Source organism: Streptomyces sp. 3330 (genome assembly GCF_031456635.1).
In the GTDB taxonomy this organism is placed as follows: Bacteria; Actinomycetota; Actinomycetes; order Streptomycetales; family Streptomycetaceae; genus Streptomyces.
The window spans coordinates 114684-226875 of the sequence record NZ_JAVDVA010000002.1 but is presented as its reverse complement, the minus strand read 5'-3'; the positions used below and the strand labels follow the sequence as shown (position 1 = coordinate 226875).

The window sequence follows — 112192 nt, the reverse complement described above, 5'->3', positions numbered from 1 at the left end:
GACCCGGCCGACCTGGAGAAGTCCGTACGCCGGGCCTTCAGCACCCCCGGACCGGTGCTGCTGGACGTGCTGACCAACCCGGACGAGATCGCCGTCCCGGCCAAGCCGACCGTCTCCCAGGGGTGGGGGTTCGCGGTGGCCAAGGTGAAGGAGGTCGTGCGCAGCCAGGGGGACACCGACGCGTCCTGACGGCCCGGCAGACGGCCGCGGATCCACGGCCGTGCCCGCCCCGGAGCGAGGTCCTCGCGGCGCTCCGGGGCCCGGCGGCACAGTGGGACGGCACGACCCGGTCCGGAAGTCCGGCCGGGCCGCCCCCGCCGAAGGAGTCCCCCATGGAGTACCCCGACCTGTCGGCCCTGACTGCGGAGCTGCGGGAAGCCGTCACCGCGCGCGGTTCGCTCAACGTCTTCCGCATGATCATGCACTCGCCCCGTCTGGCCCCGGGCCTGCTGGAGACGGCCGACGCGATCCTGCAGCGCAACTCACTCCCCGACGGGCTGCGCGAGCTCGCCGTCGTGCGCGTCGGCCGCGTGTACGGCGCGGCGTACGAGGTCCACCACCACGAGCACATCGGCCGTCTGGTCGGCCTGGGCCGGGCCGCGATCGCCGCGGCCGCCACCGGATCCGCGGAGGGGCTGTCCCCGCAGGAGGCGGCGGTCCTGCGCTGCACGGACCGCCTGCTCGCCCGGCACACCCTGAGCGACGCCGAACGCGCGGAGGTCCTGCAGTTCCTGACGGTGGGGCAGCTCTCGGACCTTGTCATCACGGTCGGCTTCTACCAGCTCGTCAGCACCTTCCTGAACACCTTCGGCGTGACGACCGAGGGCGAGACCAGCCCGTACTGAGCCGGGTCGGTCCTGCTCGCTCCCCCGTGCGTACAAGTGCGGCAGGTGGACGACGCTCGCCGGGAGAGGTGCGCAGCCGTACCTCTCCCGGCGTGCCGCCCGAGTCGTCGAGGAAGGCGAACTCCGGGTGTCCGCTCACCACATGGACGGCGGTCTCGGACTCGCCGTAATGATCCGAGGACGCGGTCGAAGGGGTGGCGTGCGTCTGACCCATATACGGCTTCTCGGAGCCCACCGTCGCGCCGCTGACGGCGGCGAAGCGGCGCATGCCTCCGGTCCAGGCGGTGTCGCCGTCGGGCTCGTCGGCGCGGATGTGGTGCAGCCGGGCCCGCAGGGACGTCGCCGGGTGGCCGCACTGTCACCGAGATGAGGGTGGAATCCCTCGCCGGAGGTGGCGGGCGGCTCGTCCGCATCCGCAGGAGTGTGACATGACCCAGTACAGCGACCGTCACGGCCCCGAGTGCCTGCGTATCCGCGGCACCGTCGCTCCCGGCCGGGGCGAGACCCGTGCGACCTACGCCCGCTTCGGCAGGCGGCTCGCCGCGGACGCCTGCCGCGTGCGCGCCCATCACGACGTCCTCAACGACCTCCAGCACCGCCAGGAGGCGCTGAGCGGCAGCACGGCGCACGTCCTGGCCATCGACCGGGCCCTGCGCCCGGTCCTCAGTCCCCTGGGCGCGGCGCACGTCGTGCCCGGCTGGTTCACGCTCGACCGGGACATCGCCGGGCAGGCCGGCGCAGCGCTCCTCGCGCCCGCCGCCGCGACAGCGCTGGAACAGGTCACGGACCGGTTCTCCGCCGCGCCGGGCGGCCGCACGGACGCTCTCGCCGCCACCGGATGAGGCTCCGGCTCCCCGCGCCGCGGCCTGTCGACGGGCACGGCCGATGACCTCCCCCTGCCTCTCCCTGCCTCTCCCTGGCGGATTCCGTCGGGGATTCCGTGGTGGATTCCGTGGTCGGCACGGAGGCGGTCCGCGTCCGCACGGGAGAGGCTGGGACCCACAGCGATCGGGCCCGACAGGGCACCGAACCGATCGCGGTCCACGCCTTGACCACGGGAGCAACCATGACCAGCACCGACGGCAGCACGTACGAGGGATTCACGCCCGAGGAGCGGGCCGCGATGAAGGAACACGCCGAGGGGCAGAAGAAGGCGGCGCGCCGCGGCTCGCGTGCGGACAAGGCGGCGGAGGCCGAGCGGGACGTCCTCGACAAGATCGCCGCGATGCCGGACTCCGACCGGGCGATGGCCGAGCGGGTCCACGCCGTCGTCACGGCCACCGCCCCGGCCCTCGCCCCGAAGCTCTGGTACGGGATGCCCGCCTACGCGCTCGACGGCAAGGTGGTCTGCTTCTTCCAGAGCGCGGCCAAGTTCAAGTCGCGCTACGCGACGCTGGGGTTCAACGACCCGGCCCGCCTCGACGAGGGCACGATGTGGGCGACCGCTTTCGCCCTGACCGAGGTGACGGCCGAGGCGGAGGCGCGGATCGCCGCACTGGTGAAGCAGGCCGTGAGCTGACGGCGCGCCGACCGGTGAACGGGCGGGCCGACGGAGCGGATCGGCCTCCGCCGGCCCGGCCACGCCGCCCGCTTGCCGCGGCCCGGGTGGCGTCGCTACCGGACGGCCACGGGGGCGAGACCGAGGTCGGCGAGCGCGGCCGTGCCGACGGCGGCGTGGTCGCCCCCGGCGAGCAGCAGCGTGCGCGCCGACTGGTAGGGGCAGCCGGCCGCGTCGAACGCCGCGGCGGCGGCGAGTTGACGCGCCACGTCGCCGTCGAGGAGTGCCTGCGCACGGTCCACCTGGGCGGTGGCGACCGGATTGCCGGCGACCACGGTCCGGGCCTCGCCGATGCGGGCCCGGGCGTCCGGGTGCCCGGCGAGCACCGCGGTCTCCGCCCGGAGCGCCACGTACCAGTGCAGCCAGACCCAGGACACCCACTTCCAGACCTGATCCGGCTCCGGCGCGACCCGCCGCGACGCCGCGTCCGCGTCTCCCTCGTGCAGCAGCACCAGGGCGTCGAAGACCGCGCCGTAACCGTGGCGGTGTTCCGGCGCGTTGCCCGCCCGGTCGACGATCGCGCCCCAGGTGTCCCGGCCGTCGTGGTCGCCGCGCAGGCCGTGCACCATGGCGACCGCGGCGGCGGCCGGGCCGAGCGAGAACGATCGCTGACGTCCGCTCCGCTCCCACGCGTCGAGGAACCGCGCACTGCCGGTGAGCACCTGGTCGCCCCGGCCCGCGAACGCGTCCGCGACCAGCAGCCAGGACGTGGCGTGGTGCCCCACCTCGGCGAGCAGCGGGTGGTCGGCGAGCTGTCGCCCCCATCGGCGGGCTTCCGGCAGCCGGCCCACGCCGACGGCGGTTCCGGCGGCCATGGCGAGGGCGTCCATGAGTTCGTGCGCGCCGGCCGGGGTGCGCGGCGCCGCGTCCAGGACCTCGATCCGGCGCCGGGCGGCGGCCGCGGCGGCGAAGGCCTCACCGGTCCAGCTCCGGGCCCCGGACAGCGCGTCGAGGGCGGCCGACTCCGCCACCGGGTCGCCCGTGCGCCGCGCGAGGTCGACGGCGCGTTCGGCGCAGACGACCGTCTCCTCGGCGGTGTTGACCAGGTCGCCCTGGACGGCGCCGAACGCGTCCGCGAGCACCGCCGCCTCGGCCAGCGCGACAGCGGCCCGCGCGGCCGGGGCGTCGCAGGCCGGCTCTTGCGCCGCCGTGAGCAGGGCGGTCACCTCGTCCCGGGAGGGCACCTGTGCGAACGTGCTGGAGAAGCGGTAGGCGTTGGTGGCGGCGGCCGCCAGGTCGCCGCCCGCGCCGGCGGTGTCCCCGGCCCGGCGCGCCGCGTCCGCCGCGGCCCGGTGCAGCCGGAACATGTCGTCACCGAGCCTGCGGCACCCGGCCACCGCCGCCGCCTGCCGCAGTGCCGCGGCCCGGTCGGCGTCGTCGGAGAGCCCGGCCGCCTGCTCGTACCGCTGCTGGGACTCGCCCAGCAGGTTGCGGAGGAAGGCCAGCTCGGCCAGCGACAGCGCGAGACGGCGCGCGTCCGTGCGCCGCTCCGGCCGGTCGGCGGCCCAGGTGAGGGCGGCCCGGAGGTCGTCGGCCACGGCCTCGAACCGGGCGCGCCAGTCGGCGCCCGAGGCGTCCACGAGGGCCTGCGCGGCGGTCGAGCACCAGTCCAGGTGGCGGTCTCGGACCCGGACCAGCTCGTCGGCGTCGGCGAGCCGCTCCGTGCCGTACTGCCGGATGGTCTCCAGCGCGTGGAACCGGGTGCCGGTGGCCGACGAGGTCACGGCCAGGAGGCTCTGCTCGGCGAGCCTGCCGAGCCCGTCGACGACGGCGGCCGGATCCAGCGGAGCGAACCCGGCGACCTCGGCGGCCGCCTCGACGGTGAACGGCGCGACGAACACCGACACCCGCCGCAGCAGGGCCCGGCTCTGCGGCTCCAGCAGGTCATGGCTCCAGTCCAGCACCGCCCGCACCGACCGGTGCCGGTCGTCGGCGCGGGGTCCGCCGGTGAGGATCCGCAGCTGGTCGGAGAGGCCTGCCGTGAGGCCGTCGAGTCCGAGGGTGGACCAGCGCGCCGCCGCCAGCTCGATCGCCAGCGCCATGCCGCCGAGCCGTTCGCAGATGGCGACGACCTCCTCGTTCGCCGCCGGGCCGGGCGGCTGACCGACCGCCGCCGCCCGGTCCATGAACAGGGCCACCGCTTCCGACTCGTCACCGCCGGCCCGTGACAGCGGCGGCACCTGGAAGACCCGCTCGAAGGGCACCATCAGCCTGGCCCGGCTGGTCACGAGCACCCTCAACCCCGGGCCGGCCGCCAGCAGCCGCTCCAGGAACGGCGCCACCGCCTCACCCACCCGCTCGCAGTTGTCCAGCACCAGCAGCGTCCGGCGATCCGCCAGCGCGGCCACCACCGCGTCGTCGATGCCGCGCCCCGGTTGCTCGCCCACTCCCATGGCCGCCGCGACGGCCGCGCCCACCCGGCCCGGCTCGGTGACCGGGACCAGGTCGACGAAGCACACCCCGTCGGCGAAGTCACCGGCCACGTCCGCCGCCACCGCCAGCGCGAGGCGGGTCTTGCCCACTCCGCCCGGGCCGACCACGCTCACCAGCGGGTGCGCCTTCACGGCCTCGGCCAGCTGCCCGCGCTCCGCCACCCGCCCGACGAACGCCGTCAGCGGGGCCGGCAGGGCGGCCGCCGGGAGCGACGGCTCGGTGCGCGCGAGTTCGGCCGCGTGCCGGGCGAGTGCCCGCCGGTCCGGCAGTCGGAGCTTGCGCAGCAGCGAGGAGACGTGCGACTCGACCGTGCGTACGGAGATGACCAAACGCGCGGCGAGCTCCGCGTTGCTGAGGTGTTCCCCCAGCAGTGCGAGCACCTGGGCTTCCCGGGCGGATATCTCTGGACTGATCACCGCCTCATTATCCGTTCGTCCGTGGCGGTTTCCGTGGTCGGCACGGAGGCGGCCCGCACCCGTCCCGGGAGAGTCTGTGACCACGGCGATCGGCCCGGCGGGTTTCCCGGGGCGGTCGCGACCCACGACCGGACTCCCGCCGTTCGTGGCCCCGAGGACTCCTGGAGGACCGATGACCGCCGCACCCCGCTCCCGGGCCCAGCGTCGTCACGACACCGAACACCGGCTCACCCACGACGTGGACGTGTGGGTCGCCAGTGCGTCGGCGGACGGCACGCCCTACCTGGTACCGCTGTCCTTCGACTGGGACGGCGAGGCCCTGTGGGCGGCCACCCCGACGAACAGCCCCACCGGCAGAAACCTGGCCGCCACCCGCACCGCCCGGCTGGCGCTCGGCGGCACGCGCGACGTGACCATGATCGACGGCGAGGTCGGCGTCCTCGAACTCGACGCGCTGCCACGGGAACGCGGCGACCGTTTCGCCGACCGCACGGGCTTCGATCCCCGCGCGTCGGCCACGTCGTACCGCTGGTTCCGGATCGTCCCGCGCCGCGTCCAGGCCTGGCGCGAGGAGAACGAACTGTCCGACCGCGAACTGATGCGCGACGGCCGGTGGCTGAGCTGACTGCGCGGGCCGTGGCTGATCCGACCGGAAGGGGCGGTGGCCGGCGGGACACTGACGCCGGGCACCTTGCGCGACCGGAGTCGGTCCCGCCCCCGGTCCACCGCGATCGGCCCCTCCTCTGTCAGAGGTCCCACTCGTCGGCCAGCAGGCCCACGAGCCGCTGTTGGCGCTTCTGCAGGGCCTGCGGAGTCCAGCTCTCGCGATGCAGCACCTGGCTGGTGAGGGCGAAGGTGGAGACACCGTGCCTGCCGGTGAAGTACTTGGCCTTCTTCTCCTCGAAGTCGTAGTTCTGCGCGGAGGAGTTCTTCGTCCGGTTGAGCAGGACCAGATTGGCCAGGCGGTGCGTCCATTGCCCGCGCTGCTCGTCGGTGAAGTGCGTGAGCCAGTCGGATCCTGCCCTCGGGGTCTGCGGCAGCACGTGCTCGACGGTGATCAGCGGGTGGTCATAGGTGACACCGGGCTTGGCGGCCAGCGTCTCGTCCAGGCGCAGCAGGACGTACTTCCGGGTCCTCGTGACCTGATAGACGTCGCCGTCCAGACGGGCGAGCGTCTCCTCCTTCTCCGCCTCGGTCAGCGCGAGGGACGGTGCGTTCAGCCCCTGTCCGGCGTCGAGTTCGCGCAGCACGTCCGCGTAGCGCGTCACGCGAGGCGTGGTGTAGACGCGGCGGACGAACATGCTGGCCGCCAGACGTTCCAGGGCACGGAAGAAGTCGTCGAGGAGGACAGGGTCGTCGCCGTGGTTGCGCAGCGCCCACAGGGCCGCCGGCTGCCAGTCGTTGTTGTCGATCTGCTTCAGCCTCTTGAACCAGGCGTTGACCTGCTCCGCTCCGGCCGGCGCCGTGTAGCGGGCGTCCCTGATCTGCACGTAGGCGTCCGCGTAGGGGACTACGACGTCGTCGACGAACAGCTCGGCCTTGCCCGGCAGATACCGGCTCAGGACCTGTTCGGGGAATTCCTTGAGCAGCTCCCGCTCCGCTCGCCTCATCGCGAAGACCATGCGCAGGTGCAGGAAGAGATCGGCGAAGCCTTCGCGGCCGAGGGCCTCTTCGGCGTTCTCCCACTTGCGGGCGCACTCCTCCTCGGCGGCCTTGTCGCCGAGCGCGCCGATGATGTGCGACTTGAAGATGTCGGTGGGCGCCAGGTCCAGTCCGCGGGAGTTCATCACGCTGAAGATGCGGTGCGCGCTCTCGAGGTCGGGGGTGGAGACCACGACGAGGAAGGTCCGCTCGCCCAGCATCTGGACGAGGTCCAGCCGTCGTTCCTCGGACCACCCGCCGAGGATCGCGTGCAGAGCCGTGGCGTTGCGCAGCACCGCCTTGCGGGCGTCCGTCGGCAGCGTCGCCTCGTTCAGCTCTCGCAGCGCTTCGGTACCGCCGCTCGTCTGCACGTACTGCTGGAAGAAGCCGGCGTCGCGCTGCCGCAGGGTCAGCCTGGGCCGCGGAGCCAGGCGGCGCACCTTGTTTCCCGGCTCGGTGATGAGTCTGTTCAGGTCGCTGCGCAGGTCCGCGTCGTCGGTCAGATCGCGCAGCAGAGCCAGCAGAATGGTCAGCGTGGTCAGCCGCTGCTGTCCGTCGATGACATCGGCGTGAGTGTGCCCCTTGGACTTGACGAGCACGATCGAGCCGAGAAAGTACGGCTCGTCCGTTCCCCGCTCCAGCGACTCCTGCAGGTCGATGAGGAGTTGGGTGGCCTGCTCCGTCTCCCACGCGTAGGGGCGTTGATAGTCGGGGATCCGAAAGTCGAAGTCGCTGCTGAACACCTTGTGCAGGGACACTTCCTGCGCCTCGAGCTGCTGCATTGCGCCATCATCGTCAAGTCGAAGCCCCGGTGTCCTCAAAAGGCCGGTACGGCCCCTCGCAGGGACGACTCGTGCCGCGTCGGCCCGAGACCGGGCGTCGCAGCCCGGCCGGCTTCCACCGTCCCGCCACCGGATGTTCCTCACTCCCGCCGCCGGTAAGAGTGAGGTCCTGATATTGGGTATGTATCAGGTTATGGGAGCTCACCTCATCACTGGTGCGGGTTCGGGTATCGGCGCGGCGGTGGCGGCGCTGTTCACGGCGCGAGGACAGGAGTTGTGGCTGCTGGCACGGGACGAGGCGCGGGCGAGAGAGCTGCGCGCCCGGTTCCCCCGCAGCCGGACCCTGGTGGCCGACCTGGCCGAACCCGGAGCATTACGGGCCCGGTTGGAAGGGCAGGCGCTGCCCGGTCGGCTGGACTCGCTGCTGCACGTGGCCGGGGTGGCGGAGTCGGGCCGGGTGGGCGAGTTGAGCGCGGAGATCTGGCAGGAGACGCTCGCCGTGAATCTGGTCGCCCCGGCTGAGCTGACGGGGTTGCTGCTGCCCGCGCTGCGTGAGGGCCGTGGCCACGTGGTCTTCGTCAACTCGGGCGCGGGGATGCACGCGCCACCCCGGCTGAGCGCCTACGCGGCGTCCAAGTTCGGGCTGAAGGCGCTCGCCGAGTCCTTGCGGGCGGAGGAGTACGCGCACGGCGTACGGGTCACCACCGTGTATCCCGGCGAGACGGACACGCCGATGCAGGTCCGGTTGCACGAGCAGTTCGGTCTCCCTTACGCGCCGGAGGCCCACATGAGCCCGGCGTCCGTGGCGGCCGCCGTCGTCACGGCGCTGGATCTGCCACGGGACGCGACGATGAGCGATCTGACGCTGCGCCCGGGTCGTTGACTCCGGCCTGCGCGCGGCCGGCCGGGGCGTGGCTGTCTGCGGGGCGGCTCTCCCCGGAGCAGTTGTCCGTGGAGTGAGGGATGCCGGGGTGGTGGTTCCGGGCTTGGGCCTCCCCCGGTCCGTCGTCTTCGGGCGCGCCGGTGCGCCAGTGGCCCATCAGGTCGGCGTAGAGCGGGACTTGGGCCAGCAGGGACCGGTGCGTGCCGAGGCGCGGCCGGACTCCGTCCAGGAGCAGCACCTGGTCCGCGCGGCGGGCCGAGGTCATGCGGTGGGCGATGGTGACCACGGTGCCGGGGCGATGGCGGAACGCCTCGTCCACCTGCCGTTCGGCGGCCGCGTCGAGGTGCCCGGTGGCCTCGTCGAGGACGACCAGCCGGGCGGTGGAGAGGTAGGCCCTGGCCAGCGCCACGAGTTCACGTTCACCGGAGGAGAGTCCCGCCGGATCGACGCGGCCGTCGGGTCCGCCCAGCCGCTCCACCAGGGCGCTCATCCCCAGTTCCGCCACCGCCTCGGCGAGGACGCCGTCGGGGGTGCCGGGAGCGAGGTAGCAGAGGTTCTCGCGCAGGGTGCCCGCGAAGACGTAGGGGGTCTGCGGCAGCAGGACCCGGGCGTGTGCCAGGTCGTGCCGGGCGATCCGGTCGAGGGGGACGCCGCCGAGGAGGATCTGCCCGCGGCGCGGCACCAGCATGCCGGTCAGCAGGTCCGCCAGTGTGGACTTGCCGATGCCGGAGGGGCCGACGACGACGAGGTGGTCGCCGTCGGAAAGGGTCAGGTCGAGTCCGTCCAGCACGGGTTCGGCCTCCGGGCCGTAGGCGAAGACGATCCCGGACAGGGCAGCCGAGCCGTCCGCGGGCCGCAGGGCGGGCCGGGGGTCCGGGCGGGGCTCCGGACGGCGCGCCGCGTCGGCGAGACGCTCGGCCGCCACGGCCAGGCGCAGCCAGGAGGCGCCGAGCCCCTGGACCAGCAGCCGGATCGCCGGTTCGAGGGTGGCCAGGACGTAGGCGAGCACGCCCACGATCTCGCCGGCGGTCATGCCGTGGGAGAGCAGGCGCGGCGCGGCGAGGACGACGAGCAGGAGGGGGCTGTGCGCGCCCAGGGCCACGATCAGGCGGCGCAGCGCGGACACGGAGGCGAGCGCCCTCGACGCGCGCAAGTGCCGGTGCACCGCGTCGAGGGCCTCACCCCGCGCGTGCTCATGGGCCCCGCAGGCGACGATGTCCCGCAGTGCCTCGACGGTCCCGACCGCGACGCCGGCCAGCGTCTCCTCGGCCTCGAACGCCGCACGTTGTCTGCGGACGGTCGCGGGCGCCAGGACGGCGAAGAGTGCGAGGGCCACCAGGAGCGGGCCGGCGACCAGGGGGACGGCGGCCGGGGCGAGGACGGCGGTGCCGATGACGACGGCGGCGACCGTCAGGACGAACTGCCACAGCAGCATGAGCTGGCCGGCGAGCGCGTCCCGGACGGCCTCGACCTGCCGGGTGAGCCGGGCCACGGCGACCGCGGCGCAGTCGTCGCGGCCGGCGCCCGGTGTGACCGCGCGGTGCAGGGTGCCCGTGACGACGTCGCGGAGCAGCCGGTCACGCAGCGGCTCGACGATCTCGGCGAGCCAGGGGTAGGCCTGCCGGCTCGCCCAGGCGCCGCCGAGGGTGCAGAGGGCGAACAGGCCCAGTCCGAGCGCCGCCGTGCGGGGCCGGTCCAGCAGGAAGCCCTGGTCGACGGCGAGGGCGAGGGCCTTGCCGGAGATTAAGGCGGGCGCGGCGGAGAGCAGCGTCCACCAGGTCAGCCGGAGGGCGGCGGCGCGGTGGTCCGCGAGGCCGCGGCGGATCAGGCGCAGGGCGGTGCCGTTGGCCGCGCCGAGGGAGCGGGCGGCCGGGTGCGGGGTGGGGCGGGGCGCACGGGCGGTGTGCTCCGCCGCGGGGTGTCCCATGGGTGTCGTCCTTTCGTCTTCAGCCCTCCGCGTCCTCGGCGCCGCGGAACATGCTGCGGTAGGCGGGTACGCGCCACAGTTCGTGGTGCGGGGCGAGGGCCCTGACCCGCCCCTCGTGCAGCCAGGCCACGAGGTCGGCTCGGGCGGCCGTGGCCGTCCGGCGCGTCACGACCAGCCGGGTGCGGTCGGCGTGGGTCTCGTCCATGGCGCGCAGGACCGCGGCCTCGGTGGCGGAGTCCAGGCTGGACGTCGCGTCGTCGAGGACGAGGAGCCGGGCGTCGCGGGCCAGGGCGCGTGCGAGTCCCAGGCGCTGGCGCTGTCCTCCGGAGAGGGGCGCGTCACCGACGGGGGTGAGATAGCCGGCGGGCAGTCGGCGGACGAAGACGTCGGCCTGTGCGGCTCGCGCGGCCGCGCGGACCCTGGCCTCCGGAACGGGATCCGCCGCGACGCGCAGCGCGTCGAGGACCGTGGCGCCGGTCAACTGCGGGTCGCTGAAGGCGTAGGCGACGGCGGCGCGCAGGTCGGCGGGGCGGATCTCGTCCATGGGCACGCCGTCGAGCAGCACGGTGCCGCGTTCCGGGGACAGGAGCCCGCCGGCCACCGCGGCCAGCAGGGAGGTGCCCGCGCCGGAGCGGCCCACGAGGGCGACGCAGCGCCCGGCGGGGAGGGTGAGGTCCAGCCCGTCGAGTACGGTGCCGCCCGGCCTGCGTACGGTGACCGCGTGCAGTTCGACGTGGCCGGGGCCCGGTGGCAGGCCGCGCAGGCCCGGCGGTTGCCGGGGCACGGCGAGGACCTCGAGGACCCGCAGGCGTCCGGCTCGGGCCCGCGCGTGGTCCAGCAGGCTCTGCGCGGTGCCGAACCCGCCGAGTCCCAGCGTGGCGTAGCCGAGCGCGGCGACCAGGCCGCCGGCGCCCAGTGCCCCGGTGGACAGTTCGTACCCGGCGACGGCGATCACGGTGATCTGCGTCGCGGGCGCGAGCAGTCCGGTGGACCAGGCGACTCGGCGCTGGCTGTCCCACAGGGCGCGGCCGTGCCGGGAGAGTTCGGGTACCGGTGCCAGGACGCGCTCGATCTCGCGCTCGACCGTTCCGGCGGCCGCGATGGTGCGGTGCCCGGCCAGGGCGTCCAGCAGCCGGGCGGCCACGGCGGCCTGTGCGCCCTGGTAGCCCGCGCCCCGCTGCACCGTCCGCCGCAGATGGCGGCGCAGCAGCAGCCAGCCCAGGGGGGCCGTGATCCCGAAGGCGGCGGCCAGTTCCGGGGCGAGCAGCCCGAGGGCGAGCACGGAGCCGGCCGCCATGGCGAGTTGGGCGACGGCGTACACGGCCGCCTGGACGCTCAGTCCGGCCTCGGCGGCGCTCGCGGTGAGCCTGGCGACCAGGTCTCCGGTGGCCGTCCGCCGGGCGGGATACGGGCCGACCGCCATGATGTGCCGTATCAGGGCGGCGCGCAGCCGTGCCGTCGCCTCGGCGGTGGCGCGCGGGCCCGCGTACTGCGCGAGGGTCTCGGCCGCCGTGAGCAGGCCGAGGACCGCGGCGAGCGGCGTGACGCCCGCGGCCGCGTCGCCGGTCAGCGCACGGTCGACGCCCGTGGCGAGGACGGCGGGCAGCATCAGCGCGGCGACCGAACTCGCCGCCACCGACAGGGCGAGGACGGTGGGCCACCACCACCGGGCCGAGGCCCTCGGCAGGCCGTTGCGCGGCGATCGGGCCTCGTGTGCGAGGGTGGGTGCGGCCGTACGATCGGGAGCCCCGCTCCGCTGTGGCTGCTGTCGGTGGTCCTGTCCCATACGGGGGCTCCTGCGGGAGATGGACGGGCGGTCTGCGGGGCGGCACGAGAACGCCGGCCCGGGCTGTCCCTCAGCCCGGGCCGGCTCTGTTCACCAGGTCATCCGAGGGTGGGGCGGTCGGACGGCCCGGGCGGTGCGACTACAGGCACAGCAGCGTGCTGACGGTGCTGTTGGTGCAGTTGACGGCGCTGAGGGAGCTGAGCACCGACAGGTACTCGGTGGTCTCCTCGGGGGTCTCCAGGGCCTGCAGGCTGAGGATGGACATGGTGTTCTCCTGTCACTTCGGTTGGGGCTTTCCGGCGATCGCCGGAAACTCTGGGCTGCGACCGCGGGTCGCAGGGGCGCTGCTTCCGCCGGAGGGCGGTCGGGACGCCTTGGGGAGGGGCAGGGACGCGGGATCCGCGGTCCCTCGGCCGTTCCAGAAGGGCAGCGCCGGGGTGTCGGCGAGGGCCGCGCCGAGCGCGAGGAGGACGCCTGCCGAACCGGTGGCGAGGTCCATCGACAGGCGCAGCAACTGCTCGCCGGGGAAGGCCGCGTGCCCCTGGTAGGGGACGAGATGCCAGACCAGGCGCCGGATGTGGCGTCGGATGACCTGATCGTGGAGCGTGGTGCCGTCCTGGAGCAGGTGCAGCAGCAGGATCAAGCCCGCCCGCCCGTTGAACAGGCCGGACTGGACGATGAACTCGGGCTCGGCGGCGCCGCGCATCTGCTCGAGGCTGCGTCGGCGCTGGGGGTCGGGGCGATGCCGTAGCAGGGCGTGGAGGGGCGCCGCGATGCCGGCGCTGCCCGATTCGAGGTACGGCAGGACCCGGCTGCCGTCGTCGACCTGGAGGGTGCCGTCGTCGCCCAGGACGCATCGGGCCAGGTCGAGGTCGAGGGCGTGTTCCGCGAGGTCCAGAAGCCCGGCGTCACCGGTCCTGTCGTGGAGGCTCAGGAAGAACAGTGCCGCTCCTGAGGCGCCGTGCAGCAGCCCCGGGCGCCGTGCGGATGCGGCGCCGGCGGTGCCGGAGTCCGGTGTCAGGCGAGCGGCGAGCCGTTCGGCGACATCGAGGGCGACGGCGTGCAGGGAGGCGTCGGCGGTGGTGCCGGCGAAGTGCAGCAGCGTCAGACCGATGCCGGGCAGACCACCGGCGAGATCGCTCCCCTGGGCGTCGAGCGGGTCCTTGAGGAGCCGGTCGAGGAGGTTGTGGGCCTGCCGGCTGTGACCGAGACGGTCCAGGGCGAAGGCCACTCCGTGCGCGCCGGTGTAGAGGCCGGGACGGCAGGGTTCGCGTGCGACGGCCTCCACGAGCCATTCGACGTGGCCGGGGTCGACGGGCGCGCCCACGGTGTGCAGGGCCCAGAGCACGCCCGCCGCGCCGTAGGCGAGGCCGAGTCCGTCGTGGGTGAACTGGCTGGGGTCACCCGGGAAGAGGCGGTCGGCGCGCTCGGGAGTGGCGCTGGCGTTGATCGCCGCGACCAGCGAGTCCCGCAGCGCGGGCCAGTCCGCACGCTCACCGCTGAACAGGGCGGCCGGTGCGGCGCGTTCGGATGCGCCGGACGGTGGGACGAGGGAGGCGGCGGACGGTGGTGCGGGGGGTGGCGCCAGGGGTGAGGTGGGGGGCGGGGCGGACGGTGGTGCCGAGGGCGGGTCGCCCGCCGCCCGGGTGGGCAGTCCGAACCGTCTCGCGGCGGCGTCCGTCAGTTCGTCCCGTTTCCGCGGGTCCAGCGAGGTCAGCTGGAGGAGCGGCATGAAGATCCACAACCGGAGGGCGTCGAGCGCGTACCTGTCGATCGCGTAGCCCTCGAGGTCGGCAGGGGCGGCGAAGCCGGCGGCGCCCAGCGCGGGTCTGACGAACTCGTCGGCGGGCGAGGCGAGTTCGAAGTCCACGAAGCACACCCGTCCGTCCGGGCGGACGATCAGGTTGCGCGGATGGAGGTCTCCGAAGACGACACCGCGGGCGTGGATGGCGCGCAGCCCCTCCTCGATGCCGGTGAGGACGGTCAGCGCCTCCTCCCGGTAGCGGTCGATCGTCTCCCGGTCGGGATCGGGATGCACCAGGGGGTAGCGCCGTCCGAACCATCTGTTGAGGGGTTCGCCGGGCACGTACTCCTGCACCAGGAAATGGTGTTCCCAGGCCGTCAGGTAGTCCAGCGCGGCCGGCACGACGGGTACGCCTGCGAGGCGCCGCAGGATGTCGTGCTCTCTGCCGAGCCGCAGTACGGCGTCGTCGCCGCGCTGGTCGAGTCCGGCGTCCGGCCGGGCCTCCTTGAGGACCACCTGGTCGCCGCCGGCGGCGGGGCGCGCGAGGTAGATGCCACCGCCGTTGGAGAAGTGCAGGGCCCGTTCCACCGTGTACGGGAAGTCGGCCGTGCTCGTCGCGGCCCGGTCGGTCAGCGCCTGGGCCAGGACGGCCGGCACGGGAGCCCAGTCGGGCACCTCGAACACGGCGCGTCGCACGTCCGGGCGGAGTCTGCCCGAGGGTTCGCGCAGGGCCAGGACGAGCTCACCGGTCTCGGATCTGCAGAACTGCTCGGTGAAGCCGCCGTAGCGCAGGTACAGCGGGCCGTTGCGCCAGCGCAGGTCGCTGAGGATGTACGGTCCGCGCAAGCCGGCGAGGGCGGCGTCGAGGTCGGTGAGACACCGCTCCAGCTCGGGTTCGTCGACCGGGTACAGCGTCATGAACTTGCCGCTGGATCCGCGCGAGGCGTACTTCGCGTTCTGGGTCTGCACGAGGGCCGGGCTGCGCAGGAACTTGTAGGCCACGCGCTGTTCGACGCAGTACGAGCCGACGATGGAGAGAATGCGCTCCGCGTTGTCCAGGCACGCGGACACATGGATCTTCCAGCCCTGGTCGGGCAGTTCGACGTCGGCGGGCCGACGGCCCACCCACACCTCTCTCGCGGAGGCCAGCCAGCCGGCGGGTAAGGGTTCGCCGACCGCCGCGAACTCCTCCATGGATGCCCAGCGGACCGGCGAGTCGTAGAACACTTTGTCGGCGTACGAAAACGCCTCGTAGCGCATATCCATAACGCTCCCCCCATCACAGTGACAAGCCATTCCCGGACGGATGCAGTACGCACGGTGCTCCCCGTCAACTCCCTTGCGGAGTGATAGGTTGAACGTTTTTCGTCCTGCGATGTGAAGGTAGGGCACGCCGGTCTTCGGTTGACAGAGCGCATTCAACGCGCACATCGGGGCGCGCGAAGCCCGGGCATCCCGGCGTTCTGCATTTCATTGCACCGCGCATATGCGTTCGGCCTGCGACCTGGTCGGATCCCGACCGAACCGAACACGCATGCCATCACCATTGGCCGATACACCGAGCCCCGTACGCCGACTCGTCCGTCGCGTTCGAAAGAGAACCGCGCCCTTCGCCGGGGGAACGCGACGAAGGGGAAGGCCGGGCTCCCCGGGTGGTGTCCGGGCGTACCGAACGGGCGTACCGCCCGGAAACGGAGGCGATCCCGGAGGAATCGCATCCGCTCCCCCGGTCGCGAGCGAAGTGGAGAGAGCGGTGGGCAGCCGCATGCCGGCACGGGCGCTCCGTGCGGGTGGGCACCCGGTGATGGAGGGAACCAACGTGACCGCAACCGAACGATCATCGGACGTCGTGGTGATCGGAGCAGGCGTCGCCGGTCTCGCCTGCGCCCAGGACCTGCTGGCCGCCGGCGTCGGCGTGCGGATCCTGGAAGCCTCCGACGGGGTCGGTGGCCGGATGCGCTCCGACCGCGTGCACGGGTTCGTGATCGACCGCGGCTTCCAGGTATTCAACCCGTCCTACCCCCAGCTGCGGCGCCGCCTGACAAGGGACGAGCTGGACCTCCGTCCCTTCGACCAGGGCGTCATCGTCCACACCGACACGGGCAGGCGCCGCCTGACCGACCCCCGCACCCACCCGTCCACGCTCGTCGAGCGTCTGTCGGGGCGCCTGGCGGGGCCGCGCGACCTCGCGGCGCTGGGCGCCCTGTCGGCCTCGGACGCGGTGATGCCGCCGCGCCGGCTGAAGCGACGGCCGGACCGCAGCACACGCGAGGCGCTCGCAGGCGCGGGCTTCACCGACGCGTTCGTCGAGCGCTTCTTCCTGCCCTTCCTGTCCGGGGTGTTCCTGGAAGACCGGCTGGAGACCTCCGCCCGGGTCTTCCATCTCGTGTGGCGCAGCATGCTGCGCGGCACCCTGAGCCTGCCCGCCGCGGGCATCGGCGCCGTACCGCGCGCGTTGGCGGCGTCCCTCCCGACGGGCACCGTGCGGCTGGAGACCCCGGTCGCACGCCTGACGGACGACGGCGTGGAGACCGCCGCCCGCGAACTCCTCCCGGCGCGTGCCGTGGTGGTGGCCACGGGCCCCGGACCGGCCGGAACCCTGCTGCCCGAGGTCACCGTGCCCGCGTACCGCGTGGTGACGACGTACTACCACACCATGTCGGCCCCGCCGCTGAACGAGCCCACGCTTGTGGTGGACACCCGGCGCCGCTTCCTCAACACGTGCGTGCTGAGCGAGGTGGCCGCCTCCTACGCGCCCAGCGGCAGGGCACTCGTGGCCACCTCGGTGCTCGGCACGGACACCGAAGGCCGGGAACGCGCGCTGCGCCCGGCGCTGAGCGAGGTCTACGGCACCGACGCCGACCGCTGGGACCTGCTGACCGTCCGCACCGTGCCGGACGCCCTGCCCGCGATGGCGCCCCCTCAGCACCTCAGCCGCACGACGCGGGTGGCCCCGGGCCGATATGTGTGCGGCGACCACCGGGCCACGGGCTCGGTCCAGGGGGCGATGGCCTCGGGCGCGCGCGCCGCCCGCGAGGTGCTGCGCGACCTCGGCAGGTAGCACCCGCCGAGGACCGGGGGCGAGGGGTGAGGAGCGAAGGGCGAGGGCGCGGAGACGGGTGCGACGGGGAGCGGGCCGAGCAGCTCGGAGGCTCGGCGGTCAGGCCGGGCCCGCCGTCAGGTCCGTAACACCGGTCACTCCCGTCACGCCCGTCACGCCCGTCACGCCCGTCACGCCGACGAGTGTCACACGGGCGTCGACGTCGACTCGTCCTCGGGCAGGATGCCCAGCCGGCCGGCCACCGTGCTGAGGGCAGCCCCCAAGGGAAGCGCTACCCGGGTGAGGGCGTGCTGGTCGCCGCGGGTGGGGTCCCGGTTGACGATCAGCACGGGCTTCCCGGCCTGACCCGCCTGGCGGACGAACCGGAGCCCGGACATCACCGTCAGGGAGGAGCCCAGGACCAGGAGCGAAGCCGCCTCGCGGACCAGCGTGCGGCAGTGCTCGACACGCGACGGCGGGACGGTCTCGCCGAAGAACACCACGTCCGGCTTGAGGATGCCGCCGCAGACCACGCACGGCACCACGCGGAAGTCCCCGACCTGTTCGTCGGTGAGGTCGGCGTCACCGTCCGGGTTGATCGCTGCCGCCGTGGGCGCGAAGCCCGCGTTGGCCTCCTCCAGCCGTCGGGCGAGCTCGCGGCGCGGGCTGAAGTCGCCGCAGGACAGGCAGACCACCCGGGCCAGGCTTCCGTGGAGTTCCACGACGTCCTCGCTGCCGGCGGCCTGGTGCAGGCCGTCGACGTTCTGGGTGATCATGCCCGAGAGCAGGCCGTGCCGCGCGAACGCCGCCACGGCCCGGTGCCCGGCGTTGGGACGGGCGCGCCCGAAGGTGCGCCAGCCGAGGTGGCTGCGCGCCCAGTACCGGCGGCGCGCCCGGGCGTCGGCGGTGAAGTCCTGATAGGTCATCGGGGTGTGCCTGCTCAGGCTCCCGCCCTCGCCGCGGTAGTCGGGGATGCCCGATTCCGTGGAGATCCCGGCCCCGCTGAGGACCAGCACCCGGCCGGCGCTCAGTGCCTCGACGACCTGTGCGACATCGGTCGTGCCCGGCGGCAGGTCCTCGGCGGGGGTCCAGCTCAGAGTGGGGCGCATGCGCATGCCGCCAGGGTACGGAACGGGCCGCCCACGGCGTCCCGGAACAGGCGCCGGCCCCGGACTCCCGCAGGTCGGACTCGCGTTCCGGTTCCGCGGGCGGGACGCGAGATGGGTCACACCATGATCCCGCGAAGGGCCCTCCGAGGCGGGGCTGCGGGCCTGCCCACGCCGCATTTAGATGCAGTATGCAGCGAAGTGCGTACAGCCCGTGAACGGGACATGTCCGCCTATCGTCGCCCTCTGGCCTGCCGCCGGCGCCGTCGAGCAGACCCGTCCCTGCCCCCGACGAAAGTAGGCGAGCGAAGCTTTGTCGACTGCCACAGTCGCCTCTCCCCCGACATCCCTCCCGACCGCCCCGAAGAACACCACCGCCACGGACCCCGCACTCGTCAAACGCGCCGTACGGGCCGCCGCGCTGGGCAACGCGATGGAATGGTTCGACTTCGGCGTCTACAGCTACATCGCGGTCACCCTGGGCAAGGTCTTCTTCCCGTCCGGGAACCCGACCACCCAGCTGCTCTCCACCTTCGGCGCCTTCGCCGCGGCCTTCCTGGTCCGACCGATCGGCGGCATGGTCTTCGGGCCGCTCGGCGACCGCGTCGGCCGCCAGAAGGTGCTGGCCGTCACCATGATCATGATGGCCGCGGGCACCTTCGCCATCGGCCTCATCCCGTCGTACGCGTCGATCGGCGTCGGAGCCCCGCTGCTCCTGCTGGCCGCCCGGCTGGTGCAGGGCTTCTCCACCGGCGGCGAGTACGCGGGCGCCTCCACCTTCATCGCCGAGTACGCGCCCGACAAGCGGCGCGGCTTCCTCGGGAGCTGGCTGGAGTTCGGCACGCTCGCCGGGTACATCGGCGGCGCCGGCCTGGTCACGGCGATGACCGCGCTGCTGTCGACGGAGGACCTGCTGAGCTGGGGCTGGCGGATCCCGTTCCTGATCGCGGGCCCGATGGGCATCATCGGCCTCTATCTGCGGATGCGACTGGAGGAGACCCCGGCGTTCGCGGCCGAGATCGAGAAGGCCGAGTCGAACCGCCCGAAGGTGCCGCTGCGCCGGATGATCGTGGGCCAGTGGCGGGCGCTGCTGCTCTGCGTCGGACTGGTGCTGGTCTTCAACGTCACCGACTACATGCTGCTGTCGTACATGCCGAGCTATCTGACCAGTGAGCTCAAGTACGACGAGACGCACGGCCTGCTCGTCGTGCTCGGCGTGATGGCCCTGATGATGATCGTCCAGCCCTTCGCGGGCGCCCTGACCGACCGGGTGGGGCGCCGGCCGGTGATCGCCGCGGGCTGCGCCGGCTTCCTGTTGCTGTCCGTCCCCGCCCTGCTGCTGATCCGCCAGGGCAGCCTGCTGGCCGTCGGGCTCGGCATGGGCGCGCTGGGCCTGCTGCTGGTCTGCTTCACGGCGGCGATGCCCGCCGCCCTGCCGGCGCTGTTCCCGACGAAGGTCCGCTACGGATCGCTCTCGATCGGCTTCAACGTCTCCGTCTCGCTGTTCGGCGGCACCACCCCGCTGGTCGTGACGGCTCTGATCGGGGCAACCGGAAACATGATGATGCCCGCGTACTACATGATGGCCGCGGCCGTGATCGGCGGTGTGGCGGTGTGGTTCATGGCCGAGTCGGCGGGGCGCCCGCTGCCGGGCTCGGCGCCCTCCCGGTAGGACCCAGGACCGAGGACGTCCGGAGCCGTCGGCCGCCACTCCCGTGCGGCCGACGGCTCCGTGACAGTCCGCCGGCGGCGAGCGGGGAGCCGGCCGCGCGGACCATGGATCACCCCGCGCACCTGGGTTGCGCCGCTCCCTCCAGCCCGCCCGCCCCCGATCGGGGCAAGGGCGTCTCTCCTCTTTGCATCAAGTATTCGCCGGAGACGTTTGTTCGAAGGCGAACGGTGCACACGAGAAGCTAACACTGTCTTTACACGACGAAGCGGAGAGACATCATGGGCATTATCGCGTGGATCCTGATCGGCCTGCTCGCCGGCGCCATCGCCAAGGCCTTGATGCCGGGCAAGGACCCGGGCGGCATCATCATCACCATGCTCATCGGTATCGCCGGCGGTCTGCTCGGCGGCTGGCTCGGCAAGGTCATCTTCGGCGTCGACTCGATCGACGGCTTCTTCGACCTCTCCACCTGGATCGCCGCGATCGTGGGCTCCTTCATCCTGCTCGCTCTCTACCGCCTCGTCACGGGCAACCGGCGGTCGCACCGCCACGCGTGAACCGCCGACGCCCCAGACGGCACGGCATCCGGACGGCTCCGACCCTGTACAGGGTGGGAGCCGTCGGCGTTTTCGCGGCTCCGGACTCCAGGCTCCGGCTCAGGGCTCCGTCCGGCATCGTGAGCGAGCCGGGTGACGCCACACCAGCTACCGGCCTTCGGGGGAACTTCGGGTCCGCGCCGCTCTCCCGCGGTCGGCGAGTGGTACGGGCATGAGATGCCCCCTCCGCCCGATCAGCCTGCCTCGCCGCTCGCACGCCGAAGCCGCGAGGAGCCGCACGTACCGGGTCTGCTGCGGACCGCGGCCGCGTACGCATGGCGGATCATCGCCGTCGGCTTCGTCGTCCACGTCACCTTCTCCGTGCTCGGGCAGTTCCACCGGATCGCCGTCGCCGTCTTCCTGGGACTCGTCATCACCGCCGTACTCCGCCCCGTGGCCGACCTCCTGGCGCGCCTCCTCCCCCGGCCGCTCGCGGTCGCCACCGCGCTCGTCGCCGGAATCGTCCTCGTCCTCGGCGCGCTGGCCCTGGTGGGTGAGACCGCGGCGGATCAGCGAAGCGGGCTGGAGAGGGAGTTCGTCTCGGGGATCGACCGGATCGAACGTCAGCTGGAGGAGCCCCCCTTCCGCCTTCCCCCGCACGCGTTCGACGATCTCCAGTCCCGGATCGGCAAGCTCCTGTCGAGCCACCGTTCCACCCTCGTCAGCACGGCGCTCAGCGGCGCGAGCCGGCTGCTCGAGGTGCTGACAGTGCTCGCGCTGGCCGTGTTCTGCGCGGTCTTCTTCACGTACTCGGGCGACCGGCAGTGGAAGTGGGTGTGCGACCAGTTCCAGCCCGGGGCACGTAGGCGGGTCACGGTCGCGGGCCGGGCCGCCTGGCGGACGTTCACCGGCTACACCCACGGCATCCTGCTGGTGGCCGCGACCAACGCCGTCCTCGTGGGCATCGCCCTGCTCGCTCTGGGGGTGCCCCTGGCGGTGCCATTGGCGCTGCTGGAGTTCGTGGCCGCGTTCATTCCCCTGATCGGCTCGCCGATCGCCCTGGCGATCGCGGCCGTCGTGGCGCTCGCTTCGAAAGGAGCGGTCATCGCCCTGGTGGTCGTGGCCCTGATCGTGGTCATCGGACAGATCGAGGGCCATCTCCTGCACCCCATCGTGATGAGCTGGGCCGTCCGACTGCACCCGGTGGTGGTCGCCCTGGCGGTCGTCGGCGGGGCGGTCGCGGCAGGGGTGATCGGCGCCGTCGTCGCCGTGCCGCTGGTGGCCGTGGTGTGGTCCGTGCACCAGGCGCTGCGAGGCCTGGCCGACGATCCGGCGTGAGGCGCGGCGCGTGCCGACAGCGCCGCACAACAGCGGGCGGACCGCGGTTGTGCGGTGCTGTCGGGTCCGGGCCGTCGGCGGCGCGCCGCGGCGCCTCGGATCCCGTGCGCCTCGTCGGCGGGGAGTCCGAGGCCGCGCCGCCAGCCGCGGTCAGGAGTGGACGATACGGCGTACGTTGTCCACGGAGCCGCTGCCGGACTTCAGCTGCCGTCCCCTCTCCTCCAGGAACGCCTCGCCCAGCTCCTCCCGTCGCTCCATGGCGACGTTCTCGCGGGCGCCGTTGAGGATGGTCCGCTCCTCCTCGTCGGTGTGGTGGGCGACGGCCTCCACCAGCTCCTCCAGCTTCTCGTCCCACTCCTCGGAGCCGACCTCGTCGACCTCCAGGAGTTCGAGGAGCGCCTTGTTGCCCTCCTCGTGCTCCTCCTCGCCGTGCTCGACCTCTTCGTCCTCGATCTTCTTGAAGCGCTTGAGGGCGGGGTACACCTTCGCCTCCTCCGCCAGCGCGTGCGCGATCAGCAGGTCGGCGAACTCCTTCAGGGCGGCTGCCCTGTCGGCTTCGACGCTGCGCATCAGACGGAAGAGGTCCTCCATTCTGCGGTGGTCCTGGAGGATGAGGGCGACGACGTCTCGCGTGTCGGTCGTGTCAGGCATGTCGGCCATGGGAACGGGCTTCACTTTCGTACGGGGAACCTGGGGCAGAACCGTGTACCCCGGTCCGCGGTCTTCATCGGTCCGGCCGGGGCGGCTCACTCTTGCGGAACCGAGGAGGGGGCCGATCAGACGAAGGCGCTCTGTCCGGTGATCGCCTTTCCGACGATCAGCGTGTTCATCTCCCGGGTGCCTTCGAAGGAGTAGATGGCCTCCGCGTCCGCGAAGAAGCGCGCGACGTCGTACTCCAGGACGATGCCATTGCCGCCGAAGATCTCCCGGGACCAGGCCACGACCTCGCGCATGCGGGCGGTCACGTGGGCCTTGGCCAGCGAGGAGTGCTCGTCCCGGAACACCCCGGCGTCCTGCAGCTCGGCGAGCCGACGCAGCATGCCCCAGCTCGAGGTGATGTTGCCCAGGCTCTTCACCAGGAGGTCCTGCACGAGCTGGAAGCCCGCGAGCGGACGGCCGAACTGCTGCCGCTCGGTGGCGTAGCGCAGGGCCAGCTCGTAGGCGCCGATCATGACGCCGAGGGCCTGCCAGGCGACTCCGCTGCGCGTGGCGCGCAGGACTTCCGCGACGTCACGGAACGAGGACGCGTTCTGCAGCCGATCGCTCTCCGGCACCCGCACGTCGGTGAGGGTGACGTCCGCGTTCTCGACGATGCGCAGCGACGTCTTGTGGGCGATCTTCTCCGCCTTGAATCCGGGCGTGTCCTTGCCGACGACGAATCCCTTGACCTGGTCGTCGTCGACATCGCGGGCCCAGACGACGATGAGGTCGGCGAAGGTGGCGTTGCCGATCCAGCGCTTCTCGCCGTTGAGGACCCACGTGTCGCCGTCCCGCCGGGCGGTGGTCCGCATGCCGGCCGCGATGTCGGAGCCGTCGAGCGGCTCCGTGAGGGCGAACGCCCCGATGTTGTCCATCCGCGCCATGCCCGGCAGCCAGCGATCGCGCTGGGCCCGGTCGCCACAGGCCTGGATCGCGTACATGGCGAGTCCGTTGTGGACCCCGAAGAAGGTGGCGACCGAAGCGTCGACCCGGCTCATCTCCATCGCCATCATCCCGGTCAGCAGATGGCCGGCGGCGGGGCCGTGGTCGCCGTAGCCCTCGTACGACAGTCCGACCAGGCCGCTCTCCCGGAAACGACCGATCAGCTCCCGGGGGAAGGTGCCGTCGGCCCAGTGCTCGGCCACCAGAGGCTGGACCTCCTCCCGCATGAACGCCCGCGTCCTGAGCAGCACCTTCCGCTCCTCCTCCGTGAGCGCGGCCTCGAAGTCGTAGAAGTCGGCGACGTTCTGCTGTTCCGTAAGTGAAGTCATGGGGCCCTTCTTCCACGCTTGTCCCGAGCAATGCGCGCCGCCGACCTCGTCCCGCCTCGGTGTTTCGATCCGCTCGACCCGACCCAGGGCTCACGGGGGGGCGACGACGTCTCCGCCGACCCGGCGTCACTGGCGCAGGTGTCGGCCACGGCCCACGGCATCCGGCTCGACGCCGACGGGCTGACCTCGCTGCGCGGCGCCCGCATCCCCCGGCTCGACGGCGACGTCCTGCTGTCCTTCGACGACCTCAACCGCGAACTCGGCGCGTCCCAGGTGACGTTCACCGGTGAGGGCGGCGACCGGATCCGGGCCCACGGCGTCCTGCCGGTCGCCGGGCACGACCTGCGGCTGCGCGCCGAGGCCACGATCCGGCGGCAGGGCGAGCGGGGCATCGGCGCTCAGATCGGCGGCATACGCCTGGACATCGGGGACCTGGCCACCTACCACCTCGGCACGCGCGCCACGGACGGCCTGCACCTCACCCCGAAGGCGTCCGCCGACCTCGCCCACCTCGCCCGGGAGACCCGCAAGGCGAAGGCACTGCTGTCGGTCCCGGCGATCGTGCGGCGGCTCGGGGTGCCCGAGGGGACCGTACGCGCGGCCCTGAGCGGTGCCCTGGGCCTCGACCCCGAGCTCCTCGACTCCCTGTCCCGGCTCACCCGTCCGGCCCTCGCCGACCGCCTCTCGCTGGCCTTCGAACTGCCGGAACCGGAGGAGGGGGACATGCGGCTGCGGTACGTCCGCGTGGAGAAGGACGGCATCCGGGTGCGGCTCACCGGCTCGGGGCCGGCCGTGGGCCGCCCGTGAACGCGCTCCGATGCGCCCCGTGAGCGCGGCTCCCCCACCCTTCGTTCCACGTCTTCCACGACACAGGTGTGCAGGAACGTTTCGCGGGCAGGCGGGGTGTGGCAGATGTGATGCCGGGGGCGGCTCTGCCTGGGGAGGTCTGCGCCGCCCCCTCCCCCTTGCCTCTCCCGCTCCCCCTGCCGAACGTGGGAGATCGGAGTGTCCTTCACCCCTGCGTGAGCTGTGCGAATGAGGGCAGAAGCCACTATTGGCACACCGAAGATCTGGCGTCCCACCAAGCGCCCAGGTCACCTCACGCAAGACGAGTAAGGAACTTCAGTGGCTGACCTACTGACCGACGGGCAGCCCGACCCAGCGCGGTCCGGGCCGACCGGCATCGGCGGAATGCCCGCACAGGTCCGCGAGGACCTGACGCGCAGACTGAGACGGAACAAGCGCCCCTTCCGCGACGAGGACGTCCAGGTCGTCGAACGGCCCCTGCTGCGACGTGCGGTCAGCGCCTCGGCGCTCGGCAACTGCATGGAATGGTTCGACTTCGGCGTCTACAGCTATCTCGCCGCCACCATCGGCAAGGTGTTCTTCCCCGGAGCGTCACCCGCCGCCCAGGTGATCTCGTCCTTCGCCACCTTCGCGGCCGCGTTCGTCGTACGCCCGCTCGGCGGACTCGTCTTCGGGCCGCTCGGAGACCGCCTCGGCCGGCAGAAAGTGCTCGCCACCACCATGATCATGATGGCGGTCGGCACGTTCGCCATCGGCATCATCCCCGGTTACGCCACGATCGGCATCGCCGCCCCGATCCTGCTGTTGCTCGCCCGCATGGTGCAGGGCTTCTCCACCGGCGGCGAGTACGGCGGCGCCACCACCTTCGTCGCCGAGTACTCGCCCGACCGTCGTCGCGGTTTCCTCTCCAGCTGGCTCGACTTCGGCACCTTCGTCGGCTACGCGCTCGGCTCCGCAATGGTCACCACGCTCAACCTCGCCCTCAGCGACGCGCAGATGCTCTCCTGGGGCTGGCGGATCCCGTTCCTCATCGCGGGCCCGCTCGGGGCGATCGGCCTCTACATGCGCCTCAAGCTCGAGGAGTCTCCCGCGTTCCAGCAGCAGCTCGACCAGCACGAGGAGAGCCTCGCCAAGGAATCGGCGGGCACCGAGTTCCGGACCATCGTCAAGGATCACTGGCGTGCCCTGCTCATCTGCATGGGCCTGGTGCTGCTCTACAACGTCACCAACTACATGGTCACGGGATTCCTGCCCACCTATCAGACGGAGACCCTGGGCCGCTCCAGCAGTTCGGCGGACGTCCTCGTGCTCGTGGGCATGGTGTGGATCGTGCTGCTGATCACCTTCCTCGGCAGACTCAGCGACCACGTCGGCCGACGTCCCCTCTACGGCTACGCGGCAGCGGGCATGATCCTGCTCGCGATTCCCTCCTTCCTGCTGATCAAGACGGACGGCACGTGGCCGCCGCTCCTCGGGGTGCTGATCCTGTCCACCCTGCTGGCGTGCTTCGCCGCACCCAGCGCCGCGACGCTTCCCGCCCTGTTCCCGACGGCCGTCCGCTACGCGGCCATGGGCATCGGCTTCAACTTCGCGGTGGCCGCGTTCGGCGGCACCACGCCACTGGTCACGGAGGCGCTGGTCAGCATCACCGGAAACGACATGATGCCCGCGTTCTACCTCATGGCCGCCGGCGCCATCGGGCTGTTCACGGTCCGCTTCCTGCCCGAGAGCGCCCAGGTGTCCCTCAACGGCTCCCAGCCGATGGTGGGATCGAAGAAGGAACGCCGGGAACTCATCGTGACCTCCCAGGAGCTGTACCGGGTCGGCCGCGAGCCGTCCGACCGACGCTGACCGCTCACCGGCACCGCGCCCGGTCTCCCGCACAGGGGGCCGGGCGCACTGCCGTCACGGCGGTGTTCCACGCGGTCACTCGCCGAGTGCGGCAGCATGAAGCCCATGCTCATGGCCCTCGTCCGCAGCGGACTGGCCCGACACCCCCTGGGACCGGTGGGCTACGCCGTCGGATACGCCCTGGCCGAGGACCACCTCCGGCAGGGCCTCACCGTCGTCGCGGCATCGGTGAACCCCCTGCCCGTGACCCGCGACTCCTGGCGGGACGCGGGCGCCACGGCGGGCGTCGGCGTCGTCGAGGTCGAGGTGATCTGCTCGGATCCGGCCGAGCACCGGCACCGCGTCACCTGACGCTCCGTCGACATCCCCGACCTGCCGCTGCCCGACTGGCAGCAGGGCACCGAACGCACCTACGAAGGCTGGGACCGCGAGCACGTCATCGTCGACACCGCCGGCCAAGCCCCACAGGACTCCCTCGCCTCACTCCTCCACCGACTCGATCCCCTGGCGCCCGCCCTGCGGGACCCCGGGCGGGATGAACCTGGTGGAGCCGGTACGCGGACAGCCGTCCGCCCGAGCGACAGTGACATGACCGGCCGGAAGGGGCTGGTCGGCAGCGGTTCAGTCGGCAGGGGTTCGCGATTCGGACCGGCCACAGGCATCGCCCGACGGGTGCTCGACCGATGGTGCGTCAGGGTCGGTTCGGATCATGGCGACGCCCTGGTCGGTGGCCAGGGCCAGGTTCGGGCCGACCGCGGCGAGCCCGTGAACCGCCAGGTCCACGGAGAGGACGAGACGTTCGGTCCAGGCCTCAGGGTCCCAGATGCGGACGGTGCGGTCGTTGCTGCCGGTGGCGAGGAGCGTGCGTCCGTCCGACGCGGTGAACGCCGTGACCGCCTGGACTGCGGCGAAGTGACCGGTCAGAGGCGGTGCGAGCTCTTTTCCGGCAGCGGGGTCCCAGACACGCACGGTACGGTCCTCGCCGCCCGTGACAAGCAATGTGTACCCCTCCGGCGATGTGAGCACCAGCATGGTGCGTACGGCGCCGGCATGGCCTCGCAGGGGCGCTCGCGTCTCCTGTCCGGTCACGGGATCCCAGATGCGCACAGTCCCGTCATTGCCACAGCTGGCGAGGAGGGTACGACCGTCCGGCGCGGTGAACGTGCTGATGGCGCGCACGGCGCCGGCGTGCCCCAGGAGCGGTGCCGTGGTCTGTTGTCCCGTCTCGGGGTCCCACACGCGAATCGTGCGGTCGTCGCCGATCGCCAGGTGCGTTCGTCGGCCCGGCACGGGAAACGCCGCCACCGCTCGTACGGCACCCGTGTTGCCTATGAGGGACAGCACCCCGTCGTCCGGGGCGTCCAGGTCCCAGACCTCGACGAACCCGTCGGCGCTGCAGACGGCCAGCAGCCGCTGCCCGTCCGACCCCGTGAAAGGCGCGAGCGCCTCGACTCTGTGCCCTTGTCCGCGCAGCGGGGCGCCCATCGCCCGGCCCGTGGCCGCGTCCCAGATCCGGGTCGTGTCGTCGCTGCCGCCGGTGGCGAGGAGCGTGCGTCCGCCGAGACCGCTGAACGCCACCACGGCGCCCACTTCTTGAGCATGACTGCGCAGGGTCGGCGAGGCCTGCCGACTCGTCGTCGGATCCCAGACGCGGACGGTGCGGTCGTTGCTGCCGGTGGCGAGGAGCGTGCGTCCGTCGGGCCCGCGGAACGCGGTGATGGCACCGATCAACTTGCGGTGGCCGTGGCCGTAGAGAGGGGGTGAGGTCTCCCGTCCGGTGTCCGGGTCCCAGAGCCGGATGGTCTCGTCGTCGCTGCAACTCGCCAACAGCGGGCCTCCGTCGGCCCCGCGGAACGCGGTCAGCTCGCCGATCCAGTCGGTGTGGCCCTCGAGGGGCGGCAGCGTCTGGAGGCCGGTTCCGGGGTCCCAGATGCGAATGGTGCAGTCGTCGCTGCCGCTGGCGAGCAGGTTGCGTCCGTCGCGCGTGGTGAACGCCACCACCGTCTGCACCGCGCCGGTGTGTCCCGCCAGGGGCGCGATCGTCTGGCGCCCGGTGGCCGGGTCCCAGACGCGGAGGGTGTCGTCGTCACCGCCGCTGGCGAGAAGCGCGCGCCCGTCAGGCGTGGTGAAGGCCGTGATGGCCTGGATGGCGCCGGTGTGCCCGGTCATGGGATGTGCGGTTTCCTGACCTGTGGCGGGATCCCAGATCCGGACGGTGCGGTCGTCGCCACCGGTGGCGAGGAGCGTGCGGCCGTCGGATCCGGTGAAAACGGCGATGGCCTGCACCGGGCCCTCGTGGCCCACCAGGGGCGAGACGACGGTCTGGTCGGCCGTGACCGGATTCCAGATGTGCACCTTCCCTCCGTCCGTGCCGGTGGCAAGGAACGGGCGTCCGCTCGGACCGGTGAAAGCCTTCACCACGCGCACGGGACCGGTCCCGCCGTCGAGCGGGGAATGCGTCTGCTCGGCCGTGGCCAAGTCCCACAGACACAGTGTCCCGTCGTCGCTGGCGGAGGCCAGCAGCGTGTCCCCGCTCGGTGACGTGAAGGCCGTCACCGCCACGACCTCGCTCCGGTGGCCCTGCAGCGGAAGATGGAGGGGGCGCCGCTGCAGCCGGGCCCAGACCAGGCACCACGCCGCCTGCGGGTCGGGCAGCTGGCGAGGAGGGCTGCTCTGGTCGGTACAGCGCGCCGTGGCCAGCTCCCGCAGGCCGCGCCGGTCCCCGGCCGGTGCTTCGGCGATCCGGTCGTACGCCGCGACCACGCCCGCTACGGCCGGCGGCAGGGCGAAGCGTCCGAAGCCGGTGAGTTTGGCGCTGGCACGCACGGCTGTGGCGTCCAGCCGGTCCAGCAGGCGGGGGCGGGCGGCGAGGGCCTCCCATGCCGTGGGGCCGCCGAGAGCCGCATGATCGGTCAGGTGGTGGCGGACGTAGGGGTTGGGCGTCTCGTCCGGCACCCGGCCGTCGGCTTGGCGGGCGAGCCGGATGGCGATGCGCCGATGGCGGTCGTCGTTGTCCGGCGGTTCCGCGAATCGTTCGAAGTGTTCGATGAAGGCGCGGTGAGCGAGGCGGTATACCGTCTGGTCGGACTCGATTGCGGCCATGAGGTAGGGAGCTCCGCCCTCGATGAGCCGGACGATGTCCTCGCTCGTGATCGGCATCACGCGGTCAGGAGGCATGAGGGCGGTGGCCGCGGTGGACCAGATGTCGTCCCGATCGGGCAGTCCGAGCCCCTGTGAGAGCGCCAGAGCCTCGAGCAGAAGCCGGTGTATCGGGTTGACGGCGGTGAGGCGCTGCACGGCGCGGGCGAAGAGTCCCCTGTGGTCGGTCTCCAGAAGCGGAGCCGGATCGTGTGCAAGGCGCGGATCGTGGAGGATCTCGTGGACGGCCAAGCGGGCGAAGAGGAACTCGTGGTCCAGGCGTCCGAGGGCGTGAACCGTGCGCTCGATGTCTCTCTGACCGGCCTGGAGCGCGCCGCGTTCGTGTGCGGCTCTCAGGCGTCGGCGGATGTAGCGGATCGTCGCCTCTCGGTCACGCCGCACCACGAGTACCTTGCCGCCGGGATGGTCGTAGCCTTCCGCGGATCCGAGTGCTTCGAGGAGATCCTCGTCGACGGGGGCGGGAAGATCCGGGCCCTCCCGGGTGGAGCGCCGGGTTCCCACGACGACCCGAACCCCCGGCGTGCGGGCCATCGGCCGCAGCACCTCCTCCGCGATGACCAAGGGCAGATGGGCCTCGTCGAGGGCGTCCGCGAGCAGGGTGAACGTCAGGTTCCCGCCTTCGCCCGCTGATCCTCCGAGCCGCAGGTCAGCGAGCCGTCCGGTGAGTCGTGCCATCTGGGAGTCGAAGGGCTGGTCAGGGGACAGTGGCTTGAAACCTTCGGCTCCGATCTTGCGGCTCACGGCTTCGACGATCCTGTCGAGGAGCCCCTGGGCTGACACGCCGGTGAGATGGACGGCGAGGTCGAACGCGTCGGTGGGCCGCGGTGTTCCGGAGGGCAGGTCGGAGAGATGCCCGGCGCGGGAGAGGGGAGCGGCCAGGTCGGGGCGGGTGTGGATCAGGATGTGCCCGAGCAGCGCCGACTTGCCCGAGCCCGCCGGCCCGGTGACGACGAGCAGCCCTTCCCGCGTGGTGTCGAGCCAGGACAGGACGTCGTAGCGTTCGGTCTCCCGGCCCTCGAAGTACCAGGCCTGTTCGCCCAGTTCGCCACCAGCGGCCTTGTCGACGAAGTGCCGGCGTTCGTCGGCCGTGAGCGCGGCAAGGGCCTGCTCGATGTCGGCCTCGGTGTCGAGCGGGGCCTGCATCCGGCCCACCACGGTCGGGTGGGTTCGCCGCAAGGCTGCCCGGTTGTGCGTCCGGGCGTAGGCGACGGTGTCACCCATGGCGCAGTTGATCTGCTCGGCCAAGGCATAGAGGCTGATGGTGTCATGCGTTCGGAACGTCACCGTGAGCAGGCGGTCAAGGATCTCCCGGAACGCGCCGAGGGTCGCGCTGCCGTCGTGTGAACTGGCTACGAGGATGAAGTCGCTGACGTCCGGGTCGAGTGTCGCCTGACTGCTCATGAGCTCGATGAAGCGGCGTGACTTGCAGGTGTCGACGACGACAGCGGCCCAGCCGGCGTCCCGTCGCGTCTGCCTCTTCTTGAGGTGCTGCAGAATCTCCAGATGAGAGATGCCGTTCGTGTCGAGCGGCCGAGGGCTCTTCGCATGGGCGAGCAGTGCGTGGAAAACCCCGTCGCTGGCGCCGTGACCGACCCAGTACAGGATGGAGTCACAGCCGCTGCGGTTCGCGGACCATGCGGCCAGGCGGTCGTGGACGGCGTCGGGACCACGGCCTTGCTGCGGAGTGTGCCACGCGTCGGTTTCTGCGCCGAAGGGAGCCAGCAGAGCGGCGACCGCGTCGACCTCCGGCTCCGTGGGCAGCGGAGGGTGGTTGTCGTAGTAACCGATGTCTACGGGGAAGAACTGCAGCGGACTGCCGGCGTGGCAGTCGTCGTCCTGTGTGTCCTGTGGGTCCATGAGATGTGCGGTCTCAGATCGGGTCTGCGGGTTCGAGGGCCAGGACGAGTTGAGTGAGGGGCGGGGCGCCCTCGGTGGTGACCCGTATCCGGTACAGACCGGGGGCGGGCAGGACGACGGAGGCGGCGACGGCGCCGTCGTGCCAGCCCAGACGACCGGTGTCGATGCGTCGGTCGGTTTCGGCATCGTGCACCGAACAGGCGATGCCGGCATGGCTGTCCAGTTCCTCGCCGGGTGCGGGCGTCAGGCGCGCGAGCCAAGGCCGGCCGGCCTCGACACAGTCGGGCAGGTCCAGGCCGATGCCGCCGGCGCCGAGAGCGGGGCCGAGACCCTGATCGTGCTCGGTGAGGATCGCCCGGACGTGGGCGAGAGCGACGCCGTCCTTGGCAAGCGCGCCGTGCTGCAACGGAAGTGACGTCACACTTCCGCCGCCGGACAAGGCGGCAGCGTCGCGGTAGACGGTGCCGTCGCCGGCCCGGTCCCGGCGGACGGGCAACCCCGTTGCCGGGTCCCGCGCCAACTCGCCCTCGCCGTCGCGCGCGAAGGACACGTACTGCTCGTACACCACCCCGCCGTCGAGGCGCAGACTCTGGGCCGTGGGCTGGGCAACACCGACGATCGCCCGATGCCCGGGGAGGTCCGGTGCGCCGGAGTGGCGCATACGCCGTTGGAAGCGCTGGGCGTCCGCGGCCAGTTCCTTGTCACCGCCGAGTTCACCGACATCGGAGGAGGTGAGCCGGAGCACGTCCCCGCCCGCATCCACGCACCGGTAGTCCGGCAGCAGGTCGTGCAGACCCGGCAGGGTTCTGGCCAGGGCCTGCATTCTGCGTCTGGGCAGGGCGGGCAGCGGGTCGGAGCGGTTGCCGGCCAGAATGACAGCGGCCTTGACCGAGCCGAGGAACGGCGTGCCGAGAGTGACCACACAGCGGGTGTCGGCGCCCAGACCGCTTCCCCGGTCAACGGCATGGGCGAACGCAGCGCGGACGACGAGCCCACCCATGGAGTGGGCGACGAAGACCAGTCGCGCCTCGCGTTCGTCGGGATGCAGTCGCCGTGCCCTGCCGTGGGCCTCGCTGCCGCGCCATACGGCGAGGTGGCGATGAGCGGCCTCGGCCAGCAGCGCACCGTTGAACTCCACCGGCAGCCGCCAGTCGTAGGCGAACTCCAGCACGGCCGCCGGGTCGGCCACGGCGTCCCGTACTGTCTTCAGCAGGTGGTCGTACGGTTCCAAGCCATGCAGGAAGGGGGCCCAAGCGGGGAACCTCAGCAGGCCGGCGGGCTCGACACGGCCGTAGCGTCCCGATCGCTCGCTCTCGTCCAGACGCAGCAGCCGCAAGTGCTCTCCGCGCCCCTGCCACGCCGACAGCAGCCAGCCGAGATCCTGCAGCCCCCATAACAGCCGCCGGCGCCCTGTGGCCTCTCGTAACGCGCTTCCCATGATCCCCGGCACCACGACCACGGCGTCGTGCGTGATGTCCCGGGTGGTCGGCGGCTGACCGGTCCACGGCCTCGGCAGCTCCGCCGACGCGAGCTCTGAGCGTTGCGTACCCCGAGACGTCATATCAGGGAACTGTAGCCAGCGCCCAAGGCTCAGGGAGACGAAAACCCGCGTCTCGAGGCGCACTTGAGGCAGATCGTCGAACAGTGGCCGACGATGACATCACGGCTGCGTCAGCCTGCGGGCCCTGCTGCACGGTCCCACGCGAAGGGCCGTGGAGCCACCTCTGTCCGGGAGCGTCGCACATCCGGGTCGGCAACTCCTGCAGATCTCAGCACGGTTGAAGCCTCCGGGCGATGTTGCGCCTCGTGGACCGTTGTCTGCCGACTCTTCGTACCGATCTGTCTCGGCAGCGGGGTCCTGTGCCGGCCGGACGCCCGCCGGTCGCATCGACGGTCGCACGCAGGCCGCTCGCGCGGACCACCGGGCGTTGATTCCGCTCAAGTGGCTTCTGCGCAAGTCGGGGGCGAAGGGGACTGTGTGGCCGCTACGCTGTCGCGCCTGCGGGGCAGGAGAGACGCCGGACGCGGCCGGTGCGGCGTGGTCGGGGACCGTGTATCTGGGGCAGTTGGGGCGCATGTAAGCTGGGGGAATCAAAAGCAGACAAATCATGCTTTTGATGTATTTATGGCTCATGTGCCCGTGTTGACGATTTAGAGGGATAGGCGCGTAGATGAACGGCTCGTGGTCATGGCGCAGGTCATCGTTCAGCGACGCCGCCGGGAACCAGTGCGTGGAAGTCGCATGGACGGGACACGATGTCCTGGTGCGTGACTCCAAGGACAGCGCCGGAGGCCGGCTGGCATTCAGTTCCGACTCGTGGGGCCGCTTCATCGCCTCAGCCGACGAGGCGGGGGCCGTCTCCACGTTCAGGTGAACGGCATTTGACGCGCGATACAGACGCGCGGGGGGCTGCCCTCACCTGAACAAGTGCCAGGTGAGGGCGCAAGACGCGGTTCAGCGACCGGGCGTGCCCAGTCGGCCGGCCAGGGCCAGACCCGCGGTGGCGATGGCTCCGGCGGCTGCCTTGCCGGCGTCGTCAGGAACCAGGGTCAATATGGTGACGGCGGCGCCGAGCGAGGCGATCGCCACGATGACGGCGACCACGGCATTCGCACGCGGCAGGGCGGGAATGTGGGACGCCCTGCGTTGCGACTGCGTGGGCGAGGGATCGGTTTCAGACATGATGCTCTCCAGATGGCCCGGGACTTGAGGGTGCCTACGGCCGTTCCGCTTGCAGACGGACGGCTGTCTGCAAGGCAAATTCCCTGTCCCCTACCTGATCACTCATCAGGGATGGGGAGGCCCTGGGCCGATCAGACGGCATCCGGCGTGCCCGGGAGTGCTCCCGACGCACCTTTTCGACGGCGCTCGGATTGCGATCCGGCCACACGCTAGCTAGCAGATTGATGGTTTATCCGGCTGCGGTTGCGAGCACACCTTGAGAAGAGCGGTTGCTTCCGGGCAGTTCTGCGCCGTTTTACCAGCGGCGATTGCGGACTCGGCCCGGATGCGCAACCGTGGCCCATACGCTGGTGTCCGGTGGCCCGGGCGATCAGCATGGGGCGCATCCCGTTGCAGCGGGCTCGCCCCCACTGTGGCTTCGCCTGTGCGGAGCCACAGCCATGTCACGACCATTGCCTCCGTGCGCTGCCGAATGCTTCTGTGCGCCCCCGGATGCTGCCGTGCCTCCGCCTCTGCGGCAGACTTTCCGGGGCGACCGGAGAGCCGCGGGGTACGTCAGCCGTCGCCGAGAGGCTCGATGTGGAAGTCGTGCGGCTCCGTCTCCAGGTGGTCGGCGATCTGCAACAGGATCCGCGGAACCTGGTCGCCTTTGATGGCCCGCTCCTCCAGAGCCCAGAACATTTCGAGGTACGAAACGAAGTCGTCCGTGGCCGTGCTCACGGTTGCCGTGCCCCGCAGATTCTCCAGGTACACGAACGGCGGCATGTCCTGCTCGAACTCGAAGAGCGTGAACGGTCCTTGCGAGGCGGCGTGGGCGCCGCGACTGAAGGGAAAGATCATGATGCTGCGGCGGGGATGAGCCGCCAGCTCGGCCAGCCGGCGCAACTGCCCCCGCATGACGCCGGGGCCGCCCACCTGTCGGCGTATCACCGACTCGTCCAGGATGAAGTAGCTCTCCGCATGGTCTCGTTCGAGTGCTTCCTGACGCAGCATGCGCGCCTCGAGCATTCGCTGATGCTGCTGTTCGGAGAAGTCCGTCGGCGTGTAGGCACGAATGATCGCCATGGCGTACTCCTCGGTCTGCAGCAGACCGGGCATGACCAGGGGCTGGAAACCGCGGGTGACGAACGCCGACGACTCCATGGCGAGAAAGCTGAGGAAGTCCTTGTCGTAAATGTCCCGGTACTCGGTGAACGGCATCTTCCGGCTGCCCCGAGCAAGGTTCAACAGCACCTCCACAGTGGCCGGATCGACAGTCTCGTACAGCCCCAGCAACGAGCGTAGATCGTTGACGGAAATACCCACTTCGCCGGCCTCGATGCGCAGCAGCTTGCTGGGAGACCATTCCATGCGCTCCGCCACCTGGCGCTGTGTCATCCGGGCGGCAGTCCTGTACTCCCGCAACTTGGTGCGCAATTGCAGCCGCTGTATCGCGGGACTTCTGCTGTTCGGCGTGGTCATTCGTCCCCCAATCTGCGGTACGGCCGATTGTCGCATCACCAAGTGAGAAACAGCTGACCTGAAGAGCGCACAAAGCAAGCCGTCTTTGTGCATGTTCCCAAACAGGGATGCATCGCCTCCCTCACCTCACCCGTACCACTGGGCAACGCCGCGCCCAGGGACCCGGCTTCAGAGGCCGACGCACCCCGAACAGAGAGCCATCGAGGGCCGACCGGACCCCGCTGCACACGAGCGGGAACACGGCGCAAAGCATTGATGTGTGCCCCGTCTCGCATGTGCTAAGGCATGCCTTCTCACCGCACGCCTGCCTGCTGCGGTGCGTTCGACTCCCTCAGGAACCGTGGACCGCATACCCATGCCGCGCACCCGAGGGCTCCGGAGGCCCTGACTCCTCCGAGCGCCCGGGCCGGCCCGCTGGCGGGCCGGATGGACGGCAAGACGCCTGTACCGCACACCGGTCAAGCGATCGGCGATCCGCCGACCCACCCGATCGGGATCGGATTTCTCGGTCCCGCCTCCGGGGGCGAGACGATGGGCCGGTATTCGGCTGCTCGGGCGTCGCTCGGCTGGCATCATGCAAGCCGTGAGTTCCCGGCATGTGCGTTTCGAACGCTTCAGAGATCCTGGGGGCAGGCTGTGGCGTCACGGCGGCCAGGTCCTGGTGCGATGCCCTCGATGTGAGGGTTGCGCGACGGTGACCCGTCAGATGGCCGACGGGAACCCATTCGTCGGCGCCGCGAGACTTGTGTGTCAGGGCTGCGGCTGTACACGCCAACTCCATTCCCGGGGTCAGGAAACGGCTGGCCCGGTCGACCCCTTCTTCAGGCTGCCGTTGTGGTTGCAGGCTGCCTGCCGCGGGGAGACGCTCTGGGCGTACAACGCCGAGCATCTCGCGGTGCTCACGGGCTACGTCGGTGCCGGACTGCGCGAGCGGACGGCAGCGCCGAGTGCGTACACCATGGTCGAGATTCTGCCGCGATGGATGAAGCTCGCCAGACATCGCGGCGAGGTGCTGCGGATCCTCGACCGCCTTCATCAGTCTCTGCCGGAGTGAACCAGCGTCCCGTGGCGCCCTGCATCGCAGTCGGGCCGCACGCACGTCCTCCCTACGGAGCGCCGGTGGCGACGGCGGCAGTCGGTGAGCCAGGGTGCAGCCCTCTTCACGGCACGCATTGTGCACCGAGTCGATCGCGCAGAGGGATCCATCCAGCTCGCCGCCGGCACCGAGCTCGGCAGGCACCGGACGGTGGAGCTCGGGTCACACCCGAGCCTTCGACCACTCACTGAACCGCCCACCGGCCGTTGCCCCTGACAGCCCGAAGGAGACGGTCGAGAGGTGCTGCCATGCGCAGCCCGATGTGGCGACGAACCCGATCGCCGCCAGGGCCTCCCGGTCGCCATGTCGGCGCCGACCACCGCCCTGTTGCCGCGACGGCGCTTCCGGCAGCAGCCGCTCGACAGTCCCCACGAGCTGTCGCGTCTACGTCGTGCTTGTGCAGGTGGTCTCCGTCCAGGTCGCCTGGAGGTCCCTGCTGACGATGGTGAGAGTGCCGTCCCAGCAGGCGATCTCGTGGCTGCAGCCGTCCCTGTGCGGCAGGATCTCGTCGAGAATCACCGTCCAGATGTCCGTTCCTCGGTCCTCGTCGGCGGGATCGACGATGAAGCGGGACACCCCTGCGTAGCGGATCAGCAGGTCTCGCTCGTGCTTCCGGCAGTTGTGCCGGAACTCGACCTCCATCTCCTCACCACCGGCGCCCCGAACGGCCCGAAGCGTCAGGTCCTTCACGCATCGCTCGCTGCGAAAGTCGTAGTGGTCAGTGTCAGTGGCGAAAGCCCGGGCGCCCGGCGGCAGATCACCGGAGACCGAGGAGAGGTGGCTCAGGTAGCGAGCCGGGTCCAAGACCCCTGACAGGTCGCCGACCTGAGCGTCGAGATTGACATGCCGCACCGGCAAGCACCCCCGCTGATGGCTTTCTACTGGCCGTCGAATCGTCGCACACGCGTCGCATGAGACGACGTCCAACTGATCGTTTCAGAATGCCGTCCGACGCAGGTGCGGGAGGCGTCGGGCGGGCTGATCGCGCACGCGGCCCGTGATCGACGAAGAAGGGACGCGCGGTGCGTGCCTACGGCTGTGCGGGGTGCTCACCGGCGGCCGTGTACTGCTCGTCGGTGACCGGTTCCAGCCAGGTGGTGCCGTCACCGGTGCCGTCGCCGACCACCAGGGCGAGGTGCGCCATGAGGGTGGTGCCGGTGGCGCCGTGCCAGTGCTCCTCGCCGGCCGGGCACCTCACGGTGTCGCCGACGCTGACGCGGACGACCTCGCCGTCGCGGGTGCCCACCAGGCCGACACCGTCGGTCACGTAGAGAACCTGCCCCAGCGCATGCGCATGCCAGTGGGTGCGGGCTCCGGGGGTGAAGCGCACCAGGGCGGCCGCCAGCCGGGCCGGCTCGGCGGGTGCCGAGATCATGTTGAGGTAGACGTCGCCGGTGAAGCGCTCGGCCGGGGCCCGAGGAGGTTCTCGACGCCGTGGCGAACGCGCTCCAGCTGGACGACGCCGAGCGCGCGCATCTCTACGACCTGGCCCGCGCCGCCGCGAAGCGTCCTGCCCGCCGGGCCAGGCGCGCCCGCGGGCCGCTCCCGGACAGCGTTCTGCGCGTGCCGCACTCCATGACCGACTCCCCGGCCTTCATCCGCAACGGCCGTCCGGACATCCTCGCCGTCAACGATCTCGGCCGCGCCCTGTACTCGCCGTTGTTCACCCACGACGCGTCCCGGCAGGTCAACATCGCCCGCTTCCAGTTCCTGGACCCGCGCGGCCGCGACTTCTTCCCCGACTGGGTCGGGTCCGTGAACACCACCGTCGCCCTGCTGCGCACCGAGGCCGGGCGTGCCCCGCATGACGGCGAGCCGACCGGGCTGGTCGGCGAACCCGTCACCCGCAGCGAGGAGTTCCGCACCGCCTGGGCCAAGCACAATGTGCGCCTGCACCACACCGGCCGCACGTCCTTCCGCCACCCTGCCGTCGGCGTGATCACCCTCGATTTCGACGCGATGGAACTGCCCGCCCGGCCCGGCCTGACCCTCACCGCCTACCGTGCCGCCCCGGGTACCCCCGACCATGACGCTCTGCGGCTCCTCGCGAACTGGGCCGCCACCGAGCACCCGCACCCCACCGACACCGACACCGGCACCGGCACCGGGGCGAACGAGGGTCACTCACGGTAGCGGCGTCGGCATCGGTGCCGGCATCGGGCCCACACAGCAGGAGCGGCTACGGCAACCGTGCCGCGCAGGCGCGGCGACAGCGACGCCCTCCCGTGCCCCGCCGGCCGGGTGCCGCGGTCACGTCGTGCGGGACTCGGGCGGCGGGGTCAGGACCCAGCGGATGGTCCGGGTGAGGGCCTGGCCCGTGGGGCGTACGGCGAGATTCTCGACGACCGGGACCCGTGGCAGCCACAGCATGCCCCGGGCCCAGGGCGGGAGCAGCACGACGGCGTTCGCGGCGAGCCCGCCGTAGAAGGGCCGTGCCGCGAGGGGCAGGGGCGGCCGGAACAGCAGGAAGCGGGCGGCGGCGCGGGCCTCGGCCGTGGCCTTGAGTTCCTGCCGGTACGCGGTCAGCCGCTCGGCCAGCTCGCGGCGGTCGCGCGGTGGGTCGCTGAGCCCGAGCGCCTCGGCGACCCGGGCGGTGTCGGCGACGTAGGCGTCGTACCCGGCCGCGTCCAGGGGGTGGGCTCCGAAGCGTTCGTGGGCGCGCAGGAAGCTGTCCGTCTCGGCGGCGTGCACCCAGCCGAGCAGGTGCGGATCGGACGCGTGGTAGGGCACACCCCGGGCCGTCGTGCCGCGGATCCGCTCATGGATGGCGCGGACGATGTCGACCGCCCGCTGGGCGTCCTCGGCCGTGCCGTAGGTCGTCACGGCCAGGAAGGTGCTGGTGCGCTGCAGACGGCCCCATGGATCGCCGCGGTACCCGGAGTGCCCGGCCACCGCAGCCATGGCGAGCGGGTGCAGGGACTGCAACAGCAGCGCACTCAGCCCGCCGATGAACATCGAGGCGTCACCGTGGACGATCCGGATCGGGCGGTCCGGTGCGAACCAGCGGGGGCCGGGGGTGTCGTGGATACGGGCCCGCGTCGCCGGTCCGTCGGGTCCCGCGACCCGGCGGAACAGGGCCCGGCCCAGTTGTTCACGGACTACGGTCAGCACGTTCGGCCTCCCCTCTCCTGCTGTCCAGTGTCCGTGATGTCGCCCGAATACGGGCAAAACGGCGGGTTCGGCGGCGGCCGGACGTCCGCCGTGGCGCCCATGACGGCCGCGCACGTCCTTGCGGCGACGGCAGCACCGCGTCGCACGGCGTGGCGGGAGGTGGTCGCGGGCCGCTCGCGGGGAACGTCCCGGCGCGTGTCCGACGGCAGGCGGAGGGGCCGACGGGCGCGGTCCGTCCGATGCCGTCGGAGCACGGCTGGGCGCTGCGGGCAGACGCCGAGGTCGTGGCGGCCCGGGATCGCCGACACGCCCTGGCCCCGGGAGAGCGGCCCGCGATGGCCGTCGGGACACGTCCTCCCCCCTCCCCCTCAGCCGACGGGTTCGGCGGGCTGCTGGCAGGCCCGGGTCGGCCCTTCAATCAGAAGCCACCGGTGCAGACTGCGGCCGAGCCCGCTGCGGAGGGCGCCCGTCGCGCCGACCGCTCCGCCGGCTTTCCGCCGTGCCCGTTGCCGCGGTCCGCGGCGCTAGCGTGGGGGCCATGATCGTATGGCTGAACGGAACCCACGGCGCGGGGAAGACGACGACCGGTGCGCTCGTGCAGCAACTGATCCCGGATTCGCGGGTGTTCGACGCCGAGAAGGTCGGCGAGACGCTCATGGACATCACTCCGGGGCTGCCCGGGCCCGGGGCGGAGAATTTCCAGCACTGGCCGCCGTGGCGGCCCCTCGTCGTCGAGACCGCCCGCCGCGTTCTCGACTACACCGGCGGCACCCTGGTGATGCCCATGACGGTCCTGGTCGAGCGGTACTGGCGCGAGATCAGCTCGGGCCTCTCCCGACATGCCATCCCCGTACGGCACTTCGTCCTCCACGCCGACCAGGACACCCTCCGTGGACGTATCGAAGGGGACACGGTGCTCGGCCCGTCCGCGTTCCGTCTCGCGTACCTCGCCCCCTACGCCGAGGCGGCCCGCACGTGGCTGCACGACGAGGCCGAGGTCGTCGACACCACCCACCTCACGCCTGCCCAGGCCGCCTCGCGGATCGCGGAGGCCGTCCGGAGCTGAGGTCGCCCGCTTACCGGGGCCTGGCTGACCCTCGTTCAGTTTCGTACAACCCGTGGGGTGTCCTGCGGGTCTCAGCTTCCGAGACGACGGCGGGACTCCTCGTCACCCAGGGGGCTGACATGACCACTCGCGCGATCAGACACACCTCGCTCACGATCGGGACCGCGGTCGCGCTGGCGGTCGGCGGTCTCGGTATCGCTCCGGCGCCGGTGGCGGCCGCACCGTCGGCGGCCGACGACGAGATCGTGTTCCCGCTCGGCACCAGGGGCGACCTCAATGCCTCTGTGGAGACCCTCGCCCTGGGCGGGGGAAAGCTCAGCGCGCTGGGGACGGCCGACCCCGAGACGAAGCGCGGGCTGTGGGAGTTCGACCTCCCGGCCGTCGGCGCTCCGCAGCCCGGGCCCCGGCAGCTCGCGGCGTCGCAGGTCTGGACGGACTACCCGTGCGAGGGCGTCGACCCCGCGGACTACACGTGCAGCGGGTTCTACTCCACGCTGTGGGCGCTCGGCGACGGGCGGGTCGGCTTCATGACGCCGCTCGGGGGCCAGGAGGCACTCGGCGGCGGGGCGCCCAGGAGCGGGCTCGGGCTCGGCAGGTTCTCCTGGGAGTCCCCGGACCACGTGGTGGCGGCCGGCGGTTCGTACATCGCGGTCGACGACGAGGGCGTGCAGCGCATCGGCTCCTTCGCGCCGGGCGTGCCCTACCCCGGCCAGGTCCACACCCGGTCGGTCACCGCGGTGTCCGTCTGGGGAACGAAAATCTGGAAGCCCGGCAGCACCGTCGGCACCGTCAACTCGTACGACCTCGTCTCGAAGGCGAGTTCGGCGAACGTGTCGCTCGGCTCCGGCTGCGTGCCCGACGACCTGCAGGCGGTCGGCCGCTGGCTGTACTGGCGCTGCTCAGCGTCCGGCAAGGCCGGGGTGTGGGACCACAGCATGGGCAAGAACATCCCCGTCCCCGGCGCGCTGCCCGCCGAGGTGGGCGACGGCTATCTGGTCCAGCAGTCCGGGGACACGCGGACGGTGACGCTCACCGACTTCCACCTCGGCGGGGGCCACGCCGCCACCACCTCCCCCTTCGTCACGGCCCCCGAGGGGGCGTGGGTCGGCATGCTGACCGTCGACCGGTACGGCGGCCACGTGGCCTACGTCGACGGCGAGCAGATGATCCACATCCGGCCGGTGACGGTGCCTCGGTCGCGGATCAGCCTGTTCGACTGGACGACCGACGCCACGGTGGACCTGCGGCAGGCGAGCGACCGTCTGTGGGAAGGGATCTGGCGGTTCACCCGGCCGCCCGCGTCCTGGACACTCACCGTCAAGGACGCGTACGGCACCACCGTCCGTACGCTCACCGGGAGTTCCCACGAGGGAGCCGCCGTCCGCGCCGTCTGGGACGGCAAGGACGACGACGGCGCGAAGGCGGTGAGCGGCCGCTACCGATGGACCATGACCGTGGACCCGGGCGACGGCGGCGCCGTGCGCACCCTGCCGCCCGGGGACTTCTGGCTCTCCGGTGGCCGCTCCGCCTTCCACGACACCGACACCGACGGGTACGGCGAGCTGTACACGATGACCGGCGACGGTCTGTTCGAGGCCCATCGGTTCGCCGGCGGCAGGCTGACCGACTCCCGCGGCTGGTCCGGCTGGAACCCCGGCACCCGCTTCGTCCCCGTCGGCGACATGACCGGCGACGGTTGCTCCGACATGCTCGCCCGGACCACCGACGGCGGCCTCTACCGGTATTCCGGCGGCTGCACCGGCGTCTTCCTGCCCGACGCGGAGCGCACACTGGTCGGCTCGGGCTGGAACGGCTTCGACACCGTCGTCGCCGCCGACGACTTGACCGGTGACCACCGTCCCGACCTGCTGGCCCGCCAGAGGACGACCGGTTTTCTCTACCTGTACAAGTCCAACGGCCATGGCGCTCTGGACCCGGGCGTGCGCGTCGGCACCGGGTGGAGGGGCTACGCCGTCGTCGGCGCGGCGGACGTGACCGGCGACGGCATCGGCGATCTCATCGCGCGGGACTCCGGTGGCGAACTGTGGCGCTACGACGGCGACGGCAAGGGCGGCTTCGAGCCGCGGACGCTGGTGTTCCGGGACTGGGGCGCAGGCCGCGACGCGATCGTCGCGGTCGGCGACGTCACCGGTGACGGTTTCCCCGACCTGGTCTCGCGTACCGTCGACGGCAGACTTCTGCGGAACAAGGGCTGGGGCGACGGCACGTTCAGCGCCACCTACACCCTCGGCTCCGGCTGGCAGAAGTACGGCGCGCTGTCCTAGGCGGCGTCGACGGTCGCCGGGTGGCCGCTCTGCCGCGCGCCTCCCGTGCGCGCGGTGGGGTCGGGCGCGGACCGCTTTCGCTGCCGATACGGCACGCACGACCGATCACCTACGGCAGCGCGGCCTCCGCCGGTACGCCGAGTTCGGTGAGCAGGACGCGTACCCGCCGTTCGATCTCGTCGCGGATCGGGCGGGCCGCCCCGACGCCCTGGCCGGCGAGGTCGCCGAGCATCAGCGCGCCCAGGCCGAAGACGGTGGCGAGCGAGGGGGCGGTCGGCTGGGACAGCTCGAAGGCCGGGGTCAGGTCGCAGACGCAGACCTCGCCGCGCTCACCGCGCGAGGCGATCATCGACAGCAGCCGCAGCCGCACCGGATCCCCCAGCGCCTTGGACGCGTTGGCCAGTTCCCCGGCGCGCTCCTCGTCCAAGGGGGGCGGCGAGCCCCTGGCAGCAGGCGGCGTCCCGGCCGACCACCTCGAGCCCTTGTTTCGACATTCCTCTATGTTGACGTTTTTCGATCCAAGGCGCAAGGTTGTATCAACGAACATCAATACAGGCCCGTCCGGGGCGTCGCCATGCCCCTTGCCCGAGGAGAGCGTCATGAGCGAACAGACCACCGACCTGCGCGAGACCGTCCGTCGGCGCTACGCAGCCGCGGCCCGCGACGTCACCGAGGGCGGCTCCACCTGCTGCGGCCCCCAGCCGTTCGAGGTCGACGAGAACTTCGGCTCCACCCTGTACGCCGCCGAGGAGCGCGACATCCTGCCCGCCGAGGCGGTCGCCGCCTCCCTCGGCTGCGGCAATCCCACCGCCGTCGCCGAGCTGCGCGAGGGCGAGCGCGTCCTCGACCTCGGTTCCGGCGGCGGTATCGACGTCCTGCTCTCCGCCCGCAGGGTCGGACCGGCCGGCAAGGCGTACGGACTGGACATGACCGAGGAGATGCTCGCCCTGGCCCTGGCCAACGCAGAGAAGGCGGGTGCGACGAACGTGGAGTTCCTCAAGGGGACCATCGAGGCCGTCCCGCTGCCGGCGAACACCATCGACGTGGTGATCTCGAACTGTGTGATCAACCTGTCCGTCGACAAGCCGGCCGTGTTCGCCGAGACCTTCCGCGTACTCAGGCCCGGCGGCCGGCTCGGCGTCTCCGACGTCGTCGCCGACGACACCCTCACCCCCGACCAGCGGGCGGAACGCGGCGACCACGTCGGATGCATCGCGGGCGCGCTCTCCTTCGCCGAGTACCGCGCCGGACTCGAGGCGGCCGGGTTCACCGATGTGCGGATCACCCCTACCCACACCGTCGCGGACGGCATGCACTCCGCCATCGTCCGCGCCACCAAGCCGGTGGCGCCCGAAGTCCCCGCCGGGGCGGCGGAGTCGGCCGACGCCTGCTGCGGCGTCGACGCCTGCTGCACCCCGGCCGAGTCCGCCGCCGACGCCGCGCTGACCGTCACCGAGGCCAAGACCGCGTCGGGATGCGGCTGCCGGAACGCCTAGGACGACACGACGCCCCTGCGCGCGGCGCCCACCCGGGAAGGGGCGGAAGGCCTGAGCGGCGGGTCCGCACGACCACTGCCACGGCGCCGAGAGCGACATCCGCCGCTCCCCCGAATCCGGCGCCCTCCGGCGAAATCCGGTGCCCCTCGGCGACATACGTCCCGCCTCGCGGGCAAAGCGACCAGAGGAAGGGAGGCGCACATGACGCAACGCTCCGACTCTCACGCGCCACCGTCATGGGTCATGCCCGGCAACCGGTGGGGCCCGTGGTTCTACTGGCCGATGCTCTGCCTGAGCGTCGTCCTGTTCGGCTGGCGGGTCGTCGACGGCGACAGCGCGGGCCGCATCCTGGTAGCGGCCGGCCTGGTCCTCGTCTGGGTCTGCCTGCTGGCCGCCAACCGGGCCGCGCGACGCGCACGGGCCGTGACCCGCACCCGTTAGCGGCCGAGGCGCCCGATACGTGCCCGGCACCCACGTCCCGCAGCGCGCCGCCCCTGCTCTTGCGCTTTCAGTCGCCCCTGCACGCGTCGGTAACTGATCCAGTCGAAACCTAGCCACGCGGCGACGATATCGGTAGCTTCTGACGGCACATGTAGCGAAAGGACCGATGTGAACCACAGCCCGCTGCCTCCCACGCTGCCGGACACCGACCGCACCCGTCACCGGCGCCTGCGGGAGCAGGGAAGCCTGGACCGTGCCGCGCTCGAAGCGATCCTGGACGCGGGCTTCAGCTGCCACCTCGGGGTGGTCGTCGACGGGTACCCGATGGTCGTTCCCACGGTCTACGGGCACGACGGACGGAACCTCTATTTCCACGGATCGGTGGCCAGTCGAAGCCTGGTCGCCTCGCCCCGGGCGGCGGTGTGCGTCACGGTGACGCACATCGACGGCCTTGTCCTCGCGCGGTCGGTGTTCGAACACGGCGTGAACTACCGCAGCGCGATGATCTACGGCGTCCCGCGCCCGGTCACGGACCCGGAGGAGAAGCTCGAAGGGCTGCGCCGCCTGACCGAACAGGCCGCACCGGCGCAGTGGGACCACGCCCGCCGACCGAACCGCAAGGAACTGGCGGCGACGGTTCTGCTCGCCCTCCCGCTCGAGGAGGCGTCCGTCAAGATGCGCACGGGCGGGCCGGACGACGGTGACGGCCCCGACGCCGCCCTCGGGGTCTGGGCGGGAGTCCTTCCCCTGCTCTCGACCTGGGGCGAACCCGAGACCGACCCCCTGCTTCCGGAAGGCACAGAGGTGCCCGGCCACATCCGTGCCCGCAGCGGCACCCGTCTCGGCTGACCAGCGGCCGGCCGGACCGAGCCGGGCCGGGCGTGGCCGGGTGGACATCCCTGTCGTCCCTCGTCAGCAGGCGTCGTACTTCCAGGCGTCGCCCTCCAGCGCCCAAGGCTGCTTCGTCCGGTCGAACTTGGGCAGGCCCTCCACCTTGTAGGTGGCGTGGCCGAGCTCGCCCGACACGTCGGCCTGCACGTCCGTCGCCGGGTGGTCGGGCCCGTAGTCCGCCTTGGCCTTCTGCACCACGCCGGCGTACGCGTCCTTGGTGATCTCCTTGGCGCAGCGCGCGGAGAGCATGGCGTACGCGGTATCGGTGTCGGCGGCGAAGTACGCGGCGGTGTAGACGGCGACGGCTGCCTCGAGGTCGTCGCCCTCGTGCTCGGCCGGCACACTGACCGTGGGCTCGGCGGCGGGAGTCCCGCTGTCGCTGGCGGTCGGGGAATCGCCGGACGAGGAGCAGGCGGTGAGCGCGGCTAGGAGCAGGGCCGCGGTGGCGATGGTCGCGCTGGTGCGCATGGTGGTCCCCCCTGGACGGTGATGCCAAAAAGGGCATGGTGCCACGGCCGGGACGGACGACGGTGTCGTGGGTGCGCTTTCGGCGGAGCCCTGTGACAAGGCCCCCACGGGGATGTGACAGTCCGGGCGCACCACCGGCTCGGCGCACGCTTCGCGGAGCACGCCGGGCGGCACGACCACGAAACGCGAGGACACCGATCGGCCCAGGCACGGCGCGCCTCGGTCGTGGGAGCGGCCGTCCGTGCAGGATCGACGGGGTGGCGGCCCCGCACGCGCCGCCCCGCACCGCCCCACCGTGTGAAGAGGTCCGACATGAAGCCGTTCGACCACCCTCTGTTCCCGTCCCGTGCCGCTCGCGGACGGGCCTGCGTCCCGGTCCGCACCCTCGACGTCGCGACGATCACGACATGAGCGGCGCCGCGCGCGGGGACGCGTCGGGCGGCGGCCGTTACGGCGAGGCCGTCTTCCGTCCCGAACAGGCGGGCGAGGGCGAGCGCATCGACTTCGGCGCCCTCGCCTACGACGACACCACCATGGCGCGGCTGCGGGCTCTCGGGGTCGGGCCGGGGTGGCACTGCCTCGACGTGGGCGCCGGCACGGGCACGGTGTCCCGCAGGCTCCTGGAGGAGGCCGGGGTGGCCAGTGTGCTCGCCGTGGACCGCGACGTACGGTTCCTCGAAGCGCGGCCCGTGCCCGGACTGGACGTGCTGGAGGCCGACATCAGCGCGCCGGGCGCCGTACCCGGCGTGTTCTCGCTCGTCCACGCCCGCTTCGTGCTGATGCACCTGCCCGAGCGCGACGATCTGATCACCGCGTTGGCCGGACTCGTCGCGCCCGGTGGTGTGCTGGTGCTCAGCGACGCGGTCGACCTGACGAGCGACCGGGCGCCCGGGACGCCGTACAGCACGGTGATGCGGGCGATGTGGCAGGGGCTGCGGGCCACCATCGGCACCGACGTCTCCTGGGTGCCGTCGTATCCGCAACTGCTGCGTGCGGCGGGGCTCGACTCCGTCGCCGCCGAGATCCATGTGCCGCCGCTGCTGCCGGGCAGTCCGATCAGCCGCTTCTGGGCGGACACATGGGAGCGGAGCCGGGCGGCGATGCGCGCGACCGGTCTCGTCGACGACTCGGCGATCGACGACGCGGTGCGGTACCTGGACTCCGCCGCGTGCGCGGCACTGTCGGCCGGCATGCTCACCGTGTGGGGGTGGAAACCCCAGGGGGGTCCGCGATGACCCGCCACGGACTCGGCAGCCCCTCCTGGAATCCGCCGGGGCCGTGAACCGAAGGGTGATCCGCTCCCGGCAGGGCGGGTCAGGCGGGCTGCCACAGCTCGATCCGATTGCCCTCCGGGTCGGTGACCCAGCCGAAACGCCCGACGCCCTCCATGTCCTGGGTTTCCTCGGCGATCTCCGCTCCCTCGGCGCGCAGTTGCGCGAGCATCGCGTCCAGGTCGCGGACCCGGAAGTTCAGCATGGTCCGCTGGGTGCGGGACCCGAAGTAGTCGGTGCCGGACTCGAACGTCGCGAACACCGTCGGCCCGGCTCCCTGACGCCACAGGCCGTTCTCATCGGCGTCCAGGCCGAGGGCGTCGCGATACCAGGCGCTCAGGGCCGCCGGGTCGTCGGCCCGCAGGAAGTACCCACCGATTCCAAGCACACGTTCCATGCCGCCATCCTGCCAGGACGGCGATCGGACGGACCGGCACCACACCACCGCCCCGCTGCACCGCCGTGTCCCCGTGCGGGCAGGTCCGGAGCACGGCCGAGGGGCGGTGACCGAAGTGGCGTGATCGGGCAGGCGCCGGGCGGCCCAGGCGGCGGCCGGCCGACGAGGCCGAGGTCGCGCCCCGCGGCGGCCGGCAGACGCCGCAGGTCCGTCACGGGGCGCTCGACGAGCGGGCTGCCGGAGTGCTCGGCGTCGACGGTCAGCCGGTCCCTGGCGGCTCACCGGCCCGCGCGGTGTCGGCCTTCGGTACGCGCACTCGACCGGCCGTCTCGCTACCGGTGGCGGCCGCGGCGGTCGTGTCGATCGGGCGGAGTCCGGGGGCGGCGGTCGTGTCGGTCCGCCGGAGTCCGGGTGCGGCAGGTGTGGCGGTCGGCCGGGCTGCGGGTGTGACCGTCGTGTCGGTGGACCGGAGTTCGGGTGTGGTGGTGGGTGCGGGGCGGTTCCGGCGGCCGGGGCAGGCCGCCGCGAGCAGCAGCGCCGCGGCGGTCAGGGTCGCCCCGGCCGCGGCCACCGAAGGCAGCGAGCGGTCGTGGGCCAGCAGGAGGCCTCCCAGCCAGCTGCCGAGCGCGATACCCACGCAGAAGGCCGAGTTGTTGATGGTCAGGGCCATCGTCGGCGATGACGGGCGGACGGTCGTGACGGTCTGGGTGTTGAGCGCCGGGATCGTGCCGAAGTAGGCGGCTCCGAGGAGGCAGAAGAGGACGGCCACGGCCCACCGGCTGCCCGGCAGCAGGGCGAGCAGCAGCAGGCCGGCCGTGGCCGCGCCCAGGGTGACGAGCACGGCCGCGTACGGGGAGCGGTCGGCTGCCCGGCCGCCCACCGTGTTCCCGACGATGCCGCCCGCGCCGTAGACCAGCAACAGCACCGTGACGGCCTGTGGGCCGAACCCCGCCGCCTGCGTGAGGTAGGGCGACGCGTAGGTGTAGAGGGCGAACACCCCCGCGGTGCCGAGCGTGATGACCAGGGCGACGAGCAGCAGGGGGCCGGGGAGACGGAACCGCGGCCGGGTGGTTCCGGGAGCCGTCGGCCGGGCGCCGGGCGTCGACGGCGGGGGCTCGGGCACCGTGCCCCGCAAGAGCAGGAGGGTGGCGGCCAGGCTCAGCGCGGCCAGCGCCCAGAAGGTCGCGCGCCAGCCGAGGAGGTCGCCTATCAGCGTGCCGGCGGGGACGCCGACGACGCTGGACAGACCGATGCCGAGGGTGATCCTGGCGCCCCAGGCCGCCCGGCGGTCGGCGGGCGCCATGTCCCGGGCCGCCGTCGCCGTCCACTACGGCCGCAACCAGGCGGCCGCCGACGAGGTCGTCGCCGGCATCCGCGCACAGGGCGGCGCCGCGTTCGCGGTCCATGCCGAGCTGGGTGTCGCCGGGGACGTGGAGACCCTCTGGGCGGCCTACGACCGGCAGGCCCTGGAACACTCCGACGGCGCCGACCTCGACATCCTGGTCAACAACGCGGGCATCACACCGCGCGGCGAGATCGAGGAGACCACCGTCGAGGCGTTCGACGAGGCCGTCGCGGTCAACATGCGGGCGCCGTTCTTCCTCGCGCAGCAGGGGCTGAAGCGCCTGCGCAACGGCGGCCGGATCATCAACGTCTCCTCCGGGGCGACGCGGATCGCGCTCACCGACATCATCGCCTACGCCATGACCAAGGGGGCCATCGAGGCCTTCACGCTGACGCTCGCCAAGTCGCTCGGCGGTCGCGGCATCACGGTCAACTCGGTGGCCCCCGGCATCATCGACACCGACATCAACGCCTCCTGGCTGCGGGGCAACGAGGCCGCCGAGCAGTCGGCCGCCGCACTCTCCGCCCTCGGCCGCGTGGGACGTCCCGAGGACGTCGCCGACGTGGTCGCCTTCCTCGCCTCCGACGACGGACGCTGGGTGACCGGCCAGGTCGTCGACGCCACCGGCGGTTCCCAGCTCTGACCCGGTGACCGGCCCGTCCGGCCGGATCCGGAGCCATGCACGGGTGTCAACGGGGACACCGCGACATCGCGACATCGCGCAGGACAGACACTCTGCACAGGGAGGCCCCATGCACGTCGTCATCGCCTGGTGGGACGGGACACGCGGCGCCGCGTCCGGCACCGCCCGGACGGTCCGGACCGGGGAGACGGGATGCGGTCCGGCCGTCTCGGCCCCGCTCGCCGGCGAGTACCCCGGCCTGAGGAACGGTCAGTGGATCGACGACCCCGTGGCGGGCCGGGAGGGGCTGGCGCTGATCTGGGACTGCGCGGACAGCGCCGACCAATCCCCCTGCCACGCGGCGTCGGCGACTGCCTGCTTCTCCTGTGTCCGGTGCGCCGGAGGAGGCGGGCCGGAACGCCCGTCGTCGAGTACCTCTCGCGGCGGAAGGCCGTAGGCGGATGCCACGAAGTGCCTTCTGACCCAGCGGTCGACATGGACCGGGGTGAGGCGCAAGACGCAGAGGACGACGAGAAGCACGCCGATCAGGACGGCGAGGATCATGGGCACGACAGGAGATCATTCACCAGCTGATCACCCTTCACAATAGTTCAGGTCAACGATCAGGGCCGGTCGGAGCAGGGACGCGATCTCACTCCCCCGGTCGGGTCCGGGTCCGGGGGACGGTGGTGGTCGGGCGCGCGCCGCCCGGCGTGTGCGCGGCGAGCAGGTCGCGCAGCGGCGCGGTGTCGGGGCGGTCGGCGACGGCTGCGTCGAGGGCGCCGTCCATGTCGTCCTCCCAAGCCTCGGGCAGAGCGAGGCCGGGCCGCCCCGCCCACGCGATGTCCGGGGTGGCGAGGCCGGACTCGGCGAGGCGCAGGTGCACCATGCCTGCCAGTCCGTCAAAGATCCTGGGCCGGATGAAGTTGCGCGCCGACGCCCCGACCAGCCGGGACGCCTGATGGGGCTTCGGCATGCGGTCGGCCGTGGCCGTCCACAGCAGACCGCGGTCGAACGCGTCGAGCACGTCCTCCAGGCCGGGCAACGCGTCGTCGGCCGCTCCCCCGGCAGCGGCGTCCCGGTGGCCGGGGGCCGCGCCGTCCGCGCCCTGCCCCGCGGAGCGCAGCGCCCGCGCCACGGCGACCCGCAGGGGCCGGGCCCAGCCCTCGGCGTCGGCGAGCGCGCGGGCCATGACGAGGTCGTCCCAGCTCAGGCGTCGCAGCTGCGCCGCCTCCGGTGGCAGTGTGCGTGCCTCCAGCTCGATGAAGACCCGGTCCCGGTCGCGCAGCAGCGTGAGCGCGGCGGGCTCCTCGGCGGACCCGTCGGGCCGGCCGTCGGCGGGCAGCTTCTCGATCCGGGCGACCCGTTCGACCGTGGGCGGATGAGAGTCGTACTGATGCGGCCGTGGCGGACGTGTCCCGGCGCCGAGCGCGGCCAGGCTCTCCTGTGTCCGGGCGGCGAGGAACCGGGCGAAGCCGCCGTGCACCTGACCCACCGGCGGAAGCGCCGCCAACGGCCCGCCCATCCCTGCGTAGGTCTCCAGGTAGTGGGCGTACGCGGCGCCGAGGACCGGAAGATGGCGCAGCGCGGCAGCCGTCGCGTCGCGGCCCGCGTGCCGGGCGGCGACCTGGTCGGCGGCGAACTCCTGTCGGCGGGCCACGGACTGCGAGGCACGCAGGAACATCCGGGCGTAGCCGACGTACAGCGACCCGATCACGACATGCAGGCGGGTGCTGCCGTCATGGAACGCCTCCACCGTGTGCAGCACCGCAGCCCGGCCGCGCATGGTCACCGCTCCGAGCCGCCGGGTGTCGAGGTGGGCGTAGTGCCCGAACTCGTGAGCCAGGATCGCGCGCAGCCGCGGGACCGTCAGCCCCGCGAGCAGGGGAACGCCGAGGAGCATGCGGCGTCGTCCGCCCAACAGCCCCAGGAGACGGCTCTGTTCGGAAACTCCCGCGTTGACGTCGGCGACCAGGTAGAGCTCCTCCGGCGGCCGCTCCCCCGCGACTTCGGCGGCGGCCCGCACCTGCTCCCACAGCTCGGGCTGGTCCTCCGGGGTGACGGCCACCGCGTGGGAGACCGAGCCCGGACGCCCGGCTCGCACGAAGGCGTACATGCCGCGCAGAATCGCCACCGCGACCAGCCAGGTCATCGTGACGGCCACGGCTCCGCCCCAGGCGTTCTCCCCGGTGAACAGCCGTGTCACCAGCAGCCAGTCGGCCATCGCCATCACGACGAGCAGCAGCACGCCCATCAGCCAGAAGCCGGCCAACAGAACGAGCGAGTGAAGAGCACGCAGGCGCAACGTCATCGAAAGACCCCCCAGGCCGCGCCGGCCCCATCGGGCCGTCGACGCCCGCGGATCTTACTCCGGCCTTCCGGACGGTCTGCCGGTCCCCCCGAGCCCGCCGCCCTCCCGCGGGCCGGAGCGGTGGTGCGGGGCGCGCGAGCGAGTGCCGGCACGGCCACGTCCGCCTGTGCCGGGGACGCCAACCAGGTGATGTCGCCCACCCGGTCCGGCGGTCAGGACGCGAGGAGGGCGGCGTGCGCCGACGCGGTGTCGGAGTACGCCGCCCTCGGGCGGAACAGGGTGCGGGAGGCGGCCCGCGCTGTCATGACCGCTACTTCGGGTCGCTGTTGAACTTCGCGGCCGACCAGAAGTAGCCGAGGACGGCGAGGCCCAGGCACCAGGCGACGGCCAGCCAGCCGTTGTGGCCGATCTCGCTGCCGAGCAGCAGTCCGCGCAGGGTCTCGATGGCCGGGGTGAAGGGCTGGTACGCGGCGATCGGCTGGAACCAGCCCGGCATGGAGTCGACGGGCACGAAGGCGCTGGAGATGAGCGGCAGGAAGATCAGCGGCATGGCGTTGTTGCCGGCCGCCTCGGCGTTCGGGCTGGACAGGCCCATGCCGACGGCGATCCAGGTGAGGGCGGTGGCGAAGAGCACGAGCAGTCCGAAGGCCGCGAGCCACTCCAGGGCCGTGGCGTCGGTGGACCGGAACCCGATGGCCACCCCGACGGCCCCGGCGAGGGCCACGCTCATCACGCACTGGATCACGCTGCCGGCGACGTGTCCGAAGAGCACCGAGCCGCGGTGGATCGCCATGGTCCGGAACCGGGCGATGATCCCCTCGCTCATATCGGTGGAGACGGAGACCGCGGTGCCGATCGTGGTGGAGCCGATGGTCATCAGCAGCAGCCCCGGCACGAGGTAGGCGATGTACGCGGACCGGTCCGCCCCGCCGTCCCCGATGCCGGCGCTCATCGCGTCGCCGAAGACGTAGACGAAGAGCAGCAGCAGCATCACCGGCGTCAGCAGCAGGTTCAGGGTCATCGACGGATAGCGCCGGGCGTGCAGGAGGTTGCGGCGCAGCATCGTGGACGAGTCGCGCACGGCGAGGGAGAGGGAACTCATCGGACAGCCTCCTCGGGCTGGTTGGGCCTGCTGGACCGGACCGGCACGGGGGATCCGGTGAGGGCGAAGAAGACGTCGTCGAGGTCGGGGGTGTGCACGGTCAGTTCGTCGGCCTCGATGCCGGCGGTGTCCAGCCGGTCGAGGACCGAGCGCAGGTCGCGCTGGCTGCCGTCGCTGGGGATCTGCAGCGCGAGGGCCTCGTCGTCGTGGGCGGCGCCGGGCAGTGCGGAGGCGGCGCTGCGGTAGGCGGCCGGGTCGGTGAACCGGAGCCGGACGTGCCCGCCGGGGATGAGCCGCTTGAGTTCCTCGGCGCTGCCCTCGGCGGCGATCCTGCCGTCGTTCAGGACGGCGATGCGGTCGGCGAGTTCGTCGGCCTCCTCCAGGTACTGGGTGGTGAGGAAGACGCTCACGCCGTCGGAGACCAGCTCGCGGATGATCTGCCACATGGTGTGCCGCGAGCGCGGGTCGAGACCGGTGGTCGGCTCGTCGAGGAAGATGATCCGCGGGCCGCCGACCAGCGTCATGGCGATGTCCAGGCGGCGTTTCATGCCGCCGGAGTAGGTGGAGGCGGGCTTCTTCGCGGCCTCGACCAGGTCGAAGCGCTCCAGCAGCCCGGCCACGACCCGGCGCCCCTCGGCCCGGGACAGGTGGTGCAGGTCGGCCATCAGCAGCATGTTCTCCTCGCCGGTGATCAGCCCGTCCACGGCGGAGAACTGACCCGTGACACCGATCGCCGCACGCACCGCCTGCGGATCGCCGGCGAGATCGTGGCCGCCGACGCGGATCTCGCCGGAGCCGCGGTCGGGAGAGACGAGGGTGGACAGGATCTTGACGACGGTGGTCTTCCCGGCGCCGTTCGGCCCGAGCAGGGAGAAGATCGTTCCTTCGGGAACGGTCAGGTCGATGCCGTCGAGGACGGTCTTGTCGCCGTAGGACTTGCGCAGCGCGCTCGCGGCGATGGCCGGGTCGGTCATGACGATGCTCCTCAGAGGCTGCGGGCGACGATGTCGCCGTAGGCGGTGGTCGCGTGGATGTTCAGGCCGGCGGTGCCGTCGGTGTTCCTGAGCGCGTTGTGGACCCGGCCGTAGGAGGTACCGGCGTCGAGGGAGGCGGAGACTCCGCGGGCGGCGCCGACCGACACCTCGCCGGCGTCGGTGCGCAGCATGACCGTGCCGCGCACGGCCTCGGCGATCCGGATGTCGCCCTTCTTGGTGACGATCTCCGCGGGGCCGTTGAGGCGGCCGACGGCGACGTCGCCGGCGAGGAGGGTGAGGCGGACGCTGGCGGCCTCGTCGAGCTTGATCGAGCCGTGCCGGCCCTCGACGACGACGTCGCCGAGCCGTCCGACGCCCCGGAACTCGGCGCTGGCAGCCTTCGCCTCCACCCAGGAATCGGAGGGCAGCCGGACGGTCACCTCGATGGCTCCGGAATTGCCGAGGATCCGGTGCTGCGCCGAGGCCTCGACCCGCAGGACGCCGCCGCCGAACTCGACCCTGACCTGTTCCGCGGCTTTCACGTCGCGGCCGTTCGAGGCGTCCGCGGGCAGGACCTCGACCGTGGTGTCCGCGCGGTCGGCGGCGATGAACCGGATGCGCCCCGCGGGGATGTCGAGGACGGCGGTGATCGGGGCGGCGGTGTCGAACTTGTGCATCGTGCTCTCCTTCGGTGCGTTGTTTCTGACATCGGAAAAGCTACGTTGCATTCACAGATGCATCAACAGACTCGTTGCACTCAATCGCTAAATGTGCAGCTCAAGGCAAGTGAATTGTTGCAATGGTTTGGAATTCAATGCAACGCCCACCGCGCGTCCGTTGCAATGGATGGAGAGTGAACGCTATGCTGCGGGCTCCACGGAGCACGAAGGAGACCGCGATGCCGGGAGGCAGACTCACCCAGCAGGAACGCCAGCAGATCGCGCTGGGACTGGCCGACGGCCTCGCCTACGCGGAGATCGCCAGACGTCTCGACCGCCCCACGTCGACGGTCACCCGAGAGGTGATGCGCAACGGCGGGCCCACCGCCTACCGGGCCGATCTGGCCCACCACGCGACCGAACGCCGTACCCACCGGCGCAGGCAGGCCACGCCCCGGGGGGCGGCGCCCGCGCCGGCCCACGGACGGGACGCCGACGCCGTCCGCGAGTACGAGGAGATGTTCACGACCCTGCTCATGGGACAGGGGCTGCCCAAGATGATGTCCCGGGTGCTGACCTGCCTCTACACCACCGACGCGGGCAGCCTCACGGCGTCGGAGCTCGTCCAGCGCCTGGAGGTCAGCCCGGCGTCCGTCTCCAAGGCGGTCGCGTTCCTCGAGAGCCAGGGCCTCATCGGCCGGGAACGGGACGAGCGCCGCCGCGAGCGCTATCTCGTCGACGACGACGTGTTCTATCAGTCGACGATCGCCAGTGCCCGTTCCAGCGCCCAGCTCGCCGAGGCCGCCCGGCAGGGCGTCGGGGTCCTCGGCTCCGGCACTCCGGCCGCCGCCCGCCTCGAGAACATCGCGCGCTTCGTCGACTTCGTCGCCGAGGGCATAACCCGCGCCGCGGAGCAGGCCCGCGAGGTCCTCCACACGAAAGCCAGGACATCCGCGGACGACGCGACCGAGACGGCTCCTGGGCGCGGGGAGGCGGCCGCGCCCAGGGAGCACGGCCGCCGGTGACCGTGCCGGTGGTGGCGGAGAGCGGCTACCGGGCGGTCCGGCCGGTGAGGTGGCGTTCCAGCCAGTCCGCGGCGGCTCGCCGGAACAGCCGCCGGTTGTCCGCGCGCAGGAAGTCGTGCCCCTCGTCGCGCAGGGTGAGCAGCTCGGCCGGAACGCCGCGGTCGCGCGCCGCCCGTACGAACTGCTCGGACTCCCCCGGCGGAACGTTGGTGTCGTGTTCGCCGTGGACGGCGAGCACGGGAACGCGCAGCGCGTCGATGCGGGTCATCGGCGAGAGCGCCCGCAGCAGTTCGCGGTCGCGCTCGGGATGGCCGTACTTGTGGGCCGCCGACTCGGCGAGCCACGGCTCCGTACCGGCGAAGAAGGTGGCGAAGTCCGACATCCCGCAGACGGCGACGCCGGTGCGGAACAGATCCGGGTGGTGGACGAGGGAGGCGAAGGTCAGGTAGCCGCCGTACGAGCGGCCCATGACCGCCAGTCGGGTCGGGTCGGCGGGGCCCGCGGGCACCGCGTGGGCCGCGCAGTCCGCGACGTCGTCCAGCGCGGCGAAGCGCCCGGCGCCCAGGTCGGCGTCGACGAACGACCTGCCGTGCCCCGAGGAGCCCCGGACGTCGGGGGCGAAGACGTCAAGGCCCCGCCCCGTCAGCTCGTGGTACAGCGGGTTGAAGACCGGCCGTTCGTGCTCCTCCGGGCCACCGTGCAGGTGGATCACGCAGGGCGCGGGGTCACCGGCGGCCCGGCCGGGCGCCCGGTAGTACCAGCCGCTCAGGGGCAGCCCGTCCCGTGCCGTGAGCCGCAGCAGGACGGGCCGCACGGGCGAGCGGTCCGGCGCGACGGCGTCCTCGTCACGGGAGGACCACGGCGTGCGCGTCAGGGACACGCCCTCGGCGGCCCACCACACGCCGGGCCGGCGCTGCGACCCGGACAGCGCCGGCAGCAGTCCGCGCGGCCCGGCCGCCTCGACGCGGGTGACGACCTCGTGGGGCAGGGGAACGGCCGTCGTCGGCAGCGGGCCGTACGGGGCCCGGCGCGTCGGGAGGGGGTCGACGAGTTCGAGCCGGCTCTCGCCCCGTTCGTTCCAGGACAGCGCGGCGGTCCGGCCGTCGTGGGAGAACGCCAGGAGGTCGAGGTCGCTGTCCTGCCGTTCCGCCATGACGGACGTGCCGTGCGGCAGGCCGTCGGCGCCGAGGGCGACGGCGAGCAGCGCCGCGTACTCGCGTTCGGCGTCGCTGCGCAGCCACAGCGTCCGCCCGTCGGGTGAGAAGCGTCCGATCCACGGGTCGCCGTCGGCGACCGGCACGGTGCAGGTCGTGGCCGAGTCCTCCGTGCGGCGGACGACCGCCTCCCGCCGTCCCCGTGGCCCGCGCCGCAGCAGCACGAGCCTGCCGTCACGGCTGATGTCGCACACCCGCAGGGTGGCGGCGTGCGTCTCGGTGGCGAGGAGTACGGGGGACGCCAGACCGTCGGGATCGATCAGATAGGCCGAGAGACCGCCGTCGGATCGGACCGCCTGCGCCGGAGCCTGCTCGGCGTCGGCCGCCGTGACGGTCCACCCCGTGCCGCGGACGGTGTCGTACGGTATTCCGCCCAGGAGGGTCGCCCGGCCGTCCCGGTCCGCCCAGTTGGCCGGCAGGACGTCGTCCGCGCGGGCCGGACCCGTCCCGTCGAGGGGGGTGCGGGCGTCCGGCGCGGCGAGCGTCACGGCGATCGCGGAGCCGTCGTGCGCCCAGCAGCCCAGGTGGGCGGTGCTGTCCGGGTCGGCGCCGGCCAGGATGCGGCGGCCGGTGCCGTCGGGTCGTACGCACAGCACCCTGGTGTGCTCGCCGCCGCCCGGTGCGGTGGTGTAGGCGATCCAGCGGCCGTCCGGCGACCAGGACACCTCCTTGACGGGGTGCGGCAGGGAGTCGAGCAGCCGCACCTCGCCCCGGTCCGCGGGCCCGGCCCACAGCTGGGGCACGCCGCCCCGGTCGCAGATGAAGGCCGCCTCGAGGCCGTCGGGACCGGCGGAGGGATACCAGCAGCCGTGACTGCGCAGCCGTACCACGGCGTCCCGCGGTCCGCTCGCCTCGGGCAGGAGGACCGGCGCCGGGGCCGGGGCGGCGGGGGCCGCACCGCTCGCGTCCGCCGACCGGGCGCCGGAGGGCGGCGGGGCGAGCGGGTCGCCGCGCAGGGCCGCCGGTGCGCTGCGCCCTTCCATCAGGTGATGCCGTGCGTCTGGAGCCAGATTTCCAGCAACGCTATCTGCCACAGCGCGTTCGCTCCCCGTTTGGTGCGGTGCTCGTCGGGCGCCTCGAGGAGCTCGGACACGTAGGACTCCCGGAAGAGGCCGCGCCCCCGCGCCTCGGGTGCTTCGAGCGCTTCGCGCACCCGCTTCAGGACGGGGCCCGCCATGTGCCTGATCGCCGGGACCGGGAAGTAGCCCTTGGGACGGTCGACGATCTCCCGCGGCAGCAGCTGCCGGCCGGCTGCCTTCAGCACGCCCTTGCCGCCGTCGGCCAGCTTGAGTTCCGGCGGGCAGGCCGCGGCCAGTTCGACCAGTTCGTGGTCGAGGAACGGCACCCGGGCCTCCAGTCCCCAGGCCATGGTCATGTTGTCGACCCGTTTGACCGGGTCGTCGACGAGCATCACGTGCGTGTCCAGACGCAGGGACGCGTCCAGTGCCGTGTCGGCTCCGGCAACCGCCATGTGGTCCCGGACGAAGCGGCCCGAGACGTCGTCGCCGGGCAGCATGCCGGGCTCCAGGACCCGGCGGAGGTCGGCGTGCGGGCGGTCGAAGTACGTGTCGGCGTACCGCTCGGCCGCGTCCGCGCGGGCGGCCTCGGCGAGCCGCGGATACCAGTGGTAGCCGGCCAGCACCTCGTCGGCGCCCTGTCCGCTCTGCACGACTTTCACCTCCTTGGACACCTGCTCGGACAGCAGATAGAAGGCGACCACGTCGTGGCTGGTCATCGGCTCGCTCATCGCCGCGACGGCACCGTCCAGGGCCGTCGACACGCGGTCGGAGGGAACCATCAGCCGCCGGTGGTCGGTACCGAACTCCCGGGCCACCAGATCCGAGTACCGGAACTCGTCGCCCTCCTCACCGGCCTCCGACTCGAACCCCACGCTGAAGGTCATCAGATCCCGCTGTCCCGCCTGGGCGAGCAGCGCGACGATCAGGCTGGAGTCCAGACCGCCGGAGAGCAGGACGCCGACCTGGACGTCGGAGACCATCCGCCGGCGCACCGCCGTGCGCAGCGCGTCCAGCATCGCGTCGCGCCAGTCGTCGGCGCCCATCGCCGCGTACTCGGCCCGGCGCGTGTACGACGGCTGCCAGTAGCGGTGATCGTGCTGGGTGCCGTCCGGTTCGACGACCCGCACGGTGGCCGGCGGGAGCTTGCGCACACCGCGCAGGACGGTGCGCGGGGCGGCGACCGTGGCGTGCCAGCTCAGGTACTGGTGGACGGCGACCGGGTCGAGCGAGGTGTCCACGTCACCGGCGGCCAGCAGAGCGGGCAGCGTGGACGCGAACCGCAGCCTCCCCGGCGTCCCGGCCAGATAGAGGGGCTTGATGCCGAGCCGGTCGCGCCCCAGCACCACACGTCCGGAGCGGTGCTCGACGAGGGCGAAGGCGAACATGCCGTAGAAGCGCTCCACGCAGGCGATGCCCCATTGCCGGTAGGCCTTGAGCACCACCTCGGTGTCGGACGTCGTCGCGAACCGGTGTCCCAGGCTCCGCAGTTCGTCGCGCAGCTCCCGGTAGTTGTAGACACAGCCGTTGAAGACTCCGGTGAGCCCGGCGCGGGAGTCGGTCATCGGCTGCGCAGCCAGGTCCGACAGGTCGATGATCTTCAGTCGCCGATGCCCGAGTGCCACCGCGCCCCGCGTCCAGGTTCCCCGGCCGTCGGGACCGCGGTCGGCGAGCTGCTCGCTCATGCGCTCCACAGCCGCCAGGTCGGGTCGGTGACCGTCGAAGCGGATCTCCCCGCTCAGACCGCACATGTTCTGCCGCCTCCGTTTCATTGGGCGTCGCCGACCGCCGGCATCGGGGTGCCGGGCGGTGGGCGTGGAGAAGGGGGTCGTCCGTGACCATGCCGCTGCTCATCTGCGGGTCAGCGGCCGGGCGAACCGGGGGGACGGGTCGGTCACGCCGGTGGCGGGCGGAAGTTGCCCGCGGCCCGTGGTTGTCGCCCTGCCCGGCGCGCGTTCGCCACGGGTCTCGGCGATCAGCATGTCGACGCAGGCCAGCAGATCCTCCACCTCCGCGACCCGGCGCATGCGGCGGGCGGCGCTGCCGTCCGCCAGGGCCTCCTCCGCCAGCGAGCGGACGGTCTCCTCGTCGCCGTGCGCGTCCAGCGCGGGGCGCAGCCGGGCGATCAGCTTGCGCACGACGTCCGCGGCAGGCGCCTCCCGATGGGTCTCGGGATCCACCAGGCCGCCTTCGAGCCCGGACCGGGCCGCCCGCCAGGAGGCTCCGCGCAGCCATTCGTGCCGGCCGTCGCAGGCCGGGGCTTCGCCTGTGCGGAGCCGCTCGCGGGCCTCGGTGACCAGGGCCCGGAACAGTCCGGCGACGAGCACGACGGTCTCCGCGCGCGGGCAGGAATCACAGATGCGCAGTTCCAGCGTCTGCAGATGCGAGGAGGGGCGCACGTCGTAATAGATCATCCCCGCGTCGCTGATGACCCCGGACCGGACGAGGTCGCGCACCGTGGCGTCGTACTCGGCCGCGCTCGTGAAGCAGCCGACCGGACCCGCGGTGGGCCAGCGCTGCCAGAGCATGGTGCGCCAGCTCCCGTACCCCGTGTCCGCGCCCTGCCAGAACGGCGAACTGGCCGAGAGGGCGAGCAGGGTGGGCAGCCAGGGAGAGACGGCGCACATGACCCGCACCGCCGTGTCGCGGTCGGGGACGTCCACATGGACCTGGGCGCCGCAGATGAGCTGCTCGTCGGCGACCGTGCGGTAGTCCTCGACCATACGGCGGTAGCGCGCTCCGGCCGTGGGGTGCGTGGCCGCCGCGGCGAGCGGCGCCGCGCCCGCGGCCACCACCGCGAGTCCCAGGGAGGACGCGGCCGCGTCGAGCGTGCGTCTCGTGGCGGCGAGGTCGGCGTACAGGTCGTCCAGAGAGGTGTGCACCTGGCTGTTGGACTCCACGGTGGACTGGTGCAGCTCGGTGGTGAAGGTATGCCCTGGGAGGCGTCGCAGGAGCGAATTGGCGCGCGGCACGAGCAGCCCGCTCTCCACCTCCAGGACGTGGAACTCCTCCTCCACTCCGATACGAACGCTCACGGTCACTCCTCGAGGTGATGCGGAGCGGCTGTTCGCCGCGGGCGAAGGGCCCCTCACCGGCGCACACGACGGCAGGTGAGGCACTTCGAGTCACCAGAACGCCGAATTGTAAGCGCACATTGCATATGCGACTTATGCAAATCTCGAATGAGCGGGTACATGACTGGTGGGATCCGGGTTCCGGCCGCGTCCGACCTCACCGACTGTGCCGTCGCGAAGGCCCACGGAAGGCCCGGCGAGGGCGCGGCGCGTACCGGTGAGGGCCCGGCAGGCACCCCGGCGAAGGACCGACGGGCCCGGCGCGGCGGCTCCTACGGCTGTGCTGCGCGGCCGGGCCGGGCGCGAAGCGGCCGGTGGCTCCCGCGACCGGGCGCCGCGGGGGTGCGCTGCCGCAGACGCTCTCCCTGCGGTCCGAACATGATCAGATATTCGACAGGCCCCTCGGATCCGGCGTTCGCGACCCCGTGGGCGGTGCGGGTGTCGAACTCGGCGATGTCCCCGGCGCTCAGCACGAGGTCCTGGTCACCGAGGGCGAGGTGCAGCCGCCCGTACAGCACGCAGAGCCATTCGTAGCCCTCGTGAGAGACCTGCCGGGGCCTTACGCGCGGCTCCTCCGCGGCGGGCAGGACGTGCTTGTGGGCATGCAGGCCGCCGACGTAGCGGGTCAGCGGCAGCACCGCCTTGTCGTCGCCGAAGCTCAGCGGCGACGACGTGCGGGGCCCGGCCGCGGGGGCGGGGGCGATGCCGGCCAGCTCGTCCAGGGAGACCCCGTATTCCTTCGCCAGTCGCAGCACCACGTCCAGGGTCGGACTGCGCCGGCCGGTCTCGATCCGCGAGAGCGTGCTCGGCGCGATGCCGGTCGCCCGGCTGACACCGGTGAGCGTGGCGCCGTGGCGCTCGCGGGCGGCCCGCAGCCGGGGACCCATCGCCGCCGCCATCCCGGCCACGTCGTCGCCTGCCATCGCCCCCGCACCTCCCGAACGCGTGCCGTCGCCCCCGACCTGTCCTGCAAGTTTGCCAGCCTGGCAACGGTCATGGCGGCGGATGGCCACCGCGCCGCATGATCGACGGGTAGCCGGGTCCGCCCGCGAACCGAGGAGTAGCCCCATGCCGTCCGAGCCGTCCGCCGCACTCCGCCACCGCACCGTCGAGGCCCCGGCCGGTCGCCTCCACCTGGTCGAGCAGGGGACCGGCCCGCTGGTCCTGCTGGTGCACGGTTTCCCCGAGTCCTGGTACTCCTGGCGCCGCCAGCTCCCGGCCCTCGCCGCGGCCGGGTACCGGGCGGCGGCGATCGACGTGCGCGGCTACGGCCGTTCGTCCAGGCCCGCCGCGACCCACGCCCACGGGATGCTCGACCTGGTGGCGGACAACGTGGCCGTCGTGCGTGCCCTCGGCGAGGAGAGCGCGGTGGTCGTCGGCCATGACTGGGGCTCCGCCATCGCCGCCGCCTCCGCTCTGCTCCACCCCGAGGTCTTCCGTGCGGTCGGCTTGCTGAGCGTCCCGTACGCGCCGCCGGGCGGCCCCCGCCCCACCGAGGTCCTCGGCCGGATCGGCGGACCGGACCAGGAGTTCTACGTCTCCTACTTCCAGGAGCCCGGCCGTGCCGAGGCGGAGATCGAGCCCGACGTCCGGGGCTGGCTCGCCGGCTTCTTCGCGGCCCTGTCCGGCGACACCATGCCCGCCCGGGACGAACCCGATCCGCACTTCGTCGCCCGCGGCGGGCGGCTGCGCGACCGCTTTCCCACGGACGCCCTGCCCGCCTGGCTGAGCGAGGACGATCTCGACTTCTACGCCGGGGAGTTCGAGCGCACCGGCCTGACCGGCGCGCTCAACCGCTACCGCAACATGGACCGCGACTGGGAGGACCTCGCCCGCCACCGCGGAGCCCCGCTCACACAGCCCGCCCTGTTCGTCGGCGGCGCACGGGACGCCTCCACCACCTGGATGGCCGACGCCATCGACGCCTACCCCACCACCCTCCCCGGCCTGTCCGCCTCGCACGTCCTGAACGACTGCGGCCACTGGGTCCAGCAGGAACGCCCCGACGAGGTCAACCGCCTGCTCACCGACTGGCTCGCCTCCCTCCAGGGCTGAGCCGGGCGGGCTGCCGGGGCGGCTCGGGATGCGTTCCGGGCGGACCGCGCCGTCACGGCGCGGGGCCGTCCGCCGAGGGCTCAGCGACGGTACGCGGCTGTCGCGATCTCGACGAACGATCGGATCAACGGGTTGGGATCACCCTCGTTCCACACCGCCACCACGCGGCTCGGCGCCATGTCGATCAGCGGCACCACGGCCAGCTCCGCAGGCAGGTCGTGACCGAGCGGGGCCAGGCCGACCGTGCCGTTCCACAACACGGCCTGCAGGCATTCCTGCACGACCCGCACCACCGGCCCCTCGCGCGGCTCGCCGCCGTTCCAGTACGCCTGCCAGGCCGGGTCGGTGCCCCGCGGGAACCGGAACCAGCGCCGATCGCCCAGGTCGGCCAGCTTCAGCGTGCCGCGGCGGGCCAGCGGATCGTCCGCCCGCAGGACCACGCCCACCGGATCGGCGCGCAGTTCACGCACCGTCAAGGCGGTCTCGTCGAACGGCGCACGAGTCAACGCGACGTCGACCAGTCCGGCACGCAGGCCGCACGTCGGGTCGGTCAGATCGGTGTCGCGGATGCGGACGTCGATGCCGGGGTGGCTTCGACGGTGGGCGGCCGCCAGCCTCGTCGCTCCCGGATCGGTGCTGTCGCCCAGGATGCCGACGGTGAGGGTCGCGGCGCCCGCCGCCGCGGCCACCCGCGCGCGGACGCGGTCGGCCTGGTCGAGCAGGGCCCGCGCCTCGTCGAGCAGCACCGCGCCCACGGCGGTGAGGGTGACGCCCGCGGACGAGCGGGTGAACAGCAGAGCACCCACCTCGGTCTCCAGCCGCTTGATCGCCCGGCTCAGCGGCGGCTGGCTCATGTGCAGTCGCGTGGCGGCCCGGCCGAAGTGGAGTTCCTCGGCGACCGCCACGAAATACCGCAAGGTACGTAGCTCCACGCTGCGACGATACCCGGACGGCATCGGCGTCGCGGAAGAGGTCTTGGACAGCCGCAGGAACCTGGCGGTGCACTCGGAACATGGCCGAAGAAGCCGAGACCAGCCCACGTTCGGCCTTCCACGAAGGCCGCCGCGGGAATCGACACGTCACCGGCCACGGTGACCGCACAGGGGAATCATGAACATCACGTACGGGATCGTCGCCGGTCTGCTCGCCCTCTTCTACCTCTACTCGGGCGCGGTGAAGGTGCTCCGCAGCAAGGACCGACTCCGCCCGATGATGGCCTGGGTCGATCGCATGCCCCTGGCCGCCGTGCGGGCGCTGGGGGCGGTCGAGATACTCGGCGCGGCCGGGCTGATCCTGCCGCCCCTGACCGGCGTCGCGCCCTGGCTGGCACCGGCCGCGGCGCTCGGGTTCGTAGTCCTGCAGGCAGGTGCGATCGCCGTCCACCTGACCGGCGAGGACCGCCGGATCACCCTCAACGTCGGGCTCCTCGCCCTCACGTTCGTGGTCCTCCGGCTCGCCACCACATGGCTGTGACCGGGCACGGTTCCCGGGTGATCGCCTGGCCGTGACCGGGCACGGTTCCCGGGTGTTCGGCCGCGGGTGAAGCCGTCGCCCGAAACGCCGTCGGCGCGTCCGTCGCATCCGTCGGTCCGGCACCGACGCCTCCGCCCGCCCGCTGTCCGAGAGTCCGACCGCCGGCCGTCCAGCCGTCGAGCTGTCCGGCGGTCCGGCCGTCCGGCCAACCGCGCCCGACGGCCGTCCGCGGGCCGGGCGCAGGACGTGAAGGGTCAGAGATACGGCCCCTCCGGGGCAGGAGGCACGCGCCCCGCGGGCGCCGACGGCCTGTGCCCCAGCGGTATTTCCGGACCGTTCGATCAAGTCCGACACCGGTCCGCGTAGGCTTCGCTCAGCACGGACGCGGCGGGGGGCGAGGCACATGACGGCTCGGGCGGAACAGAGGTGGGGGTCGACCCTCGATTCGGTGGTGGTCTACGCGCAGGGCGCGGTCTGCCGTCGCCTGGCCTCGGGCAGCGTGCCGCCCGACGGCCGGGTGCGGGTGACGGGACTGCCCCGCTCGCTGGACCCCGGGTCCCTGCGGGCCCGTGTCACCGGGACACCCGGCGTGCGCGTCACCGAGGCACGGGTGGAGGTCGAGGCCGAACCGCTCGCCGAGACCGCCCCCGACGACCTGCGGCGCGAGGTGGAGCGACTGCTGGACGAGCGTGCCGCCGCGGAGGGCGGCCGGGACCGGCAACTGCGCCTGATCGAGGAGGTCAAGGGGCTGCGCCCGGTCCCGCCGGCCCGCAGGCGCGACGACCCGCACCGGCGTACGCCGGTCGACGCGTGGCTGGGGCTCGCCGAGTTCGTCGACGAGCGGCTGGCAGGACTGCACACGCGCCTCGTCGACATGGAGGAAGCGCTGGACCGCGCCGAACACGCGCTCTCCGTCGCCGCCGACCGGCTCGCCCGCGCCTCCACCGACGCACCGGCGGCGCACGTGCGGACCACGGTCTCGGCGGTGCTCACGCTCGACGGCGCCGGTGACGCGGAAGTGGAACTGGAGTACGGCGTGCCGGGCGCCGTCTGGGTGCCGACCTACCGGCTCACCTACCGTCAGGACGACAGCAGCGGCCGACTGGTGCTGCGCGCCTCGGTCGCCCAGCGCACCGGCGAGGACTGGACCGGGGTGCGCATCGCCCTGGCCACCGCCGACCTGCGGCGTCGTACCGATCTGCCCAGACTCCGCTCCATCCGGATCGGACGCCCCCAGCCCGCGCCCCTGCCGTCCGGCTGGCGCGAGCCGCCGACGGGCCTGGCCGACCTGTTCGCCGGGTACGACGTGGCACCCGCCCGGCCGGCCAGGACCGGCGCTTCGCCGGTTGCCGCAGGCCCGCCGGCCGCCGGCTCCGCGCCGGGCCCCGTTCCGCCCCCGCGGCCGACCGCGCCGGAGTACGGCGAGTCGCTCGCCGCGGCGCCGCAGGCGTACGGCCAGCCGGTCGCGGCCGCCCCGCCCGTCCACGGCGCACCGCCCCCGCCGCCTCCGCCGGGCAGCGCGGGCGGCGCGTATCCGCAGCCCTTCGGCGGCGGACCGAACGAGTTCGCGCAGCCGGTCCCGTCCCGACCGGGTGGCGGGGGTCGGGGCCGGGCCCGCAGCATGCCCGCGGCGGCGCCCGCCGCCCTGGCTCCGCAGGCCCCGGGCCGGGGGGCACCGCCCCCGGCGCCGATGGCGCCCGGCGGCCCCCCGCCGCAGCCCGTGGCGCCGACGCCCGGTCCGCCGCGGCCGAGCGGCGCCGAACTCGACTACACGGCCCTCGTGTTGTGCGGACCCGACGAGCCGGGCGGCCGCCGGGGTCTGCTGTTCCCGGACTCCCCGTTCGACCCGGTGGCGGCCGAGTACCGGCGCCGCGCCGAGGCGGTGACCGCGCTGCCGCTGCCCGGGCACGCCGTGCGCCCCCGGGAGTCCGCCGGTTCCTTCGACCACCGCTTCGACGCGGTCGCCCGCGCCGACATTCCCTCGGACGGCACCTGGCACACCGTCACCGTCGGCGAGATCCCGGTCGGTCTGCGCACCGAGTACCTTTGCGTGCCGTCCGTGGAGCAGACCGTCTACGCGACGCTGGTGCTCTCCAACGCCACCGACCAGGCTCTGCTGGCCGGGCCGGTGGAGGTCACCGCCGATGACGACTTCCTGCTGACCACCGCCCTGCCCACGCTCGCCCCGGGCGGCGAGTGCCGGGTGGGGCTCGGTCCGGCCCAGGGCGTGCGGGTCACCCGGCGCGCCCACGTGCACGAGTCGACGTCGGGGCTGCGCAGCAGCACGACCGTGCTCGACCACCGCGTCCACGTGGAACTGGCCAACCGGCTCGGCGAGCCCGTCACCGTCGAGGTACGCGAGCGGGTCCCGGTCACCTCCGACCCGGACATCCGGATCGAGGAACGGGCCGACTGGCTGGTCCCCCGGGACGGCGCGGGCCCGGAGCAGCACGCACCCGGCACCCGCGTCTGGCGGGTGGACCTGCCCGCCGGCGCCACCACCGCCCTCGACGGCGGCTACGAGATCCGCATCGCGTCCGCCAAGACGCTGGCCGGCGGCAACCGCAGGAGCTGACACATCTCATGTCCATGGCACCGGAGCCGATTCCCCTCCCCGTCACCGCCGTCACCTGTCTGGAGGACCGCGCCCACGTCGAGCGCACCGCCGTTCTCGCTCTGGAGGCGGGCGTCCGCAAGCTGCGCCTCGGGCCCGTCAGCGCGCTGGCCGTCGACCGTACGCTGCACGCCGAGCTGACCGCCGGACCACCGGCGACCGTGCTCGACGTCCGGATCGTCCGCGACTGGACGCCGCGCGGGCCGGGGCCCGCCGACGGCGACTCCGCACTGCGGCATCGCGCGCACACCCTGGAAGAGGAACTGCTCGCCCTGGGTCGCCGCCGCGACCGGCTGCACGCCCGCGTCGACGCGCTCGGGCGGCTCTCCGCCGACCTGCTGCGGGAGATCGCGGAGGGGGCCGGCTCGGGAGAGACCGAGGGACCGCGCTGGTCCCGCGAGCTGGACCGGGTGGACGGGGAGCGCGATTCCCACGGCGAGCAACTGCGCTCCGTGGAAGCCCGGCTGTCCGTCCTCGGCGCCGAACTCACCGAGGCTCAAAGGGCCTTGGACCTCGCCGAGGAGCAACCGGCGCAATTGTCGGGGTACATCGAGCTGACCCTGGACGCCACGGCCGCCGGACCGGCCGACCTGCGCGTCAGTCATCTCACCCCGTGCGCGCTGTGGCGGCCCGCCTACCGGGCCGTGCTCGACGGCGACTCCCTCACGCTGGAGACCGACGCCATGGTCTGGCAGCGCACCGGCGAGGACTGGTCCGACGTGCGGCTGACACTGTCGACGGCACGCTCGGCGCAGGCAACCGAGCCGCCCCGGCTGGGTGAGGACCGGCTGACGCTCCAGGACCGCACCCCCGCGGAGCGCCGCACCGTCGACGTCGAGCTGCGCGAGGAGGAGATCGCCGACCTCGGTCCGGCACCGGTGCTCGGCCTGCCGGGAGTGGACGACGGCGACGAGGTGCGGGTGCTGCACTCCCCCGCTCCGGTCTCCGTGCCCGCGGACGGCCGCGCCCACCGCGTGCCGCTCTCCTCCTTCACCACCACCGCGAGCATCGAGTACGCCTGCACCCCCGAGCTGTCCCCGCTGGTCACGCAGGTGGCGCGGTGCGACAACCGTTCGGGCCACGCCCTGCTCGCCGGGCCCGTCGACCTGATCCGCGGCAGCGGGTTCACCGGTCGCGGCACGCTGGACTTCACCGCTCCGCACGCCCCCGTCGAGCTCGCCTACGGCAGCCGCGACGACCATCGGGTGGTCCGGGAGACCGAGGAGACCCGCGACACCGCCACGCTGACCCAGCGGACGGTGGTCACCCGCACCGTCCGCCTGCACGTGTCCCGGTTCTCCTCCCCCGGCGAACAGGGCGACCGGGTCGTCGTCCTGCGCGAACGGATCCCGGTCTCCGAGGTCTCGGCGGTGGAGGTACGGCTGCGCGAGGAGGCCTGCTCTCCCGCCCCCGACACGACCGACGCCGAGGGCATCGTCGGCTGGAACCTGACCCTGCCACCCGGCGGCCGCCGGACCGTCACCCTCGTCTACGAGCTGTCGGCGAGCGCGAAGGTCGCCGGGCTGTGACACACCGTCCGCGGGTCCTGCGTCGTTCACCCGGCGCATGACCCCGCGGAGCGGGCAGACCCCGTCCTGCCGGCGACCCCCGCCGGCCGTTCCCGGTGACGGCCTCGCCGGGCCGTGGAGAGCGCACCCACCCGTCCGTTCGAGCGCGGGCGGGGTGCGTCAGGTCTAGAGCACGCGCAGGACGCCGACGACCTTGCCGAGGATCTGCGCCTGGTCGCCGCGGATCGGCGCGTAGGCCGGGTTGCGGGGCATGAGCCACACCTCCCCGTCCTGGCGGCGCAGCACCTTGACGGTGGCCTCGTCGTCCAGGAGCGCGGCCACCATGTCCCCGTGATCGGCGCTGTCCTGACGGCGTACGGTCACGATGTCGCCGTCGCAGATCGCCGCGCCGATCATGGAGTCGCCGGAGACCGTCAGGGCGAACAGGTCGCCGTCGCCCACGACTTGGCGAGGCAGGGCGTAGACGTCCTCGACCATCTCCTCGGCGAGCAGCGGGGCTCCGGCGGCGATCCGTCCGACGAGCGGCACGTCGACCCGGGTGTCGCTCCTGCCGCCCAGGTCGGGCGCCCACGAGGGCCGGACCCGGTAGGCGCGGGGTCGTTGCGGATCCCGGTAGAGCACGCCCTTGCGTTCGAGTGCCATCAGCTGGTGGGCCACGGAGGACGTGCTGGCGAGCTCCACGGCCTGGCCGATCTCGCGCATCGACGGCGGATAGCCCTGCCGTTCGACCGATTCCGTGATGTAGCGGACGATGGCCGACTGGCGGCTCGTCAGCTCTCCTTCGGCGGTCCGGGGCCCCGGGGGACGCCCCCGGCGGGCGGACGCGGTGTTCTCCATCCGGGGCACCTCCGTGCAAGATCGTTCGGAATGACCCTAACCTGTCATCCCCCATAAATGGAACACCTTATCGAATCCCGGCAGCTGAGGGTCCCGGGAGCCGGCTTCTGGTGACAGGCACCCCGCCCGGTCCTCCGGCACCCCCCGCGGTCCTTCCGCCGCTTCGGCCGTCAGGCGGCGTGCCGGCCTACGGCCCGGAGAAGGTGGTCGACGTCCTGGGGCGTGGTGGCGAACGAGGTGACGAAACGTACGACGCCCGGCTCCCAGCGGTCGTGGTAGAAGGCGTAGCCGTCCGCCAGGAGGCCCTCGGTGACCCACTGGGGCAGCCGGCAGAAGACGATGTTGGCGTCGGCGGCGCCGAGCAGGGCGACCTCGGGTACGGCTTTCAGGCCCTCCCGGAGCCGGGCGGCCATGGCTCCGGCGTGGGTCGCGTTGCGCAGCCACAGGCCGTCGGTGAGGTAGGCGTCGAGCTGGGCGGCGTGGAAACGCATCTTGGAGGCGAGCTGACCGGCCCGCTTGGCGCGGAAGGCCAGTTCGGCGGTGAGGGAACGGTCGAAGACGACGATCGCGTCGGCGGTCATCGTGCCGTTCTTGGTGGCCCCGAGGGACAGCAGGTCGACGCCCGCCCGCCAGGTCAGATCGGCGGGAGCGCAGCCGAGGGAGGCGACGGCGCCGGCGAACCGGGCGCCGTCCATGTGCAGCCGCAGTCCCGCCTCCCGGGCGATCGAACCGATGGTGTGGATCTCGTCGAGGGTGTAGACCGCCCCGGTCTCCGTGGCCTGGGTGACGCTCACCACCGAGGGCTCGACGCTGTGCACGTCCCCTGCCTTGTGCCTCGCGGCCACACGCAGTTCCCCGGGGTCGATCTTGGCGTCCTCGCCGCCGAGCGGCACGAGCTTGGCCCCGGCCGTGTAGAACTCGGGCGCCCCGCACTCGTCGTTGTTGATGTGGCTGTCGCGGTGGCACAGCACACTCCCCCAGGGCGGCGTCGACGCGGCCAGACTCAGCGCGTTCGCGGCGGACCCGGTGGAGACCGGCAGCACGTCGACCTCACGCTCGAAGACATCGCTCAGCCGGCGCCGGACCGAGGCCGTGCTGTCGTCGGCCCCGTAGGGCATGGCCTGGCCGGAAGCCGCCCGGACCACGGCCTCGACGATCTCCGGGGACGCGCCGGCGGCGTTGTCACTGCTGAAGACGCGGGCGACGGGAGCGGTGGCGGTCATGGCAGAAGTCCTCGCATGTCGTTGACGGTTCGACGCGGCAGGGGCGGAGCCTCGCACGGGGGGACGGGGCGTCACGCGGCGGGCCGGCGCGGGTCCGCCGCACGGATGAGCTGGTCCAGAGCGCCGTGGTAGACCTCGTGGTCGGTCACGGCGGACACGATCGCGGTCATATTGCCGGTCAGCGCCGGGAATTCACCGGGGTCCAGCGCGGCCAGGGCGGTGCGGGTCGCCGCCTGGGCGGACTTCGGATCCCGGTGGTCGACGAAGCTCGCGCTGCCGAGGGTGAGCAGGTACATGCGCCGGTAGGCGACGATCGCCTCCTCGGCGGTCATCCCGGCGGCAAGACTGTGGGCGAGCTGCGGCTCGACCAGGCGGGCCAGCAGGTGCGGACCGAGCCAGGGCCGCGCCCCGCGCAGGGCGAGCAGTCCCGGATGAGCCGCCAGCAGTCGGTACAGCGCGGTGAACCGGGACCCGGTGGCAGCCGCCCAGTCGGCGTCCGGGTCCACGTCCGGCAGCCGGGCGGCGAGATGGTCGGTGCACAGGTCCAGCAGTCCTGCCAGATCGGTGCAGCGACGCTGAAGAGAGGCGAGGGAGATCTCCAGGCGGGTGGCCAGCGCCCGGAAGGTCAGGGCCTCCGGACCGCCCTCGTCGATCAGGAGCAGGGCGGTCTCGGCGATACGGTCCGGCGTCGCACGGTCCAGCGAAGGAGAATGACGGGGCATGCGAGTCATCGTACGGTACGACGTATCGAACGAGGCGGCCCGCGGCGCCCGCCGAGGCAGCGGGGCCGACCCGAAGCAGCGCGGCGCCCACCACGTCGACCGGGTCCGCGGCAGGCGCGCACATCGGCACACGACACCGTCAGGGGCAGCGGGGCAACGGCACGCCAGTCACATCAGGCACGTCAGGCGCCTGCGCCCGGGCCCGGGGCCCGTGCGTCCACCCCTCAGTCGGCGGCTACCGCGCCGTCGTCGCGCAGCAGCAGGGCGAGCAGGCCGGGAAAGCGCTCCTCGAACTCCTCGCGGCGCAGCCGGTTGACCCGCTTCGGCCCTTCGTCGCGCTGTTCGACCAGGCCGGCGCCGCGCAGGACCGAGAAGTGGTGGCTGAGCGCGGCCTTGCCGACGGGCACGTCGAAGCTGCCGCAGCTACGCGTCCAGTCGGCGGAGCCCGCCAGGTCGCGGATCAGCTTGATGCGCACCGGATCGGAGACCGCGGACAGCGCGGTGAGCACGGACACCTCCTTCGGATGCGTGTGCACCGGCGCCGCACGGTGACCAGCGCTCGCAGCCTCGTTCGCCATGCCCCTCCGTCCCAACGTCCGCCCGACGGGACACCCGCGGAGCGCCCCGGCCGGTTGCCGAGTGTTCGACGGATATCTTACAGTCCCAGTGTTCGCTTCCCGTTGAACACTCATCGAAGGGTGCGGTGATCCGTCATGCGCGCGGTCGAGTTCCAGGAGTACGGCGCCCCGGAGGTGCTGCAGCTCGTCCGGGCCGAGACCCCCGAGCCCGGACCCGGTCAGGTCACCATCGACGCCGCCTGCATCGGCGTGAACTTCGCCGACCTCAAGGCGCGCGCCGAGGGATACCGGGTGCAGTCACTGCCGTTCCGGCCCGGCCTGGAGGCGTCCGGCCGGATCCGGGCCGTCGGTGACGGCGTCCAGGGGCTGCGGCCCGGCCAAGAGGTCGCCGCGCTGGTCGACGGCGGAGCCTACGCGGAGGTGGTCCTCGCCGACGCCGTCACCGTCTTCCCGCTTCCCGAGGGCCTGGACCTGCGCACCGCCGCCACTGTGCCCACCGTCGTGCCGACCGCGTACGCGCTGCTGCACGAGGTCGGACGGCTGCGTGCCGGGGAGACCGTGCTGGTGCAGGGGGCGGCCGGCGGCATCGGCACGGTGGCCGGCCAACTGGCCCGGGCGGCCGGGGCCGGAGCGGTCTACGGCGTGGTGTCGTCCGCGTCGAAGGCCGGCCACGCGCTCAAGCACGGCTACGACGAGGTGTTCCTCGGCGACACCTTCGCCGAGGACGTCCGCCGCGCCACCGGCGGCAAGGGGGTCGACCTGGTGCTCGACCCGGTGGGCGGCGACACCCTGCGCCGCGGCCTCGACGCGCTGGCCGTGTTCGGACGCCTGGTGTCCTTCGGCAACGCGAGCGGCGCCGAGCCCTGGCACGTCGGGCAGCCCGAGTTGTACGCGCAGGGCCGTACGGTCGGCGGCTTCTCCGTCCTGGGGCTGGCCCAGTCCGCGCCCGAGGCGCTGCGCGCCCTCGCGGAGCGTGCTTTCGGCACGGTCGCCGACGGCGTCGTGAACCTTCCGGTCACCGCCGAGTTCCCGCTGGCGGATGCGGCCGAGGCGCACCGGCTGATGGGCGGGCGCACGTCGACGGGGAAGCTGCTGCTGCGGACGACGGACTGAGAGCAGCCGCGACGACCCCGGCCTGCGCAGAAGAAGACGGCGGCGGTTCCGAGAGCCCTGGCCGCGAGGTGACACACCCGCTCCAGGTCGCCTCGACGCGGGCGACCCCGAGTAACACCTCGCACATTTGTCCTGCTCTGTACCGGACATCCCCCGGCCGGAATTTCGCCAGTAGGGTGAGCGGGCGGTCGAGCGAAAGACCCACCGCCACCGGGGAGTTCCGGATGTGCCGCCCTTTCGTCCGCCGCTGTTCCGGAACTTCGGGCGGCCGGGCTGTCATCGCGCCGCCCTGTGCCATCAGGGGGGCAAGCCATGCGGGTGCTCGCGGGCAGGTACGAGCTGATCGAGGCGGTAGGACGCGGCGGGATGGGGGAGGTCTGGCGCGCCACCGACCGCGAGCTCGGCCGCACGGTCGCGGTGAAGGTGCTGCCGCCGGAACTCACCCGGCACGAGGAGTTCCGGGTCCGGTTCCGACGGGAGGCGCGCACCGTGGCCTCCCTCAACCACCGCAACGTCGCCGTGCTGCACGACGTGGGCGAGGACACCACCGACGGCGAGACCACCCCGTTCCTGGTCATGGAGTTCATCGAGGGGCGGACACTGACCGCCGGTCTGTCCGACGGCGCTTTCACGGTCGTCCGGGCGCTCGAGGTGGCCAGGGACATCGCCGACGCCCTCGCGCACAGCCACGCCCAGGGACTGATCCACCGCGACATCAAGCCGTCCAACGTCATGCTGACGTCCGAAGGCGGCATCAAGGTACTGGACTTCGGGATCGCGAAGGTCGTCGCGGAGACCACCACCCGCCTCACCGCGACGGGCATGACGGTGGGCACTCCCGCCTACCTCTCCCCCGAGCAGCTCACGGGCCGGCCGGTGGACGGCCGCTCCGACCAGTACTCCACGGGCTGCCTGCTCTACGAACTGCTCACCGGCCGCCCCCCGTTCCTCGGCGACTCCCCCTTCGCGGTCATGCATCAGCACATCAGCCAGGAACCGGTCGCGCCCTCCCGGCTGCGTCCGCAGATCCCGGTCGTGGTCGACGACCTCGTGCTGCGGACCCTGGCGAAGGACCGGGAGGAGCGGCCCGGCAGCGCGGCGGAGCTGCGGGACGCGTTGGCGGACACCCTCGTCGCGCTCAGCGCCCCGGCGGCCGCGCCGAAGCCGCGGACCGCCGCCCCCGCGCCCGGCGCGCCGCCCGCGCCCGGCGCGCCGCCCGCGCGCGCGAAGGCCGACAGCGGGACGGGCCCGGGGCACACGGCGCTGGCGCAGCAGGAGACCCGGACCGCGCTGACGCCGCCCAAGCCCGTCGTCCCGCCTCCCGGTGGGCCGGTCGACCCGGTCCTGCCCGGCGCGGCGGACGGCGCCCGGTCTGCGCACACCTCGCCGACGAACGACGGCCCGTCGTCCGCGTCCGGCGAGCGGCGGTTCAGCATCGCCGCCGGGAGGATCATCGCCCTGCTGGGCATCGTCGTCTCCGGCGTGGTGACCATCGGCTATCAGGACATGTACGCGGACTCGGCCGACGAGCGCGTCGGTGTGCTGGTGGTCGCCGTCGTGCTGGGGCTCGCCCTGTTCCGCTGGCTTCCCGTGACCTCGACCCTGCTGTGGTGGGGGGCCGGGGCCCTGGTCATGGCGAGCGTCGCGATCGGCGGCGGGGTCGACGACTACGGGTACACCTCGGTCACGGAGTCCGACTTCAGCACGCTCTACTACTACGACACCTCCTACGGCGGGTACTACGAACTGCCGGCCGACTCCTCGGGCTACCGGCTCTTCGAGGACGACTACAGCGGCGGATACGATCCCGCGCAGGCCGACGTCAGCCACGACTACACCGCGCACGACAACGTCGAGATCCTCTCCGTCCCGGCCCTCGTCCTCGCCACGCTGTGTCTCGTCCGCGCGTTGAGCCGCCGACGCCCCTCGCCCCTCGCGGCGGCCGCCGGCCTGACCCTGGGCGGCCTGGGGGTGGGCTGGCTCGCCATCGGTCCGGACGATCAGACCGGAGTGTTCACGGTGGCCTGGGCCGTGGTCGTCGTCGCCGGCGTCGTCCAGGAGATCCGGGCCCGCCGGAACGCCCCGCCGCGGGTCCGCCGCCGGCTGCGGTTCGTCACGGCCGAGTAGCGGCGCCCGCCCGCTGAGCGGAGTCCGGGAGACCGGGTTCCGCTCAGCCGCTCTCGCTCCGGAGGCGTCCGGCTCACGACGTCGGTGCCACCCGGCCGTCCGGGGCGAACTTCGCGATCGCCGGCGGGGTGACCGGGGTGAAGAAGTTGACGAGGTTGCCGTCGGGATCACGGAACAGCAGCGACCGGTTGCCCCAGGGCATGGTGGTGGGTTCGTTGACGAAGTCGGTCACGAAGCCGGTCAGATTCGCGTGCACGCGGTCCACGTCGTCGACCAGGAACTCGAGAATCACGCTGTGGTTGTCGGCGGGACGGGACGAGCCGGGCGCGAACAGCGGGACCGTGCGGGTGCCGGCGATGGCGAGGGTGGCGCTGGAGGTGCCGAGTTCGGCGAAGTCCTCGGTGAACCACGTCGCGGACAGCCCGGTGGCCCTCTCGTAGAACTCGACGAGGCGTGCGACGTCACCGGTGATGATCCGGATCGAGACGAAGTCCATGGTGTTCTCCCTGGTGGTGGGCCGTTGCGTCTCGCACGCTAGAACAGATACTGGACAGGATCGGTCCACTATCGGCGATAGGGTCGGAACATGTCCCGACCCACCGGCCGCGTCCTCACCCTTCTGGAACTGCTGCAGTCCGGGGGCACCCGGACCATGCGCGAACTCGCCGACCGGCTCGGCGTGGACGGGCGCACCGTGCGCCGGTACGTGGACCAGTTGATCGACCTCGACGTGCCCGTCGAGTCGGTGCGCGGCCGCTACGGCGGCTACCGCCTCGCCCCCGGCTACCGTCTGCCGCCGCTCATGCTCGGCGACGACGAGGCGATCGCCGTGCTGCTCGGTCTGGTCGCCGGCCGCCGGGCGGGGCTGACGACCGCGACGGCCACCGCGAGCGAGACCGCGGCGGCCAAGCTCCGGCGGGTGCTGCCCGAGCGGCTCGCCCGCAGGCTCGACACGGTCATGGAATCCCTCGCCTTCACGGAGCCCCCCGCCGAGTTCGCCACCCCTGACGCCGCGGTGCTGCTCACCGTCGCCGACGCGGTGCGTCACCGCCGGCCGGTCTCGATCAGGTACACCAACCGCGACGGCCGGACCGGCGACCGCACGCTGCACCCGTACGGCGTGGTGACCCATGAGGGCCGGTGGTACGTCATCGGCTCGGACCCCGGGATCGGCGAGGAACGGACCCTCCGGCTCGACCGCGTCGCCGACGCGAGGACCTTGCCCGGGTCGTTCGAGGCGCCCACCGGGCCGGATCCGGCGCAGCGGGTCCTGTCCGGGTTCGCCACGGCGGCGTACCGCCACGAGGTGACCCTGCGGATCCACGGGACGGTCGAGCAGATCCGCGCCCGGCTTCCCGCGAGCGTCGCCGAGGTGGAGGATCCCGGCCCCGCGGCGGGCGCGGATCCGGCGTCGGAGCGCTGGCTGCTCGTCGAAGTGCGGGCCGAGCGACTGGACTGGCTGCCTCCCGTGCTCGCCTCCCTCGACCGGCCGTTCAGCATCGAGCGCCCGGACGAACTGCGCGACCTCGTGATCGCGTTCGCGGACCGCCTCGCGTCCCGCGCCCGGGAGACGCCGCCGCGCTGACGTGCGCCGTAAGGTGGATGGCGCGGATTCGTCCGTTCGATCCCTTCAGCCCCGGTCCCGCCGGCCCCGCCCCAGTCCCGCTCCAGCCACTCCCGCTCCAGCCGAACCGGAACGTCCATGCACTCCTCGCCCGCCGACTCGGACGACGGCTCCGACGCCCTGTTCGGGCTCGACGCCCTCGGCCCCGGACCCGCCGCTGCGTGCACCGGCCGGCCGTCCTTCCGTGACTCCGACGCCGCGCGGCGACTGCTGCCCGTGCGGGAGATCCACGCCGAGCCCGCGGCCGCCGCCTCGCCGCGCGGACGCCAGATCATCGCCAGGTTCCCCGGGGCCCGGCTGGTCGAGGTCGAGTCCCACTGGGGCATCCCGGGGCTGCACGGCAACGAGGGCAACGTCGCGCGCTGGGTGCGCGTCAAGGGCGAGACGCTCGTCCTCGGGGAGCGGAAGTCGCCGCGGACGCGTCCCAACGGGCGGTCCGCCGACTGGATCGCACCGGGCGCCTCCAACGGCTGCGCGATGGCGTGCGCCTACTGCTACGTGCCGCGCCGCAAGGGGTACGCCAACCCGGTCACCGTCTTCACCAACATCGACCGGATCATCGGCCACATCGGCCGGCACATCGCCCGGCAGGGCCCCAAGCGCGAGCCGAACCAGTGCGACCCGCAGGCCTGGGTGTACGACATCGGCGAGAACGGCGACTGTTCGGTGGACGCCCTGATCTGCGACAACACCGCGGATCTCGTGCACGCGTTCCGGCAGTGGCCGACGGCGAAGGCGTCGTTCGCGACCAAATTCGTCAACCCGGACCTGCTGGCGCTGGATCCGCGCGGCCGGACCCGTGTCCGGTTCTCGGTGATGCCCCCGGAGGACTCCCGGCTGCTGGACGTGCGCACCTCACCGGTGGCCGAGCGGATCGCCGCCGCCGCGGACTTCCTGGACGCCGGGTACGAGGTGCACTTCAACCTCTCCCCGGTCGTCGTCCGCCCCGGCTGGGAGGAGGCCTGGACGGAACTGCTCGGGCATCTCGACGACGTCCTGCCCGACCGGGTGAAGCGGCAGGCGGCGGCCGAGGTGATCATGCTGACGCACAACCGGGAGCTGCACGAGGTCAACCTCGGCTGGCATCCCCGTGCGGAGGGCGCCCTGTGGCGCCCGGATCTGCAGGAGGACAAGCGCTCCGAGAACGGCGCGCTGAACGTCCGTTACGCGGGTCCCGTCAAGGGGCGGGCGGTGGACCGGCTGCGCGCGCTGATCGCCGCCCGGGCCCCCTGGCTGCGCGTGCGCTACGCGTTCTGACCCGAGTGGGGCGGCGCCTCGGCGAGCCGCCGCCCCACGATCACGTGCGCGGCCCCGGCGGCCGGACGTCAGGCGGCGACCGAGCTCGCCCAGTCGTTGTAGGCGCCCAGGTCGGAGCTGTAGGTGTTGGGGCTGATGGAGATCTGCCCGCCGTTGCCGCCCTCGTCCCGCGCGAGCCAACCCCACTGGCTCGACCCCTGGTTGTTGCGCCACGACGACGTCTGGTCGTTGAAGCCGTACTCGTTGAGGTTGTGCCAGTAGTAGTCGCTGAAGATCAACCGGCGCCCGCCGCCGTTGATGTCCTGGTACAGGCACAGCCGCGAGTGCGGTGGCCAGTAAGACTGAGCTGACTTTCTTCACTGTTCCCCCTTGCTCGGTCAAGGAGACATACGGACCCGTGTGGTTTTGGCGCGAAAGCCGCCGCGCCGCACACGCGGTCGCCGCTCGGGGCCGCACGGTCGCGCCCACGCGCACCGCGCCACCGCGTCACCGCGGCGGGCTCACCGGCGCCCGGGCCTTCAGCGCCTCCAACAGCAGTTCGATCGCGTCCTCGAAGGAACTGTGCCCCATCGCGGGCAGCTCCCGGCGCACGGCCGTCAGCGCGGGATACGACGCGGGGTCGAGCCCCTGGTAGGCCTCGCTCCACGCCCGGTCGTCGCTCTCGCGCTGCTCCCGCGGGAGCGCCTGGCACGCGGCGTCCATGGCGGCGTGGCCGAGCACGGTGTCGATGAACGTCAGATACAGGCGTGTCGCGTCGCCCGGTCCGAACCCCGCGGCGAGCAGGAGCCCGATCCCCGTCTCCACGGCCCGGATCTCGTTCGGCCGCCGGGTCACCCGGTGCGAGGCGAAGGCGGCCGCGCGCGGGTGTGCGAGGTATCCGGCACGGACCCGCCGGGCCATCTCGCGCAGCGCGGCGACCCAGTCGTCCCCGGGGGCGAAGCCCTTCATGGCATCGCCGATGATGCGGTCGGCGATGGCGAGCACCAGGTCGTCGGCGCCGCGGAAATAGCGGTAGAGGGCGCTGGGGTCGCAGCCGAGGGCGGTGCCGAGCCGGCGCACGCTGAGCGCTTCCGGGCCGTGCTCGCCGATCAGCCGCAGGGCGGTGTCCACGATCAGCTCCTCCGACAGCAGCACCCCCGAGCGCGTGGGACGACGGCGGCTGCGCTCCTGCGGCACACGGGTGGTCATGGCGGGTGCTCCTGTCGGTCGGGGCCGCGTAGCAGCAGTGAAGGGGGCCCGCACCCTTATGTCAACAGGATTGACGCAAGACTCGCGCCCGGTGTTCCATCACATCCCGCGCGGCTCTTCCCTCGCCCTCCCTCCCCGTGAGGAGCCCTTCATGCCCTCTCCGACTCCCCCGCCGTCCACACCGCCCGCTCCCCCGGCGACCGCCCCGTCCGGTGGACCGGGCGCCGGACTTCGCCGGTCCCTCGGCGTCGTCGACGGCGTCGCCATCGCGGCCTCCAGCACCGCCGCCACCACCAGCATCGCCATCGGCATGGGCACGGTCGCCACCGTCGTGGGCCTGCAGGCTCCGGCGCTGCTGCTCCTCGCCTTCCTGCCCGTGCTCGGCATCGCCACCGCCTACGCCCGCCTCAACCGCTCCGAGCCCAACTGCGGCAACGGCTACACCTGGGTCGGAAGGACCCTCGGCCCCTGGCCGGGATTCCTGACCGGCTGGGTCACCGTCGTCGGCTCGGTGATCTTCTGCGCCTACACCAGCGCGGTCATGGGCTCGGTCGTCCTGATCTTCGCCGAGAAGGCCGGTCTGCACACCGTGGCCGGCGTCGCCCTCGATCCGTCGTCCACCGGCGTCAGCACGGCCGTCGGCCTGGTGCTGCTGCTCGGCCTGACCGCGCTCGCCGTCACCGGGACCCGCGCCACCACCCGCTTCCAGTTCGCGCTGCTCGTCTTCGAGTACGCCGTGCTGCTGGGGTTCTGCGGCTGGGCCCTGGTCACCGGCGAACAGTCCTTCTCCCTCTCCTGGTTCAACCCCTTCGAGATCGCCGACGGCACGGCGTTCGCCCAGGGCATGGTCCTCGCGGTGTTCTTCTTCTGGGGCTGGGACGCGGCCTTCAGCGTCACCGAGGAGACCCGGAATCCGGGCGACGCGGCCCGCGGCGGTCTGATCGCCCTGTTCGCGATGCTCGGCCTGTTCCTCTTCGCCTCGGTCGCCTTCCAGCGCGAGATGAGCCTGACCGAACTCATCGAGAACGGTCCGCAGGCCCTGCCGTACCTCGCGCGGAAGCTGGCCGCCGAGCCCTGGGCCAGCCTGCCCGCGGTCGCCCTGATGTTCTCCGCGGCGGCCTCCGTGCAGTCCACGCTGATCCCCACGGCGCGCGGGCTCCTCGCGATGGGCCGGGACCGCACCATGGGCCCGGTATGGACCCGGGTGCACCCGCGCTACGGCACGCCCGCCGCCGGAACGGTCGTCGTGCTGGCCATAGCCTCCGCGATCGCCCTGCTGGCCGTCGCCATGCCGAGGCTGAGCGACATGCTGCTGGCCGCCGTCAACGCCATCGGTCTGCTGGTCGCCCTCTACTACGGGCTCACCGCGCTCGCGTGCGCCGTCCGCTTCCGCTCCTCCCGGCGCGAGGGGCCGCGGACCGCGGTGCTCGCCGTGGGAGTGCCCGCCGTGTCCGGTCTGGTGCTGCTGGGCCTCGGCGGCTATCTCGGCTACTCGTACCTGACCATGAGCGACCACTTCGCGCTCAGCCCCGACAACGGCTGGTTCATGTTCTCCCTGCCCTCGGTCATCGTCCTCGCCGGCCTCTGTATGGCCGCGGTCGCCAAATACGTCCGGCGTTCGCCGTACTTCACGACCGGACGCGGCACCGACGCCGAGGCCGTCGTCCTCCCCATGGACCGCACGGCCGTCTGACTCCCCATGCGTTCCCGGCCGTACGCTCCTCTCCCGCTCCGCCCTCATCCCTCCCTGGAGTCCACACCCATGTCGCAGTCCCCGGCCACGGGCCCCGCCGAACTCGTCCTCACCGGCGGGCCCGTCCACACCGTCGACCCCGCCCGCAGCCGCGCCACCGCCGTGGCCGTGCACGGCGGGCGGATCACGGCCGTCGGCCACGACGAGGTGCACGCGCTGATCGGTCCGCGCACCGACGTCGTCGACCTCACCGGCAGGCTGCTGCTGCCCGGCTTCCAGGACGCCCACGTCCACCCGCAGGGCGCGGGCCTGGAACTCGGCCTGTGCCACCTCGCCGACACCGTCGACCCCGCCGAGTACCTGCGTCGGATCGGGACCTACGCCGACGAGCACCCGGACGTCGAATGGATCACCGGCGGCGGCTGGTCCCTGGAGGCCTTCCCCGGCGGCGCACCCACCGCCGCGGCGCTCGACGCGGTCGTCCCCGACCGGCCGGTCTTCCTGCCCAACCGCGACCACCACGGCGCCTGGGTGAACACCCGCGCACTGGAGCGGGCCGGCATCGACGCCCGCACCCCCGATCCCGCCGACGGCCGCATCGAACGTGACGCGGACGGCAACCCGACCGGCATGCTCCAGGAGGGAGCCGTCCACCTCGTGGGCCGGCTGGTGCCCGAGCCCACCTCCGAGGAGCAGCTGACCGCTCTGCTGCGCGCCCAGGCCGTGCTGCACGCGCACGGAGTCACGGCCTGGCAGGACGCCATCGTCGGCGCCTACGCCAACATGACCGACCCCGCCCCCTCCTACCGCACGGCCCTGGACCGGGGACTGCTCACCGCCCGGGTGGTCGGCGCGCTGTGGTGGGACCGCGCACGCGGCGCCGAGCAGATCCCCGAACTCGTCGCACGGCGAGAGGAGTTGACCGTGGGCCGGTTCCGCGCCGGTGCGGTGAAGATCATGCAGGACGGCATCGCGGAGAACCACACCGCGGCCATGCTCGACCCGTATCTCACCGGTTGCGGCTGCGCCTCGGACACCAGCGGCATCAGCTTCGTCGACCCCGGCGAACTGAGGAAGTACGTCACCGAACTCGACGCGCTCGGCTTCCAGGTCCACTTCCACGCCCTCGGCGACCGCGCCGTGCGGGAGGCGCTCGACGCCGTCCAGGCCGCGCGGACCGCCAACGGGACCCTGGACACCCGGCATCACCTGGCGCACCTCCAGGTCGTCCACCCGCACGACGTGCCGCGGTTCCGGGCGCTCGGCGCGACCGCCAACCTCCAGATGCTGTGGGCCGCCCACGAACCGCAGATGGACGAACTCACCCTGCCGTTCCTCGGCCCCGAACGCGGCGCCCGGCAGTATCCCTTCGGCGACCTGCTGCGCGCGGGAGCGACGCTCGCCGCGGGCAGCGACTGGCCGGTGAGCAGCCCCGACCCGCTCCAGGCCATCCATGTCGCCGTCAACCGCAGGTCCTCCGACGCTCCGGAGGGCACTCCGCGGTTCCTGCCCGGCCAGCGGCTCGACCTCGGCGCCGCCCTCGCCGCGTACACGGCGGGCAGCGCCTACGTGAACCACCTCGACGACCTCACCGGCAGCATCACCGTCGGCAAGGCCGCCGACCTCGTCGTCCTCGACCGGGACCCGTTCACCGGGCCGCCCGAGGAGATCGCGGCGACGCGGGTCCTGCAGACCTTCGTGGAGGGCGCCCGCGTCCACGCGTCACCCGACGCCTGAGGGCGGCGACGACCCGGCGCGGCGGCTTCGCCGTGCCGGGTCGTTCACCCGTTCGCGTCGTGTCCGTCCCCCCTCGGTCACCCGTGTCCGTGCACCCGTGTCCGTGCACCGTGTGCGGTCATCCGTATTCCACGGCCGCGTCCAGCAGCCAGTTCGCCAGGTGGTCGGCGAAGGAGGAGCGCACCAATACCCAGAACCCCGCCCCCGGCCGGTCGCGGGCGACCAGGACGACCTGGGTGCGGGCCAGCGTCGTCTGGGCGCAGCGGCCGGGGCCGAAGGCACGCGGGTGCAGATCCAGCCGGCAGCCGTGGGCCAGCAGGTCGCGGGCGCGCGGTCCGCCGACCAGGACGGTGGTGCGCTGGGCGGACACGTCGGTGACGGAGAGGGGCGCGTCCCCGCCCGCCGAACGGATCCGGCCCTCCAGGTCCCGCCGGGCGCCCGGCCGGCCCACCACCAGCCACTCGTCGGGGCCGAGCCACACCGCGCGCAGATCCCCTCCGCGCACGACGGTGTCGGGCTCCAGGGGCAGGGGGAACCCCAGGGCGAGTCCGACGGCGTCCGCCGCCGGGCTCTTGGCGTCGAGGCGGACGTTCAGCTGGGCCAGGAAGGGGACTTCGGCGAGGCGGACCGCGCCCCCGCAGAAGCGCGTCGCGGCGGCGAGACGGTCGGCGGCATGCGCCAGAGGGCTGCGCGGCCGTGCGGTCGGAGCGGTGTCAGCCATCGCGGCGGCCCGCTTCCTCGCCCCGTGACGGGCGAGGAAACGGGCGCGGCCCCCGAGCGCCCCGACGACGGCCCGGACGTCGTGCGCGGCGTCCACGGCGTCCACGGCGTCCACGGCGATGGTCCGCGTACGGCGCGGCTCCCGACCACCGCGTTCCCTCACGCCATGGCGGTCGGCGGATCGGCGGGGCGGGCGCCGGGCCTCCGGGGGCACGGAGTTGCGTAAGGTGGGGCGCTCGGCGAACCGGCGAGGTCAGGCATGGAGATCACCGTCCAGTGGATACGGACGTCCTGGACGAAGGAGTCACGGGGAGGGGAGGCGGCGGCCCGCAGGAACGCGGCTCCGGTGGGGTTCGCTCTTCCGCGCCCCGAGGCGACTTCCGCGCATGTGGTGCGCATGCGGGAGCGTGACGGCTTCGCGCCGTACGACACCCAGGAGGACCTCCGCGCGGTCGACGTGCTGCTCCGCGAGACCGACGGACGGCTGCGGGTCCTCCCCCGCGTGTCACCCCTGTTCGGCCAGCCGCCCAGGCGACGACGGCCGCCGGCGGTACGGCTCGCCCCCGGCCAGTGGGTGCGGTGGCAGCTCAACTACCGCTTCAGCAGCGCGGCGGGGATACGGGGCTGGTCGTACTGGCTGGACACCTTCAACATCGCCTACGGTCCCGTCGACGCCGATGTGTTCCTGTCCACGCCCACCGTGTCCGTGGACGAGCAGGGGGCGGTCCGGTGATCCCGTGCGCGGGCGATCCGGCCCGGAGCGTCGGCTATTCGGACAGTTCCTCCACGGCCTCGCCGATCCCCGTCAGCAGCGGGGCATGGTCCGGCGAACCGGCCAGCCAGGGCAGGAGAAAGGTCCACAGCTGCGTCACGCGGTCCGCCGAGAGCCAGTCGCGATCGGTCGCCCCCAGCACCTCGAACCCCGCCGTCGCCGCCACGATCACGGTCGTCGCCGCGTCCACCGAGACGTCCTGAGCGAGCTCCCCCTCGCGCTGCGCCTGGACGATGAGGTCGTGCACCCACGTCCGCCACCACTGCAGCATCTGCGCCCCGTTCTTACGGGCCGGATCGCCGCTCAGCCGGAAGCCCGCCCTGATGACGGGATCGGTGACCATGGCCAGAAGCAGGCTGCACGCCGTGTTCACCAGGGACTGCAACAGCGTGTCGGCCGCGCCCCGACACCGTTCGGCCAGTTCCTCCACCGAGTCCGCCGCCGCCCTCTCCACCTCCCCGGCGAGATCGCTCTTGCTGGCGAAATGGAAGTGCAGGGCGCCGGTGCTCACTCCGGCCCGCTCGCTGATGCCGGGAAGGGAGGCCCGCGCATACCCCTCGGCGGCGAACAGCTCGGCAGCCGCCCGGACAAGAGAGTGACGTGTGCGCACCGCTCGCGCCTGCATGCCCATCAGGTCTCCCTCCCTCAGCCTGCACACGACGACGCGGGACCGGGCCCGCCAGCCCGGAACGTGGAGAGCATCCCACCGGCGATCTACAAGTAAACCGCGCGTTTGGTATTTTTATACAGGATGATGTCCCTTCGATCACCACTGGGGATCGAACTGCTGCACGGGCGCGGCCGGTTGGGCCGTCAGGCGATGCCGCCGTTCACAAAGACGACCTGCCCGTTGACCCAGCGCCCCGGGCCGGCCAGGAAGGCCACGGTCTCGGCGATGTCCTCGGGGGTGCCGAGGCGTTCGAGCGGGGGCTGCGCGGCGAGGCGGTCGATCGTCTCCTGGTCCTTGCCCTCGAGGAACAACGGGGTGGCGGTCGGACCGGGCGCGACGGCGTTGACGGTGACGTCCCGCCCGCGCAGCTCACGGGCCAGCACCAGCGTCATGGCCTCGACAGCTCCCTTGCTCGCCGCGTAGGGCGCGTACCCGGGAAAGGCCAGCCGGGTCACCGAGGTGGAGAACGTGACCACCGCTCCGCCGTCCCGGACGCGGCGCGCCGCCTCCCGGGCCACGACGAAGGCGCCCCGGACGTTGGTGCGCATCAGCCGGTCGAACGCGTCGAGATCGAACGCGGCGATCGGCCCCAGGGTCATCACCCCGGCCGTGTGGACCACCACGTCGATCCCGCCGAACGCGCCCTCCACCGCGGAGAAGGCGTCGGCCATGGCCCGCTCGTCCGCGACGTCGCCGGCGACCGCGACCGCCCTGCCGCCGGCCGCCTCGACGGCGGCCACGGCCTCCTGTGCCGCCGCCTTGTTGCCCGCGTAGTGCACGCCGACGGCCATCCCCTCGACTGCCAGCCGCCGGGCCACGGCCCGGCCGATCCCCCCGGAAGCGCCGGTGACGAGAGCGACGCGTGTGGTCTCGGACATGATGTGCCTCCAGCTCACTTATGAACGATGAGTCCATATAACCACGTGGTGAACGCTCCGTCCATATGTCAGGCTGTGGCTCGTCGGACGATGCGGACGATGCCCGGGAGGTCGGCGCAATGCAGGAACGGTCGGAACGCGAAGGCGCGCCCAGGCCACGGCGCGGTCGGGGCCGCCGTCCCGCCGCCGAGGTGCGTGCGGACGTCCTCGACGCGGCCGGCGGCCTCCTCCTCGACCAGGGCATGGGCGCGTTCACCATCGAGGCCGTGGCCGAGCGGGCGGGGGTCAGCAAGACGACGCTCTACAAATGGTGGCCCTCCAAGGGCGCGCTCGCCCTCGACGGCTACTTCCACGCCGTGGAGTCCGTGCTGGCCTTCCCGGAGAGCGACGACGTCGAGGCCGACCTCGCGGCGCAGCTCCGCGCCTTCGTACGGATGCTCACCGGGACGCCCGCCGGGCGGGTGATCGCCGAGCTCATCGGCCAGGCGCAGACCGACCCCGAGCTCTCCGCCGCCCTGCTGGAACGCTACGCGGACCCGCGGCGGGACCTGGCGGTCCGGCGGATGCGGCGGGCACAGGCGGACGGTCAGCTGCGCCCCGACGTCGATCCCGAGGTCCTGGTGGACCAGCTCTGGGGCGCCTGCTACCACCGCCTGCTGATGCCCAGCCTGCCCGTGACCGAGGAGTTCGCGACGAGCCTGATCGCCAACCTGATGCGCGGCGTCCGCGCCTGACGAGCCGGGAGCGCCGCCGGCGCGCCGCCGGCTCCGGACGCGGCGCCCCCGCTTCCTCCCGCTTCCCGTTCTCCCGCAACACGTTGGCTCCCGGCTCTGGCCCCGGTGACCTACTGGACGGTATACAAGCCCAGTCGAACGCAATGCCGACCGCACGGAACGGCGTCGTCGACGGGGCGTGGGCTCAAGGGGGAGGAACTCGATGCAGCGCGACGTTCGCACGGGAGGACCGGCCGGTCGCCGCCGAAAGGGCGTCACCTTGTACGCCGCACTGGGGAGTTGCGCCCTGGTCGCCGCCTCCGCGGCGCCGGCCGCGGCGCACGGCGGAGGCGGGGGCCATGAAGGCGACCGGTACGTGGCGCTCGGCGACTCCTACACCTCCGGCCCCCTCATCCCGCGCCAGGTGGACGCCAACTGCGCACGCTCCGACCACAATTACCCGTCGATCGTCGCCGGGCGGCTTCGGGCGACCTCGTTCAAGGACGTCAGTTGCAGCGGGGCGACGACCGAGCACATGTGGAAGCCACAGGGGACCAACGGCCCCCAACTCGACGCGGTGGGCCGGAACAGCGACATCGTCACCGTCCAGATCGGCGGCAACGACATGGGCTTCGGCTCCATCATCGGCACCTGCGCCCAGCTGTACGCGCAGGACCCGACCGGCAACCCGTGCCAGCGCCACTACGGCGCCTCGGGTGTCGACCAGCTCACCATCGCGATAGCCAGGACCGGCCCCAAGGTCGCCCGGGTGCTCCAGGCCGTGCACGACCGGGCCCCGCACGCCCGGATCGTCGTCGTCGGCTACCCGGATCTGCTGCCCGACGACGGCAGCGGCTGCGCTCCCTCCGTGCCGTTCGCGACGCGGGACTTCCCCTACCTGCGCGACACCGGGAAGCGGCTCAACCTGATGCTCCGGCTGGTGGCTCGCTGGAACCACGCCGAGTACGTCGACACCTACGGTCCGACCATCGGCCACGACATGTGCAAGTCCCCGGCCGACCGGTGGATCGAGCCGTTGCAGCCGGCGTCCCCCGCGGCTCCCGCGCATCCCAACGCCAAGGGTGAGGCAGCCATGGCGGGGGCCGTGTGGCAGCGCCTGACCCACGGGCGGGGCCGCTGACCGACGCGCGACCGGACGGGGACGGCGGTCTGCGGACGGCGGAGCCGATGGCAGCCGCCGTCCGGCCACCACGGTCCGGCCGGCCGGGGCCGCACCGTGGTGGCCCCGGCTCGCGCGATCGGCTCACACGTCGGAGTCGATGCCGGTGACCACCGCCGGTCCGAGCGGCGCGCTGGTGTCGTCGAGCCCCGCGGCGTGCAGGGCGGAGTCCGCGAGCCTGCGGGCGTCCTCCTCAGCGTGCGGGCCGCTGTCCGCTTCGACGGCGAGCCGGATGGTGAACGTGTCGTCCTCGTTCACGGTGAGCGGGTCGAGGTCCTGCGCGTTGCCCATCCGGGTGTGATGCGGATCGGCCGGACGCAGGGCCCGGCTCAGCCGCGTGCGCGTCTCGTCCTCGACCCCTGCGGTGAACGTGCCCGGCACGGTGATCACGTACGTCGTCATGGTGTTCTGTCCCTTTCCTCGGGTCCTCGGCTCCTCGCGTTCCCTCCCGCATACCCCGCAGCGGCGCGGTCGATCTCCGCTCTCCCCGGATGGGCGACACCGGCTTGCCTCCCGAGCCCCTCGGGACGGACCGGGCGCGGCCGGAGCCTCCGGCCTGCTCCGGTCTCTGCTCCTGCTCCTGCTCCTGTTCCTGTTTCCCCTCCTGTTTCTGCTCCCGTTCTCGTGCCACCTGCACGCTTGCGCGGCGCGGTGCGCGGGTGACGCCGTCCCGCACCTTGCCGAGGAGCGGAGCGACGCGGGCCCCGCCTGCGTGATCACCCGACCCGCGCGACACTGAAAGCCGCGGATGATCCTCGGTGGCGCGCGGAGAGGAGCGCTGATGCCCAAGCGGCCGTCGCTCGCCGAATCGGTCCGGGCCGGCCGGCGTGCGACGCGTGTCACGGCCGCCGCGGCGGTCGGGTTCTATCCGGCGGCCTATCTCCTCGATCGGCCCGTGACAGCGGTCTACGCCCTGTTCACACCCATCGCGTTGGGCGTCCTCTCGCCGGTGCCCGGGTCCGGTCGCCGACGTGCCGCGACCGTCCTGCGCGCCTTGCCGGCCGCTGCCGTCCTCACCGCCGCCGGCACGGCCCTCGCCGTGCAGACCTGGTCGGCCGTGGCGGGCATGCTGATCGTCGCGTTCGTGCTGATGTTCGGCTCGGTGTGCGGCCCGCGTCTGGCCGGCACCGCGCCCGGGCTACAGCTGTTCTACATCCTCGCCTGCTTCCCGCCCTTCGCCCCGGAGACACTGCCCCAGCGCTTGACCGGGGTCGCCATCGGCGGGGCGTCGCTCGTCCTGTGCGAGGTGGTGGTGCTCCCGGATCCGCCGGATCCTGCGTACCGCGAGCGGATCGCCGACACGCTGGACCTCGCGGCCCACGCCACCCGCTCCCTGATCCACACCACAGGACCGGAGCCGGGTCTGGCCGGACGGCTGCGGTCGGCCGGCCGGGGCCTGCGCTTCTCCCAGCAGCCTGCCGGCGCCCGCCCGACCGGAGCCGGAAGGGCGGACCGCGCCTTCGCCCAGGCGGGTTCGGCGACCCGACGTCTGGTCGACCAACTGGCCGCCCTCGTCGACATGCACTCCACGCCCTTGGACACGGCCTCGCAGAACCTGCTCAACGGCATCGCGGCGGCCTGCGCCGGGACGGCCGGCGCGCTGCGCCGGTCGCGCCCCGCGGTGGGGCCCGAGCTGATCGAGGAGATGATCGCCCAGTTCGTGGCCGCCCGCGACGGCGACCCCGGCGGGCGCGTCCCCCGCCCGCACCCGGTGCTGGTGCGGCAGTCGACGGTGCTGACGATCGCGGTCTCCGCCGTGACGGTGCGCACGGCCGCCGCCTTGGCACTGAACGGCCGCCGGCCGCTGCACGGTCTGCCACGGGAGCAGTTCTGGTACGCGCGGATGCCGACGCTCCGGCTGTTCGCCATCCGCCTGACGGGCAATCTGACGCGGCGGTCCGTCGTCTTCCAGAACGCGCTGCGCAGCGCGTTGGGTCTCGCGCTGGCCCGTCTGGTGGCGGGTTCGCTCGACCTGTCGCACGGCTTCTGGGTGCTGCTGACCGTGCTGACCCTGGGCCGGACCACGGCGGGCGCCACCTGGTCCGCCGTCCGCGCGGCCGTCGTGGGCACCCTGGCCGGCGCGCTGGCCGCCGGGCTGCTCCTCATCGGGGCGGGCGACGCCACCGAGGTGTACGCCTTCCTGCTCGTACCGATGATGCTGATCGCCTTCGCTGTGGGGCCCCTGGAGGGCCCGTCCTGGGCGCAGGGACTGTTCACCCTGGTCGTCTCCACGGCGTTCGCGCAGATCGAACCCGTGACGTGGCGGCTCGCGGAGATGCGGGTCGTGGACGTGCTGACCGGGAGTGCGGTCGGGCTGCTGTGCGGTGTGCTCGCGTGGCCGTTCGGGGCCCGCGCCGAGACGCGGCGCAGCATGACGGCCCTGCTGCGGTCCGCCGCTCCCGTGGTGCGGGCCACCGCCGCCGCGGCGACGGACGACGGGGGCGGTGGCGAGGGGACGGCGGGCCGCGGCGACGCCGACCAGCGGGCCGTCCGGCTGACCCTGCACCGGCTCCGGATCGCGGAGGGCTCGTACGCGCAGTACCGCACCGAACCCGCCACCGGTGCCCCCGAGCCCGAGACCGACTACCTCGCCGCGCTCAACTTCGGCTCCCGTGTCCTGGTCGGCGCCTACTGGCTGCCCCGGACGGAGCGTCCGCGCGAGCTGCCTCCCGCCGCCCGGCACTGGGCCCGGCGTGTCGGAGAGGAGGCGGAGACGGCCATCGTCCGGGCGGCCGACTTCCCTCCGGGCGGCATCCATGTCCGGCTGCCCCCGCCGCCCGCACTGCCCTCCGAGGTACCGCCGCGGGTGCTCTCCCTGCTGACCGACATCGAGGTCTGGATCGACGCGCTCGCGGCGGACCTCAACGCCAGCAACACCAGCACCAACACCAACCGGCGGACGGCCCGGTCGGCCGCCTCCTGAAGGGCCATTTGCGCCGGGACGTTCCTCGACGGAGGGTCGGTCGTGAACCCGCCCCGCCCTACTCCACGAGGGTCGCGACGGCGGGCCCGTCGGGACGGACGGTGATGCCGTACGCCGCCTTGGCCGGAGTCTCGGAGAAGGTCAAGGTGTGGACCGGCAGCAGGTGTTCGAGCAGGACGGTCGACTCACGCAGCGCGAACTGCACCCCGAGGCAGGCCCGGGGGCCGATGCCGAAGGGGAAGTAGGCGCCCGGGTGCGTGGGCCGACCGCCCGGCGTGACGAACCGTCGGGGGTCGAACCGCTCGGGCTCCGGCCACAGTTCGGGATCGCGGTGCGTGAGGTAAGGGCAGACGAGGAGGTCGGTGCCCGCCTCGACGGTGTGGCCGGCGAGGAGGCCGTCCTCGGCGGCGTGGCGGGGCAGGATCCACGCGGACGGGTAGAGCCGGAGCGTCTCGTGGACCAGCGCCTGGAGGGCCTGGCGGCGCTGCGGCGAGCCCTCGTCACCGGCGGCGAGCGCCTGTCCGCGAGCGTCGGGGTAGCGGTCGAGGAGCAGGTACAGCCAGGTCAGGGTGGTCGCTGTGGTCTCGTGCCCGGCCGCCAGCAGCGTGACCAGCTCGTCGCGGATCAACTGGTCGGTGTACTCGGGATGTTCGGCGCCGGCGTCGGTCAGGACACGCAGGAGGCCCGGGCCTTCCGGGCCGGGTGCCCCGTTTCGGGCGGCCTCGATGGCGTGCCCGGCGACCGCGTCGATCCGCGCGAGATCGCCGGCGACGGCGTCCCGGGCGGCGGAGACGTCGGCGGGCAGCGTCGGGAGGGCGGTCGCCACGGCCGCCACGGCGTCCAGTTCGCGCTCGGTCGCGTCGTCGAGGGCGTGCCCGGTGAGAGAGCGCCAGATGGCGTCCAGGGCGAAGCGGCGCATCTCCCGTCCGACATCGAGGCTCTGCCCGGTCCGGGCGTACCCGGCCCAGCGCTCGGCGGTGGTCCGGGCGGCTGCGGTGATCCGCTGCTCGTAGCGGCGCATCCCGATGCCGGTGAACTGGGACTGGAGCAGGCGGCGTTGACGCTTCCACGCCGTACCGGTGGCGGCGAGGACACCGTCGCCGACCAGCAGACGGGCGCGGTGGGAGCGTTTGACGTAGCGCTCCGGGTACCGGGCGAGGACGTGCTGGACCGCCGAGGGGGCGGTGACGAGCACGGTGGGAGACGGCCCGAGCCGGAACGCGGCGACACCGCCGCACCGCTCACGCACCTGGGCCAGCAGCTCGACCAGCTCGCCTTTCCCCGAGCGCCACCGCTCCACGAGTCCGGGCTCGGCCTCGGGGATCCGCCGACCGGGTCCGGCATCGAGCGAGAGTGAGCCGTGAACGGCTTCGGAGTCCATGATTCTTCTCCTGGTCGACCGCGGTGCCGGGGTGCGACGAAGCGTCTGCGCTGTGCGGACTGTACGGGATCGGGCGCCGTCGGTGACAGCGCGCCGGAGCCGCCCGGAGACCGCCGCGCGTGGCCCGTCCGTCCCCGGCGCACGGTGGTGTCGGGACGGCTCCGGGGTCTCGGCGTGAGGCATCACCTGGCGGCCCACCCGATCGGCGGACAGGCCGGACGGGACGGGCGGACGGTCCGGACCGGCCGGGCGGGACGGTCACGGTGAACAGGGGCGCGGCTCCGCTCGTACGCACAACGGAAGGCCCACCGGGCCCCCTTCACCGGCTCCGCCTAGGATGATCCCGATGACGAGTCACGAGCAGCAGCACCGTGCGCGACCGCCCGTGTGGCGGTGGCGGGCGCTGCTCGTGCTCGGACTCCTCGCGGGGCTCCTGGCCATGCACGCCCTGGCCCCCGGCGGCGGCGCCGTCCACGAACAGGCCGGGCCGGGGCACATGACGGCCGTCTCGGTCAGCGCACACGACGACTGCGCGGGGAGCGGCGGAGGCTGCGGTGGCGGACACCTCCACCACGCCGACCCCACCTGCGTGGCCGCCTCGGTGAGCGGAGCGCCGGTTCTGCCCGCGCTCGTTCCCGACCCGGTGACGGCCTCGGTGCGCGCCGACGCCGTCCGCCCGTACGCGGCCGACGCCCCGGACAGCGCACGCGCGCCACCCTCCCTGGCGGAACTCCAACTCCTGCGGATCTAGACACCGCGCGGCACCCCGTCTCCACCACGGCGACGCGGTGCGCCCCGACACGTCCAGATCCCTTGTCGCACAGCACAGCAGGAGATTCCGCATGCGCAACACCCGTACCCTGACCCGCCGCGCCGTTCTCGCGGCCGCCTCCGTGACCGCCGCGCTCGTCCTCGCCGCCTGCGGCGGTGACGGCGGCGGCGCCGGGCACGCGGGCGGTCACCGCTCCGCGTCGTCGTCGACGAGCGCCGACGCCACGGCCGGAGCGCACAACGCCCAGGACGTGTCCTTCGCGCAGGGCATGATCCCCCACCACCTGCAGGCCCTCGACATGGCGGAACTCGCCGCCGACCGCGCCTCGTCCGCCGAGGTCAAGGACCTCGCCTCGCGCATCGAGAAGGCACAGGCGCCGGAGATCAGGACCCTCGGCGGCTGGCTGACGTCCTGGGGTGAGGACGTCCCGACGTCGTCCGGCAGCACGGCGGGATCCATGCCCGGCATGGACCACTCGGCCGGGTCCGGGATGCCCGGCATGCCCGGCATGATGGACGGCTCGGACATGGACGCCCTGGAGAAGGCGTCCGGCACGAAGTTCGACACCCTGTTCCTGACCATGATGATCGACCACCACGAGGGCGCCGTGGCCATGGCCACCACCGAGAGGAGCAAGGGCGCGTACGGCCCCGCGACCTCCCTGGCCGACGACATCGTCACCGCGCAGACGGCCGAGATCGCCAGGATGGACAAGCTCGTCGGCGGCAGCTGACGAACGGGCGGAGGGGGCCGGGTCACGATCGGCCCCCTCCGCCCGAACCGCGCCGTCGGGCGCCGCCATGGGATCGTCCCGTCGTCCGACCTCGCGCCGGGCCCCCTCGGGGCCCGGCCGGGAAACACCCTGCAGTCCCGTGGGCGGAGAGATCATCATGTGAGGATGGCTCAGAACCCCTCCCCCGCGGCTCCGACCGCGGTACGCCTCCCCCGGTACACGCGGGCGGAGCAGGACGAGATCCTCGGCGGCGGCGACGACCCCTTCGGTGTCGCCTCGACCGGTCTGAGCTGGTTGCCCAAGGAAGAGCACTTCGGGGTGCGCCACGGCGACCGGCTGGTGGCGCACGCCGGCCTGCGACGGCTGTCCGTCGCGGTCGGCGAGACCGGGACGGAGGTCGTGGGCGTCGGCGGAGTGGCCGTCGCACCCGACGTGCGGGGCCGGGGACTGGCCCGGCTCGTGATCTCGGCGGCGCTCGAACACGCCCGCACCATGGGCCCTCGGCACGCCCTCCTGTTCTGCAGGCCCCCGCTCGTGCCGCTGTACCGGCACCTCGGGTGGCGTCCGCTCGACGAGGAAGTGATCGTCGAGCAACCCCGATCCCGCCTGGTCACCATGCCGTTGCGCACCATGGTGACGCCCCCGCGCGACAACGCCCCCTGGCCTGCGGGGCCGGTACGCCTGTTCTCCCTCCCGATGTGACGCCCTACGGACGCCGGCCCCGGACGGCCCAGGCGCGCGCGGTGAGCGTGATCGACCCGTCGGGCCGTGTGGGCACGGCCGCGCGCAGGGTCTCGCGCAGGCGTTCCCGGGCCGCCGGGGCGAGGGCGGCGACGTAGTCGGGGGCGGGACCCTGGCCGCCCAGGAACGGCTCCCACAGGTCCGCGAAGTCGGCGAAGGCGGTGGGCACGTCGATCGGGGCCACCTCCACCTCGTCGAGTCCCGCCCGCGTCCACAGCGTTCGCAGTGGTCCCGGCCGGCAGAGCGGGAATCTGCGCCCCTCGTCCCGCGCGGCGGCGGAGGGGTCCGACGAGAGCGCGGCGTCCCAGAAGCGCCGCAGGAACCGCATTCCCCCGGCGTAGTCCCACACGTACGCCGCGACCAGTCCGCCCGGCCCGACCACCCGTTCGGCCTCGGCCACCGCCGCGTCCGGCGCGGGCAGGAAGTTGAGCGCGAGTCCGCTGACCGCCACGTCGCACCCCCGGTCCCGCAGCGGCAGCGACAAGGCGTCGCCCCGCACCCAGCACACCGGCCCGGCAACGGTGTCACGGGCCGAGGCCACGAACCCCGCCGACCGGTCCAGCGCGACCACGGCCGAGGGCCGGCACCGGGCGACCGCCGCCGCCGTCAGGGCTCCCGTCCCGCATCCGACGTCCAGCCAGCGCAGACCGTCGGCGCAGCCGAGCCAGGCCACGAATCCCTCCGCGACCGGACGGCTCCACCGGCCCATGTACCGCTCGTAGGCGTCCCCGGCCGCCCACATGTCCCGTCGCTCCCGCATGTCACCACGATCCCCCACCGGATCCGCGGCGGCGACGGACACGGAGCCGCGGGCACGGAGCGGTCGGGTGACCGGTTCCGGGGTGGCGGTCCCGGGCGGAGGCGTCCGCCCGCCTCAGTAGAGGGCGATCGGGCCGCTGCGGTCGATCAGGCGTCCCGAGCCGGCGCCGGGCGCCTCGGTCGCGAGACGGACGATCGCGTCGGTGCCCTCGGTGACGGACTGGGGGCCGCTGTGGCCGTTGAGATCGGTGGCCGTGTAGCCGGGATCGGCGGCGTTGACGCGGATGTCCTTCAGGCCCTTGGCGTACTGGGTGGTCAACATGGTGAGGGCCGCCTTGGACGCGGCGTAGAGCGGGGCGACGGCGGAGGACTCGGCCCGCGACGGGTCGTGCGTGAGGGCGAGCGACCCCATGCCGCTGCTGACGTTGACGACGACCGGGTCGGACGACCGGCGCAGCAGCGGAAGGAAGGCGGTGGTCGTGCGGACCACGCCGAAGAGATTGACGTCGAAGACGCCCAGAGCGTCCGCGCCGGTCAGTCCGCCGGGATCGCCGTGCGGGCCGTGCACGCCGGCGTTGTTGATCAGGACGTCCAGCACGCCCTCGTGTGCGGCGACGTCGGCCGCCGCGGCGGCGACGGAGGCGTCGTCGGTGACGTCGATGCGGACGTATCGCGCGCCCAGAGCGGCCGCGGCCGCGGCGCCCCGCTCCGGGTCACGGGCTCCCATGATCACGGTGTGGCCGAGTCCGATGAGGCGGCGGGCGGTCTCGTGGCCGAGGCCCTTGTTGGCTCCGGTGATGAACGTGGTGGTCATGCCCCGATCGTGCCCACCGAGGCGGCCCCCGGCCAGGGACGCTTCGACCGTAGGAACGGCAGTACCACCCTCACCACGATCACGTGCGGGGCATTCGGGGCGGCGGTCGGGCAGGATGGGTGTCATGGCGACGGGAGCGGGAGCTGGACTGGGGGCGACGATCCGCGCCTGGCGGGAGCGGCTGCCGCCGTCGGCCGTGGGGCTGCCGTCGTCCCGGACCCGCCGGGCGGCCGGGCTGCGCCGCGAGGAACTCGCCGAACGCGCCGGTGTGTCGGTCGACTACGTCGTGCGCCTGGAACAGGGACGGTCCACGGCCCCGTCGGCCCAGGTCGTCGCCTCCCTCGCCCGCGCCCTGCGGCTGTCCGTGCCCGAGCGGGACCACCTGTACCGCATGGCCGGGCTGGTGTCTCCCCGGGACGAGCCGATCCCCGACGGCATTCCGCCGGGCGTGCGGCGCGTGCTGAACCGGCTCGGAGACGTCGCGGTCGCCGTGTTCGCCGCGGACTGGCGGATGATCTGGTGGAACCCCGGGTGGGCGGCGCTGCTCGGTGACCCGGCCGCCACGCCGCCGGAACGGCGCAACTTCGCCCGCGAGCGGTTCCCGGTCGGTCCGGACGCGGTGCGCATCGCCGCCTGGCCGGTCGTCGTGCGCGACAGCGCCGACTCGGACCTCGCCATCGTGTCCGACCTGCGGCGCGCCACCGGTCGCTTCCCCGACGACGCGCGCCTGGCCGAGCTGGTCCGCGTCCTCACCGTGGGCAACCCGACATTCGCGCGGCTGTGGGCCGGCGGCGCGGTCGGGGCGCACCGCGAGGACCGCAAGACGGTCGAGCATCCCGAGGCCGGTCCCGTCGAAGTGGACTGCGACGTCCTGACCGACGGCGAGTCGGACCTCAAGATCGTGATCCTGAGCGCGGCGCCCGGCAGCGCGGATGCGGCCGGGTTGCGTCGCGCGATGGCCGCCGACGCCACCGACAGCTCACCCGCACGCGCCCTCTGACCCCGGGACGGTCCGCGTGCCGCCCGGGACGGCCCGGTCGCACGTCCGCCGGCCGTACGCGGAGCGATCCGCGAACGGCCGGCGGGACAGGCCGGGCGTACGGTCAGCGCGCGGCGAGGAGTTCGAGGGTGTCGATCACACGGTGGGAGAAGCCCCACTCGTTGTCGTACCAGGCGACCACCTTGACGTGGCGGCCGTCGACGCGGGTGAGGGCCGAGTCGAAGATCGACGAGGCCGGGTTGCCGACGATGTCGGACGACACGAGCGCGTCCTCGGAGTACTCGAGGACACCGGCGAGCGGGCCCTCGGCGGCGGTGCGGTACGCCGCCAGCACGTCCTCGCGCGTCACGTCGCGGGCGACGGTCGTGTTGAGCTCGACGATCGAACCCACCGGGACGGGGACGCGGATCGAGTCGCCGGCCAGCTTGCCGTCGAGGTTCGGCAGCACGAGGCCGATCGCCTTGGCGGCGCCGGTCGTGGTCGGCACGATGTTGACGCCGGCGGCACGGGCGCGGCGCGCGTCACGGTGCGGGCCGTCCTGGAGGTTCTGCTCCTGCGTGTAGGCGTGCACCGTCGTCATGAAGCCGTGCTCGATGCCCGCGAGGTCGTCCAGTACGGCGGCCAGCGGGGCGAGCGCGTTGGTCGTGCACGAGGCGTTCGAGACGATCGTGTGCAGCTCCGGGTCGTACGCGTCGGTGTTGACGCCGTACGCGAGCGTGACGTCCGCGCCGTCCGAGGGTGCGCTGACCAGGACCTTCTTGGCGCCCGCGTCGAGGTGGGCACGGGCGTCCTTGGCCGCGGTGAAGCGGCCGGTCGACTCCAGCACGATGTCGACGTCGAGCTCGGCCCACGGCAGTCGCGCCGGCTCGCGCTCGGCCAGCACCTTGATGCGACGGCCGTCGACGACCAGGACGTCGCCGTCGACCTCGACCGGGCGGCCCAGCCGGCCGGCCGTCGAGTCGAAAGCGAGCAGTCGCGCGAGCGTGGCGGGTTCCGTGAGGTCGTTGACGGCGACGATCTCGAGGTCGCTGTCGCGCTGGAGGAGTGCGCGCAGCACGTTGCGTCCGATGCGGCCGAATCCATTGACGGCGATGCGAGTCATGAGTGATGTCCCTTCGGTTCGCCCTCAGCCTCGCGCACGGCGGCCGTCCACGACGTGGGCGTGAGCGCCATGGTTCGAAAGGATCTCGCCATCGCCCTGGCGGGTGCACCTGGCCCCGGCCCGGGCGTGCCCCGGCCGCCGGGCGGGCCGGCTACTCGCCTTTGGCGAAGGTGCGCCGGTACTCGCTCGGGGTGGTGCCGAGGATCTGCTGGAAGTGCGTCCGCAGGTTCGCGCCCGTGCCGAGTCCGACGTCATTGGCGATCTGCTCGACGCTGCGCTCCGAGCGTTCGAGGAGCTCACGGGCCATGTCGATGCGGGCACGCATGACCCACTGCATGGGCGTGTACCCCGTGTCCTCGACGAAGCGCCGCGAGAAGGTCCGCTCCGAGACGGCGGCGTGCCGGGCCAGGGTGTCGAGGGTGAGCGGTTCGCCGAGCCGGTGCAGCGCCCACTCCCGGGTGGCGGCGAAGCGCTCGCCCAGCGGCTCCGGCACGCTGCGCGGCACGTACTGCGCCTGGCCTCCGCTGCGGTAGGGCGCGGCGACCAGTCGCCTGGCCGCGTGGTTCGAGGCGGCCACCCCGAGGTCGCGCCGCAGGATGTGCAGGCACAGGTCGATCCCGGAGGCGGCGCCCGCCGACGTGAGCACGCTGCCCTCGTCGACGAACAGGACGTTCTCGTCGACCTGGACGAGCGGATGCTTCGCCGCCAGTGCCCGGGTGTAGTGCCAGTGGGTCGTGGCGCGTCTGCCGTCGAGCAGGCCGGTGGCGGCGAGCGCGAAGGCCCCCGTGGAGATGGCGGCGAGCCGAGCGCCCCGGTCATGGGCGGCCAGCAGCGCGCGCAGGACCGCCTCCGGCGGGTCGTCGAGGTCCGGGAATCGGTAGCCGGGAAGGAAGACGACGTCGGCCCAGTCGAGCGCGTCCAGGCCGTGGGCCACGTGATACGACAGCCCGTCCCCGCCGGTCACCAGCCCGGGCGCGGCACCGCACACCCGTACCTCGTACGGCATGCTCGCGCGGGTCGTGAACACCTGCGCGGGAATGCCGACGTCGAGCGGCTTGGCGCCTTCGAGCACCAGGACGGCGACGCGTTGCAGACGGGAGGACGACACCCGGAACAGGGTACGGGGGCGAACGCCGAGGGTTCGGCGAAGGGTCCGTGCGCGCCGCGGTGCGCGGCTCCGGAGATCAGGCTCCCACCTGCGCGCGGATCAACTGCTGCCTCGTTTTCGGGTGCTGCCCGAGGCTTGATGGACGGCTGGGTCCGCGGTGTGTGGCGACGAAGGGGTGAGGAGACGGAACCGTGCGGGGTGGATGAGCCGCCCCACGCCCGCTCCCACCGCGTACCAGAGCAGGTCGGGTGCGTTGAAGGTGGAACCGAACACGAGGTGGGCGAGCGTGCTGTGCCGGGAGAGTTCGGTCGGGACCTGGCTGAGCTGGAGGAACTCGACGGCCCAACTGGCAGCCAGCGCGCCGCCGGCAGCGGCGGTTGGTGTGGCCCTCGGCGCCGCCACAGCGAACAGGGTGACGAGCAGGAGGGTGTACAGCGCGTCCCCGCCGTACTTGGCGACGTCGCCCGTGGCCACGGCCCTGAGTCCCAACCCCGCGCCGACGGTCGACACCGCGGCCCCGGCCGCCGCCAGTCGGATCCGGAGGGGGTCGGCGGAGCCGTCACGGGTTTCGAGGATGCGGGCCACGCCGTCATACTGCCGGACGGCCGGGGCCCGCCGTGCAGCGCACCACGGGTCGGACGCAGCACGGCGGACCGCTCCGCGGACCGCAGCGACGGCCGCCGGGACGGCGTTTCGCCCCTCGTCGTTCCTGCCCGAGGTCCTAGGCTCGGCCCGTGGGGCAACCTGAGCAGCGCGCCGAGGGCGCGGGACCGTTCACCACCCGGCTCACCTGGCATCTTCCCGACGGCGGCACCGCCGTGTGGGAGTCACGTCTCGCGCGCCGGCGTGGGGTACTGGCCGTTCGAGCGCGCAGTACGGCGGCCACGCGTCACATCCGTGCGGACGCCGTCTCGATCACCCGGCTGCGCCGGCTCAACGCCATCGCCGCGATCGCCTTCGTCATCGGCGGGGCCCTCTTCGCGGCGGGCGCGGCCGTGGCCCAGTTCGGCTCCGGCGACGCCACCGAGTGCGCCTCGATCTACTTCGTCGGCGGCGTGTTCTTCACGACCGGCGGGTACGTCTCGCTGCTCCAGGTGATCAACGCACCGCGCCATGACGCCGGTGGCGAAGGACGGCTGGTCACGCGTCAGTGGCGGTGGTGGAGCTACGAGCCGACGCGGGTGGACTGGCTGAGCACGTTCGTGCTCTTCGCGGGCACGCTCGTCTTCGCCGTCAATCTGCTGGACTCCTTCCTGCAGGGCCTGAACGTCCGACAGGTCAACCGGCTGATCTGGGTGCCGGACGTGATCGGCTGCATCCTCTTCCTGATCTCCGGTCAGCTGGCCATCGCCGAGCTCGGCCACGGACGGCTCCGCATGGAGCCGCGCAACCTCGGCTGGTGGATCGTCACCGTCAACCAGCTCGGCTCCGTCCTGTTCATGATCTCGGCCCTCGCCGCCTACACCCGGCCTGCCACCGACAGCCTGGTCAACGCCGACATCGCCAACTGGGGCACACTCACCGGCGCCCTGTGCTTCTCCCTCGCGGGATTCCTCCAACTCGGCGAACACTCATAGGGTTCGCGGAAGGAGAACGGCCCGCGCGAAGTGCCGTTCAGGAGACCTTCAGGCCGACGCGTCGCAGCCAGGCGCCGATGGCGCGATCGGCTCGTTCGACCTCTTCGCCCTGGACCGCCAGTCCTTCGGCGAAGGCGGCACCGCGGCACGAGGCCGCGTAGTCGCGTGCCGTGCTGCCCAGGCCGCTCATGGCATGGGTGGTGAACGGGACGACGGTCCTGCCGGTGAAGTCGAGGGCCTCGGTGAAGGTTGTCATGATCATCGGCGCGCGGACGTTCCAGATGGGGCTGCCCAGCAGCACGGTGTCGTAGCACGTCACATCGGGCAGCGTGCCCATGATGGCGGGGCGGGCGTCGGCTTCCTGTTCGCGGACGTTGCGCGCGACGGTCGCGTCGTAGCTGTCCGGGTAGGGGTCGGTCGGCTCGATCCGGTAGAGGTCACAGCCGATGAGCTCGCGGATCTTGCGGGCCATGACCTCGGTGTTGCCGACCTTCAGGTCGGTGCGATCGCCGTAGTGGTGGTTCTCGCCGGGCCGCGAGAAGTACGCGAGCAGTACCTTGCCCCGCGCCATACCGCTCGCCGTCTCGCCGGTCGATGCCCTCGGCCGGTCGGAGGTTTCCCGACCGTTCGTGGGTGAGCAGCCGGCGAGGTGGGGTGCGGTCGAGGCGGTGACTCCGGTGAGCAGCGCGGCGCGCAGGATCGTTCGGCGCCGGACCGGGCTGTGGTTCGGCTGGTTCACGGACGGCCCCTTCGCCGGGGATCGGGCAGCGGGAGGGGCGAGCGCCCTCGCCGGCATCAGCATCGACTACTACGTGCGACTGGAACGCGGCAAGGAGACCCGTCCCAGCCCCGCCGTCCTCGACTCGCTCGCCCGCGCCCTGCACATGGACGACCAGGAGCACCAGCACCTGCGCGAGCTGGCCGCCCGCGCGGCCCGCTACGCGCCCGAACCGCCCCCGGCGCCCGGCCGCACCGTGCGCCCCCACCTGAAGCTGCTGCTGGAGTCGCTGCGCCCGAACCCCGCCTATGTGATCAGCCGCAGCATGGACCTGCTGGCCTGGAACCCCGGCGGCCTGGCCCTCTACGCGGGACTGGAGGACTGGCCGGCCAAGCATCGCAACCTCGCCCGCTACCTCTTCCTCCACCCGGCCGCGCGTGACCTGTTCCCGGACTGGGACCGCCAGATCACCGGCTGCGTCGCCCGGCTGCGCGCCGTCGCCGGCACCGCCCCCGACGCGCCCGACCTCACCCACCTCGTCGGTGAACTCCTCCTGAAGAGTCCGGACTTCGCGGGCCTGTGGGAACGCTACGAGGTCACCGGACGCAAGCCCGCCCACAAGACGTTCCGGCACCCCCAGGTCGGCACGGTCACCCTCACCTCGCAGTCCCTGCACGTCGAAGGCACCCCCGGCCAACGCGTCGGTGTCTACATCGCGGAACCCGGCACCCCCGACCACGACGCCCTGCTCCTGCTCGACATGACCGCACCCCGACCCGCCGGGCGTCCCACAGCCGCCCCCAGGGCCACCGGCGACCCGTCGTAACCCGCGAAGGGCGCGGCCCGCGCCGATCGGGTACATGGCCGACGGGGGAATCGGGCAGGTTCTCGGTCACCGCGGACGCATGCGCATGCGGTCGAGAGGAAGCCGTCCGGGGGGAAGGAAGACCGATGACGCAACGCGGCCTGTTCGAGCGGGAATCCGTCGTGGTGGGGCAGCCCAAGCGTTCACGGTGGCACCGGTACCGGGGTCCCGCGCTGACCGTGTGCGCGGTGGAGGGGACCCTGCTCGCCCAGGTCACGGGCATCGACGACGCGCAATGGCTCCTGACGAAGACGTCCGGCGAGGTCGTCGTCGGTATCAGGCGCGCGCGGACAGGGCAGTGCGGACCGGCGCGGTTCCACTTCACCGACGCCGCGGGCGGGGAGGTCGGCACCGCGGTCGCCCGGGGACTCGTCAAGTCCCGGCAGCTGAGCCTCCGGACGGAGCGGGGACGTCCTCTCTTCCTCACGCGACGGGGTCACCTGGCAGACGCATGGCACCTGGCGGAAGCCGATCCGGAACGCGTCCCGGCGTCGGAAGTCCTCGGCCGGGTCACGGTGCGCACCATCGACGCGTGGCTCGGGCTGCAGCAGTACGTGGTAGCGACGGACACCCGCCTCGGCGCCGGCGAACGGCGGACCGTCGTCGCCTCGGTCGTCTGTCTGCACCTGCTCCGCAGACCTCCGGGCGGCAGCGCCGCACCCGCCTGAGGCGCGGCCGCCGAGCCGTCGCGCGGCCGGTTCACCCGTTCGCTCTGCATCTGCTCCGGGGGGACGGGTGAATGATCTGCAAAACCCTCTCGCTGCCCCGGGGGCGCTCCATGAATGCGCTGATCCTCTCCATCACGGCCCGCCATGACGGACGCGGTCGCACATGACCACGACGCACTGGCTCTTCGGCGACCAGCTGGGTCCTCACTTCCTCACACCCGGCCCCGACGGCCCCGACCACGACTCCCCCGTCGTGATGATCGAGGCGCGGTCGGTCTTCCGACGCCGCCGCTTCCACCGCGCCAAGGCGCATCTCCTGCTCTCGGCCATGCGCCACCGGGCGGCCGAACTCGGCGACCGGGTCCGCTACGTCAAGGCGGACACCTACCGTGAGGGACTGCGTGAGGCGGTCGGCTCCGCCCCGGTCACGGTGCACCATCCCACCTCCCGCGCCGCGCTCCGTCTCGTGCGAAGCCTGGACGGGGTGCGCGTCCTGCCGGCGCGCGGCTTCCTCGTCGCCCATGAGGACTTCCGGGCCTGGGCCGACGGTCAGGCAGGCGAGCGGCTGCGCCAGGAGGACTTCTACCGCTGGGTGCGCCGGGGCCACGACCTGCTCATGAACGGCGCCGAGCCGGCGGGCGGCCGCTGGAACCACGACCACGACAACCGCAGGCCCCCGCCCGCACACGCACGCACGCTCGACGTGCCACCGCCCTACCGTCCGCGCGAGAACGACGTCGACGACGAGGTGCGCCACGACCTCGACCGCTGGGAGCGCACGGGAGAGATCACCTTCGTGGGGCGGGACGGCCCCCGGCTGTTCCCCGCGTCCCGCCGTGAAGCCCGCGCCGCCCTGCGACGCTTCGTGGCCGACCGGCTCGCCGGCTTCGGCCCGTACGAGGACGCCATGCTGACCGAGGATCCCGTGCTCAGCCACAGTCTGCTGTCCTCGTCGCTCAACCTGGGCCTCCTCGAGCCGATCGAGTGCGTCGACCTCGCCGAACAGGCCTGGCGCCGGGGTGACGCACCGATCAACAGCGTCGAGGGATTCGTACGGCAGATCGCGGGCTGGCGCGAATACGTCTGGCAGTTGTACTGGCACTTCGGCGAGGACTACCGGCGGCACAACGCCCTGCGACATCATGCCCCGTTGCCGGACTGGTTCCTGGAGCTCGACGCGGACGCCGTCACCGCGCGCTGCCTTGCCACCGTTCTCGCGCAGGTGCGCGACACCGGCTGGACCCACCACATCCCGCGGCTGATGCTTCTGGGAAACCATGCGCTCCAGCGCGGCTGGGACCCGGCGGCGGTGACCGACTGGTTCCACCGCTGCTTCGTCGACGGCTACGACTGGGTGATGCTGCCGAACGTCGTCGGCATGTCCCAGTACGCCGACGGCGGGCGGATGACCACGAAGCCGTACACCTCGGGCGGCGCCTACGTGAACCGGATGAGTGACTTCTGCCGTCCCTGCGCCTATCGCCCGACCGTGCGGGTGGGTGAGGACGCCTGCCCCTTCACCGCCGGATACTGGGCCTTCCTGCATCGCCACCGCTCACGCCTGGAACGCAACGCGCGCATGGCGCAGGCCGTCCGGGGGCTGGGCCGCCTGACCGACCTGGACGAGCTGCTGGAACAGGAGCGGCAGCGCGGGGACGAGCCACCCTGAGCCGCCGGGCGAAACACGCCGGGCGAACCCCCCGGGGGGGCGTCGAGGTGTGTCGCCTGCCCGACTCGGCACCGAGGAGTCGGGCAGGCGACGGACACGGCAGAGCGGAAGACACCGCACCGACGGCAGCGACGGCTCACTCTGGACGGCAGACCGGCTCGCTCTACAGGCCCGCGATGCGAGCGGCGAAGAATCCGGCTACGAGAAGTGCTCCCAGGGCGATCAGCGCCAGCCACACGCCCGGGTGCTCCCAGATGCCACCGTCCGCCCGCTCCTGGTGGGCTTCCGCGACCGACCCCTCGACCGGAGGGGTCTCGGTCGGCGGGACCAGCTCCTGCGGAGCCGGCATGCGCTCGGCGCCACGGTGCGGCTCCGGCCTCGGGCTCTGCGTCATGGCTGCCTCCCCGCTTCCGGCGATGTCTGCTGGTCCGCGCGCTCGTAATTGGCGAGAGCCAGCCCCAGTGCGAAAAACGTGGGGGCCCATTCGCCGACGAATATTCCCCACCGGTCGGCCCGCTCCACGTTTTCGGCGCGGTTCGAAGCCAGCCAGGACATCAGGGAGAGACCGATGGATCCCGCGGCGGCCAGATAGGCGTGCTCGCTGGTGACACCCGCTTTGTGCAGCTTTTCGACGATCATGATCTGCTCCTGGACAGAGACCCCCGAGGGTCGGCCGCTCTCCGCACTGCGCGGACAGCGGGTACTGATGAGTTCTGTGGAACGACCTGTCGTGGAGGCACCGGAGCCGTATTTCTTTCGACGCCGTGCGCCGCGGGCCCGCGTCGAACAATGCGCCGCGGGCGGGCGTCGAAGAATGGGATGACCGACGTCGTCGCCGTCCTGCCACCTCGCCCACCCGACGCCGACGGCTCACGCCGGTGCAGGCCCGCCCGGCCGGTAGGTGCCTGCGCTCCACTCACAGCCCTCCGGGTCGAGGACACGGGCCCGCACGGAGCCCCACGGGGTGGTCTCCGGAGCGATGACACTCAGGGCTCCGGCGGCCACCGCACGCCGGTGCCAGTCCTCGACGAGGCTCGGTTCCGGCAGCCACAGATAAAGCCCGGCGCCGGTGCCGGTACCTCGCACAGGCGCGGGCGCCGAGCGCCGGCTTTCTGTAGCGATCATGATGACGACATTCCCGCGGCGCAATTCGGCGTGCAGGATACTTCCGGTAGCCGAAATAGGGGTGCAGTCCGACAGGCGCGTGATCACGTGAGTCCGTGGCCATAGGAGCGTCTCCCTACGCAGGGCGGCTGCTTCGCTCAGGAATTCCCCGTCGTCACCGTCCATGGATGCGCCTTCCGAGGGATACGTCCAGCGGCACGGGCGGCACGGGCGGCTCGGGTGGCTCGGGCGAAGTCCGGCGGGCACCCGAGAGTCTCACTCCGCGGCGATCCGTCGGGCGAGGGAGATCAGGGTGGCTTCGACGCTGTCCGTCATGGAGTCGCGAAGGGCGGCGAGGTCGCCGCGGGTGGCGCCCAACACCGGTTCGAGGCGCGGGAGTTGCCAGGACTGCTCGACCACGGTGCCCTGCCCCTGGGGACGGAAGGTCCAGGTCCAGCGCACGATGCCGTCCTCCGCGCCGCCGACCACGAAGGCGAAGGCGTCACCGGGGTCATGGTTGCGTGCTGGGTGCTGTCAAACCGGTCGCGCCACGTCATCACCGCTCCCGGCGGGGAGCCAGACCCGTCGTTGCCTATCCACGGCCGGGGCAGGCTGGACGTCGGCAGTCGGCCCATACTCGGATCCATGACCGGAAAATCGCAGCTCGGTGACTTCCTCATGGCGCGGCGCTCTCAGCTGCGTCCCGAGGACGTCGGGGTGGCCACCTACGGGGAGCGTCGGCGTGTGCCGGGGCTGCGGCGCGAGGAGTTGGCGCTGCTGGCGGGCGTGAGCGCCTCCTACTACACCCGGCTGGAGCAGGGACAGTCGCTGAGCGCGTCGTCCGAGGTGCTGGACGCGCTCGCCGGGGCTCTGCGACTGGACGAGTCCGAGCGACGGTACCTGCACGACCTGGCCGGGGCGGACCGACGCCGCCCCCGGACCCGGCGGCCCGCGCCGGAGCGTGTCACGGAGGCGACGGCTCAGTTGATGGACGCGCTGGAGCACGTCCCCGTGATCGTGCTCGGCCTGCGCAGTGACGTGCTGGCGTGGAACCGTCTGGGCCACGCCTTGTTCGCCGGGCACGTGGACCGTGGCGCCCCGGGTCTGCCGGCGCAGCGCCCCAACATGGCCAGACTGGTGTTCCTGGACGGTCATACCCGCGACCTCTACGCGGACTGGCCCGGCAAAGCCAGGGCGGTGGTGGGGAATCTGCGCCTGGTGGCGGCCCGACATCCGCGGGACACGGCATTGCACGCGCTGGTGGGTGAACTGAGTTCCAGGAGTGCCGAGTTCGCCTCGATGTGGGCCGACCACCGGGTCAAGGCATGCAGCGTCGCCTCCTACGAGATGCTCCATCCGCTGGTCGGCCCGCTGACCGTCGTCCAGCAGACCCTGAGCCATGGGCCGGGCCCCCACCTGGTGGTCGCCACCGCGGAGGCAGGCTCGACCTCACAGGCGGCCCTGGCCCTGCTCTCCCAGGCCCTCACCGAGGACACCGTCCCGGAGCCCGCCAGGCCCTTGCGGGAGAGATGAGGAAGCGCCGCCCGCACCGCACCCGACCGTCCCGGGCTCACGATTGATCATCACGTGACGCATCCAGGACCGCCATGGACATCTCGTTGCGCGAGAATCGCCCGGTGTCTGTATCCATCGACCGTCGCCGGTCCCTTGAAGAACTCGAACGTGACCGCTGGCCGGCGCCTCCGCCCGGCGCCACCCGTCTCATCGCCACGGCGCATGCCTTGCGGACGAGGCCCGTCGGGACTCTGACCGTCGAGGACCTGCGCCTGCTGATCGGACAGGACATCGGGCTGGCGGTGCTTCTTCCGCTCGCGGTGGAGGTGCTGCGCCACGACCCCTTGGCCGAAGGCCACATGGGCGAGGGCGACTTGCTGCGCACAGTCCTGACCAGGTCCTCGGCGGTCTGGAGGACCTGTCCGGATTCCGCGAGTCGGCTGACCCTCATCGTCGACGGCCTGTCCGACCTCTCGCCGGACCTGCAGAGCGCGGTCGAGCGGTTCGCGGCCGCCATCCGGAACCGCTGACCCTTCGCACGCCCCGGTCGTCGGCCGCGGGGCCGTCCGCCGAGCGCGCCGTGGTCCTCGACCGGTCAGCCGAAACCGAGGTCCGCATTGGCCTAGACCTGACACCCGGACCCCGCTAGGCTCTGCCGCGCCACATCTGAGAGCGCTCTCACCCAACCGCTGTTCCACCCCCACTTCCTGGAACGACGAAGGGCAACTCCCATGAGACGCACACGGTTCAAGCACGTCTGTCTGGCCGCGCTCCTGGCGCTGGCCGGGCTCGGCGGCGCGGGCACGCTGCCCGCGGCGGCGAGCGGGGGCGGTGCGACGGCCTCCTCCCCGTCGGCCACCGGCGCCGCCCCCGCCTCCGCCTCCGCCGCGCTGATCGACGCCATGCGGCAGGAGTTCGGGCTCACCGAGCAGCAGGCGGCCGCCCGGCTCGACGCCGAGCAGGACGCCGCCGCACTCGAGCCCAAGGCCCGCCGCACAGCCGGGGCGGCCTACGCGGGGTCCTGGTTCGACGCCGCCGAAGGCCGCCTCACGGTGGCCGTCACTTCCGAGAGTTCGCAGGCCACGCGTGCCGCGATCCGCGCCGAAGGCGCCGGCGTCCGGGTCGTCGAGCACAGCGCACGGGTGCTGGACGCCGCGAAGTCACGCCTCGACCGGCTCTCCGCCCCCTCGGGGGTGGGTGGGTGGCACGTCGATCCGGCGGCCAACACCGTCGTGGTCACGGTCGTCCGCGGCAAAGACTCCGACAACGATGTCCAGCGCTTCCTGACGCGGGCCCGCGCCGCCGGTCCCGTCAGCGTCGAGACCGTCGCCGCCGCCCCACGGACCTTCGCCGCGGGAACGGTCGGCGGCGACCCGTACTACACGGGCAACGTCCGCTGCTCGATCGGCTTCTCGGTCCACGGCGGGTTCGTCACCGCCGGTCACTGCGGCCAGGCGGGTGCGGGTGTGCGGGGCTGGGACGGCTCCTACATCGGCAACTTCCAGGGCTCCTCGTTCCCCGACAACGACTACGCCTGGGTCAACGTCGGCAGCGGCTGGTGGACGGTGCCGGTCGTGCTCGGCTGGGGCACGGTCCCGGACCAGTTGGTGCGCGGCTCGGCCGAGGCGCCGGTCGGCGCGTCCGTGTGCCGGTCCGGGTCGACCACGCACTGGCACTGCGGCACGGTGCTGGCCAAGAACGAGACCGTCAACTACAGCCAGGGCGCGGTGCACCAGATGACGAAGACGAGTGTCTGCGCCGAAGGGGGCGACTCCGGCGGCTCGTTCATCAGCGGCGACCAGGCCCAGGGCGTCACCTCCGGCGGGTGGGGCAACTGCACCGGCGGCGGCGAGACCTGGTTCCAGCCGGTGAACGAGATCCTCAACCGCTACGGGCTGACGCTCCACACCTACTGACGGCGAAGGAGGACTGAGGGGCTCAGGGGGCAGGGGTTCCGTGCGTCGGCGCAGGACCGGGGTACGGACGGGACGTGACCGGGAGGCGGCCGCGCCGCTGCCCGGTCGACGTCCGGCGCGCGGACCCCTGCCGGACCGGGCGCCCGTCGGGGCGCGGACCTGGTGCCCGGGGGCCGGTCGACCTCACCGTTCGAGGCGTCGGACGACGTCCAGGCGTACGGCAGTTGAACACTTCACCAGCTGCCTGTTCCGGCGTCCGAGCGTTCATACGCTGACGCGCGTGCGAGATCAGCGGCAGGCGGGCGACAACCGTCACGGCAGTGCGCTCGAACGGCCCCCGCGGGCGGCCCGGGCGCCCCAGGTGGCCGGTCGGAGCGGTGGCCCCAACCCTCTGCTGGGGCTTCAGCAGACCGCGGGCAACGCGGCGACCGTCGCCGCGTTGCACGCGGCCGGCCCGTCCACGGCCCGCCGCAGGCCCCCGCAGGTTCCGCCCGCCATCGAGGAGGTGGACAACGACGCCCTCGAACTCCCGTCCTATCTGCGGGACATGGAGGCGGCGGGGCTTTCCACGGCCTACGGGCTCACCGGTCACGAGTTCGTCACCACCACGCTGGCTGATGCCGTGGGGCGGCGTGACGGGGTGGTCGCCGAGATCGCCGCGGAGCTCGCCGGACGGCCCGAGTCCTTCTACGGGCGCGGCCGGGCCTTCGCCGTCACCGGGGCGCGGGGGACGGACCGTTACGACGTCACGGTGCGCGTCTCGCCCGCCGACGACGACCGCCCCGGGGTCTTCTCCGCCGCCGGTCCGGACAGCGAGGGCGCGGCCACCAAGGTCGACGTGCAGCACCACACGGCGGCGGGGGTGGCGCAGAGCACGAGCGGGTCCGCGTCGAAGGGCGTGGGGTTCACCGGGTTCGGGCTGGCGCCGGTCGCGCCCGGCGTCTGGGTCGGCGGGGCGGCCACCGTCAACGCCCAGCCCTTCCAGTCGTCCCGGGACTCGCGCACCCAGCGGACCATGGCGGAGCCACGGGTCCTGCGCAGTGACAAGGGGTCGGTCGAGGTACCGCGCCGGGTCCGCTTCCACGTGCGGATCATGAAGGACGGTGAGCGGTCGGCCCGCAACGCCGGCGGGTCGGGCGCCCTGACCATGCGGGTGCCCGTGGAGCATCTGGTGCCGACGACCGCCGGGCCGGTGCCGCGGCCGCGCCCCCTGGCCCCCGAGACCGCCCGGGCCGTGTCGCTGGCGGACTCCATGGCCCCGCTCGCCGTCTCGGACCGGGTGGCCCCGCACCAGGGCGGCGGCGGACTGTTCGACGCCGTCGCCTCCGCGCTGCACCCGTCCCTGACCTGGCCCGGCGCTCCCGGTCGGGCCCGGCTGTACGAGGCCACCGCCACCGCGACCGTGCTGGAGGACCTGCCCCGGCTGCTGCGGGACGGGGTCGTCGGGGAGGATCTGACCAGCCGCGACGGCACCACCACCGGCACCTACCGGATGCGGGCCGCGATCACCGAGCTGACTCCTGGCTGGAGCACCGGCAAGACGCAGTTGCGCACCCACCAGCAGGCGCAGCACGCGGTGACGGACACGGCGGGCAAGGGCCGGGGCGGTGCCTTCGGCGCCGGTCCGGCGGCGGGGTTCGGCGTCCTCGGCAACGCGGCCGCCGTCCGCGGCACCGTGATGCCCGTCGCCGGGGCGCGCAAGGCCCGGTTCAGCGTGGCCGAGCAGACCGTGTCCAGCCGGCAGGGCGCGGAGGTCCGCGGCGAGAAGGTGCTGTATCTGGGCACCGTGCTGTTCACCGTCGAGGGCACCGGTCCGGCCTCGCCCCTGACCAGGGCGCGGGGCGGCGGCCGCACCGCACACCACACGATGCGGGTCTGGGTCTCGCTGCGGGCCGACGAGGCCCGGGAGCTGGGCCTGCCGTTGCCCGAGGGGGTGACGGCCGGTGAGTTCGTCAAGCGCCCCGACCGTGCCGGGACGGACGCCGAGGGCAACGGCAAGGGCAAGGGCAAGGAGACGGACGGGGCGGCCCGGCGGGACGGGACCGGGAACGGCGAACGGGCGGGCGCGGACGGCGCCGCCGAGCAGGAAGCGCGGCATCTGCCGTTCGGCGCGATGGGCTCCAGCGTGGCGATCAGCCGGCTGGACACCGCGCCGATGATGCGGGCCGTGACGCGGCTGTTCGCCACCGACGCCCGGCTCGCCGGATATCTGCCCGCCTTCGGCGAGGAGGAGCAGCCGCGTGACCTCAGCCCCGAGGAGGCCGAGGTCCAGCGGCGCAACTACCGCGAGCTGGTGACCGTGCTGTCGGAGACCAACCTGCGCGTCAACAAGGACCAGTTGCTGTCGAGCGGCGTCCGGGTGCGGCTGCGCCGCAAGTCCCGCTTCCACACGCACGACGTGCAGCTGAAGGTCACCGGTTCGCTGCGGGAGACCGGTCACCTGGGCGAGACGAAGGACTGGCTCGTCCGCAGCCACGCGGGCGTCACGAGCAACCTGCAGAGCGGCCGCGCGAGTTCGCGCACGGTCGGCGGGATGGCGCTCGGCCAGTTCCGGCTGATCCCCGGCGCCCTGACCTTGTCGGCGCGTGCCGAGAAGGGCCGTACGACGACCCGGCGCGGTCTGGCCGGGCCGACCCTGCGCACCGACGTCCTCACCAACGGATCCGAGGACGCGAGCGTGTTCGGCGGGGCGTTGAGCCTGAACGTCGACGTCACCATGACGTCCCGGCAGCGCAAGGCGGCCCGTGCGCTCACCCCCGGCGCTC

98 protein-coding genes and 6 pseudogenes (2 of these 104 only partly in view) are annotated in these 112192 nt (G+C 72.7%); 50 read left to right on the top strand and 54 right to left on the bottom strand.

All coding sequences use genetic code 11. From position 1 onward, the window contains the following. Both J2X68_RS04430 and J2X68_RS04425 read left to right on the top strand, forming a co-directional pair. A protein-coding gene (locus J2X68_RS04430; protein ID WP_310431091.1) for a thiamine pyrophosphate-dependent enzyme crosses the window boundary here: on the top strand, positions 1-189 show its final stretch. The gene continues 1575 nt to the left of window position 1, outside the view; the window shows 189 of its 1764 coding nt (coding positions 1576-1764); its start codon lies beyond the left edge, outside the window; the stop codon is at positions 187-189. Between the two features lie 143 nt (positions 190-332). Then, a complete protein-coding gene (locus J2X68_RS04425) occupies positions 333-845 on the top strand; it encodes a carboxymuconolactone decarboxylase family protein (RefSeq protein ID WP_310431090.1) in 513 nt (170 codons plus the stop codon). Positions 846-900: 55 nt separating this feature from the next. Here J2X68_RS04425 and J2X68_RS04420 read toward each other — a convergent pair. Beyond that, positions 901-1250, bottom strand: a pseudogene (locus tag J2X68_RS04420) (cupin); the annotation flags it as partial. 200 nt (positions 1251-1450) lie between these two features. Between J2X68_RS04420 and J2X68_RS04410 the strand changes: the two are divergent. Together J2X68_RS04410 and J2X68_RS04405 are read left to right on the top strand one after the other, a co-directional pair. After that, positions 1451-1687 (top strand): annotated as a pseudogene (locus tag J2X68_RS04410) (FMN reductase (NADPH)); the annotation flags it as partial. Positions 1688-1911: 224 nt separating this feature from the next. Beyond that, positions 1912-2364, top strand: coding sequence for a DUF1801 domain-containing protein (locus J2X68_RS04405; RefSeq protein ID WP_310431089.1), 453 nt, complete (start codon positions 1912-1914; stop codon positions 2362-2364). A gap of 95 nt (positions 2365-2459) precedes the next feature. Here J2X68_RS04405 and J2X68_RS04400 read toward each other — a convergent pair whose 3' ends face one another. Beyond that, positions 2460-5252, bottom strand: a complete 2793-nt coding sequence (locus J2X68_RS04400) for a LuxR C-terminal-related transcriptional regulator (RefSeq protein ID WP_310431088.1) — start codon at positions 5250-5252, stop codon at positions 2460-2462. A gap of 172 nt (positions 5253-5424) precedes the next feature. Here J2X68_RS04400 and J2X68_RS04395 point away from each other — a divergent pair, with 172 nt between their 5' ends. Further along, positions 5425-5877: a pyridoxamine 5'-phosphate oxidase family protein gene (locus J2X68_RS04395; protein WP_310431087.1), complete on the top strand. Its 453-nt coding sequence runs from the start codon at positions 5425-5427 to the stop codon at positions 5875-5877. 121 nt (positions 5878-5998) lie between these two features. Here J2X68_RS04395 and J2X68_RS04390 read toward each other — a convergent pair whose 3' ends face one another. Continuing rightward, complete coding sequence (locus J2X68_RS04390; RefSeq protein ID WP_310431086.1) at positions 5999-7675, bottom strand: DUF262 domain-containing protein; 1677 nt, start codon at positions 7673-7675, stop codon at positions 5999-6001. A gap of 193 nt (positions 7676-7868) precedes the next feature. On the opposite strand from J2X68_RS04390, the gene J2X68_RS04385 reads away from it, so the two are divergent. After that, positions 7869-8558, top strand: coding sequence for an SDR family oxidoreductase (locus tag J2X68_RS04385; RefSeq protein WP_310431085.1), 690 nt, complete (start codon positions 7869-7871; stop codon positions 8556-8558). On the opposite strand, the gene J2X68_RS04380 is transcribed toward J2X68_RS04385, so the two are convergent. The 4 genes from J2X68_RS04380 to lanKC all read right to left on the bottom strand — a co-directional run bounded on the left by J2X68_RS04380 (position 8494) and on the right by lanKC (position 15281). Next, positions 8494-10485 carry an ABC transporter ATP-binding protein gene (locus J2X68_RS04380; RefSeq protein ID WP_310431084.1) on the bottom strand — a complete coding sequence of 664 codons (1992 nt, stop codon included), beginning with the start codon at positions 10483-10485 and terminating at the stop codon, positions 8494-8496. The two genes, J2X68_RS04385 and J2X68_RS04380, sit on opposite strands and share 65 nt — an antisense overlap. Positions 10486-10504: 19 nt before the next feature. Further along, entirely contained in the window at positions 10505-12271 is a 1767-nt protein-coding gene (locus J2X68_RS04375; RefSeq protein ID WP_310431083.1) for an ABC transporter ATP-binding protein, read from the bottom strand. A gap of 139 nt (positions 12272-12410) precedes the next feature. Next, a complete protein-coding gene (locus J2X68_RS04370) occupies positions 12411-12536 on the bottom strand; it encodes a SapB/AmfS family lanthipeptide (protein ID WP_020127262.1) in 126 nt (41 codons plus the stop codon). A 12-nt stretch (positions 12537-12548) separates the two neighbouring features. Then, the gene (gene lanKC, locus J2X68_RS04365; protein WP_310431082.1) at positions 12549-15281 is read right to left on the bottom strand and encodes a class III lanthionine synthetase LanKC; all 2733 of its coding nucleotides are present in this window, start codon (positions 15279-15281) and stop codon (positions 12549-12551) included. Positions 15282-15819: 538 nt separating this feature from the next. Here lanKC and J2X68_RS04360 point away from each other — a divergent pair. Next, positions 15820-17076: an NAD(P)/FAD-dependent oxidoreductase gene (locus tag J2X68_RS04360; RefSeq protein ID WP_310431081.1), complete on the top strand. Its 1257-nt coding sequence runs from the start codon at positions 15820-15822 to the stop codon at positions 17074-17076. A gap of 185 nt (positions 17077-17261) precedes the next feature. Here J2X68_RS04360 and J2X68_RS04355 read toward each other — a convergent pair whose 3' ends face one another. After that, the gene (locus J2X68_RS04355; protein ID WP_310431080.1) at positions 17262-18170 is read right to left on the bottom strand and encodes an NAD-dependent protein deacetylase; all 909 of its coding nucleotides are present in this window, start codon (positions 18168-18170) and stop codon (positions 17262-17264) included. 304 nt (positions 18171-18474) lie between these two features. Here J2X68_RS04355 and J2X68_RS04350 point away from each other — a divergent pair, with 304 nt between their 5' ends. The 3 genes from J2X68_RS04350 (at position 18475) to J2X68_RS04340 (ending at position 21707) form a co-directional block, all read left to right on the top strand. Then, positions 18475-19833 carry an MFS transporter gene (locus J2X68_RS04350; protein WP_310431079.1) on the top strand — a complete coding sequence of 453 codons (1359 nt, stop codon included), beginning with the start codon at positions 18475-18477 and terminating at the stop codon, positions 19831-19833. Between the two features lie 278 nt (positions 19834-20111). Continuing rightward, on the top strand, positions 20112-20390 hold the full coding sequence (locus tag J2X68_RS04345) for a GlsB/YeaQ/YmgE family stress response membrane protein (RefSeq protein ID WP_310431078.1): 279 nt from the start codon (positions 20112-20114) through the stop codon (positions 20388-20390). A 216-nt stretch (positions 20391-20606) separates the two neighbouring features. Then, the gene (locus tag J2X68_RS04340; protein ID WP_310431077.1) at positions 20607-21707 is read left to right on the top strand and encodes an AI-2E family transporter; all 1101 of its coding nucleotides are present in this window, start codon (positions 20607-20609) and stop codon (positions 21705-21707) included. A 150-nt stretch (positions 21708-21857) separates the two neighbouring features. On the opposite strand, the gene J2X68_RS04335 is transcribed toward J2X68_RS04340, so the two are convergent. Continuing rightward, positions 21858-22358, bottom strand: a complete 501-nt coding sequence (locus J2X68_RS04335; RefSeq protein WP_310431076.1) for a hemerythrin domain-containing protein — start codon at positions 22356-22358, stop codon at positions 21858-21860. Positions 22359-22483: 125 nt separating this feature from the next. Continuing rightward, a complete protein-coding gene (locus J2X68_RS04330; RefSeq protein ID WP_310431075.1) occupies positions 22484-23677 on the bottom strand; it encodes an acyl-CoA dehydrogenase family protein in 1194 nt (397 codons plus the stop codon). A gap of 105 nt (positions 23678-23782) precedes the next feature. Here J2X68_RS04330 and J2X68_RS04325 point away from each other — a divergent pair. From J2X68_RS04325 to J2X68_RS04315, 3 genes and pseudogenes are all read left to right on the top strand, one after another. Next, a pseudogene (locus J2X68_RS04325) lies at positions 23783-24484 on the top strand (LmeA family phospholipid-binding protein); the annotation flags it as partial. Positions 24485-24868: 384 nt separating this feature from the next. Beyond that, positions 24869-26335 carry an MFS transporter gene (locus J2X68_RS04320; protein ID WP_310431360.1) on the top strand — a complete coding sequence of 489 codons (1467 nt, stop codon included), beginning with the start codon at positions 24869-24871 and terminating at the stop codon, positions 26333-26335. A gap of 105 nt (positions 26336-26440) precedes the next feature. Then, the gene (locus J2X68_RS04315) at positions 26441-26686 is read left to right on the top strand and encodes a hypothetical protein (RefSeq protein ID WP_310431074.1); all 246 of its coding nucleotides are present in this window, start codon (positions 26441-26443) and stop codon (positions 26684-26686) included. 270 nt (positions 26687-26956) lie between these two features. Here J2X68_RS04315 and J2X68_RS04310 read toward each other — a convergent pair whose 3' ends face one another. Together J2X68_RS04310 and J2X68_RS04305 are read right to left on the bottom strand one after the other, a co-directional pair. Further along, entirely contained in the window at positions 26957-31351 is a 4395-nt protein-coding gene (locus tag J2X68_RS04310) for a hypothetical protein (protein ID WP_310431073.1), read from the bottom strand. Positions 31352-31364: 13 nt separating this feature from the next. Further along, positions 31365-32912 (bottom strand): lipase/acyltransferase domain-containing protein, encoded by a 1548-nt coding sequence (locus J2X68_RS04305; protein WP_310431072.1) that lies wholly within the window; start codon positions 32910-32912, stop codon positions 31365-31367. Between the two features lie 610 nt (positions 32913-33522). On the opposite strand from J2X68_RS04305, the gene J2X68_RS04300 reads away from it, so the two are divergent. Beyond that, positions 33523-33726 carry a DUF397 domain-containing protein gene (locus J2X68_RS04300; RefSeq protein WP_310431071.1) on the top strand — a complete coding sequence of 68 codons (204 nt, stop codon included), beginning with the start codon at positions 33523-33525 and terminating at the stop codon, positions 33724-33726. An 80-nt stretch (positions 33727-33806) separates the two neighbouring features. On the opposite strand, the gene J2X68_RS04295 is transcribed toward J2X68_RS04300, so the two are convergent. Beyond that, positions 33807-34034 (bottom strand): hypothetical protein, encoded by a 228-nt coding sequence (locus tag J2X68_RS04295; protein ID WP_310431070.1) that lies wholly within the window; start codon positions 34032-34034, stop codon positions 33807-33809. A 555-nt stretch (positions 34035-34589) separates the two neighbouring features. After that, positions 34590-35495: a helix-turn-helix transcriptional regulator gene (locus J2X68_RS04290; protein ID WP_310431069.1), complete on the bottom strand. Its 906-nt coding sequence runs from the start codon at positions 35493-35495 to the stop codon at positions 34590-34592. Between the two features lie 694 nt (positions 35496-36189). Between J2X68_RS04290 and J2X68_RS04285 the strand changes: the two genes are divergently transcribed. Then, on the top strand, positions 36190-36549 hold the full coding sequence (locus tag J2X68_RS04285; RefSeq protein WP_310431375.1) for a hypothetical protein: 360 nt from the start codon (positions 36190-36192) through the stop codon (positions 36547-36549). A 123-nt stretch (positions 36550-36672) separates the two neighbouring features. Here the strand turns inward: J2X68_RS04285 and J2X68_RS04280 are convergent. The 3 genes and pseudogenes from J2X68_RS04280 to J2X68_RS04270 all read right to left on the bottom strand — a co-directional run. Then, positions 36673-36963, bottom strand: a pseudogene (locus J2X68_RS04280) (transposase); the annotation flags it as partial. 12 nt (positions 36964-36975) lie between these two features. After that, entirely contained in the window at positions 36976-37233 is a 258-nt protein-coding gene (locus J2X68_RS04275; RefSeq protein WP_310431068.1) for a hypothetical protein, read from the bottom strand. A gap of 388 nt (positions 37234-37621) precedes the next feature. Continuing rightward, complete coding sequence (locus tag J2X68_RS04270) at positions 37622-37966, bottom strand: cupin domain-containing protein (RefSeq protein WP_310431067.1); 345 nt, start codon at positions 37964-37966, stop codon at positions 37622-37624. Between the two features lie 41 nt (positions 37967-38007). Between J2X68_RS04270 and J2X68_RS04265 the strand changes: the two are divergent. Next, positions 38008-38724: pseudogene (locus tag J2X68_RS04265) on the top strand (transcriptional regulator); the annotation flags it as partial. A gap of 117 nt (positions 38725-38841) precedes the next feature. Here the strand turns inward: J2X68_RS04265 and J2X68_RS04260 are convergent. After that, a complete protein-coding gene (locus J2X68_RS04260) occupies positions 38842-39702 on the bottom strand; it encodes an oxygenase MpaB family protein (protein WP_310431066.1) in 861 nt (286 codons plus the stop codon). Positions 39703-40240: 538 nt separating this feature from the next. Here J2X68_RS04260 and J2X68_RS04255 point away from each other — a divergent pair. Both J2X68_RS04255 and J2X68_RS04250 read left to right on the top strand, forming a co-directional pair. Next, complete coding sequence (locus J2X68_RS04255) at positions 40241-40768, top strand: ATP-binding protein (protein WP_310431065.1); 528 nt, start codon at positions 40241-40243, stop codon at positions 40766-40768. 119 nt (positions 40769-40887) lie between these two features. After that, complete coding sequence (locus J2X68_RS04250) at positions 40888-43053, top strand: FG-GAP-like repeat-containing protein (RefSeq protein ID WP_310431064.1); 2166 nt, start codon at positions 40888-40890, stop codon at positions 43051-43053. A 109-nt stretch (positions 43054-43162) separates the two neighbouring features. On the opposite strand, the pseudogene J2X68_RS40250 reads toward J2X68_RS04250, so the two are convergent. Next, positions 43163-43547, bottom strand: a pseudogene (locus J2X68_RS40250) (ArsR/SmtB family transcription factor). 105 nt (positions 43548-43652) lie between these two features. On the opposite strand from J2X68_RS40250, the gene arsM reads away from it, so the two are divergent. The 3 genes from arsM (at position 43653) to J2X68_RS04230 (ending at position 45839) form a co-directional block, all read left to right on the top strand. After that, positions 43653-44549, top strand: coding sequence for an arsenite methyltransferase (gene arsM, locus J2X68_RS04240; RefSeq protein ID WP_310431063.1), 897 nt, complete (start codon positions 43653-43655; stop codon positions 44547-44549). Positions 44550-44792: 243 nt separating this feature from the next. Further along, positions 44793-44990: a hypothetical protein gene (locus J2X68_RS04235; RefSeq protein ID WP_310431062.1), complete on the top strand. Its 198-nt coding sequence runs from the start codon at positions 44793-44795 to the stop codon at positions 44988-44990. Positions 44991-45158: 168 nt separating this feature from the next. Further along, positions 45159-45839, top strand: a complete 681-nt coding sequence (locus J2X68_RS04230) for a pyridoxamine 5'-phosphate oxidase family protein (protein ID WP_310431061.1) — start codon at positions 45159-45161, stop codon at positions 45837-45839. Positions 45840-45902: 63 nt separating this feature from the next. Here the strand turns inward: J2X68_RS04230 and J2X68_RS04225 are convergent, their stop codons facing one another. Continuing rightward, positions 45903-46349, bottom strand: a complete 447-nt coding sequence (locus tag J2X68_RS04225) for a hypothetical protein (RefSeq protein WP_310431060.1) — start codon at positions 46347-46349, stop codon at positions 45903-45905. Between the two features lie 407 nt (positions 46350-46756). On the opposite strand from J2X68_RS04225, the gene J2X68_RS04220 reads away from it, so the two are divergent. Further along, a complete protein-coding gene (locus J2X68_RS04220) occupies positions 46757-47584 on the top strand; it encodes a methyltransferase (RefSeq protein WP_310431059.1) in 828 nt (275 codons plus the stop codon). 79 nt (positions 47585-47663) lie between these two features. Here J2X68_RS04220 and J2X68_RS04215 read toward each other — a convergent pair whose 3' ends face one another. Then, the gene (locus J2X68_RS04215; RefSeq protein WP_310431058.1) at positions 47664-48017 is read right to left on the bottom strand and encodes a VOC family protein; all 354 of its coding nucleotides are present in this window, start codon (positions 48015-48017) and stop codon (positions 47664-47666) included. Positions 48018-48276: 259 nt separating this feature from the next. Next, positions 48277-49320 carry an MFS transporter gene (locus J2X68_RS04210; RefSeq protein WP_310431057.1) on the bottom strand — a complete coding sequence of 348 codons (1044 nt, stop codon included), beginning with the start codon at positions 49318-49320 and terminating at the stop codon, positions 48277-48279. Here J2X68_RS04210 and J2X68_RS04205 point away from each other — a divergent pair. After that, complete coding sequence (locus tag J2X68_RS04205) at positions 49268-50005, top strand: SDR family oxidoreductase (protein ID WP_310431056.1); 738 nt, start codon at positions 49268-49270, stop codon at positions 50003-50005. The two genes, J2X68_RS04210 and J2X68_RS04205, sit on opposite strands and share 53 nt — an antisense overlap. 249 nt (positions 50006-50254) lie before the next feature. On the opposite strand, the gene J2X68_RS04200 is transcribed toward J2X68_RS04205, so the two are convergent. The 5 genes from J2X68_RS04200 to J2X68_RS04180 form a co-directional block, all read right to left on the bottom strand. Continuing rightward, entirely contained in the window at positions 50255-50554 is a 300-nt protein-coding gene (locus J2X68_RS04200; protein ID WP_310431055.1) for a hypothetical protein, read from the bottom strand. 82 nt (positions 50555-50636) lie between these two features. After that, positions 50637-52256, bottom strand: coding sequence for a M48 family metallopeptidase (locus J2X68_RS04195; protein WP_310431054.1), 1620 nt, complete (start codon positions 52254-52256; stop codon positions 50637-50639). Positions 52257-52605: 349 nt separating this feature from the next. Further along, positions 52606-53397: an ABC transporter permease gene (locus tag J2X68_RS04190; protein WP_310431053.1), complete on the bottom strand. Its 792-nt coding sequence runs from the start codon at positions 53395-53397 to the stop codon at positions 52606-52608. Further along, positions 53394-54371, bottom strand: coding sequence for an ATP-binding cassette domain-containing protein (locus J2X68_RS04185; RefSeq protein WP_310431052.1), 978 nt, complete (start codon positions 54369-54371; stop codon positions 53394-53396). Before J2X68_RS04185 ends, J2X68_RS04190 begins: the two co-directional genes overlap by 4 nt. Before the next feature lie 11 nt (positions 54372-54382). Next, on the bottom strand, positions 54383-55048 hold the full coding sequence (locus J2X68_RS04180; RefSeq protein ID WP_310431051.1) for a DUF4097 family beta strand repeat-containing protein: 666 nt from the start codon (positions 55046-55048) through the stop codon (positions 54383-54385). A gap of 221 nt (positions 55049-55269) precedes the next feature. Between J2X68_RS04180 and J2X68_RS04175 the strand changes: the two genes are divergently transcribed. Then, positions 55270-56055, top strand: coding sequence for a helix-turn-helix domain-containing protein (locus J2X68_RS04175; RefSeq protein WP_310431050.1), 786 nt, complete (start codon positions 55270-55272; stop codon positions 56053-56055). 25 nt (positions 56056-56080) lie between these two features. On the opposite strand, the gene J2X68_RS04170 is transcribed toward J2X68_RS04175, so the two are convergent. The 4 genes from J2X68_RS04170 to J2X68_RS04155 form a co-directional block, all read right to left on the bottom strand. Continuing rightward, a complete protein-coding gene (locus J2X68_RS04170) occupies positions 56081-58252 on the bottom strand; it encodes a S9 family peptidase (protein WP_399039244.1) in 2172 nt (723 codons plus the stop codon). Further along, the gene (locus J2X68_RS04165) at positions 58252-60036 is read right to left on the bottom strand and encodes an N-acetylglutaminylglutamine amidotransferase (RefSeq protein WP_310431049.1); all 1785 of its coding nucleotides are present in this window, start codon (positions 60034-60036) and stop codon (positions 58252-58254) included. The genes J2X68_RS04170 and J2X68_RS04165 overlap by 1 nt, the downstream gene beginning before the upstream one ends. A gap of 99 nt (positions 60037-60135) precedes the next feature. After that, positions 60136-61320 carry a glutamate--cysteine ligase gene (locus J2X68_RS04160; RefSeq protein WP_310431048.1) on the bottom strand — a complete coding sequence of 395 codons (1185 nt, stop codon included), beginning with the start codon at positions 61318-61320 and terminating at the stop codon, positions 60136-60138. 311 nt (positions 61321-61631) lie between these two features. After that, positions 61632-62282, bottom strand: coding sequence for a helix-turn-helix domain-containing protein (locus J2X68_RS04155; RefSeq protein ID WP_310431047.1), 651 nt, complete (start codon positions 62280-62282; stop codon positions 61632-61634). 145 nt (positions 62283-62427) lie between these two features. Here J2X68_RS04155 and J2X68_RS04150 point away from each other — a divergent pair, with 145 nt between their 5' ends. Further along, positions 62428-63414, top strand: coding sequence for an alpha/beta hydrolase (locus J2X68_RS04150; RefSeq protein WP_310431046.1), 987 nt, complete (start codon positions 62428-62430; stop codon positions 63412-63414). 80 nt (positions 63415-63494) lie between these two features. On the opposite strand, the gene J2X68_RS04145 is transcribed toward J2X68_RS04150, so the two are convergent. After that, complete coding sequence (locus J2X68_RS04145; RefSeq protein WP_310431045.1) at positions 63495-64370, bottom strand: LysR substrate-binding domain-containing protein; 876 nt, start codon at positions 64368-64370, stop codon at positions 63495-63497. Positions 64371-64524: 154 nt separating this feature from the next. On the opposite strand from J2X68_RS04145, the gene J2X68_RS04140 reads away from it, so the two are divergent. The 3 genes from J2X68_RS04140 (at position 64525) to J2X68_RS04130 (ending at position 69030) form a co-directional block, all read left to right on the top strand. Further along, the gene (locus tag J2X68_RS04140) at positions 64525-64887 is read left to right on the top strand and encodes a DoxX family protein (protein ID WP_310431044.1); all 363 of its coding nucleotides are present in this window, start codon (positions 64525-64527) and stop codon (positions 64885-64887) included. 403 nt (positions 64888-65290) lie between these two features. Next, a complete protein-coding gene (locus J2X68_RS04135; protein WP_310431043.1) occupies positions 65291-67462 on the top strand; it encodes a DUF4139 domain-containing protein in 2172 nt (723 codons plus the stop codon). Between the two features lie 8 nt (positions 67463-67470). Further along, the gene (locus J2X68_RS04130; RefSeq protein WP_310431042.1) at positions 67471-69030 is read left to right on the top strand and encodes a DUF4139 domain-containing protein; all 1560 of its coding nucleotides are present in this window, start codon (positions 67471-67473) and stop codon (positions 69028-69030) included. A 165-nt stretch (positions 69031-69195) separates the two neighbouring features. Here J2X68_RS04130 and lexA read toward each other — a convergent pair whose 3' ends face one another. From lexA to J2X68_RS04110, 4 genes are all read right to left on the bottom strand, one after another. Then, complete coding sequence (gene lexA, locus J2X68_RS04125; protein ID WP_310431041.1) at positions 69196-69867, bottom strand: transcriptional repressor LexA; 672 nt, start codon at positions 69865-69867, stop codon at positions 69196-69198. A gap of 170 nt (positions 69868-70037) precedes the next feature. Continuing rightward, positions 70038-71090 carry a low specificity L-threonine aldolase gene (locus J2X68_RS04120; RefSeq protein ID WP_310431040.1) on the bottom strand — a complete coding sequence of 351 codons (1053 nt, stop codon included), beginning with the start codon at positions 71088-71090 and terminating at the stop codon, positions 70038-70040. Positions 71091-71161: 71 nt separating this feature from the next. Further along, positions 71162-71812, bottom strand: a complete 651-nt coding sequence (locus J2X68_RS04115) for a TetR/AcrR family transcriptional regulator C-terminal domain-containing protein (protein ID WP_310431039.1) — start codon at positions 71810-71812, stop codon at positions 71162-71164. Between the two features lie 224 nt (positions 71813-72036). Then, a complete protein-coding gene (locus tag J2X68_RS04110; protein ID WP_310431038.1) occupies positions 72037-72390 on the bottom strand; it encodes a helix-turn-helix domain-containing protein in 354 nt (117 codons plus the stop codon). Positions 72391-72525: 135 nt separating this feature from the next. On the opposite strand from J2X68_RS04110, the gene J2X68_RS04105 reads away from it, so the two are divergent. Both J2X68_RS04105 and J2X68_RS04100 read left to right on the top strand, forming a co-directional pair. Beyond that, on the top strand, positions 72526-73503 hold the full coding sequence (locus J2X68_RS04105) for a zinc-binding dehydrogenase (RefSeq protein ID WP_310431037.1): 978 nt from the start codon (positions 72526-72528) through the stop codon (positions 73501-73503). Positions 73504-73815: 312 nt separating this feature from the next. After that, a complete protein-coding gene (locus J2X68_RS04100; protein WP_310431036.1) occupies positions 73816-75630 on the top strand; it encodes a protein kinase domain-containing protein in 1815 nt (604 codons plus the stop codon). Between the two features lie 73 nt (positions 75631-75703). Here the strand turns inward: J2X68_RS04100 and J2X68_RS04095 are convergent, their stop codons facing one another. Then, positions 75704-76126 carry a VOC family protein gene (locus tag J2X68_RS04095; RefSeq protein ID WP_310431035.1) on the bottom strand — a complete coding sequence of 141 codons (423 nt, stop codon included), beginning with the start codon at positions 76124-76126 and terminating at the stop codon, positions 75704-75706. 90 nt (positions 76127-76216) lie between these two features. Here J2X68_RS04095 and J2X68_RS04090 point away from each other — a divergent pair, with 90 nt between their 5' ends. Both J2X68_RS04090 and J2X68_RS04085 read left to right on the top strand, forming a co-directional pair. Further along, complete coding sequence (locus tag J2X68_RS04090) at positions 76217-77215, top strand: YafY family protein (protein WP_310431034.1); 999 nt, start codon at positions 76217-76219, stop codon at positions 77213-77215. A 117-nt stretch (positions 77216-77332) separates the two neighbouring features. Further along, on the top strand, positions 77333-78511 hold the full coding sequence (locus J2X68_RS04085; RefSeq protein ID WP_310431033.1) for a spore photoproduct lyase family protein: 1179 nt from the start codon (positions 77333-77335) through the stop codon (positions 78509-78511). A 68-nt stretch (positions 78512-78579) separates the two neighbouring features. On the opposite strand, the gene J2X68_RS04080 is transcribed toward J2X68_RS04085, so the two are convergent. Then, the gene (locus tag J2X68_RS04080) at positions 78580-78828 is read right to left on the bottom strand and encodes a peptidase inhibitor family I36 protein (RefSeq protein WP_310431358.1); all 249 of its coding nucleotides are present in this window, start codon (positions 78826-78828) and stop codon (positions 78580-78582) included. A gap of 169 nt (positions 78829-78997) precedes the next feature. After that, complete coding sequence (locus J2X68_RS04075; protein ID WP_310431032.1) at positions 78998-79699, bottom strand: TetR/AcrR family transcriptional regulator; 702 nt, start codon at positions 79697-79699, stop codon at positions 78998-79000. Positions 79700-79850: 151 nt separating this feature from the next. Between J2X68_RS04075 and J2X68_RS04070 the strand changes: the two genes are divergently transcribed. Both J2X68_RS04070 and J2X68_RS04065 read left to right on the top strand, forming a co-directional pair. Further along, positions 79851-81392, top strand: a complete 1542-nt coding sequence (locus J2X68_RS04070) for an APC family permease (protein ID WP_310431031.1) — start codon at positions 79851-79853, stop codon at positions 81390-81392. A 69-nt stretch (positions 81393-81461) separates the two neighbouring features. Next, positions 81462-83129, top strand: a complete 1668-nt coding sequence (locus tag J2X68_RS04065) for an amidohydrolase (RefSeq protein ID WP_310431030.1) — start codon at positions 81462-81464, stop codon at positions 83127-83129. A gap of 118 nt (positions 83130-83247) precedes the next feature. Here the strand turns inward: J2X68_RS04065 and J2X68_RS04060 are convergent, their stop codons facing one another. Then, positions 83248-83850 (bottom strand): sarcosine oxidase subunit gamma family protein, encoded by a 603-nt coding sequence (locus J2X68_RS04060; protein WP_310431357.1) that lies wholly within the window; start codon positions 83848-83850, stop codon positions 83248-83250. Positions 83851-84108: 258 nt separating this feature from the next. Here J2X68_RS04060 and J2X68_RS04055 point away from each other — a divergent pair, with 258 nt between their 5' ends. Next, positions 84109-84582 carry a hypothetical protein gene (locus J2X68_RS04055; protein ID WP_310431029.1) on the top strand — a complete coding sequence of 158 codons (474 nt, stop codon included), beginning with the start codon at positions 84109-84111 and terminating at the stop codon, positions 84580-84582. Positions 84583-84616: 34 nt separating this feature from the next. On the opposite strand, the gene J2X68_RS04050 is transcribed toward J2X68_RS04055, so the two are convergent. Further along, positions 84617-85252, bottom strand: coding sequence for a ScbR family autoregulator-binding transcription factor (locus tag J2X68_RS04050; protein ID WP_310431028.1), 636 nt, complete (start codon positions 85250-85252; stop codon positions 84617-84619). A 182-nt stretch (positions 85253-85434) separates the two neighbouring features. Further along, positions 85435-86169, bottom strand: coding sequence for an SDR family oxidoreductase (locus tag J2X68_RS04045; RefSeq protein WP_310431027.1), 735 nt, complete (start codon positions 86167-86169; stop codon positions 85435-85437). Between the two features lie 119 nt (positions 86170-86288). On the opposite strand from J2X68_RS04045, the gene J2X68_RS04040 reads away from it, so the two are divergent. Together J2X68_RS04040 and J2X68_RS04035 are read left to right on the top strand one after the other, a co-directional pair. Next, on the top strand, positions 86289-86903 hold the full coding sequence (locus tag J2X68_RS04040; RefSeq protein ID WP_310431026.1) for a TetR/AcrR family transcriptional regulator: 615 nt from the start codon (positions 86289-86291) through the stop codon (positions 86901-86903). Positions 86904-87105: 202 nt separating this feature from the next. After that, positions 87106-88023 carry an SGNH/GDSL hydrolase family protein gene (locus tag J2X68_RS04035; protein ID WP_310431025.1) on the top strand — a complete coding sequence of 306 codons (918 nt, stop codon included), beginning with the start codon at positions 87106-87108 and terminating at the stop codon, positions 88021-88023. Between the two features lie 123 nt (positions 88024-88146). Here the strand turns inward: J2X68_RS04035 and J2X68_RS04030 are convergent, their stop codons facing one another. Next, a complete protein-coding gene (locus tag J2X68_RS04030; RefSeq protein ID WP_020127189.1) occupies positions 88147-88464 on the bottom strand; it encodes a hypothetical protein in 318 nt (105 codons plus the stop codon). A 379-nt stretch (positions 88465-88843) separates the two neighbouring features. Here J2X68_RS04030 and J2X68_RS04025 point away from each other — a divergent pair, with 379 nt between their 5' ends. Beyond that, positions 88844-90985: an FUSC family protein gene (locus tag J2X68_RS04025; protein WP_310431024.1), complete on the top strand. Its 2142-nt coding sequence runs from the start codon at positions 88844-88846 to the stop codon at positions 90983-90985. 58 nt (positions 90986-91043) lie between these two features. Here the strand turns inward: J2X68_RS04025 and J2X68_RS04020 are convergent, their stop codons facing one another. Further along, the gene (locus tag J2X68_RS04020) at positions 91044-92366 is read right to left on the bottom strand and encodes a cytochrome P450 (RefSeq protein ID WP_310431023.1); all 1323 of its coding nucleotides are present in this window, start codon (positions 92364-92366) and stop codon (positions 91044-91046) included. A gap of 346 nt (positions 92367-92712) precedes the next feature. Here J2X68_RS04020 and J2X68_RS04015 point away from each other — a divergent pair, with 346 nt between their 5' ends. The 3 genes from J2X68_RS04015 to J2X68_RS04005 all read left to right on the top strand — a co-directional run bounded on the left by J2X68_RS04015 (position 92713) and on the right by J2X68_RS04005 (position 94573). Next, positions 92713-93117, top strand: a complete 405-nt coding sequence (locus J2X68_RS04015) for a DUF6153 family protein (protein WP_310431022.1) — start codon at positions 92713-92715, stop codon at positions 93115-93117. Between the two features lie 91 nt (positions 93118-93208). After that, entirely contained in the window at positions 93209-93871 is a 663-nt protein-coding gene (locus tag J2X68_RS04010; RefSeq protein WP_310431021.1) for a DUF305 domain-containing protein, read from the top strand. Positions 93872-94036: 165 nt separating this feature from the next. Next, positions 94037-94573, top strand: coding sequence for a GNAT family N-acetyltransferase (locus tag J2X68_RS04005; protein WP_310431020.1), 537 nt, complete (start codon positions 94037-94039; stop codon positions 94571-94573). Between the two features lie 4 nt (positions 94574-94577). Here J2X68_RS04005 and J2X68_RS04000 read toward each other — a convergent pair whose 3' ends face one another. Together J2X68_RS04000 and J2X68_RS03995 are read right to left on the bottom strand one after the other, a co-directional pair. Beyond that, positions 94578-95372: a class I SAM-dependent methyltransferase gene (locus J2X68_RS04000; protein WP_310431019.1), complete on the bottom strand. Its 795-nt coding sequence runs from the start codon at positions 95370-95372 to the stop codon at positions 94578-94580. 114 nt (positions 95373-95486) lie between these two features. Beyond that, the gene (locus J2X68_RS03995; RefSeq protein WP_310431018.1) at positions 95487-96185 is read right to left on the bottom strand and encodes an SDR family NAD(P)-dependent oxidoreductase; all 699 of its coding nucleotides are present in this window, start codon (positions 96183-96185) and stop codon (positions 95487-95489) included. Between the two features lie 115 nt (positions 96186-96300). On the opposite strand from J2X68_RS03995, the gene J2X68_RS03990 reads away from it, so the two are divergent. Further along, complete coding sequence (locus J2X68_RS03990) at positions 96301-97185, top strand: helix-turn-helix transcriptional regulator (protein ID WP_310431017.1); 885 nt, start codon at positions 96301-96303, stop codon at positions 97183-97185. Positions 97186-97288: 103 nt separating this feature from the next. On the opposite strand, the gene gap is transcribed toward J2X68_RS03990, so the two are convergent. From gap to J2X68_RS03975, 3 genes are all read right to left on the bottom strand, one after another. Beyond that, complete coding sequence (gene gap / locus J2X68_RS03985; RefSeq protein WP_310431016.1) at positions 97289-98287, bottom strand: type I glyceraldehyde-3-phosphate dehydrogenase; 999 nt, start codon at positions 98285-98287, stop codon at positions 97289-97291. 151 nt (positions 98288-98438) lie between these two features. Continuing rightward, a complete protein-coding gene (locus tag J2X68_RS03980) occupies positions 98439-99395 on the bottom strand; it encodes a helix-turn-helix domain-containing protein (protein WP_310431015.1) in 957 nt (318 codons plus the stop codon). Positions 99396-99494: 99 nt separating this feature from the next. Continuing rightward, positions 99495-99980 (bottom strand): DUF2809 domain-containing protein, encoded by a 486-nt coding sequence (locus J2X68_RS03975; RefSeq protein ID WP_399039230.1) that lies wholly within the window; start codon positions 99978-99980, stop codon positions 99495-99497. A gap of 149 nt (positions 99981-100129) precedes the next feature. Here J2X68_RS03975 and J2X68_RS03970 point away from each other — a divergent pair, with 149 nt between their 5' ends. Beyond that, positions 100130-100972, top strand: coding sequence for a hypothetical protein (locus tag J2X68_RS03970; RefSeq protein WP_310431014.1), 843 nt, complete (start codon positions 100130-100132; stop codon positions 100970-100972). 37 nt (positions 100973-101009) lie between these two features. Here the strand turns inward: J2X68_RS03970 and J2X68_RS03965 are convergent, their stop codons facing one another. Continuing rightward, entirely contained in the window at positions 101010-101543 is a 534-nt protein-coding gene (locus tag J2X68_RS03965) for a flavodoxin (RefSeq protein WP_310431013.1), read from the bottom strand. Positions 101544-101649: 106 nt separating this feature from the next. Here J2X68_RS03965 and J2X68_RS03960 point away from each other — a divergent pair, with 106 nt between their 5' ends. The 3 genes from J2X68_RS03960 to J2X68_RS03950 all read left to right on the top strand — a co-directional run bounded on the left by J2X68_RS03960 (position 101650) and on the right by J2X68_RS03950 (position 104892). Further along, the gene (locus J2X68_RS03960; RefSeq protein ID WP_310431012.1) at positions 101650-102516 is read left to right on the top strand and encodes a helix-turn-helix transcriptional regulator; all 867 of its coding nucleotides are present in this window, start codon (positions 101650-101652) and stop codon (positions 102514-102516) included. 125 nt (positions 102517-102641) lie between these two features. After that, positions 102642-103223 carry a hypothetical protein gene (locus J2X68_RS03955; RefSeq protein ID WP_310431011.1) on the top strand — a complete coding sequence of 194 codons (582 nt, stop codon included), beginning with the start codon at positions 102642-102644 and terminating at the stop codon, positions 103221-103223. 163 nt (positions 103224-103386) lie between these two features. Next, positions 103387-104892: a cryptochrome/photolyase family protein gene (locus tag J2X68_RS03950; RefSeq protein ID WP_310431010.1), complete on the top strand. Its 1506-nt coding sequence runs from the start codon at positions 103387-103389 to the stop codon at positions 104890-104892. Positions 104893-105055: 163 nt separating this feature from the next. Here the strand turns inward: J2X68_RS03950 and J2X68_RS03945 are convergent, their stop codons facing one another. The 4 genes from J2X68_RS03945 to J2X68_RS03930 all read right to left on the bottom strand — a co-directional run bounded on the left by J2X68_RS03945 (position 105056) and on the right by J2X68_RS03930 (position 106458). After that, positions 105056-105286 carry a DUF6480 family protein gene (locus J2X68_RS03945; RefSeq protein WP_310431009.1) on the bottom strand — a complete coding sequence of 77 codons (231 nt, stop codon included), beginning with the start codon at positions 105284-105286 and terminating at the stop codon, positions 105056-105058. Next, entirely contained in the window at positions 105283-105531 is a 249-nt protein-coding gene (locus tag J2X68_RS03940; RefSeq protein WP_310431008.1) for a hypothetical protein, read from the bottom strand. Before J2X68_RS03940 ends, J2X68_RS03945 begins: the two co-directional genes overlap by 4 nt. 231 nt (positions 105532-105762) lie before the next feature. After that, positions 105763-106182 (bottom strand): VOC family protein, encoded by a 420-nt coding sequence (locus J2X68_RS03935; protein WP_310431007.1) that lies wholly within the window; start codon positions 106180-106182, stop codon positions 105763-105765. A gap of 90 nt (positions 106183-106272) precedes the next feature. Beyond that, positions 106273-106458, bottom strand: coding sequence for a hypothetical protein (locus tag J2X68_RS03930; RefSeq protein WP_310431006.1), 186 nt, complete (start codon positions 106456-106458; stop codon positions 106273-106275). 183 nt (positions 106459-106641) lie between these two features. Here J2X68_RS03930 and J2X68_RS03925 point away from each other — a divergent pair, with 183 nt between their 5' ends. The 4 genes from J2X68_RS03925 to J2X68_RS03910 form a co-directional block, all read left to right on the top strand. Further along, positions 106642-107529, top strand: coding sequence for a helix-turn-helix transcriptional regulator (locus J2X68_RS03925; protein WP_310431005.1), 888 nt, complete (start codon positions 106642-106644; stop codon positions 107527-107529). A 74-nt stretch (positions 107530-107603) separates the two neighbouring features. After that, positions 107604-108041, top strand: coding sequence for a contact-dependent growth inhibition system immunity protein (locus J2X68_RS03920; RefSeq protein WP_310431004.1), 438 nt, complete (start codon positions 107604-107606; stop codon positions 108039-108041). Between the two features lie 201 nt (positions 108042-108242). After that, positions 108243-109427 (top strand): S1 family peptidase, encoded by a 1185-nt coding sequence (locus J2X68_RS03915; protein WP_310431003.1) that lies wholly within the window; start codon positions 108243-108245, stop codon positions 109425-109427. 280 nt (positions 109428-109707) lie between these two features. Further along, positions 109708-112192: the beginning of a hypothetical protein gene (locus J2X68_RS03910; RefSeq protein ID WP_310431002.1), read on the top strand. It continues 2714 nt past the right edge of the window; only the first 2485 of its 5199 coding nucleotides appear in the window; its start codon is at positions 109708-109710; its stop codon lies off the right edge, out of view.

What these genes read in the sequence shown, in the direction of transcription:
- J2X68_RS04425 (WP_310431090.1), top strand. Translation starts at nt 333, where the DNA reads ATGGAGTACCCCGACCTGTCGGCCCTGACTGCGGAGCTGCGGGAAGCC.
- J2X68_RS04405 (WP_310431089.1), top strand. Translation starts at nt 1,912, where the DNA reads ATGACCAGCACCGACGGCAGCACGTACGAGGGATTCACGCCCGAGGAG.
- J2X68_RS04395 (WP_310431087.1), top strand. Translation starts at nt 5,425, where the DNA reads ATGACCGCCGCACCCCGCTCCCGGGCCCAGCGTCGTCACGACACCGAA.
- J2X68_RS04390 (WP_310431086.1), bottom strand. Translation starts at nt 7,675, where the DNA reads ATGCAGCAGCTCGAGGCGCAGGAAGTGTCCCTGCACAAGGTGTTCAGC.
- J2X68_RS04385 (WP_310431085.1), top strand. Translation starts at nt 7,869, where the DNA reads ATGGGAGCTCACCTCATCACTGGTGCGGGTTCGGGTATCGGCGCGGCG.
- J2X68_RS04380 (WP_310431084.1), bottom strand. Translation starts at nt 10,485, where the DNA reads ATGGGACACCCCGCGGCGGAGCACACCGCCCGTGCGCCCCGCCCCACC.
- J2X68_RS04375 (WP_310431083.1), bottom strand. Translation starts at nt 12,271, where the DNA reads ATGGGACAGGACCACCGACAGCAGCCACAGCGGAGCGGGGCTCCCGAT.
- J2X68_RS04370 (WP_020127262.1), bottom strand. Translation starts at nt 12,536, where the DNA reads ATGTCCATCCTCAGCCTGCAGGCCCTGGAGACCCCCGAGGAGACCACC.
- lanKC (WP_310431082.1), bottom strand. Translation starts at nt 15,281, where the DNA reads ATGGATATGCGCTACGAGGCGTTTTCGTACGCCGACAAAGTGTTCTAC.
- J2X68_RS04360 (WP_310431081.1), top strand. Translation starts at nt 15,820, where the DNA reads ATGGAGGGAACCAACGTGACCGCAACCGAACGATCATCGGACGTCGTG.
- J2X68_RS04355 (WP_310431080.1), bottom strand. Translation starts at nt 18,170, where the DNA reads ATGCGCATGCGCCCCACTCTGAGCTGGACCCCCGCCGAGGACCTGCCG.
- J2X68_RS04345 (WP_310431078.1), top strand. Translation starts at nt 20,112, where the DNA reads ATGGGCATTATCGCGTGGATCCTGATCGGCCTGCTCGCCGGCGCCATC.
- J2X68_RS04340 (WP_310431077.1), top strand. Translation starts at nt 20,607, where the DNA reads ATGCCCCCTCCGCCCGATCAGCCTGCCTCGCCGCTCGCACGCCGAAGC.
- J2X68_RS04335 (WP_310431076.1), bottom strand. Translation starts at nt 22,358, where the DNA reads ATGCCTGACACGACCGACACGCGAGACGTCGTCGCCCTCATCCTCCAG.
- J2X68_RS04330 (WP_310431075.1), bottom strand. Translation starts at nt 23,677, where the DNA reads ATGACTTCACTTACGGAACAGCAGAACGTCGCCGACTTCTACGACTTC.
- J2X68_RS04320 (WP_310431360.1), top strand. Translation starts at nt 24,869, where the DNA reads ATGCCCGCACAGGTCCGCGAGGACCTGACGCGCAGACTGAGACGGAAC.
- J2X68_RS04315 (WP_310431074.1), top strand. Translation starts at nt 26,441, where the DNA reads ATGCTCATGGCCCTCGTCCGCAGCGGACTGGCCCGACACCCCCTGGGA.
- J2X68_RS04310 (WP_310431073.1), bottom strand. Translation starts at nt 31,351, where the DNA reads ATGGACCCACAGGACACACAGGACGACGACTGCCACGCCGGCAGTCCG.
- J2X68_RS04305 (WP_310431072.1), bottom strand. Translation starts at nt 32,912, where the DNA reads ATGACGTCTCGGGGTACGCAACGCTCAGAGCTCGCGTCGGCGGAGCTG.
- J2X68_RS04300 (WP_310431071.1), top strand. Translation starts at nt 33,523, where the DNA reads ATGAACGGCTCGTGGTCATGGCGCAGGTCATCGTTCAGCGACGCCGCC.
- J2X68_RS04295 (WP_310431070.1), bottom strand. Translation starts at nt 34,034, where the DNA reads ATGTCTGAAACCGATCCCTCGCCCACGCAGTCGCAACGCAGGGCGTCC.
- J2X68_RS04290 (WP_310431069.1), bottom strand. Translation starts at nt 35,495, where the DNA reads ATGACCACGCCGAACAGCAGAAGTCCCGCGATACAGCGGCTGCAATTG.
- J2X68_RS04275 (WP_310431068.1), bottom strand. Translation starts at nt 37,233, where the DNA reads ATGGAGGTCGAGTTCCGGCACAACTGCCGGAAGCACGAGCGAGACCTG.
- J2X68_RS04270 (WP_310431067.1), bottom strand. Translation starts at nt 37,966, where the DNA reads ATGATCTCGGCACCCGCCGAGCCGGCCCGGCTGGCGGCCGCCCTGGTG.
- J2X68_RS04255 (WP_310431065.1), top strand. Translation starts at nt 40,241, where the DNA reads ATGATCGTATGGCTGAACGGAACCCACGGCGCGGGGAAGACGACGACC.
- J2X68_RS04250 (WP_310431064.1), top strand. Translation starts at nt 40,888, where the DNA reads ATGACCACTCGCGCGATCAGACACACCTCGCTCACGATCGGGACCGCG.
- arsM (WP_310431063.1), top strand. Translation starts at nt 43,653, where the DNA reads ATGAGCGAACAGACCACCGACCTGCGCGAGACCGTCCGTCGGCGCTAC.
- J2X68_RS04235 (WP_310431062.1), top strand. Translation starts at nt 44,793, where the DNA reads ATGCCCGGCAACCGGTGGGGCCCGTGGTTCTACTGGCCGATGCTCTGC.
- J2X68_RS04225 (WP_310431060.1), bottom strand. Translation starts at nt 46,349, where the DNA reads ATGCGCACCAGCGCGACCATCGCCACCGCGGCCCTGCTCCTAGCCGCG.
- J2X68_RS04220 (WP_310431059.1), top strand. Translation starts at nt 46,757, where the DNA reads ATGAGCGGCGCCGCGCGCGGGGACGCGTCGGGCGGCGGCCGTTACGGC.
- J2X68_RS04215 (WP_310431058.1), bottom strand. Translation starts at nt 48,017, where the DNA reads ATGGAACGTGTGCTTGGAATCGGTGGGTACTTCCTGCGGGCCGACGAC.
- J2X68_RS04205 (WP_310431056.1), top strand. Translation starts at nt 49,268, where the DNA reads ATGCCGAGGGTGATCCTGGCGCCCCAGGCCGCCCGGCGGTCGGCGGGC.
- J2X68_RS04210 (WP_310431057.1), bottom strand. Translation starts at nt 49,320, where the DNA reads ATGGCGCCCGCCGACCGCCGGGCGGCCTGGGGCGCCAGGATCACCCTC.
- J2X68_RS04190 (WP_310431053.1), bottom strand. Translation starts at nt 53,397, where the DNA reads ATGAGTTCCCTCTCCCTCGCCGTGCGCGACTCGTCCACGATGCTGCGC.
- J2X68_RS04185 (WP_310431052.1), bottom strand. Translation starts at nt 54,371, where the DNA reads ATGACCGACCCGGCCATCGCCGCGAGCGCGCTGCGCAAGTCCTACGGC.
- J2X68_RS04180 (WP_310431051.1), bottom strand. Translation starts at nt 55,048, where the DNA reads ATGCACAAGTTCGACACCGCCGCCCCGATCACCGCCGTCCTCGACATC.
- J2X68_RS04175 (WP_310431050.1), top strand. Translation starts at nt 55,270, where the DNA reads ATGCCGGGAGGCAGACTCACCCAGCAGGAACGCCAGCAGATCGCGCTG.
- J2X68_RS04170 (WP_399039244.1), bottom strand. Translation starts at nt 58,252, where the DNA reads ATGGAAGGGCGCAGCGCACCGGCGGCCCTGCGCGGCGACCCGCTCGCC.
- J2X68_RS04165 (WP_310431049.1), bottom strand. Translation starts at nt 60,036, where the DNA reads ATGTGCGGTCTGAGCGGGGAGATCCGCTTCGACGGTCACCGACCCGAC.
- J2X68_RS04155 (WP_310431047.1), bottom strand. Translation starts at nt 62,282, where the DNA reads ATGGCAGGCGACGACGTGGCCGGGATGGCGGCGGCGATGGGTCCCCGG.
- J2X68_RS04150 (WP_310431046.1), top strand. Translation starts at nt 62,428, where the DNA reads ATGCCGTCCGAGCCGTCCGCCGCACTCCGCCACCGCACCGTCGAGGCC.
- J2X68_RS04145 (WP_310431045.1), bottom strand. Translation starts at nt 64,370, where the DNA reads ATGCCGTCCGGGTATCGTCGCAGCGTGGAGCTACGTACCTTGCGGTAT.
- J2X68_RS04140 (WP_310431044.1), top strand. Translation starts at nt 64,525, where the DNA reads ATGAACATCACGTACGGGATCGTCGCCGGTCTGCTCGCCCTCTTCTAC.
- J2X68_RS04135 (WP_310431043.1), top strand. Translation starts at nt 65,291, where the DNA reads ATGACGGCTCGGGCGGAACAGAGGTGGGGGTCGACCCTCGATTCGGTG.
- J2X68_RS04130 (WP_310431042.1), top strand. Translation starts at nt 67,471, where the DNA reads ATGTCCATGGCACCGGAGCCGATTCCCCTCCCCGTCACCGCCGTCACC.
- lexA (WP_310431041.1), bottom strand. Translation starts at nt 69,867, where the DNA reads ATGGAGAACACCGCGTCCGCCCGCCGGGGGCGTCCCCCGGGGCCCCGG.
- J2X68_RS04120 (WP_310431040.1), bottom strand. Translation starts at nt 71,090, where the DNA reads ATGACCGCCACCGCTCCCGTCGCCCGCGTCTTCAGCAGTGACAACGCC.
- J2X68_RS04115 (WP_310431039.1), bottom strand. Translation starts at nt 71,812, where the DNA reads ATGCCCCGTCATTCTCCTTCGCTGGACCGTGCGACGCCGGACCGTATC.
- J2X68_RS04110 (WP_310431038.1), bottom strand. Translation starts at nt 72,390, where the DNA reads ATGGCGAACGAGGCTGCGAGCGCTGGTCACCGTGCGGCGCCGGTGCAC.
- J2X68_RS04105 (WP_310431037.1), top strand. Translation starts at nt 72,526, where the DNA reads ATGCGCGCGGTCGAGTTCCAGGAGTACGGCGCCCCGGAGGTGCTGCAG.
- J2X68_RS04100 (WP_310431036.1), top strand. Translation starts at nt 73,816, where the DNA reads ATGCGGGTGCTCGCGGGCAGGTACGAGCTGATCGAGGCGGTAGGACGC.
- J2X68_RS04095 (WP_310431035.1), bottom strand. Translation starts at nt 76,126, where the DNA reads ATGGACTTCGTCTCGATCCGGATCATCACCGGTGACGTCGCACGCCTC.
- J2X68_RS04090 (WP_310431034.1), top strand. Translation starts at nt 76,217, where the DNA reads ATGTCCCGACCCACCGGCCGCGTCCTCACCCTTCTGGAACTGCTGCAG.
- J2X68_RS04085 (WP_310431033.1), top strand. Translation starts at nt 77,333, where the DNA reads ATGCACTCCTCGCCCGCCGACTCGGACGACGGCTCCGACGCCCTGTTC.
- J2X68_RS04075 (WP_310431032.1), bottom strand. Translation starts at nt 79,699, where the DNA reads ATGACCACCCGTGTGCCGCAGGAGCGCAGCCGCCGTCGTCCCACGCGC.
- J2X68_RS04070 (WP_310431031.1), top strand. Translation starts at nt 79,851, where the DNA reads ATGCCCTCTCCGACTCCCCCGCCGTCCACACCGCCCGCTCCCCCGGCG.
- J2X68_RS04065 (WP_310431030.1), top strand. Translation starts at nt 81,462, where the DNA reads ATGTCGCAGTCCCCGGCCACGGGCCCCGCCGAACTCGTCCTCACCGGC.
- J2X68_RS04060 (WP_310431357.1), bottom strand. Translation starts at nt 83,850, where the DNA reads ATGGCTGACACCGCTCCGACCGCACGGCCGCGCAGCCCTCTGGCGCAT.
- J2X68_RS04055 (WP_310431029.1), top strand. Translation starts at nt 84,109, where the DNA reads ATGGAGATCACCGTCCAGTGGATACGGACGTCCTGGACGAAGGAGTCA.
- J2X68_RS04050 (WP_310431028.1), bottom strand. Translation starts at nt 85,252, where the DNA reads ATGGGCATGCAGGCGCGAGCGGTGCGCACACGTCACTCTCTTGTCCGG.
- J2X68_RS04045 (WP_310431027.1), bottom strand. Translation starts at nt 86,169, where the DNA reads ATGTCCGAGACCACACGCGTCGCTCTCGTCACCGGCGCTTCCGGGGGG.
- J2X68_RS04040 (WP_310431026.1), top strand. Translation starts at nt 86,289, where the DNA reads ATGCAGGAACGGTCGGAACGCGAAGGCGCGCCCAGGCCACGGCGCGGT.
- J2X68_RS04035 (WP_310431025.1), top strand. Translation starts at nt 87,106, where the DNA reads ATGCAGCGCGACGTTCGCACGGGAGGACCGGCCGGTCGCCGCCGAAAG.
- J2X68_RS04030 (WP_020127189.1), bottom strand. Translation starts at nt 88,464, where the DNA reads ATGACGACGTACGTGATCACCGTGCCGGGCACGTTCACCGCAGGGGTC.
- J2X68_RS04025 (WP_310431024.1), top strand. Translation starts at nt 88,844, where the DNA reads ATGCCCAAGCGGCCGTCGCTCGCCGAATCGGTCCGGGCCGGCCGGCGT.
- J2X68_RS04020 (WP_310431023.1), bottom strand. Translation starts at nt 92,366, where the DNA reads ATGGACTCCGAAGCCGTTCACGGCTCACTCTCGCTCGATGCCGGACCC.
- J2X68_RS04015 (WP_310431022.1), top strand. Translation starts at nt 92,713, where the DNA reads ATGACGAGTCACGAGCAGCAGCACCGTGCGCGACCGCCCGTGTGGCGG.
- J2X68_RS04010 (WP_310431021.1), top strand. Translation starts at nt 93,209, where the DNA reads ATGCGCAACACCCGTACCCTGACCCGCCGCGCCGTTCTCGCGGCCGCC.
- J2X68_RS04005 (WP_310431020.1), top strand. Translation starts at nt 94,037, where the DNA reads ATGGCTCAGAACCCCTCCCCCGCGGCTCCGACCGCGGTACGCCTCCCC.
- J2X68_RS04000 (WP_310431019.1), bottom strand. Translation starts at nt 95,372, where the DNA reads ATGCGGGAGCGACGGGACATGTGGGCGGCCGGGGACGCCTACGAGCGG.
- J2X68_RS03995 (WP_310431018.1), bottom strand. Translation starts at nt 96,185, where the DNA reads ATGACCACCACGTTCATCACCGGAGCCAACAAGGGCCTCGGCCACGAG.
- J2X68_RS03990 (WP_310431017.1), top strand. Translation starts at nt 96,301, where the DNA reads ATGGGTGTCATGGCGACGGGAGCGGGAGCTGGACTGGGGGCGACGATC.
- gap (WP_310431016.1), bottom strand. Translation starts at nt 98,287, where the DNA reads ATGACTCGCATCGCCGTCAATGGATTCGGCCGCATCGGACGCAACGTG.
- J2X68_RS03965 (WP_310431013.1), bottom strand. Translation starts at nt 101,543, where the DNA reads ATGGCGCGGGGCAAGGTACTGCTCGCGTACTTCTCGCGGCCCGGCGAG.
- J2X68_RS03955 (WP_310431011.1), top strand. Translation starts at nt 102,642, where the DNA reads ATGACGCAACGCGGCCTGTTCGAGCGGGAATCCGTCGTGGTGGGGCAG.
- J2X68_RS03950 (WP_310431010.1), top strand. Translation starts at nt 103,387, where the DNA reads ATGACCACGACGCACTGGCTCTTCGGCGACCAGCTGGGTCCTCACTTC.
- J2X68_RS03945 (WP_310431009.1), bottom strand. Translation starts at nt 105,286, where the DNA reads ATGACGCAGAGCCCGAGGCCGGAGCCGCACCGTGGCGCCGAGCGCATG.
- J2X68_RS03940 (WP_310431008.1), bottom strand. Translation starts at nt 105,531, where the DNA reads ATGATCGTCGAAAAGCTGCACAAAGCGGGTGTCACCAGCGAGCACGCC.
- J2X68_RS03935 (WP_310431007.1), bottom strand. Translation starts at nt 106,182, where the DNA reads ATGGACGGTGACGACGGGGAATTCCTGAGCGAAGCAGCCGCCCTGCGT.
- J2X68_RS03925 (WP_310431005.1), top strand. Translation starts at nt 106,642, where the DNA reads ATGACCGGAAAATCGCAGCTCGGTGACTTCCTCATGGCGCGGCGCTCT.
- J2X68_RS03920 (WP_310431004.1), top strand. Translation starts at nt 107,604, where the DNA reads ATGGACATCTCGTTGCGCGAGAATCGCCCGGTGTCTGTATCCATCGAC.
- J2X68_RS03915 (WP_310431003.1), top strand. Translation starts at nt 108,243, where the DNA reads ATGAGACGCACACGGTTCAAGCACGTCTGTCTGGCCGCGCTCCTGGCG.